The organism is Sedimentimonas flavescens (assembly GCF_025154035.1).
Classification (GTDB): Bacteria; Pseudomonadota; Alphaproteobacteria; order Rhodobacterales; family Rhodobacteraceae; genus Rhodobacter; species Rhodobacter flavescens.
Genome location: NZ_JAOALJ010000001.1, coordinates 225471 through 337366 on the forward strand (window position 1 = coordinate 225471; position 111896 = coordinate 337366).

The 111896-nt window shown below is 63.6% G+C and carries 115 protein-coding genes and 2 tRNA genes; 44 read left to right on the plus strand and 73 right to left on the minus strand.

Features of this window, described 5'->3' with window-relative positions:
• Positions 1–78: 78 nt before the first annotated feature.
• Both N3C64_RS01075 and N3C64_RS01080 read left to right on the plus strand, forming a co-directional pair.
• On the plus strand, positions 79–1014 hold the full coding sequence (locus N3C64_RS01075) for a nucleoside hydrolase (protein WP_260010890.1): 936 nt from the start codon (positions 79–81) through the stop codon (positions 1012–1014).
• Positions 1015–1065: 51 nt separating this feature from the next.
• Positions 1066–2487, plus strand: a complete 1422-nt coding sequence (locus N3C64_RS01080; RefSeq protein WP_260010899.1) for a protein adenylyltransferase SelO — start codon at positions 1066–1068, stop codon at positions 2485–2487.
• A gap of 14 nt (positions 2488–2501) precedes the next feature.
• Here N3C64_RS01080 and N3C64_RS01085 read toward each other — a convergent pair whose 3' ends face one another.
• Positions 2502–3170 (minus strand): DUF2238 domain-containing protein, encoded by a 669-nt coding sequence (locus N3C64_RS01085; protein WP_218629159.1) that lies wholly within the window; start codon positions 3168–3170, stop codon positions 2502–2504.
• A gap of 73 nt (positions 3171–3243) precedes the next feature.
• Between N3C64_RS01085 and N3C64_RS01090 the strand changes: the two genes are divergently transcribed.
• The 4 genes from N3C64_RS01090 to N3C64_RS01105 all read left to right on the plus strand — a co-directional run bounded on the left by N3C64_RS01090 (position 3244) and on the right by N3C64_RS01105 (position 7036).
• On the plus strand, positions 3244–3942 hold the full coding sequence (locus tag N3C64_RS01090) for an endonuclease/exonuclease/phosphatase family protein (RefSeq protein WP_218629160.1): 699 nt from the start codon (positions 3244–3246) through the stop codon (positions 3940–3942).
• 101 nt (positions 3943–4043) lie between these two features.
• Complete coding sequence (locus tag N3C64_RS01095; protein WP_218629161.1) at positions 4044–4910, plus strand: DMT family transporter; 867 nt, start codon at positions 4044–4046, stop codon at positions 4908–4910.
• 118 nt (positions 4911–5028) lie between these two features.
• Positions 5029–6303 carry a phosphopyruvate hydratase gene (gene eno, locus N3C64_RS01100; protein ID WP_260010912.1) on the plus strand — a complete coding sequence of 425 codons (1275 nt, stop codon included), beginning with the start codon at positions 5029–5031 and terminating at the stop codon, positions 6301–6303.
• Positions 6304–6418: 115 nt separating this feature from the next.
• Positions 6419–7036, plus strand: a complete 618-nt coding sequence (locus N3C64_RS01105; protein WP_260010914.1) for a DUF2238 domain-containing protein — start codon at positions 6419–6421, stop codon at positions 7034–7036.
• Positions 7037–7099: 63 nt separating this feature from the next.
• Here N3C64_RS01105 and N3C64_RS01110 read toward each other — a convergent pair whose 3' ends face one another.
• Positions 7100–7528, minus strand: coding sequence for a DUF4405 domain-containing protein (locus N3C64_RS01110; RefSeq protein ID WP_236021060.1), 429 nt, complete (start codon positions 7526–7528; stop codon positions 7100–7102).
• A gap of 65 nt (positions 7529–7593) precedes the next feature.
• On the minus strand, positions 7594–7854 hold the full coding sequence (locus tag N3C64_RS01115; RefSeq protein WP_260010917.1) for a DUF2798 domain-containing protein: 261 nt from the start codon (positions 7852–7854) through the stop codon (positions 7594–7596).
• 225 nt (positions 7855–8079) lie between these two features.
• On the opposite strand from N3C64_RS01115, the gene N3C64_RS01120 reads away from it, so the two are divergent.
• Positions 8080–8442 (plus strand): hypothetical protein, encoded by a 363-nt coding sequence (locus tag N3C64_RS01120; protein ID WP_260010918.1) that lies wholly within the window; start codon positions 8080–8082, stop codon positions 8440–8442.
• On the opposite strand, the gene N3C64_RS01125 is transcribed toward N3C64_RS01120, so the two are convergent.
• A complete protein-coding gene (locus N3C64_RS01125) occupies positions 8426–9535 on the minus strand; it encodes an anhydro-N-acetylmuramic acid kinase (RefSeq protein WP_260010919.1) in 1110 nt (369 codons plus the stop codon). The genes N3C64_RS01120 and N3C64_RS01125 overlap by 17 nt on opposite strands.
• 59 nt (positions 9536–9594) lie before the next feature.
• Between N3C64_RS01125 and tyrS the strand changes: the two genes are divergently transcribed.
• Entirely contained in the window at positions 9595–10845 is a 1251-nt protein-coding gene (tyrS, locus tag N3C64_RS01130) for a tyrosine--tRNA ligase (protein WP_218629165.1), read from the plus strand.
• Between the two features lie 70 nt (positions 10846–10915).
• Here the strand turns inward: tyrS and N3C64_RS01135 are convergent, their stop codons facing one another.
• Together N3C64_RS01135 and N3C64_RS01140 are read right to left on the minus strand one after the other, a co-directional pair.
• Entirely contained in the window at positions 10916–11494 is a 579-nt protein-coding gene (locus N3C64_RS01135; protein WP_260010922.1) for a peptidylprolyl isomerase, read from the minus strand.
• Positions 11487–11993: a peptidylprolyl isomerase gene (locus N3C64_RS01140; RefSeq protein WP_218629167.1), complete on the minus strand. Its 507-nt coding sequence runs from the start codon at positions 11991–11993 to the stop codon at positions 11487–11489. The genes N3C64_RS01135 and N3C64_RS01140 overlap by 8 nt, the downstream gene beginning before the upstream one ends.
• Before the next feature lie 164 nt (positions 11994–12157).
• Here N3C64_RS01140 and N3C64_RS01145 point away from each other — a divergent pair, with 164 nt between their 5' ends.
• From N3C64_RS01145 to N3C64_RS01170, 6 genes are all read left to right on the plus strand, one after another.
• On the plus strand, positions 12158–13348 hold the full coding sequence (locus tag N3C64_RS01145; RefSeq protein WP_218629168.1) for a phosphoglycerate kinase: 1191 nt from the start codon (positions 12158–12160) through the stop codon (positions 13346–13348).
• A gap of 144 nt (positions 13349–13492) precedes the next feature.
• Positions 13493–14386, plus strand: a complete 894-nt coding sequence (locus N3C64_RS01150; RefSeq protein ID WP_260010926.1) for a fructose bisphosphate aldolase — start codon at positions 13493–13495, stop codon at positions 14384–14386.
• 180 nt (positions 14387–14566) lie between these two features.
• Positions 14567–14860 carry an FtsB family cell division protein gene (locus N3C64_RS01155; protein WP_218629170.1) on the plus strand — a complete coding sequence of 98 codons (294 nt, stop codon included), beginning with the start codon at positions 14567–14569 and terminating at the stop codon, positions 14858–14860.
• A gap of 167 nt (positions 14861–15027) precedes the next feature.
• Positions 15028–16032 (plus strand): pyruvate dehydrogenase (acetyl-transferring) E1 component subunit alpha, encoded by a 1005-nt coding sequence (gene pdhA / locus N3C64_RS01160; protein WP_218629171.1) that lies wholly within the window; start codon positions 15028–15030, stop codon positions 16030–16032.
• Between the two features lie 12 nt (positions 16033–16044).
• Positions 16045–17412: a pyruvate dehydrogenase complex E1 component subunit beta gene (locus tag N3C64_RS01165; RefSeq protein WP_260010930.1), complete on the plus strand. Its 1368-nt coding sequence runs from the start codon at positions 16045–16047 to the stop codon at positions 17410–17412.
• Between the two features lie 12 nt (positions 17413–17424).
• A complete protein-coding gene (locus tag N3C64_RS01170) occupies positions 17425–18729 on the plus strand; it encodes a pyruvate dehydrogenase complex dihydrolipoamide acetyltransferase (protein WP_260010932.1) in 1305 nt (434 codons plus the stop codon).
• 44 nt (positions 18730–18773) lie between these two features.
• Here the strand turns inward: N3C64_RS01170 and cysE are convergent, their stop codons facing one another.
• The 23 genes from cysE to fabG form a co-directional block, all read right to left on the minus strand.
• Positions 18774–19586 (minus strand): serine O-acetyltransferase, encoded by an 813-nt coding sequence (gene cysE / locus N3C64_RS01175; protein ID WP_218629174.1) that lies wholly within the window; start codon positions 19584–19586, stop codon positions 18774–18776.
• A gap of 106 nt (positions 19587–19692) precedes the next feature.
• The gene (locus N3C64_RS01180; RefSeq protein WP_260010933.1) at positions 19693–23610 is read right to left on the minus strand and encodes a baseplate multidomain protein megatron; all 3918 of its coding nucleotides are present in this window, start codon (positions 23608–23610) and stop codon (positions 19693–19695) included.
• 12 nt (positions 23611–23622) lie between these two features.
• On the minus strand, positions 23623–24069 hold the full coding sequence (locus N3C64_RS01185; RefSeq protein ID WP_260010934.1) for a C40 family peptidase: 447 nt from the start codon (positions 24067–24069) through the stop codon (positions 23623–23625).
• A complete protein-coding gene (locus N3C64_RS01190; protein WP_260010935.1) occupies positions 24066–24956 on the minus strand; it encodes a phage/gene transfer agent baseplate hub protein in 891 nt (296 codons plus the stop codon). The genes N3C64_RS01185 and N3C64_RS01190 overlap by 4 nt, the downstream gene beginning before the upstream one ends.
• The gene (locus N3C64_RS01195; protein WP_260010936.1) at positions 24953–25588 is read right to left on the minus strand and encodes a DUF2460 domain-containing protein; all 636 of its coding nucleotides are present in this window, start codon (positions 25586–25588) and stop codon (positions 24953–24955) included. Before N3C64_RS01195 ends, N3C64_RS01190 begins: the two co-directional genes overlap by 4 nt.
• An 11-nt stretch (positions 25589–25599) precedes the next feature.
• Entirely contained in the window at positions 25600–26262 is a 663-nt protein-coding gene (locus N3C64_RS01200) for an RcGTA-type gene transfer agent tail tape measure protein (protein WP_260010939.1), read from the minus strand.
• Complete coding sequence (locus N3C64_RS01205) at positions 26255–26473, minus strand: rcc01693 family protein (RefSeq protein ID WP_260010940.1); 219 nt, start codon at positions 26471–26473, stop codon at positions 26255–26257. Before N3C64_RS01205 ends, N3C64_RS01200 begins: the two co-directional genes overlap by 8 nt.
• A complete protein-coding gene (locus N3C64_RS01210) occupies positions 26470–26790 on the minus strand; it encodes a gene transfer agent family protein (RefSeq protein ID WP_260010942.1) in 321 nt (106 codons plus the stop codon). Before N3C64_RS01210 ends, N3C64_RS01205 begins: the two co-directional genes overlap by 4 nt.
• 7 nt (positions 26791–26797) lie before the next feature.
• The gene (locus N3C64_RS01215; RefSeq protein WP_260010949.1) at positions 26798–27211 is read right to left on the minus strand and encodes a phage major tail protein, TP901-1 family; all 414 of its coding nucleotides are present in this window, start codon (positions 27209–27211) and stop codon (positions 26798–26800) included.
• A gap of 71 nt (positions 27212–27282) precedes the next feature.
• A complete protein-coding gene (locus N3C64_RS01220) occupies positions 27283–27690 on the minus strand; it encodes a DUF3168 domain-containing protein (RefSeq protein ID WP_260010950.1) in 408 nt (135 codons plus the stop codon).
• A complete protein-coding gene (locus N3C64_RS01225; protein WP_260010951.1) occupies positions 27687–28022 on the minus strand; it encodes a head-tail adaptor protein in 336 nt (111 codons plus the stop codon). Before N3C64_RS01225 ends, N3C64_RS01220 begins: the two co-directional genes overlap by 4 nt.
• A complete protein-coding gene (locus N3C64_RS01230) occupies positions 28019–28612 on the minus strand; it encodes a head-tail connector protein (protein ID WP_260010952.1) in 594 nt (197 codons plus the stop codon). The genes N3C64_RS01225 and N3C64_RS01230 overlap by 4 nt, the downstream gene beginning before the upstream one ends.
• Positions 28613–28795: 183 nt before the next feature.
• The gene (locus N3C64_RS01235; RefSeq protein ID WP_260011789.1) at positions 28796–29992 is read right to left on the minus strand and encodes a phage major capsid protein; all 1197 of its coding nucleotides are present in this window, start codon (positions 29990–29992) and stop codon (positions 28796–28798) included.
• A 32-nt stretch (positions 29993–30024) separates the two neighbouring features.
• Positions 30025–30582 (minus strand): HK97 family phage prohead protease, encoded by a 558-nt coding sequence (locus tag N3C64_RS01240; RefSeq protein ID WP_218629185.1) that lies wholly within the window; start codon positions 30580–30582, stop codon positions 30025–30027.
• A 10-nt stretch (positions 30583–30592) separates the two neighbouring features.
• A complete protein-coding gene (locus tag N3C64_RS01245; RefSeq protein WP_218629186.1) occupies positions 30593–30826 on the minus strand; it encodes a GTA head formation protein, RCAP_rcc01685 family in 234 nt (77 codons plus the stop codon).
• Between the two features lies 1 nt (position 30827).
• A complete protein-coding gene (locus N3C64_RS01250; RefSeq protein WP_260010961.1) occupies positions 30828–32006 on the minus strand; it encodes a phage portal protein in 1179 nt (392 codons plus the stop codon).
• A 91-nt stretch (positions 32007–32097) separates the two neighbouring features.
• Positions 32098–33456 carry a DNA-packaging protein gene (locus tag N3C64_RS01255; RefSeq protein WP_260010964.1) on the minus strand — a complete coding sequence of 453 codons (1359 nt, stop codon included), beginning with the start codon at positions 33454–33456 and terminating at the stop codon, positions 32098–32100.
• Entirely contained in the window at positions 33395–33718 is a 324-nt protein-coding gene (locus N3C64_RS01260) for a hypothetical protein (RefSeq protein WP_218629189.1), read from the minus strand. Before N3C64_RS01260 ends, N3C64_RS01255 begins: the two co-directional genes overlap by 62 nt.
• 208 nt (positions 33719–33926) lie before the next feature.
• Entirely contained in the window at positions 33927–35093 is a 1167-nt protein-coding gene (gene mltG, locus N3C64_RS01265; RefSeq protein ID WP_260010966.1) for an endolytic transglycosylase MltG, read from the minus strand.
• The gene (fabF, locus tag N3C64_RS01270) at positions 35093–36355 is read right to left on the minus strand and encodes a beta-ketoacyl-ACP synthase II (RefSeq protein ID WP_260010969.1); all 1263 of its coding nucleotides are present in this window, start codon (positions 36353–36355) and stop codon (positions 35093–35095) included. Before fabF ends, mltG begins: the two co-directional genes overlap by 1 nt.
• Positions 36356–36461: 106 nt before the next feature.
• Entirely contained in the window at positions 36462–37034 is a 573-nt protein-coding gene (thpR, locus tag N3C64_RS01275) for an RNA 2',3'-cyclic phosphodiesterase (RefSeq protein WP_260010971.1), read from the minus strand.
• A 65-nt stretch (positions 37035–37099) separates the two neighbouring features.
• Entirely contained in the window at positions 37100–37333 is a 234-nt protein-coding gene (locus N3C64_RS01280) for an acyl carrier protein (protein ID WP_013067402.1), read from the minus strand.
• A 177-nt stretch (positions 37334–37510) separates the two neighbouring features.
• The gene (gene fabG, locus N3C64_RS01285) at positions 37511–38248 is read right to left on the minus strand and encodes a 3-oxoacyl-ACP reductase FabG (RefSeq protein ID WP_260010974.1); all 738 of its coding nucleotides are present in this window, start codon (positions 38246–38248) and stop codon (positions 37511–37513) included.
• 143 nt (positions 38249–38391) lie between these two features.
• Between fabG and N3C64_RS01290 the strand changes: the two genes are divergently transcribed.
• A complete protein-coding gene (locus tag N3C64_RS01290; protein WP_260010977.1) occupies positions 38392–39078 on the plus strand; it encodes a DUF2726 domain-containing protein in 687 nt (228 codons plus the stop codon).
• Between the two features lie 45 nt (positions 39079–39123).
• On the opposite strand, the gene fabD is transcribed toward N3C64_RS01290, so the two are convergent.
• Positions 39124–40065, minus strand: a complete 942-nt coding sequence (gene fabD, locus N3C64_RS01295; RefSeq protein ID WP_260010980.1) for an ACP S-malonyltransferase — start codon at positions 40063–40065, stop codon at positions 39124–39126.
• Between the two features lie 144 nt (positions 40066–40209).
• Between fabD and N3C64_RS01300 the strand changes: the two genes are divergently transcribed.
• A complete protein-coding gene (locus tag N3C64_RS01300; RefSeq protein ID WP_260010982.1) occupies positions 40210–41415 on the plus strand; it encodes a cytochrome b/b6 domain-containing protein in 1206 nt (401 codons plus the stop codon).
• A 70-nt stretch (positions 41416–41485) separates the two neighbouring features.
• Here N3C64_RS01300 and N3C64_RS01305 read toward each other — a convergent pair whose 3' ends face one another.
• The 3 genes from N3C64_RS01305 to N3C64_RS01315 form a co-directional block, all read right to left on the minus strand.
• The gene (locus tag N3C64_RS01305; RefSeq protein ID WP_260011791.1) at positions 41486–42061 is read right to left on the minus strand and encodes a YceI family protein; all 576 of its coding nucleotides are present in this window, start codon (positions 42059–42061) and stop codon (positions 41486–41488) included.
• 183 nt (positions 42062–42244) lie between these two features.
• A complete protein-coding gene (gene glnA / locus N3C64_RS01310) occupies positions 42245–43654 on the minus strand; it encodes a type I glutamate--ammonia ligase (protein WP_218629197.1) in 1410 nt (469 codons plus the stop codon).
• Positions 43655–43720: 66 nt separating this feature from the next.
• Positions 43721–44059, minus strand: coding sequence for a P-II family nitrogen regulator (locus N3C64_RS01315; protein ID WP_218629198.1), 339 nt, complete (start codon positions 44057–44059; stop codon positions 43721–43723).
• A gap of 174 nt (positions 44060–44233) precedes the next feature.
• On the opposite strand from N3C64_RS01315, the gene N3C64_RS01320 reads away from it, so the two are divergent.
• Together N3C64_RS01320 and N3C64_RS01325 are read left to right on the plus strand one after the other, a co-directional pair.
• The gene (locus N3C64_RS01320) at positions 44234–45778 is read left to right on the plus strand and encodes an NAD(P)H-hydrate dehydratase (RefSeq protein WP_260010988.1); all 1545 of its coding nucleotides are present in this window, start codon (positions 44234–44236) and stop codon (positions 45776–45778) included.
• A gap of 67 nt (positions 45779–45845) precedes the next feature.
• A tRNA-Leu gene (locus N3C64_RS01325) sits at positions 45846–45929 on the plus strand.
• Positions 45930–45964: 35 nt separating this feature from the next.
• Here the strand turns inward: N3C64_RS01325 and N3C64_RS01330 are convergent.
• The gene (locus N3C64_RS01330; protein ID WP_260010990.1) at positions 45965–46810 is read right to left on the minus strand and encodes a hypothetical protein; all 846 of its coding nucleotides are present in this window, start codon (positions 46808–46810) and stop codon (positions 45965–45967) included.
• Positions 46811–47065: 255 nt separating this feature from the next.
• Here N3C64_RS01330 and tig point away from each other — a divergent pair, with 255 nt between their 5' ends.
• Together tig and N3C64_RS01340 are read left to right on the plus strand one after the other, a co-directional pair.
• The gene (tig, locus tag N3C64_RS01335) at positions 47066–48400 is read left to right on the plus strand and encodes a trigger factor (protein ID WP_218629201.1); all 1335 of its coding nucleotides are present in this window, start codon (positions 47066–47068) and stop codon (positions 48398–48400) included.
• A gap of 164 nt (positions 48401–48564) precedes the next feature.
• Complete coding sequence (locus tag N3C64_RS01340; protein WP_260010993.1) at positions 48565–49158, plus strand: hypothetical protein; 594 nt, start codon at positions 48565–48567, stop codon at positions 49156–49158.
• A gap of 58 nt (positions 49159–49216) precedes the next feature.
• On the opposite strand, the gene rplI is transcribed toward N3C64_RS01340, so the two are convergent.
• Genes rplI through rpsF form a run of 3 tightly spaced genes read right to left on the minus strand, consistent with a single transcriptional unit; the run spans position 49217 to position 50418 of the window.
• The gene (rplI, locus tag N3C64_RS01345; RefSeq protein ID WP_218629202.1) at positions 49217–49789 is read right to left on the minus strand and encodes a 50S ribosomal protein L9; all 573 of its coding nucleotides are present in this window, start codon (positions 49787–49789) and stop codon (positions 49217–49219) included.
• A 12-nt stretch (positions 49790–49801) separates the two neighbouring features.
• Positions 49802–50029: a 30S ribosomal protein S18 gene (gene rpsR, locus N3C64_RS01350; RefSeq protein WP_068765176.1), complete on the minus strand. Its 228-nt coding sequence runs from the start codon at positions 50027–50029 to the stop codon at positions 49802–49804.
• 17 nt (positions 50030–50046) lie between these two features.
• Complete coding sequence (gene rpsF / locus N3C64_RS01355; RefSeq protein ID WP_218629203.1) at positions 50047–50418, minus strand: 30S ribosomal protein S6; 372 nt, start codon at positions 50416–50418, stop codon at positions 50047–50049.
• A 207-nt stretch (positions 50419–50625) separates the two neighbouring features.
• On the opposite strand from rpsF, the gene N3C64_RS01360 reads away from it, so the two are divergent.
• The gene (locus tag N3C64_RS01360) at positions 50626–51153 is read left to right on the plus strand and encodes a hypothetical protein (protein WP_260011001.1); all 528 of its coding nucleotides are present in this window, start codon (positions 50626–50628) and stop codon (positions 51151–51153) included.
• Positions 51154–51159: 6 nt separating this feature from the next.
• Here N3C64_RS01360 and N3C64_RS01365 read toward each other — a convergent pair whose 3' ends face one another.
• From N3C64_RS01365 to N3C64_RS01390, 6 genes are all read right to left on the minus strand, one after another.
• The gene (locus N3C64_RS01365) at positions 51160–52062 is read right to left on the minus strand and encodes a DMT family transporter (protein ID WP_260011002.1); all 903 of its coding nucleotides are present in this window, start codon (positions 52060–52062) and stop codon (positions 51160–51162) included.
• A 148-nt stretch (positions 52063–52210) separates the two neighbouring features.
• Positions 52211–53053 carry a fumarylacetoacetate hydrolase family protein gene (locus tag N3C64_RS01370; protein WP_260011005.1) on the minus strand — a complete coding sequence of 281 codons (843 nt, stop codon included), beginning with the start codon at positions 53051–53053 and terminating at the stop codon, positions 52211–52213.
• A complete protein-coding gene (locus N3C64_RS01375) occupies positions 53031–54659 on the minus strand; it encodes an Eco57I restriction-modification methylase domain-containing protein (protein WP_260011007.1) in 1629 nt (542 codons plus the stop codon). The genes N3C64_RS01370 and N3C64_RS01375 overlap by 23 nt, the downstream gene beginning before the upstream one ends.
• Positions 54660–55008: 349 nt before the next feature.
• Positions 55009–56250 (minus strand): peptidase T, encoded by a 1242-nt coding sequence (pepT, locus tag N3C64_RS01380; RefSeq protein ID WP_260011019.1) that lies wholly within the window; start codon positions 56248–56250, stop codon positions 55009–55011.
• A 55-nt stretch (positions 56251–56305) separates the two neighbouring features.
• Positions 56306–57706, minus strand: coding sequence for an aspartate aminotransferase family protein (locus tag N3C64_RS01385; RefSeq protein ID WP_260011022.1), 1401 nt, complete (start codon positions 57704–57706; stop codon positions 56306–56308).
• A 150-nt stretch (positions 57707–57856) separates the two neighbouring features.
• Positions 57857–58597 (minus strand): GntR family transcriptional regulator, encoded by a 741-nt coding sequence (locus N3C64_RS01390; protein WP_311201856.1) that lies wholly within the window; start codon positions 58595–58597, stop codon positions 57857–57859.
• 60 nt (positions 58598–58657) lie between these two features.
• Between N3C64_RS01390 and N3C64_RS01395 the strand changes: the two genes are divergently transcribed.
• From N3C64_RS01395 to N3C64_RS01435, 9 genes are all read left to right on the plus strand, one after another.
• On the plus strand, positions 58658–59740 hold the full coding sequence (locus N3C64_RS01395; protein ID WP_260011025.1) for a polyamine ABC transporter substrate-binding protein: 1083 nt from the start codon (positions 58658–58660) through the stop codon (positions 59738–59740).
• Between the two features lie 85 nt (positions 59741–59825).
• Complete coding sequence (locus N3C64_RS01400; RefSeq protein ID WP_260011027.1) at positions 59826–60965, plus strand: ABC transporter ATP-binding protein; 1140 nt, start codon at positions 59826–59828, stop codon at positions 60963–60965.
• 9 nt (positions 60966–60974) lie between these two features.
• A complete protein-coding gene (locus N3C64_RS01405) occupies positions 60975–61865 on the plus strand; it encodes an ABC transporter permease subunit (protein ID WP_218629433.1) in 891 nt (296 codons plus the stop codon).
• Complete coding sequence (locus tag N3C64_RS01410) at positions 61862–62680, plus strand: ABC transporter permease (protein ID WP_218629212.1); 819 nt, start codon at positions 61862–61864, stop codon at positions 62678–62680. The genes N3C64_RS01405 and N3C64_RS01410 overlap by 4 nt, the downstream gene beginning before the upstream one ends.
• A gap of 45 nt (positions 62681–62725) precedes the next feature.
• The gene (locus N3C64_RS01415; protein ID WP_260011034.1) at positions 62726–64060 is read left to right on the plus strand and encodes an NAD(P)/FAD-dependent oxidoreductase; all 1335 of its coding nucleotides are present in this window, start codon (positions 62726–62728) and stop codon (positions 64058–64060) included.
• A gap of 76 nt (positions 64061–64136) precedes the next feature.
• Complete coding sequence (locus N3C64_RS01420; protein ID WP_260011037.1) at positions 64137–64922, plus strand: UDP-2,3-diacylglucosamine diphosphatase; 786 nt, start codon at positions 64137–64139, stop codon at positions 64920–64922.
• Positions 64919–66031, plus strand: coding sequence for a ceramide glucosyltransferase (locus tag N3C64_RS01425; protein WP_260011040.1), 1113 nt, complete (start codon positions 64919–64921; stop codon positions 66029–66031). Before N3C64_RS01420 ends, N3C64_RS01425 begins: the two co-directional genes overlap by 4 nt.
• Entirely contained in the window at positions 66028–66609 is a 582-nt protein-coding gene (locus N3C64_RS01430) for a DedA family protein (RefSeq protein WP_218629215.1), read from the plus strand. Before N3C64_RS01425 ends, N3C64_RS01430 begins: the two co-directional genes overlap by 4 nt.
• Positions 66606–67304 carry a glycosyltransferase family 2 protein gene (locus tag N3C64_RS01435; protein ID WP_260011045.1) on the plus strand — a complete coding sequence of 233 codons (699 nt, stop codon included), beginning with the start codon at positions 66606–66608 and terminating at the stop codon, positions 67302–67304. The genes N3C64_RS01430 and N3C64_RS01435 overlap by 4 nt, the downstream gene beginning before the upstream one ends.
• A gap of 161 nt (positions 67305–67465) precedes the next feature.
• Here the strand turns inward: N3C64_RS01435 and N3C64_RS01440 are convergent, their stop codons facing one another.
• Positions 67466–67780, minus strand: a complete 315-nt coding sequence (locus tag N3C64_RS01440) for a hypothetical protein (protein ID WP_260011818.1) — start codon at positions 67778–67780, stop codon at positions 67466–67468.
• Here N3C64_RS01440 and N3C64_RS01445 point away from each other — a divergent pair.
• The 5 genes from N3C64_RS01445 to N3C64_RS01465 all read left to right on the plus strand — a co-directional run bounded on the left by N3C64_RS01445 (position 67709) and on the right by N3C64_RS01465 (position 72931).
• Entirely contained in the window at positions 67709–68620 is a 912-nt protein-coding gene (locus N3C64_RS01445; protein ID WP_311201862.1) for a GDP-mannose 4,6-dehydratase, read from the plus strand. The two genes, N3C64_RS01440 and N3C64_RS01445, sit on opposite strands and share 72 nt — an antisense overlap.
• Positions 68617–69612 (plus strand): UDP-glucose 4-epimerase GalE, encoded by a 996-nt coding sequence (galE, locus tag N3C64_RS01450; RefSeq protein WP_260011048.1) that lies wholly within the window; start codon positions 68617–68619, stop codon positions 69610–69612. Before N3C64_RS01445 ends, galE begins: the two co-directional genes overlap by 4 nt.
• Position 69613: 1 nt before the next feature.
• A complete protein-coding gene (locus tag N3C64_RS01455; RefSeq protein ID WP_260011052.1) occupies positions 69614–71467 on the plus strand; it encodes a glycosyltransferase family 2 protein in 1854 nt (617 codons plus the stop codon).
• Between the two features lie 3 nt (positions 71468–71470).
• Positions 71471–72382, plus strand: coding sequence for a glycoside hydrolase family 26 protein (locus N3C64_RS01460; RefSeq protein WP_375546086.1), 912 nt, complete (start codon positions 71471–71473; stop codon positions 72380–72382).
• Positions 72383–72628: 246 nt separating this feature from the next.
• Complete coding sequence (locus N3C64_RS01465; protein ID WP_260011056.1) at positions 72629–72931, plus strand: hypothetical protein; 303 nt, start codon at positions 72629–72631, stop codon at positions 72929–72931.
• A 41-nt stretch (positions 72932–72972) separates the two neighbouring features.
• Here N3C64_RS01465 and N3C64_RS01470 read toward each other — a convergent pair whose 3' ends face one another.
• From N3C64_RS01470 to N3C64_RS01550, 17 genes are all read right to left on the minus strand, one after another.
• Positions 72973–73446 (minus strand): A24 family peptidase, encoded by a 474-nt coding sequence (locus N3C64_RS01470; RefSeq protein ID WP_218629222.1) that lies wholly within the window; start codon positions 73444–73446, stop codon positions 72973–72975.
• Positions 73446–74252 (minus strand): helix-turn-helix transcriptional regulator, encoded by an 807-nt coding sequence (locus N3C64_RS01475; protein ID WP_218629223.1) that lies wholly within the window; start codon positions 74250–74252, stop codon positions 73446–73448. The genes N3C64_RS01470 and N3C64_RS01475 overlap by 1 nt, the downstream gene beginning before the upstream one ends.
• Positions 74253–74505: 253 nt before the next feature.
• Positions 74506–75501 carry a type II secretion system F family protein gene (locus tag N3C64_RS01480; protein ID WP_260011064.1) on the minus strand — a complete coding sequence of 332 codons (996 nt, stop codon included), beginning with the start codon at positions 75499–75501 and terminating at the stop codon, positions 74506–74508.
• 10 nt (positions 75502–75511) lie between these two features.
• The gene (locus N3C64_RS01485) at positions 75512–76483 is read right to left on the minus strand and encodes a type II secretion system F family protein (RefSeq protein WP_218629225.1); all 972 of its coding nucleotides are present in this window, start codon (positions 76481–76483) and stop codon (positions 75512–75514) included.
• Between the two features lie 4 nt (positions 76484–76487).
• Positions 76488–77900, minus strand: a complete 1413-nt coding sequence (locus N3C64_RS01490; RefSeq protein ID WP_260011066.1) for a TadA family conjugal transfer-associated ATPase — start codon at positions 77898–77900, stop codon at positions 76488–76490.
• 13 nt (positions 77901–77913) lie between these two features.
• Positions 77914–79116, minus strand: coding sequence for a CpaE/TadZ family protein (locus N3C64_RS01495; protein WP_260011069.1), 1203 nt, complete (start codon positions 79114–79116; stop codon positions 77914–77916).
• A 12-nt stretch (positions 79117–79128) separates the two neighbouring features.
• Entirely contained in the window at positions 79129–79794 is a 666-nt protein-coding gene (locus tag N3C64_RS01500) for a TadE/TadG family type IV pilus assembly protein (protein ID WP_260011072.1), read from the minus strand.
• Positions 79791–80300, minus strand: a complete 510-nt coding sequence (locus N3C64_RS01505) for a TadE/TadG family type IV pilus assembly protein (protein WP_260011074.1) — start codon at positions 80298–80300, stop codon at positions 79791–79793. Before N3C64_RS01505 ends, N3C64_RS01500 begins: the two co-directional genes overlap by 4 nt.
• Positions 80301–80311: 11 nt before the next feature.
• A complete protein-coding gene (locus N3C64_RS01510; RefSeq protein ID WP_260011076.1) occupies positions 80312–81823 on the minus strand; it encodes a pilus assembly protein TadG-related protein in 1512 nt (503 codons plus the stop codon).
• A 24-nt stretch (positions 81824–81847) separates the two neighbouring features.
• A complete protein-coding gene (cpaB, locus tag N3C64_RS01515) occupies positions 81848–82654 on the minus strand; it encodes a Flp pilus assembly protein CpaB (protein ID WP_260011080.1) in 807 nt (268 codons plus the stop codon).
• A 230-nt stretch (positions 82655–82884) separates the two neighbouring features.
• Positions 82885–83085 (minus strand): Flp family type IVb pilin, encoded by a 201-nt coding sequence (locus N3C64_RS01520; RefSeq protein WP_260011083.1) that lies wholly within the window; start codon positions 83083–83085, stop codon positions 82885–82887.
• Between the two features lie 245 nt (positions 83086–83330).
• Entirely contained in the window at positions 83331–84392 is a 1062-nt protein-coding gene (locus N3C64_RS01525; protein ID WP_260011086.1) for a dipeptidase, read from the minus strand.
• Positions 84389–85147 carry an ABC transporter ATP-binding protein gene (locus N3C64_RS01530; RefSeq protein ID WP_260011088.1) on the minus strand — a complete coding sequence of 253 codons (759 nt, stop codon included), beginning with the start codon at positions 85145–85147 and terminating at the stop codon, positions 84389–84391. Before N3C64_RS01530 ends, N3C64_RS01525 begins: the two co-directional genes overlap by 4 nt.
• 7 nt (positions 85148–85154) lie before the next feature.
• Positions 85155–85982 (minus strand): ABC transporter ATP-binding protein, encoded by an 828-nt coding sequence (locus N3C64_RS01535; protein WP_260011090.1) that lies wholly within the window; start codon positions 85980–85982, stop codon positions 85155–85157.
• Entirely contained in the window at positions 85979–86884 is a 906-nt protein-coding gene (locus tag N3C64_RS01540; RefSeq protein ID WP_260011092.1) for an ABC transporter permease, read from the minus strand. Before N3C64_RS01540 ends, N3C64_RS01535 begins: the two co-directional genes overlap by 4 nt.
• Complete coding sequence (locus N3C64_RS01545) at positions 86881–87936, minus strand: ABC transporter permease (RefSeq protein ID WP_260011101.1); 1056 nt, start codon at positions 87934–87936, stop codon at positions 86881–86883. The genes N3C64_RS01540 and N3C64_RS01545 overlap by 4 nt, the downstream gene beginning before the upstream one ends.
• A 3-nt stretch (positions 87937–87939) precedes the next feature.
• Complete coding sequence (locus N3C64_RS01550) at positions 87940–89535, minus strand: ABC transporter substrate-binding protein (RefSeq protein WP_260011103.1); 1596 nt, start codon at positions 89533–89535, stop codon at positions 87940–87942.
• 375 nt (positions 89536–89910) lie between these two features.
• Between N3C64_RS01550 and N3C64_RS01555 the strand changes: the two genes are divergently transcribed.
• Together N3C64_RS01555 and N3C64_RS01560 are read left to right on the plus strand one after the other, a co-directional pair.
• Positions 89911–90447, plus strand: coding sequence for a glutathione peroxidase (locus tag N3C64_RS01555; RefSeq protein WP_260011105.1), 537 nt, complete (start codon positions 89911–89913; stop codon positions 90445–90447).
• 105 nt (positions 90448–90552) lie between these two features.
• Complete coding sequence (locus N3C64_RS01560) at positions 90553–91680, plus strand: NAD(P)/FAD-dependent oxidoreductase (protein ID WP_260011112.1); 1128 nt, start codon at positions 90553–90555, stop codon at positions 91678–91680.
• A gap of 40 nt (positions 91681–91720) precedes the next feature.
• On the opposite strand, the gene N3C64_RS01565 is transcribed toward N3C64_RS01560, so the two are convergent.
• The 6 genes from N3C64_RS01565 to N3C64_RS01590 all read right to left on the minus strand — a co-directional run bounded on the left by N3C64_RS01565 (position 91721) and on the right by N3C64_RS01590 (position 99598).
• Positions 91721–93277 (minus strand): trimethylamine methyltransferase family protein, encoded by a 1557-nt coding sequence (locus N3C64_RS01565; RefSeq protein WP_218629241.1) that lies wholly within the window; start codon positions 93275–93277, stop codon positions 91721–91723.
• A gap of 70 nt (positions 93278–93347) precedes the next feature.
• Entirely contained in the window at positions 93348–94433 is a 1086-nt protein-coding gene (locus N3C64_RS01570) for an ABC transporter ATP-binding protein (RefSeq protein ID WP_260011113.1), read from the minus strand.
• Entirely contained in the window at positions 94426–96072 is a 1647-nt protein-coding gene (locus N3C64_RS01575; RefSeq protein WP_260011114.1) for an alpha-glucosidase, read from the minus strand. Before N3C64_RS01575 ends, N3C64_RS01570 begins: the two co-directional genes overlap by 8 nt.
• Entirely contained in the window at positions 96072–97205 is a 1134-nt protein-coding gene (locus N3C64_RS01580) for a carbohydrate ABC transporter permease (RefSeq protein WP_260011115.1), read from the minus strand. The genes N3C64_RS01575 and N3C64_RS01580 overlap by 1 nt, the downstream gene beginning before the upstream one ends.
• Positions 97205–98200, minus strand: a complete 996-nt coding sequence (locus tag N3C64_RS01585; protein ID WP_260011116.1) for a carbohydrate ABC transporter permease — start codon at positions 98198–98200, stop codon at positions 97205–97207. The genes N3C64_RS01580 and N3C64_RS01585 overlap by 1 nt, the downstream gene beginning before the upstream one ends.
• A 48-nt stretch (positions 98201–98248) precedes the next feature.
• On the minus strand, positions 98249–99598 hold the full coding sequence (locus N3C64_RS01590; protein WP_260011117.1) for an ABC transporter substrate-binding protein: 1350 nt from the start codon (positions 99596–99598) through the stop codon (positions 98249–98251).
• 288 nt (positions 99599–99886) lie between these two features.
• Between N3C64_RS01590 and N3C64_RS01595 the strand changes: the two genes are divergently transcribed.
• The 7 genes from N3C64_RS01595 to N3C64_RS01625 all read left to right on the plus strand — a co-directional run bounded on the left by N3C64_RS01595 (position 99887) and on the right by N3C64_RS01625 (position 105286).
• Positions 99887–100918 carry a LacI family DNA-binding transcriptional regulator gene (locus tag N3C64_RS01595; RefSeq protein WP_218629247.1) on the plus strand — a complete coding sequence of 344 codons (1032 nt, stop codon included), beginning with the start codon at positions 99887–99889 and terminating at the stop codon, positions 100916–100918.
• 2 nt (positions 100919–100920) lie between these two features.
• Positions 100921–102249, plus strand: a complete 1329-nt coding sequence (locus N3C64_RS01600; RefSeq protein WP_260011119.1) for a GH1 family beta-glucosidase — start codon at positions 100921–100923, stop codon at positions 102247–102249.
• Positions 102246–103229 carry a glucokinase gene (locus N3C64_RS01605; RefSeq protein ID WP_218629249.1) on the plus strand — a complete coding sequence of 328 codons (984 nt, stop codon included), beginning with the start codon at positions 102246–102248 and terminating at the stop codon, positions 103227–103229. Before N3C64_RS01600 ends, N3C64_RS01605 begins: the two co-directional genes overlap by 4 nt.
• 101 nt (positions 103230–103330) lie before the next feature.
• Positions 103331–103591 carry a hypothetical protein gene (locus tag N3C64_RS01610; RefSeq protein ID WP_260011121.1) on the plus strand — a complete coding sequence of 87 codons (261 nt, stop codon included), beginning with the start codon at positions 103331–103333 and terminating at the stop codon, positions 103589–103591.
• A gap of 111 nt (positions 103592–103702) precedes the next feature.
• Positions 103703–103987 (plus strand): ArsR/SmtB family transcription factor, encoded by a 285-nt coding sequence (locus tag N3C64_RS01615; RefSeq protein ID WP_260011123.1) that lies wholly within the window; start codon positions 103703–103705, stop codon positions 103985–103987.
• Positions 103984–105039 (plus strand): permease, encoded by a 1056-nt coding sequence (locus N3C64_RS01620; protein WP_260011125.1) that lies wholly within the window; start codon positions 103984–103986, stop codon positions 105037–105039. Before N3C64_RS01615 ends, N3C64_RS01620 begins: the two co-directional genes overlap by 4 nt.
• A gap of 10 nt (positions 105040–105049) precedes the next feature.
• Positions 105050–105286 (plus strand): thioredoxin family protein, encoded by a 237-nt coding sequence (locus N3C64_RS01625; RefSeq protein ID WP_260011127.1) that lies wholly within the window; start codon positions 105050–105052, stop codon positions 105284–105286.
• Positions 105287–105424: 138 nt separating this feature from the next.
• Here the strand turns inward: N3C64_RS01625 and N3C64_RS01630 are convergent, their stop codons facing one another.
• The 6 genes from N3C64_RS01630 to pdxH all read right to left on the minus strand — a co-directional run bounded on the left by N3C64_RS01630 (position 105425) and on the right by pdxH (position 111847).
• Positions 105425–105676, minus strand: coding sequence for a hypothetical protein (locus N3C64_RS01630; protein WP_260011129.1), 252 nt, complete (start codon positions 105674–105676; stop codon positions 105425–105427).
• Between the two features lie 114 nt (positions 105677–105790).
• Positions 105791–109483, minus strand: coding sequence for a vitamin B12-dependent ribonucleotide reductase (locus N3C64_RS01635; RefSeq protein ID WP_260011130.1), 3693 nt, complete (start codon positions 109481–109483; stop codon positions 105791–105793).
• 492 nt (positions 109484–109975) lie between these two features.
• Positions 109976–110052 (minus strand) — tRNA-Pro (locus N3C64_RS01640).
• 41 nt (positions 110053–110093) lie between these two features.
• Positions 110094–110579, minus strand: coding sequence for a DUF192 domain-containing protein (locus N3C64_RS01645; RefSeq protein ID WP_260011132.1), 486 nt, complete (start codon positions 110577–110579; stop codon positions 110094–110096).
• On the minus strand, positions 110549–111085 hold the full coding sequence (locus N3C64_RS01650; RefSeq protein ID WP_260011134.1) for a cold-shock protein: 537 nt from the start codon (positions 111083–111085) through the stop codon (positions 110549–110551). Before N3C64_RS01650 ends, N3C64_RS01645 begins: the two co-directional genes overlap by 31 nt.
• Before the next feature lie 138 nt (positions 111086–111223).
• Positions 111224–111847: a pyridoxamine 5'-phosphate oxidase gene (gene pdxH / locus N3C64_RS01655; RefSeq protein ID WP_260011137.1), complete on the minus strand. Its 624-nt coding sequence runs from the start codon at positions 111845–111847 to the stop codon at positions 111224–111226.
• Positions 111848–111896 lie beyond the last annotated feature (49 nt).

A 111896-nucleotide genomic window follows, 5' to 3' on the forward strand; every position in this document is an offset into this window, starting at 1 on the left:
ACCGGGGCCTTTTTCTTCGCGCGGCGATCTCTGGACTTCGCCCGGCGGCTCGGACACTCTGCCCGAAAGGAGAGCCCCATGCCGCGCAAGATCATCATCGACACCGACCCCGGACAGGACGACGCCGTCGCCCTCCTTCTGGCGCTGGCGAGCCCTGAGCTGGAGGTTCTGGGCATCACCTGCGTGGCCGGAAACGTGCCGCTGGCGCTGACCACACGCAATGCGCGGGTCGTGTGCGAACTGGCCGGCAAGACCGAGGTCAAGATTTTCGCCGGCTGCGATCGCCCGATGCAGCGCGCCCTTGTCACCGCCGAGTATGTCCACGGCAAGACCGGGCTCGATGGGATCGCCCTGCCTGATCCGACCATGGCCCTACAGGATGCTCATGCCGTCGATTTCATCATCGAGACGCTGCGCGATCTCCCCGAAGGGAGCGTAACCCTGTGCCCTCTGGGGCCGCTGACGAACATCGCCACGGCCTTCACCCGCGCGCCGGATATCGTGCCGAAGGTGGCCGAGATCGTGCTGATGGGCGGCGCCTATTTCGAGGTTGGCAACACCACGCCCGCCGCCGAGTTCAACATTTACGTCGATCCGCAAGCTGCTGAGATCGTGTTCAAATCCGGCGTGCCTTTGGCGGTCATGCCGCTTGACGTCACGCACAAGGCGCTGACCACCCGCGCGCGGATCGAGGCCTTCCGCGCCCTTGGCACCCGCGTCGGCAATGCCGTCGCCAGTTGGACCGATTTCTTCGAGCGTTTCGACATGGCGAAATATGGCAGCCAGGGCGCGCCACTGCATGACCCCTGCGTGATCGCCTACCTTCTGAACCCCAACCTGTTCGAGGGCCGCCACATCAACGTCGAGATCGAGACCCGGTCCGAACTGACTATGGGCATGACCGTCGCCGACTGGTGGCGCGTGACGGACCGCCCGGCGAATGCGCTTTTCATGGGCTCGCTCGACGCCGAAGGGTTCTACACCCTGCTGATCGAACGCATTGGCCGCCTTTAGTCGGGCTGGCGCGGCGCGAAAGGCGCGCTATATCCGGGCGAAGGAGATGCGATGACCCTGCCCTTTGACAACAGTTATGCCCGCCTGCCCGAGCGGTTTTATGCACGCCAGGACCCCGTGCCGGTCAAGGCGCCAAGCCTTGCCGCGCTGAACCGCCCGCTTGCGGAACGGCTTGGGCTTGATGCCGATTGGCTTGCCAGCGCCGAAGGCATCGCCATGTTGGCCGGAAACACCATGCCGCCGGGCGCCGAGCCCTTGGCGCAGGCCTATGCCGGGCATCAATTCGGAGGATGGGTGCCGACTCTGGGCGACGGCCGCGCGATCCTGCTGGGTGAGGTTGTCGCGCCGGATGGCGCGCGTTTTGACATCCAGCTCAAGGGTGCAGGCCGAACGCCGTTTTCGCGTCGGGGCGACGGGCGCGCATGGATTGGCCCCGTTCTGCGCGAATACATCGTCAGCGAGGCTTTCGCCGCCCTTGGGATCCCGACGACACGGGCGCTTGCGGCCCTTACTACGGGCGAGGTCGTCGTGCGCGATGCAATGGGCCGCCCCGGCGCGATCCTTGCGCGCGTGGCCTCCAGCCATGTACGTGTTGGCACCTTCCAGTATTTTGCGGCGCGCGGCGACGAAGATGCGCTAATATCGCTCTGCAACTTTATGATTTCGCGCCACTATCCCAACGCGACAAGCCCGCTCGACCTGCTGAGCGACGTCGTCGCGGCGCAGGCAGATCTGGTGGCGCGCTGGATGTCCGTGGGGTTCATCCATGGCGTGATGAACACCGACAATATGGCGCTCTCGGGCGAGACGATCGACTTCGGCCCCTGCGCTTTCATGGATGATTACCACCCACAGACGGTCTTTTCCTCGATCGACCAATTCGGGCGCTATGCCTATGCCAACCAGCCGCAGATCGCGGCCTGGAACCTCGCGCAACTGGCAACCTGCCTGCTGCCCCTGATGGGAGAGCGTGACGCGGCCATCGAGGCCGCGACCGAGGCCGTGCATGGCTTCGCCCCGATCTACCAGGGCGCCTGGCTGCGCTATATGGGCGCGAAACTGGGCCTTTCCTCAGCAACCGAGGACGACCGGCCCCTGATCGAAGACCTGCTGAGCCGTATGGCGGTCGAGCGCGCCGATTTCACCCGCACCTTCCACGGGCTGCGCAGCGGAAAGGCGCGCGCCGAGTTCATCGACCCCGCCGCCTTCGACACATGGGCACCCGCCTGGCAAGCCCGCCTTGCGCGCGAGGAAACGCCCACGGCGACCATGGCTGCCGCGAACCCGGTGCGCATCCCGCGCAATCACCGCATCGAAGAGGTCATCGTCGCCGCGACGGATGGAAACTTTGCCCCGTTCGAGCGCCTGAGCGCCGCATTGCGCACGCCCTTTGCCGACGACCCCGCATTCGCCGAGCTCGAACTGGCGCCAGTGCCCGACGAACGGGTTTTGCGGACCTTCTGCGGTACCTGAACTTCGCGGTGCAATCATTTGTTTTGGCTTTTGAACTTTCGATAAAATCGGCGGTTCTTTGCGACGAAATCCTCAAACAGGTTGCGCGTCGGCCCCGGACCGCGCCCGATCAGGTAAAGCCATCCCGCCAGCGCCCCCAGGGATGCCCCGATCACGTCCACGACCAGATCCCACATCGTATCGACCAGTCCGGATTTCTGCATGTTCGTGCCGAAGATCTGATCCATCCCGAATTCGAAAATCTCCCACAGGGCGCCGATGGTGACAGCAAAGGAGAAGGCGATCAGCGCTAGCGCCCAATGCGGGGCGGCGTAGCGGTCGCCCTCGAACAGCATGAAGACCACCAAGAACCCCAGCAGCCCGAAGCCAAGCGCCGAGGTGCCGTGCAGCGCCACATCCCACCACCAGTATCGGTTGTAGAAATCGAAGGCCTCTCCCAGAAAGATCGTCGCGAAGATGAAGATCGTGATGCCGACAAGCAGCGGCGTCGGCAGGGCGATTCCAAGGCGCGAGGTCAGATACATCGGCACCAGCGTCAGCAGGAAGGTCAGGCAGGCGACAGCGGCAAGCGCCAGCTGCCATTCCCACAGCGCCAGCAGAAACTCGATCGCCAGCATCGCCCAGATCGCTTGTATCAGCCGGGGTTGTGCGCGAAGGCTGGCGTAATGTTTGCGAAGTCGCATGGGTACACGCTACGTTGTCGCAGGGCCATCCCCAGGGGATGAATCCCACCGGGAAAACAATCATATCGTCATCATGACCGTTCGTCTTGCCTCATACAATCTGCACAAATGCGTCGGCACCGATGGCCGCCACGATCCCGCGCGCATTCTTGCCGTGATCAACGCACTCGGAGCCGATGTGATTGCCTTGCAAGAGGTGGATCGGCGGCTTGGCGCGCGCCCCTCCGCCCTGCCCGCGCGCTTGATCGAGGCAGAGACGGATTTTCACGTTGCCGAAGGCCCCAAAACCGGCCCGGACAGTCTTGGCTGGCACGGACAGGCGGTGCTCGTACGGCGCGGAGGGCGGGTGCTCGATATCGACGGGCTGGCGCTGCCGGGGCTTGAGCCGCGCGGTGCGCTGCGCCTTGTGATCGCGCATGAGGGCGCAGCCCCCTTCACCCTGGTCGCAGCCCATCTTGGCCTGCGTCGCGCCGACCGGCGCGCGCAATGGAGCCGGATCGCCCAGACCCTGCGCGGCGCGAAAGGCCCCGCACTTGCCATCGGCGATTTCAATGAGTGGTCCTCCAAGCACGGTTTCGAGGCGCTGACGGGCTATCACGTGCACGCGCCGGGCCCCACCTACCCCTCGCGCGCGCCGTTCGGGCGGCTTGATCGCGTGGTGACCTGCCCGAATATCAACATCGTGCGTATGGGCGTTCTGGATACGCCCTTGGCGCGACGCGCCTCGGATCACCTGCCGATCTGGGCCGACGTGGCGGGTGTTTTGCGCTAGCGATTGTGCGTGACACAATTGCGCACTGGACGGCCGCCTCGGCTTGAGGCAAGGCGGCAGGCAAGCGGTTGGACCGCTTGGTCAGGGATACGGGACATATCATGGAAAACCTGCGCGGCAGCCTTCTGATGGTGGCGGCGATGGCTGGCTTCGCCCTTGAGGACATGTTCGTCAAGGAGCTGGCCCGAGGCCTGCCGATCGGCATGGTTCTTGCCCTGCTTGGGCTTGGGGGCAGCGCGATTTTCGGTATCCTCGCCAAGATCCGCGGGGATCGGCTTATCTCGCGCGATCTGCTGGCTGGCCCGGTCCTGCTGCGCAACTTCAGCGAGCTTCTGGGCACGATGTGCTTCGTGTCCGCCATCGCGCTGACGCCGCTGGCGCAGGCCTCGGCCATTCTGCAGGCGACGCCGCTGGCCGTCACGCTCGGCGCGGCGTTGTTCTTGGGTGAGCAGGTCGGCTGGCGTCGCTGGTCGGCGATCATCGTGGGCTTCATCGGCGTGCTAATCGTGATACGTCCGGGGACTGAGGGGTTTTCGGCGCTTTCGCTGCTGGCCGTGGCCGCCGTGGTCGGCCTCGCGGCACGCGATGTCGCGACGCGTCGGGTCGCCAAGTCGGTCTCATCGATGCAACTGGCGACCTATGGCTTTGCGGCCGTGATCCCTGCGGGCATTGCCATGGCCTGGCTCAGCCCCGCCGAGATCACCCTGCCGACCCCGCGCGACTTCGCCATGATCGGCGGCGGGCTTTTGTTCGGTACCGCCGGTTATTACGCCCTGATCGCAGCCATGCGGATCGGCGAGGTCGCCGTGATCACCCCCTTCCGCTACACCCGCCTGATCTTTGCGCTGATCATCGGCTGGACGGTCTTCAATGAGCCGGTGGACCGCGCGACGCTGATCGGCGGCGCGGTGATCGTTGGCTCGGGCCTCTACACGCTTTGGCGGCAGGCAAGGCGCACTCGCCGCTGAATCCGAAATTTCTTGCAAGTCCGGCGCTAACAATCGTGATAGCGCTAACAAACCTCTTTCCCGCGCGCGGGGACCGGGCTATAGAGCGCGCGACAAATCCCTCAGCCGGAGCATCTCCATGAGCACGATCATCGACATCCACGCGCGCGAAATCCTCGACAGCCGCGGCAACCCGACCGTTGAGGTCGACGTGATCCTCGAAGACGGCACGATGGGCCGTGCCGCCGTTCCCTCGGGCGCCTCGACCGGCGCACATGAGGCGGTGGAGCGCCGCGACGGCGACAAGTCGCGCTACATGGGCAAGGGCGTGCTGGAAGCCGTCATGGCCGTGAACGGCGAGATCGCCGAGAACCTCGTGGGCGAAGACGTGACCGAGCAGGTCGCCATCGACCAGATGATGATCGAGCTGGACGGCACCCCGAACAAGAGCCGCCTCGGCGCGAACGCCATCCTCGGCGTGTCGCTGGCCTGCGCGAAAGCCGCGGCCGACTTCTCGGCGCAGCCGCTTTACCGCTATGTCGGCGGCACCTCGGCCCGCGTCCTGCCTGTTCCGATGATGAACATCATCAACGGCGGCGAGCATGCCGACAACCCGATCGACATCCAGGAATTCATGATCATGCCGGTCTCGGCAGGCAATATCCGCGACGCGGTGCGCATGGGTTCGGAAGTGTTCCACACGCTCAAGAAAGAGCTGACCGCCGCCGGTCTCTCGACCGGTCTGGGCGACGAGGGCGGCTTCGCGCCGAACCTCAGCTCGACCACCGCGGCGCTCGACCTGATCCTGAAGTCGATCGAAAAAGCCGGCTACAAGCCGGGCGAGGACATCTACCTCGCGCTCGATTGCGCCTCGACCGAATACTACAAGAACGGCAAGTACGAGATGAAGGGCGAAGGCCTGTCGCTGACCTCGGAAGAAAATGCCGACTACCTCGCCAAGCTCTGCGCCGCCTACCCGATCATCTCGATCGAAGACGGCATGTCGGAAGACGACTGGGCGGGCTGGAAGATCCTGACCCAGAAGCTGGGCGACAAAGTGCAGCTGGTCGGTGACGACCTCTTCGTGACCAACCCGGCGCGTCTGGCCGATGGCATCAAGCAGGGCGTCGCCAACTCGATGCTGGTCAAGGTCAACCAGATCGGCACCCTGACCGAGACGCTGAAGGCCGTCGAGATGGCCCACCGCGCGCGCTACACCAACGTCATGTCGCACCGCTCGGGCGAGACCGAGGACAGCACCATCGCCGACCTCGCCGTGGCCACGAACTGCGGCCAGATCAAGACCGGCTCGCTTGCGCGTTCGGACCGTCTGGCGAAATACAACCAGCTGATCCGCATCGAGGAAATGCTGGGCGAGACCGCCGAATACGCGGGCCGCTCGATCCTCAAGTAAGGACCGGCAACCGAATTACGAAAGGCCCTCGCCCCGGCGGGGGCCTTTTGCTTTGCGCTTTTCCGAGTGGCGCGAACCTGCCATGCTGCCCGAAAACGAAGGGGAGAGCAGCACCATGGTTTTTCCAAAGAACATCAAACCGGCCGAGAAGGCCGTCGCGATCTTTGTTGCGCTTTACAGCATCGGCTTCTCGGCCTGGTTCTTGATGATCGGCAATGCCGAGTTCATCGTTTACATCATCACCATGGCCATCCTGATCGGCCTGATCGGCTCCAGCCTGCGCAAGGCCGAATACCCGCCCGCCATCCTCTGGGCGCTGGCGATCTGGGGCCTGCTGCATATGGCGGGGGGCGGTGTGCCGGTGGGCGACAAGGTGCTCTACGCGGTGCAGTTGATCCCGATCATCTCGGATGGCCAGGGCGAGATGACGATCCTGAAATACGATCAGGTCGTCCATGCCTTCGGCTTTGGCGTGACAGCGTGGCTACTGTGGCACCTTGTCGTGCGGCACTTCCCAGATGTGCGCGGCACCTGGACGGCCTATACCTACCCCGCGCTTGCCGCGATGGGCCTAGGTGCGGTGAACGAGATCATCGAGTTCACCGCCGTGGTGATCGTGAAAGACACGGGCGTCGGCGGCTACTTCAACACCGCGCTCGATCTGGTGTTCAACGCACTCGGCGCGATCATCGCCATGATAATCGTCGCCGCGCAAGAACGCCGCCGCGTATGAGCGAGTGCGCCCTCGGGCGGCGACCGCAGCCTGCGAGCGCCAGATTTCGACCTTCCCGGCTGATCACCAGAAGTCGCGTTTGAACCACGATTGCAACTGCTCAAGCCAGCTTGCGGGCGGCAGGCCAAGCACGGCTACGACGATAACGAAGAGCGTCAACCCAACTGCCAGCGCGAACTCGCGCCGGTGGCAGAGCGTCTTGGCCGCGCTGGACCAAAGCAGGTTGGTGATCACCGACCAATGCAGCCAGATGTGCCAGACCGCAGCCCCAATGAAGAGAAAACCACCCGCGAGGTGCAGCAACTCCCATTGCGGTCGACCCAAGCCGAGCATCGTCCACTCGATCTGTCCGGCGACGCGCCCGGAGGGGGCGATCATCACCACCAGCCCCGAGACCAGCATCAACAGGAAGTTGAGACCGACAAGGAACACCGCCGCCGCCCGCATCGAAAAGCGCGGCCTTGGCATCGCATGAGAGACAGAATCGAACATGGCCACCTCCTTGTGCGACACGGCCCAAGAATGCCCCTAATCCGCCTAGACCGCCATGACCGGCGTCAAGTCGGCCCGGTTAACCGATGCATCGACCAATAGGCCAGGCGGAAGGCAATCGGCCCGACACCGAGCGAGAGGACGAAAGCCACCGGCCATGCGGTGAAGAAATGGTGCAGCCAAAGCAGCGACCATCCGGCGGGCATACCCTGCGCGAAGATCGAAAAGATGAAGGTCATCAGGAAGGCCATCATGCAGGAAATGAAAAGCTGCGCGAGCAGGATTGTGCGCTTCTCGCGCTTGGGGTCAGGGTTGTTCATCGACATTCGATCTCTGGAGGGCGGTGCCCGGTTGGAAAGGATGCCGTGGGTTCGAAAATCGACTAGCTCTCGCACAGGGGGCGCGATGACCGGGGTAACCTGACAGATCGCACGTTTCTAGGCCCCTTCGATCTAGTCAAACTTACCGCTCACGTCAAATGTGATTGCCGCGGCACTTCCGTTCGCCGCCACGCAGGATACTGTGCGCACATTCACAAGGGGAATTCCCGGATGCGCAAGCTGCGTGGCGTGGGTTTTACTGTCGTTCTGGCGATCCTGATGCTGATCTGGCTGGCGAATATGAGCGCCCGGATCTCGAACGATCGCACGCTCAATCGCGTACCCGAATGGGCCGAGATTATCTCGGCAGATCTGTTCTGGGGCCGAAGGCAAGCGGGCTATCAGGTACGCGGGCGCCTAGTGAATGGCGAGGAGGGCACGTTTGACCCGCCTCCGGGCGGGGCCGATCTGCAAATCGGCAGCTGGCGCTGCACACAGGTGATACACGAGTGGTTCGGACTGCGCGTCGCGCTGCACCCCCTTCCGGCATCGCGATGCCCTGCCCCGGTGCCAGCGCTCAGTCTGGGTAGCTGATACGCCCGCCGCCGATCAGACCGGCAACGCCCGTCGTCGTCGGGCCCGAGGTCGGCAAGCCCCGCGCCACTCGGACGGCAAGATAGGCGAATGCCTGCGCCTCAAGCATGTCGCCATCAAGGCCGATATCCTCGATCGGCGCGACAGGGCAGTTGAGGCGACGCGTCAGAGCAACCATCAGCGCCTCGTTCAGCCGCCCGCCGCCGGTGACGTAGAGCGCACGCGGGTAATCGGGAAAATGCTCAAACCCGCGCGCGACGGCGGCGGCGGCGCAGGCGGTCAGCGTTGCCGCTGCGTCGGCGTCGCTCAGATCTCGCACCGCCTCCAGCAGATCGTGAAAATCATTCCGGTCCAGCGATTTCGGCGGAATGCGGTGAAAGAAGCGATGCGACAGGAAATGCTCGACGATCTGTTCATCGGCGGTGCCCGAGGTCGCCAAAGCGCCGCCCTCGTCGCAATCCATGCCAAGTCGCGCCCGCACGAGGTCGTTGATCGGTGCGTTCGCGGGCCCGGTGTCGAAGGCGAGAACCGCGCCCACGGCCTCGGGGCCCGGTTGGCGCGGATCGACCCAGGTCACGTTGCCCACTCCGCCAAGGTTGAGAAAAGCCACCGGCGCACTCAGCCCCGCCCATTTCGCACAAGCAAAATGAAAGAACGGCGCCAGCGGCGCGCCCTGCCCGCCCATCTCGACATCCGTCGAACGAAAATCCCAGACGACAGGACGGCCCAGAACCTCAGCCAGAACCTCGCCCGAGCCGGCCTGATGCGTGCGCCGGGGCCCCATGCGCCCGTCCGGATCATGCGCAAGCGTTTGGCCGTGAAAACCTACAAGTGCAGCATCCAGCAGCGATGAGAGAAGCTCGGCATGGGCGGTCTCGACCACCTCGGCGGCCTCATCCACGCCCGGATCGTCCGGCCAGCAGCCAAGAGCCGCGCGCAGGGCGCTGCGTTCTTCATCGGAATAGGCGCGGTAATCGGTGCGGCCGAAGTCCAGAATCCGCTCGCCATCTGTCAGGACCAGCGCCGCGTCCACGCCGTCAAGCGAGGTTCCCGACATCGCCCCAACCGCCCAGACCGGACCCGGTTTCAACATGGCTTCCCCTTCGGCTGCCCACCCGATATACGCATGGCGCTAGCAAAGGAACAAGTGTGATGACCTACCATCCCAAATCGGATTTTCTGCGCATCATTATCGAGCGCGGATTCCTTGCGGATTGCACCGATCTGCAAGAGCTGGACGAAGCTCTCATCAAGGGGATGGTCACCTGCTATATCGGCTATGATGCGACGGCGGCATCGCTGCATGTCGGGCATCTGCTGAACATCATGCTGCTGCGCTGGTTCCAAAAGACCGGCAACAAGCCGATCACGCTGATGGGCGGCGGCACGACCAAGGTCGGCGACCCCTCGTTCCGCAGCGAGGAACGCCCCCTGCTGACCCCCGAGGCCATCGACGCCAATATCGACGGGATGCAGAGGGTCTTTGCGCGCTACCTCGACTACCGCGAGGACGGCAACGGCGCGCTGATGCGCAACAACGCCGAGTGGCTGGACGATTTGAATTACCTCGAGTTCCTGCGCGACATCGGTCGGCATTTCTCGGTCAACCGGATGCTGTCGTTCGAAAGCGTGAAATCGCGCCTCGACCGCGAGCAGTCGCTGAGCTTCCTTGAGTTCAACTACATGATCCTCCAGGCCTATGACTTCCTGGAGCTGAACCGCCGCTACGGCTGCCTGCTGCAGATGGGCGGCTCGGACCAGTGGGGCAACATCATCAACGGCATCGACCTGACGCGCCGGGTGCTCGACCGCGAGATCTTCGGCCTGACCACGCCGCTGCTGACCACCTCGGACGGGCGCAAGATGGGCAAAAGCCAGGGCGGAGCGATCTGGCTGAACGGCGAGATGCTCAGCCCCTACGAGTTCTGGCAGTTCTGGCGCAACACGACCGACGCGGACGTGGGCCGGTTCCTCAAGCTCTACACCGATCTGCCGGTGGAAGAGTGCGACCGTCTTGGCTCGCTGGAAGGCTCCGAGATCAACCAAGCCAAGATCATTCTGGCCAATGAGGTCACCAAGCTGCTGCACGGCGAAGAGGCTGCCGTGGCGGCCGAGGCCACCGCGCGCGAGGTCTTCGAAAAGGGCGGCGTGGGCGATGACCTGCCGACCCTGCACCTAAGCGCCGAGGACGTCGCCGAGGGCATCAGCCTTGCGCAGCTTGTGGTGCGCTCGGGTCTGGCCAAGACTGGCAAGGACGGCAAGCGCCTGATCGCCGAGGGTGGCCTGCGCGTGGACGACGACATCTGCGCCGATGCGGGGCGGATGTTCCACGCGGGCGATCTGGCCGAGCCGGTGAAGCTTAGCGCGGGCAAGAAGCGCCACGCGCTGGTGCAGCTGAGCTAAGACGCAACAGACAAAAGAAAACGGGCGCCGCGATCTTCGGGCGCCCGTTTTCGATTCTGCCGCGCGGGTCTTATTCGACCGTGGCGTGGACGATGTAGTCGGGCTGATCTACCAGCCCGTTCTGGCGCATGTCGCCCTTCTGGATCTGATCGACGATCTCCAAACCTTCGACCACATGCCCCACGATCGTGTACTGGCCATCAAGATGCGGCGAGGCCTGGAACATGATGAAGAACTGCGAATTGGCCGAGTTCGGATCGGCCGAACGGGCCATCCCCACAATGCCGCGCGTAAACGAGCGGTTCGAGAACTCCGCCGGAAGGTCCGGGCGCTCGGACCCGCCTACGCCCGCCATACGGGTATCGCCGCCGCGCTTGCCGAACTGCACGTCGCCGGTCTGCGCCATGAAGCCCTCGATCACGCGATGGAAGATCACGTCGTCATAGGCGCCTTCCTTGGCCAGCGCGACGATCTGCTCGACATGCTTGGGGGCCACGTCGGGCAGCAGGTCGATGACCACATTGCCGCTGACCGAGCCACCGATCTCCAGCGTCAGGTTCGGGCCGTCCGTATCCGGCACGCCCGAGCCCTCGGCCCAAGCGCCGGTGGCCGCGAAGGCCAGCGCCGTCGCAAGCAGGATCTTACGCATCGGCAGCCACCTTGACCGAGATCATGCGGTCGGGGTTCGCCGGCGGCTCGCCGCGGACGATCTTGTCCACGTTTTCCATCCCCGAGATCACGCGGCCATAGACCGTGTACTGACCATTCAGGAAGTGGTTGTCGTTGAAATTGATGAAGAACTGCGAATTCGCCGAGTTCGGATTCGACGAGCGCGCCGCACCAAGGGTGCCGCGATCATGCGGAATGCGCGAGAATTCGGCCGGAAGGTCGGGGTACTGCGAACCGCCCGTGCCAGCGCGGCGGGGGTTGTAGTCTTTCTCCATGTTGGCGTTCTCGACATCGCCGGTCTGCGCCATGAAGCCGTCGATCACGCGGTGGAACGCCACGTTGTCATAGGCGCCGTCACGGGCCAGTTGCTTCATCCGCGCGCTGTGCTGCGGAGCAATGTCGCTGAGCAGTTCGATGACGACGGGGCCGTCCTTCAGCTCGATGATGATGGTGTTCTCGGGGTCTTTGATCTCGGCCATGAATGGTCCTCCTCGAAATTTGGGGCGACTGTAAGGAAGCGGCGCGGGATTCGGAAGGCGAAAGCGCCGCATGGCGTTGACGATGCCTGCACATCGGGGCAAGTTTGCGTGAACCGCGCGAGAGGGGCCAGAGCCCGCCGCGCGCAAAATCGGGAGTGACGAGAATGGCTTGGAAAACGCTCGACGAGATGGGTCTTGCGAGCAAGGTGGTCTTGGTGCGTGTGGATATCAACGTGCCGGTTGAGAACGGTGTCGTCACCGATGCGACGCGGATTGAGAAGATCGTGCCGACGATCAAGGACATCATGGCCAAAGGTGGCAAGCCGGTCCTGCTGGCGCATTTCGGCCGCCCCAAGGGCAAGGTCGTCCCCGAGATGAGCCTGCGCCCGCTGGTTCCGGTTCTGGCCGAGAAGCTGGGCTGCAAGGTGAACTTCGCCGAGGATTGCGTGGGTGGCCCGGCCAAGAAGGCCGTCGCCGCGCTTGCCGCAGGCGAGGTTCTGCTGCTCGAAAACACCCGCTTCCACGCGGGCGAAGAAAAGAACGACCCCGAGCTGTCGGCGGGTATGGCAGCCCTGGGCGAGGTCTACGTGAATGACGCCTTCTCGGCCGCGCACCGGGCGCATAGCTCGACCGAGGGCGTGGCGCATATCCTGCCCTCGGCGGCTGGTCGCCTGATGGAGGCTGAGCTCAAGGCGCTCGAGGCTGCCCTTGGCAACCCGACCCGCCCGGTGACGGCGGTTGTGGGCGGCGCCAAGGTTTCGACCAAGATCGAGCTGCTCTCGAACCTTGTGGCCAAGGTGGACAACCTGGTGATCGGTGGCGGCATGGCCAACACCTTCCTGGTCGCCAAGGGAATCGACGTTGGCAAATCGCTCGCCGAGCACGAGATGGCCAAAACCGCGCGCGACATCATGGAAAAGGCCGCAAGCGCCGGTTGCCGGATCGTCCTACCCGAGGATGTCGTTGTCGCCCGCGAGTTCAAGGCCGGGGCCGAGAATGAGACCGTCGCAGCCAATGCCTGCCCCGCGGATGCGATGATCCTCGATGCGGGGCCTAAAGCAGTCGACATGATCGGCCGCGTTTTTGAAGCCTCGAACACGCTGATCTGGAACGGCCCGCTCGGCGCCTTCGAGATCGCGCCCTTCGATACGGCAACCAATGCCGCGGCACAGACCGCCGCGCGCCTGACCAAGGCCGGTAGCCTGATTTCGGTTGCCGGTGGTGGCGATACGGTTGCCGCGCTCAACAAGGCGGGGGTCGCGGGCGATTTCAGCTATATCTCGACCGCGGGCGGCGCCTTCCTTGAGTGGATGGAAGGCAAGGAACTGCCCGGCGTCGCGGCACTGATGAACTGAACCCAAGGCGGCCTTCGGGTCGCCTTTTCTTTCCCGCCCGCGTGTTAGCGTTCTCAGAATTGCGCGCGCGCCAGCAAGGCGGTATCGCAGCCACAGGGGCACCCGCGCCCATCACCTTTCACCCAGACAGTCCCGGGGAGCATCATGTCGAACGCCAAGCAGACCGAACAGATGAAGAAGGGGGCGGGCTTCATCGCCGCGCTCGACCAGTCGGGCGGGTCCACGCCCAAGGCGCTGCGTCTTTATGGCGTGAACGAGGACGCCTATTCGAACGAGACCGAGATGTTCGACCTGATCCACGCGATGCGCGCCCGGATCATCAAATCGCCCGCCTTCACCGGCGAGAAGGTCGTCGGCGCCATCCTGTTCGAACAGACCATGGACCGCGCCGTCGACGGCATCCCGACCGCCACCTACCTGTGGGAAAAGCGCGGCGTTGTGCCCTTCCTCAAGATCGACAAGGGTCTTGAGACCGAGGTGAACGGCTGCCAGATGCTCAAGCCGATCCCGGGTCTGGATGATCTGCTGGCCCGCGCGGTCAAGGCAGGCATCTTCGGCACCAAGGAGCGTTCGGTCATTTCGGCCGCCAATGCCGAGGGCATCAAGGCTGTCGTCGCGCAGCAGTTCGAACTGGGCAACCAGGTCATCGCCCATGGCCTGATGCCGATCATCGAGCCGGAAGTGACCATCACGATCGCCGACAAGGCCGAGGCCGAAGAAATCCTGCGCGCCGAAATCCTTGCGCAACTGGACGCTCTGCCCGAGGGCAAGCAGGTCATGCTGAAACTGTCGCTGCCGAGCGTGCCGAACTTCTACAAGCCGCTGGTCGATCACCCGCGCGTGCTCAAGGTCGTGGCGCTGTCGGGCGGCTACTCGCGCGACGACGCGAACGCGATGCTGGCGCAGAACACCGGCATGATCGCCTCGTTCTCGCGCGCGCTGACCGAAGGGCTGAGCGCTCAGCAGACCGACGCAGAGTTCGACGCCATGTTGGGCGGTGCGATTGACTCGATCTACGCAGCCTCGATCGCCGGCTGATCGGCCGACCAAAGACAGAACACAGGGGCCTTCGGGCCCCTGTTTTCATTCCAGCCCCCTGCCCGCGTGTCTCGCGCGATTTTTCTTCTGAAAGCATCGCCAAGGGATTCACAAGCCAAAGTGGATATGGCATCCTTCATCCCACGCCCGACAAGAGGCACAACAGGCAGAGCACCCATCATGCAAAAGCGCCGGGCCATCGGCCCTCTGATCTTCTTCTCGATCTGCTTCGTGCTCGGGGCCTATTTCACCTTTGCCGCCGTGCAGGGGCCCAGTGGGGTGTTTCGCCGCGTGCAACTGGAATCGGAGATCGCCGACCGAAGCGCCGAGCGCGACATCCTGCGCGCCGAAGTGCAGCGCATGGCGAACTTAACCAAGCGCCTGTCAGACGAGTATCTGGACCTCGATTTGCTGGATGAACGCGCGCGCGAGGTGCTTGGCACCATCCGCACGGACGAGATCGTCATCCGCTAAGCCACCTCAAATCGCTTTGAAACACCCCGTCAGCGGGGCTTTCGGCGTTTTTCCGCATAAAATTGCCCTTGGGTCACATTCAGCCCACACAAGCGTTGCGTTTCGATTCAAGCTACGCTAGAAACTAGTTTAACGTTGAACTATTCTGTTCTGGGGGAGGGTGCCCGATGGCAACACGCAAGAATCCCGAGACGAAAAGCGCCCCCGGCGCCAACGTCTCGAAGGACGAACTGCTCAAGTACTACCGTGAAATGCTACTGATCCGCCGCTTCGAGGAGAAGGCGGGCCAGCTTTATGGGATGGGTCTGATCGGCGGCTTCTGCCACCTCTATATCGGCCAGGAAGCGGTTGTCGTGGGCCTGGAGGCTGCGACCCGCGAGGGCGACAAGCGCATCACCTCATATCGCGACCACGGGCACATGCTCGCTTGCGGGCTCGACCCCAAGGGCGTGATGGCCGAACTGACCGGCCGCGAGGGCGGCCTGTCGCGCGGCAAGGGCGGCTCGATGCACATGTTCTCGAAAGAGAAGCATTTCTACGGCGGCCACGGCATCGTCGGCGCGCAGGTGCCGCTTGGCGCAGGCCTCGCCTTTGCCGACAAATACCTGGAAAATGGCGGCGTGACCTTTGCCTACTTCGGCGACGGCGCGGCCAACCAGGGCCAGATCTACGAGACGTTCAACATGGCGGCGCTCTGGAAGCTGCCCGTGATCTTCGTGATCGAGAACAACCAATACGCCATGGGCACCGCACAGCGTCGCTCGACCTCGACGCCGGAACTGTACACCCGCGGCCAGGCCTTCGGCATCCCCGGCGAACCGGTGGACGGCATGGACGTTCTGGCGGTGAAAGCCGCGAGCGAGAAGGCCATCGCGCACTGCCGCTCGGGCGAAGGCCCCTACATCCTCGAGGTCAAGACCTACCGTTACCGCGGTCACTCGATGTCGGACCCGGCGAAATACCGCTCGCGCGAGGAAGTGCAGAAGATCCGCGAAGAGCGCGATGCCATTGAGCACGTGCGCGATCTGCTTCTCAGCGGTGGACATGCGACCGACGACGACCTCAAGGCGATCGACAAGGAAATCAAGGTCATCGTCAACGAAGCCGCCGAATTCTCGAAAGAAAGCCCTGAGCCCGCGCTCGAGGAGCTTTGGACCGACATCTACGCGTGAGGGAGTGATATCATGGCAACCGAAATTCTGATGCCCGCGCTCTCCCCCACGATGGAGGAAGGGACGCTTGCGAAATGGCTGGTCAAGGAAGGCGACGAGGTCAAATCCGGCCAGATCATCGCCGAGATCGAGACCGACAAGGCGACGATGGAGTTCGAAGCCGTCGATGAAGGTATCGTCGGTAAGATCCTCGTGGCCGAAGGCACGGCCGGCGTGAAGGTCAATACGCCGATCGCCATCCTGGTCGAAGAAGGCGAAAGCGCCGATGCGGCCCCTGCCGCAGCCGCGGCCCCCGCCGCCGCGCCGGTCGCGGATGCGGCCGCTCCGGTTGCTGCCGTGGCGGCAGCCCCGGTAGAGGTCGTCTCGAAAGCCTCGCCGGACTGGCCGGAAGGCACGCCGATGAAGACGATGACCGTGCGCGAAGCACTGCGCGAGGCCATGGCCGAGGAAATGCGCGCCGATCCGACGGTTTACCTGATGGGTGAAGAAGTCGGCGAATACCAGGGCGCCTATAAGATCAGCCAGGGTCTGCTGGACGAGTTCGGCGCCAAGCGTGTGATCGACACGCCGATCACCGAGTATGGCTTTACCGGCATCGCGGTCGGCTCGGCCTTCGGTGGCCTGCGCCCGATCGTCGAGTTCATGACGTTCAACTTTGCCCTGCAAGCCGTTGACCACATTATCAACTCGGCCGCCAAGACGCTGTATATGTCGGGCGGGCAGATGGGCTGTCCAATCGTGTTCCGTGGCGCCAACGGCGCGGCGGCTCGGGTCGGCGCGCAGCACTCGCAGGACTTCGCGGCGTGGTATGCGCAAATCCCCGGCCTCAAGGTTGTGATGCCTTACTCGGCATCGGACGCGAAAGGTCTGCTCAAGCAGGCGATCCGCGACCCGAACCCGGTCATCTTCCTCGAAAACGAGATCCTCTACGGCCGCTCGTTCGAGGTTCCGGTGCTGGACGACTTCACCATTCCGTTCGGTAAGGCCCGCATCTGGCGCGAAGGCACCGATGTGACGCTGGTTTCGTTCGGGATCGGTATGGCGCATACGCTTGAAGCGGCGGACAAGCTGGCGGAGATGGGCATCTCGGCAGAGGTGATCGACCTGCGCACGCTGCGCCCGATCGACTATGACACCGTACTTGCCTCGGTCATGAAGACCAACCGCTGCGTTACCGTGGAAGAGGGTTGGCCTGTAGCCTCGATCGGCAACCACCTGAGCGCCACGATCATGGAGCGCGCGTTCGATTTCCTCGACGCTCCGGTCATCAATTGCACGGGCAAGGACGTTCCGATGCCCTATGCTGCCAACCTTGAAAAACTGGCCCTGATCACGCCCGACGAAATCGTCGCCGCCGTGAAACAGGTCACCTATCGCTGAGGGGGAAGAACAATGGCAACCGAAATCCTGATGCCCGCACTGTCCCCGACGATGGAGGAAGGGACGCTCGCGAAATGGCTGGTGAAAGAGGGTGATACCGTCTCGGCCGGCGACATCATGGCCGAGATCGAAACCGACAAGGCCACGATGGAATTCGAGGCCGTGGACGAAGGTATCGTCGGCAAGATCCTGATCGCGGCGGGCACCGCCGGCGTGAAGGTGAACACGCCCATCGCTATCCTCGTCGAGGAAGGCGAAGATGCCACCGCCGCCGCCCCTGCGGCTGCGGCCCCCGCGCCGGAAGCAGCTGCGGCTCCGGCCGCCGCCACGGCTCCTGCGGCGGTCGCCGCTGCGCCGGCCCCTGCCCCGGCAGCGCCGAAGGCCGATGGCCAGCGCGTGTTCGCCTCGCCCCTTGCCCGTCGCATCGCCGCGGAGAAGGGCCTTGATCTGGCGACCGTCAAAGGCACTGGCCCGCACGGCCGGATCGTCAAGGCGGATGTGGAGGGTGCGAGTGTCGCGCCGAAGGCCGCTGCAGCCCCGGCTGCACCTGCCCCCGCCGCTGCCGCTGCTGCTCCGGCTGCGCCCGCAGTGTCGGCCTCGGCCATCACCAAACTCTATGACGGTCGCAGCTACACGGAAGTGTCGCTCGACGGGATGCGCAAGACCATCGCGGCGCGCCTGACCGAGGCCAAGCAGACCATTCCGCACTTCTATCTGCGTCGCGAAGTTCGGCTGGATGCGCTGATGGCGTTCCGTGGCGATCTGAACCGCAAGCTGGAAAGCCGTGGCGTGAAGCTGTCGGTCAACGACTTCATCATCAAGGCCTGCGCGCTTGCGCTTCAGGCCGTGCCGGACGCGAATGCTGTCTGGGCGGGTGATCGTGTGCTGAAGATGAAAGCTTCGGATGTGGCCGTAGCCGTTGCGATCGAAGGCGGGCTGTTCACGCCGGTTCTTCAGGATGCAGAAGGCAAGTCGCTCTCCAAGCTTTCTTCCGAGATGAAGGATCTTGCCAAGCGCGCCCGTGACCGCAAGCTCGCTCCGCATGAGTATCAGGGCGGCAGCTTTGCGATCTCGAACCTGGGGATGTTCGGCATCGAAAACTTCGACGCCGTGATCAATCCTCCGCATGGCGCGATCCTTGCAGTCGGGACCGGTGTAAAGAAGCCGATCGTCAACGCTGCGGGCGAGATCGAAGTCGCGACGATGATGTCGATGACGCTGTCTGTCGACCACCGCGTGATCGACGGTGCTCTTGGTGCGCAACTGCTGTCGGCGATTGTCGAGAACCTCGAGAACCCCGTTGCGATGCTCGCCTGAGCCAGAAAACAAAAAGGGCCGGAGCGATGCTCCGGCCTTTTGAATTAGTCTTCGCAGTCTTTCAGACGGTGATCCATCTTGACCGATGGCTGATCGCAGCCCGCCTCGCCCACGATCCTCGCGGGCACACCGGCGACGGTTTTGCAGCAGGGCACTTCCTCCAGCACCACCGAACCTGCGGCAATGCGGCTGTTTGCCCCGACCTTTATGTTCCCCAAAACCTTCGCACCTGCGCCAATAAGCACGCCATCGCCGATCTTGGGATGACGGTCTTCCTCTTCCTTGCCGGTCCCGCCAAGGGTCACCGAATGCAGCATCGACACGTTGTCGCCCACGACCGCAGTCTCACCGATGACGATCGAGTGCGCGTGGTCGATCATCACGCCCTTCCCGATCCGGGCTGCGGGATGAATATCGACGCCAAAGATCTCGGAGGTTCGCATCTGCACGAAATAGGCCATATCGCGACGCCCCTGACGCCACAGCCAATGCGCAATGCGATAAGACTGAAGCGCTTGATACCCTTTGAAAAAGAGCATCGGCTGCAAGAAGCGATGGCAGGCGGGATCTCGGTCGAACACGGCAACAAGGTCGGCGCGGGCCGACTGGCCCAAGTCAGCATCCTCGCCATAGGCCTCATCCGCGATCTCACGCAAGATCTGTTCGCTCATTTCGCCCGAAGCGAGCTTGAGCGAAAACCGATAGGCCAGAGCCCGCTCCATTGTCGAATGATGCAAAAGGCCCGCGTGGATCAGAGCCCCGAGCAGCGGCTCGTCCTGAACGGCCGCACGCGCCTCATCGCAAATACGCGACCAGACCGGATCGACCGTTGCGAATTTCGCGCGTGTTTCAGCCATTTTGAGGCTCCTTCTTCCTGTAACGAGCCTATCACATAGGCTGATTGCGGAATAGGGGAAGTCTGTGAGAGATAAAAGCCCGCAATCGGCGCGTTAGGTCTTCTGCTCACCCCACAGACACCGACAACTTCGCCCAGGATCCGGCCCCGAATACCTCGGAAATCTGGGCGACGTGTATCTCGAAATCATCTGAGATCCCATCACTTTCCCGCATCGTCTCCGAATAGGTCCACATCGGGGCGGCGGTGACATCTTCTCGACGGTTGGCGCCGTTCACGAGCACTCGGACACGATATTGCTCGATGCTTTCGCCAAGCGGGACATCGACCCCTTCCCAACTATCACCATCAATCCGGGTACGGCGGGTCCATTCGAACGTAATGCCACTCGCCGTTCGATTGGACTTGAGATGCACTGGGCTGAGCGGTCTCAGACCAATACCCAGGAATGCCTCAACAACATGCTCGTAAGAGGGGTCATCATAGGGTCTGCTTGCAGGGCCAATCCGATAGTGACGCGCCAGATTTCGGGCCGAGGCAAGGGCTTCGATCTGCTTGGGTGCCTCGTCGATCAGGACAACCGTGCTGCCGACCGGCCAAACTTCCCGCATATTCGTATCCGTACCAAGCTGGCCACGCAGACGCAGACTGACTTCCCAGACATCGGTCTCGACAAGCGTCGCCTGCGCGAACTGGAACAACTCCCAATTCGTGGACGAACCATCGCCAATGGCAATCAGGTTGGCTCCGTTGAAGACCCGCGCGACGTCGGCGGATTCCAACTCACCCGAAGCAAGGGCAATGCGCAGTGGTGCTCCTCGATCCCAGACGCCGGGTTGCGCAGCCGCAAGCGGCGAAAGCGTTTCGCCAATAGCCGCGTGGCCCTCAACCAGCATGTTCAAGCCGTATCCATAGTCGTCGCTTGCGGAATAGACCGCAACCTCACCCGGCCAAGGCTCGGCAGACACAGCGAGATGCGGAGCGTAGGGGTTTTCCTGCCCGGTCAGCAAAGGCAGATCGAGGAACACTGCCGTCGCGGGAGTCAAAGCCGCGAAGGGCTTGAGCGTCGTATTCTCCTCCACCTCATCCGACGGCAAGTAGACCGAGGCCTCGATGCGCGTTGCCTCGATCTGCAGCGCCTCGGCGCGTTCAATCCGGTCCGCGCGATAGAGGCGCGATTCACCATCTTGGAGCAAATCGAAAACGTCTCCCGTCTTCAGGTCATTGCGCGAGGGCGCCACCGCCAGCCGCACGCCATCCCGTGCCACCCGTGCTTCGGAAAGCCAGCGCTCCGACACGCCCACAGCCTGAGAACGCGACAGTGCGATCGGTAACTCGGTAACGGAGGCTGCCCCCGCGCGTTCATCGGGGAACACCGCCTCGACGGCGCGAACTTCGAAATCTCCATCCGCCTCGACATAAGTTAACCGGATGCGGCCAGCGAGTTCCGCCTCCGGCGCACGCGTGGCCTCGACGCAGCCATGATCTGCCGATTCAACCAGATCACCCTCGCTCAACACCGCGCTTGCCTTGCCATCCCGCATCACGAACGCCAGCTTGCCATCACGTTCTACCGCGTCAAAGCCGTAGGCCAAGCCAAGGCCCTGCAGCGCACCACGCCCGGTGACACCGCCCGAGGTCACATAACCCCGCACAACCCCGTAAAGCCCGGAGGTGTCGATCTCACGCACCCCGGCATCGCTACAAACCTCCGCAACGACATTCGCCAGCGGCTGCGCCGAAGATCGGCCGGAGATCCAGTGCCCCCTCGCATAGTTCGCACCATCCGCCCAAAGTGAAAGATTGGACGGAAACTGCGGATAGGGGCGCGCATCCCAGGCCCAGACATGCGCACGCGATGTATCGACCATCGGCCCGCCAAAGACCTCGGATACGGGGTTCTTGTCCGGGTTCTTCCAATAATCGAGCACCGCGCGCAGATACTGCATCTGAATGAACTCATCGCGCCGACCGTCCGAGAAATAGGGAAGACCACTCTCCGAGCTCTTGGGGTCCACGAACTTGTTAGGCTGGTTTGTCGCCTTGTTTACAGCCGCGCAGCCGAGTTCGGTAAACCAGATCGGTTTCGAACGTGGCACCCAGTCCGTCTGCTCGGCCGCGCGAACGCCGCTAATGCGTTCGTGGTGCGGGTTTTCCCACCACGCGCGGATATCCTTGTAGCGCCAGATCCAATCCTCGCCATGCGCGCCATCGCGGATCGGAGTCCGGATTTGCCGCTCGCGATCAGAGTCGCTCTCGTAAAACCAATCGAACCCCTCCCCGCCTTCGATATTCGCTTGGAGATAGTCGACATTATAGATCGACCCCCAAGCCTGATCGGCATGATTGTCGCCATCGCGCCAGTCCGAGACAGGCATGTAGTTATCGATCCCGATGAAATCGATATTGTCGTCGGCCCAGAGCGGATCGAGATGGAAGTAACGCGAGTCGTCGCCGGGCTGATATCCCCAGTATTCGGACCAGTCGGCCGCGTAACCAATCTTGCAATCCGGCCCCAATATTTCGCGCACATCGGCCGCGAGGCGCCTCAGTTCCTCAACGGCGGGAAAGCTGTCGCCCGCGCCACGGATCTGGGTCAGCGCGACCATTTCCGAGCCGATACAGAACGCATCGACACCGCCCGCCGCGGCACAAAGATGCGCGTAGTGCAGGATGAAGCGGCGCATCGACCACTCATCCTGGCCTGTGTACGAGACTTCCTGGCTTTCGATCACGAAGTGATTGATCGCCGCATTCCCGAAGAACGCGCGAACCTGCGCTTGGGCTTCTGCCGACCGATCCGCCGATCCCGGGCGGCCCGGCGCCTCAGCCAATGTCACTCGGCCACGCCAGGGCAATACCTGTTGATCCTCCGCATCAGACCACGGGTCCGACAAGCCGTTATCCGCCAACTGATCCATCAGGATGAACGGATAGAATGTCACCGACTTTCCTGCCGCCCGCAGTGCTGTGATCGCCTCAATCACCGAAGCATCGTTCGGAGTGCCGCCATAGACCGGCTTTCCGTCCAGTAACGGAACCCGCGCAGCCTCGTAACGCGTCACCCCCGAGACGCGCCAAGGCATTCCCTTCGCATCACCGACGGCCTTCTCGACCTTGGGCTGGAGCTTGCATGCGCCGCACCGCAGATCGTCGCCAAACCAGCTCACGAAAAGAGAGACCGCCGCGCATTCGGGCAGCTCTTCATCAAGCGCCTCAAGCGCCAACGCGAAATCTGTCTTGCTGTCAGAAGCGTTCTGGTTCGCAACCGTGGTTCTTTTCTTCCCTTTCGAGCGGGTGATGAAATATGCGGGCTGGGTCGCCAAAGCGTATTCACCGGTGCCTGGGATCAGCGCAACAGCATTCACACTGCGCACCAGATCGGGCAGGTCGTCAATCTGCGGCCCTTGCGCGGGACGCACAACCTCAAACGAGAACTGCGGAATGCGATTGCCATACTCTGCAAGCGCCAGATCCTCGAACACGACATAGGCGATGCCGCGATACGCGGGCGCAACATCAGCGCCCTCCACCGCGGCAATCTTGGGATCCGGCAACTGGCTTTCCGAGCCGCTATAAACCCGCATGTTCAGCGCCGCCTTGTCGATCTCGGCACCGTCTGCCCAAACCCGACCAATGCGCAGGATCTCGCCCTCGCAGATCGCAAGAGCAACGCTGACCGAATAGCTATAGGTCGTCGTGGTAACCCGCGGGCCACCCTTCCCGCTTTTCTTGACTTTCTTGGTCTCGAAAAAGCGCGTGGCCCAGATCACCTGACCCGAGACACGCATACGTCCCCAAAGCTTGCCGACCGCTTCGCCCTCGCTTGCGCTGGTCAGCCGGAGCCGATCAACCTTGCCCATCTCGACGGCCTGCGAACCGACCCCGAGCAGACGCTGGTCCACCGCCCGGCCGAGCGTTGCACCGATCGCGCGACCGATCACCGCCCCGGAAAGGCCTAGGACGGCTCCCCCAAAAGCACCACCGATCGCAGCCCCGGCTGCGGAAAGCAAAATCGTAGCCATATCGTCGGCTCCTCAAGGAAAGTCAAAATGTGCGACCACACGGCGACGCCATGGTGTCGAAAACGGGCTCTCGATGACGCCATGCCCGGTGTAGGCGTGAATGAACGCCGCGCGCTCGCGGCCAGCGCTCATTAGGCCAACGTGCTTGGCAACCGCGCCGTCGCGCATCCGAAAGACCAGCACCTGCCCCGGAACCATCGCCCCGTGCCCCTCGATCATGTGCGTTCGCGCCGAGATCAGGATGCGCTCGTCGCGCGATGGTTCGGACCAATCCGGCGTATAGGCCGGGATCGCCTCGGGTTCACATCCGTAGAGCGCGCGCCAGATCCCGCGCAGCAACCCCAGACAATCCGTGCCCGCGCCTTTGACAGAGGCCTGATGCTGATACGGCGTCCCGATCCATTCACGCGCGCATTGCAACGCCATGTCGCGCTTCACACCAATTCGGACCTCGGTCATCTGAACAGGCTACCACCGTCGTTTGCACCGCCGCGAACAGGATAGCTCATAAGCCAATCCTCGCCCGGAATATGCGGAAAGCCGCGAAAATTCAGTAAGTTATTGAACTTCAAGCGACAGGTCTCCGCGCGCCGGTCACAACCGGCCTCCAGGCGCACCATGTCCCCAGGGCGGATCGCGGCACCGATCCGCTGCCAAAGTTCAACGGACCGCTCTCCGCTCGCCAGTATGCGGTCGTTCTTGATCACGCCGAACAGCCCTTCGGCCTTTCCGCTCAGAACACGAAGACACCCCTTTTCGAACCAGCGCGCCTGATACCCCGATAGCTGCGAGAAACGAAACCTCGCATCGCCTTCGACAGTCTCGACGGTCAGTTCAACCACATATCCCTCGCGCTCCAGATCGAAACGACAGGACCGATCTCCCAGGACCGCTGAGCAGCGCGGATGGTAGATGCGCCCATATTCCTGCCCGAGCGCCTCAGAGAGGCCGCGCAACTCGGCGGTGAACCCGCCCGAAGAGCGGGAAATCTCACCGATATGACCGCGGAAGATCATCTGCCGCTGGTCCGGCGCAGCCCAGTTCACAATCCAGACGCGCACCTGAGCACGGTCGTAACGCCCGGCTAGAATGTCCTCCTCCGTGATCGCATCCGAGCTTAGTGCGCCATAGCTTTCGGAGTTATCCACCGACAGCCCCGTGCTTTGCACGACCGCCTTGGCGGTCATCCCGCTTTCGGGTTTGAACTCGATCCCATCGAAGTGCAGAGCCCGGTCGTGATCGGTAAAACCGAGCACCAAGCCATCCGTCCGCTCGACGGCCCAGGCACGGGCAACCGTCGTGCAGCCAGAGGCGAGGTGATTGTTCAACTCATTGACGTTGCTCATCTGAGGCGCACCTCCACCACGGGAACCTGCGGCAAGTCACCCGCCTGGAACGACTGCACCGAAACCTGAATGCGGTCGGTGTCAAAGCGGACAGGCACGTCAAACTCAAACCCCGCCGTGATCCGCGCGCCCTCTGCCGGCGCATCCAAGAACGTGATCCACCCATCCTCAAGGCCGACCGAGAAGTGGACCGTCTCCACCTGCTGATCACCCTGAACGCCGACCACAACCGTGCCCTGCACGGGCTTTGCAATGGGACGGACGTAACTCGCCTCGCCGGAAGCATAGGTCTTACAGAGTTGAAAACGGGTCGCCTGACCATCGCCAATCCCGATCAGCTGATCCTCGAAGCCGGGGCTTCGCGATGCCGGGCAAGACTTGAAATCCGCCCAGTCCTTCCAACGAAACGCATGCATCTGCCCTTGGCGGGCCTCGAAGAACGCGATCAGCCGCTCGACATCATCAAGCGATCGCAACCCGACGCCCGCATCGTAATGCCGCCGCGAATGCGCCCAGGGCGTGTTGCGCTCTTCATAGCCGTTGGTCAGCGTGACAATCTCGGTCCGCCGCTCGGGGCCACCAACAGAGCCGAAACTCAGATTTGCCGGAAACCGGACTTCGTGAAAAGCCATCGTAGTCTTCCTCAGCTGTTACGATGCCCGCGCGCGAGGGCGCGGTTGATCTGCGCGGCAATCTGCGCCTGACTGCGGGCAAAACCGCCGACATCGGGTGTCGAGACGTTCATCACCACGTTGATGGCGCGCCCGCCCCCGCTTGACTGCACGCCCAGGCGACCATCGGCGCCTCGGGTCAGCGGCATGATCGCCTCGGGTCCGGCCTCACCCATCAGACCCGTCGCACCGCGCATCGGAAACGCGACCGGCGAACTCACCACACCGCCCTTGGCAAAGGGCATGACGCGCCCCTGGCTGAATGCCCCGCCCTGAGCAAACGGCATGAGTCCGCCGAGCGCGCTGCTCATCCCCTGCGCGATCGCGCCGCCAAGCGCGTTTTGCACCGGTCGCATCGCCAGCGAATAGACGCTGTCTGCCATGGTCTGCGCGACCGAGCGCAGCGCATCCGAAAGTTTCATCCCGTCGAAAATGAGCCCATCGAACGCCCGGCGCAGCCCGCGCCCGATGCTGTTGGTCAGCGAGTTCACCTCGCGCCCGGTAAACAGCATTCCCTCGCGCATTCGCCCCAACTCGTCGTTGAACGCCCCGGCAATCGCCTCGGCGCCTGCAAGATTGCGCTCCAGCAGGGCGGCCTGCACGCTCAGCCCATCCAACCCATCGACTTCAACCATCGCCTGTTCCTTTCCTGTCGCCCGCGGCGGCCTTGTCGGGCCACCGCGCCACCAGTTCATCAAGACACGCGCGGGTCAGTGGCGGCGACCCAGAGGTCTCCCCGAGCATCAACGCCAATTCCGCGGGGGTCAGCGCCCAGAACTCCTGCGGTCGCAAGCCAAGCCCCCGCATGCCGACCCGCATCAGACCGGGCCAATCAAGCCCGCTCATGCGCTACCCGGCACCGTGAAGGCGCGGGCCAGCAGTTGCGCGGCAATGCGGGCGGCCTCGATCGGGCCGCCCGCGATATCCACCGCGCGCAGATCCTCGGCGCGGCCGCGCCAGCCGCCGCCTCGCAGCCCCGCGACCAGCAGGGCAAGAACGTCGCGCGTCGAGAAAGCACCGCTCTCGAAGCGCCGAACCAAGTCGAGCAGGCTGCCCTCCCCCAGTTCGGCCTCCAACTCGGCCAATGTGCCAAGCGTCAGCTTCGCCACATGCCGCTCACCGTCGAGCGTGACCTCGACCTCTCCCGCCCAAGGGTTAATCATCGCTACCTCAGAGTGCCGTGAAGCTAAGCACGCCGGCCGAGGCCATGCTCATCTCGTAGCTGGCCTCACCGTTATGCGCGCCCGCGTATTCCACCGAGGTGATCATGAACGGCCCCTGCACGATGCCGAAATCCGGGATGATGACCTGGAAATCCGGCACCTCGCCGTCGAAAAAGATCTGCCGCGCGCGCTCATCAGTCGCCGCATCCTTGAACACGCCCGAGCCAGAGATCGAGGCCGATCGCACCCCTGCCCCGCCCAGCAATTCGCGCCAGCCGCCCTGGCTTTCCAGCGAGGTCACATCCACCGTTTCCGCATTGAAGCTGATGCGCGTGGCGCGCAGCCCCGCGATGGTCTCGAATTGCCCGCCTCCGTTGAGGTCAAGCTTGATCAGAAGGTCCTTGCCGTTCTGCGCCACCATGGCCGAAGTCTCCTAGATAACGTGAATATTTCTGCCCGGTCGGGGCAAATCCGAAAGCGGGACGGCGGGCCTCAGCCCTCGACCCGCGCGCGGAAGGTCAGATCGATGCGCCGCGTGTTACCCTTCTCGACGCGCCGGGCTTTGGCCCGGACGAACCACAAGGCCACCAGCGCGCCGCGCTCAAGAACCAGCGCCGCATCGCTCAGCGCGTCCGAGATCGCCGCCGCGATCTCCTTGGCTCCATGAAACCCGGCCTCGCCGGTCACGACCGACACGACAAAATCATGCGTGGCGCCCGCGCCGGTCATGTCCGAGGCATCCTGCACATCCTCGGGGCCAAGCGTGACATAGGTCATCGGCGCTTCGCCGGGTGGCACAGCGTCATAGACCGCACCGCCGACTAGGGCCGACACGCCGGGATCGGCCAGCAGGTGCTGATAGACTGCCGCCTGAAGCGCTGCGGAAACCGCGTAGCTCATGCGACCACCTCCTCGCGAGCGAAACAGACCAGATAGCGTTGCGAAGGGTCGGCATCGGCCACGGACAGGATACGAAACACCCGCGCGCCCTCGCGAAACCGCTGATCGGGGCGCGGGCGGCGTGGACTGGTCACCGGGGCCGCGCGCACCACGATCCGATAGGGCACCGAGGCCAGTGTGACCGCCTCGCCGGAGCGCTCATTGCCCGTTCCAGCCGTCACCTGCGCCCAGAGATCGCCAAGGCGCACCCAGTCAAGGCGATGACCACCGCCGCCATCCGGGCTACGCTGCGCCTCTTCCAGAACCAGCTTGCGATTGAGAAACGGGGTCATGCGCGCCCTCCCAGAACCCTCACGGTGCGCCAGCGCTCGATCAACGAAGCGACACCAAACGGCATCGCGTCCTGCCCCGCACCCGCGTCGTGACGACGCTCAAAATATTGCGCGGCGAGCAGCATGACCGCCTGCGCCAGATCGGCCGGAAGCTCATTCCACTCCGCGCCAAACCCTGCAGCAAAACGGATCTCGACCACGCCCCCACGTGGGATCGGCGGCAGGCTGCCCGAGACAGCCTCAAGCCGCGGACGCCCCATATCGGGGACAAGGCGGCACGCTGCGGAAACCTCGGCAATGGCACCTGTGGCGTCGATCATCTGCACCGAATGCAGCGCCCCAACCGGCGCGACGGGCAGCGGCTGGCTGATGCCATCCCGCCAGTCCGAGAGCGTCAGCACAAAATCGCGGGTCAGAAGCGCCTTCGCGATCCGCCCTTCGATCGCCGCGATGGCAGCGCGCAGATAGGCCTCCAGCGCGGCATCCTCCGCCCCGAGATCGGCGAACCCGCTCCCCAGTTGTAGATGGTCGCGAAACGCAGCCATAGGCAGTGCCGCCGCGGCCACCACCGTCACTTCTTTCAACATCATGAAAATACTCCGAAAGTCGCATGGGGCCCCGCGGCGCGCGGCCACGGGGATCGGACGCAGGCCCTCCCGCCGCCGCTCGGACGGAGGGAGCAGCTAGGCGACGACGGTCAAACCCGCGCCCGCCCGAAGCCGGTTTCTCGGCTCAGGGGTGCCCGGTCTCCCGCGCACCCCGCTTCGCGCCCCTTACGAGGCCGCGAATTTCAGCAGCTTGATCGCCGCGAAGTCGCTCACGTCGCCGCCGACACGCTTCGAGGCGTAGAACAGCACATGCGGCTTGGCCGAGAAGGGATCGCGTAGAACGCGCAGATCGGGGCGCTCGGCGATGGTGTAGCCGTTCTTGAAGTCGCCGAAGGCAATTGCTTGAGCACCCGAGGCGATGTCCGGCATGTCCTCGGCGATCAGCACCGGATAACCCATGAGGCGCGCCGGCTCGCCCGCCTGCAGACCGTCCGACCACAGGAAGCGGCCATCGGCGTCCTTCATCTTGCGCACCGCACCGGCGGTTTTCGAGTTCATCACGAAGGTCGCATTGGCGCGGTATTCGGCGTCGAGCGCATAGACGAGGTCCACGATCGCGTCCGAGGCGTTCAGCGCGGCGAAGTCGCCATCGGCGCCGGTCGCCACATAGCCAAGCGAACCCCAGGCCCAAGCGTCATTCGCGACCGACGCATGGTTGAGGAAGCCCGTCGGCTTGTCCACACCGTTGCCATTGACGAAAGCTGCCGCCTCGGCGCGGGCGAACTTGTCCGCGATGCGCCCCGCCAGCCAGCTTTCGATGTCAAAGGCACTGTCGTCGAGCAGTCGCTGCGAGGCCTTCGGCATCGCCGACAGCTCATGCAGCGGGATCGAGATCCGGTCGATCTGCGGCGTGCCCGTCTCGGTCAGCGTCGCGGTCTCGGTCGCCCAACCCGAGCCCATCTCGGTATGATCGACCAGCACGTCGAACGAGGTCGCCTCGACATTAACCACATTCGCGATCTGACGGATCGAGGCGGTGGCCTTTAGCACACCGCGGATCGTCTCGGAGGTCTGCGGGTCCACGAGGTAACCGCCCTCAGCCGAAACCGAGGTGTTCAGCGCCTTGCCTTCCAGCGCAAGGCCACGCAGCGCATCATCATCGCCCGAGCGCAGATAGGCCGCGAAGGCCTTCTGATGCGGCGCCTCTTCGGTGGCGGCGACAGAAAGGGCGGGACGCCCGGCGAAAGTCTTGGTCTGCAGCATGGTCAAACGCTCATCTTGTTGTTGCATCTTCGTCTTCACTTCATCCTGAAAGCTTTTGATCTCTTTCAGGAAACCGGCCAGCGCGGTCTTCACCTCGGTCGCCGGGGCGGGGCCGTCGGACAGACCCGTCCCGGCCCGAGCCTTGCACTCGGTCTTCATCGTCACTCGATCTCCATGGGTATGAGCCGGGCTTATCGCCGGGCCAGTTCCGCCGCAGCGCCGTTCAGCGCTTCGACCATCTCGCGCCAGGTCTCGGGGTCGGGGCTGTCGCCCTTCGCCGCAACCCGCGCTTCGCGAAGCATCGGGAAGGTCACCAGCGAGACCTCCCAAAGCTCCAGTTCCGCAAGCAGCCGCTGGCCCTTTGCGTCTTTCTGGGCGCTGACCGTGCGATAGCCGATCGACAGACCGTCGATCGCCCCCGCACCAATCAGCGCCGCTGCCTCGCGCGCGCGCTCCACATCCAGCAAGAGCCGCCCTTTGACATAAAGCCCACGCGCGTCCTCGCGGATCTCGTCCCACACGCCGATCGGCTGTGCGGGATCGTGCTGCCAGAGCATCTTGACCGAGCCACCACGCGCCCGCAGCCGCTCAAGGCTTCGGGCATAGGCGCCGGGCTGCACGACATCGCCGCCCTGATCGGGAACGCCGTAAAGCGAGGCATAGCCCTCGATCACCGTACCATCGGTAACCTGCACCGCCTCACCCGCCTGAGAGAACTTCAACTCAAGGCCATAATCACTTGTCTTCATGTGCACTTCCCTATTTCGGGGCATATTCCAGAACGCCCTGCACCGCCTGCGTCAGGATCACGGCCACGACCCCGTAAACCGTCATCCACAGCCGCCTCTCCAACCCCTCGATCATCGCCTCGATACGCTCCAGCCGTCTGTCCACCTGGGTGAACTGCAACTCCATGATCCGCTCGGTCGCCTCGAAGCGCTGCTCGTGAACCTCGAACGGCTCCTTGAGAAAACGCGACCCGCCTGCCGCCATCTCACTCCTCCGAGACCGGTGGCAGGCCAAGCAGCGCGCGTTTTTCAGCCGCCGTCAGAAAGGCAGCCTCACCGATGCGCTTCCACTGCGCGTCGCGTTCCGTCGCCAGCGCCGGGATCTGGTCAAGGTCGGGCTTCAACTCGACCACCTCGCCCATGAAACCCGATAGCCACCACGCCACCGCCGCGCTGACCCGCGTCGCAAGCGGCAGCACGGTCAGGCGATAGAACGCCCGGTGCGCCTCAGCATAATTCGCGTAGGTCGCATCGCCGGGGATCCCCAGCAGCATCGGCGGCACACCGAAGGCCACGGCGATCTCGCGCGCCGCGGCGGACTTGGTCTCGTGGAACTCCATGTCCGAGGGGCTGAACCCCATTGGTTTCCAGTCGAGCCCACCTTCCAGAAGCATCGGCCGCCCCGCATTGCGCGCGCCCTGATGATGCGTCTCCATCTCGAAGACCAGCCGGTCATATTGCTCGGGGCTCAGCGTGCCCTGCCCGTCCGAACCCTTGTAGACGATCGCCCCCGAGGGCCGCGCGGCATTGTCCAGCAGCGCCTTCGACCAGGCGCTGGCCGAGTTGTGGACGTCCATCGCCGTTGCCGCCGCCTGCATTGGCGACAGGCCGTAATGGTCGTCCTGCGGATGGAAGCTCTTGATATGGCAGATCGGATCGGGGTGCCCGGTCATGTCAAAACGATGCTTGCGCGCACCCACGGCATATTCATGGGCGACGGGCCAGCCATCCGCGCCGGGCACGACTGACATCCGGTCGGATCGCAGCACGTGCAGCTCGCGCGGCAGGCCGGTTTCCGAGGCGACAGCCTCCAGATAGCCGTTGCCGGTTAGCAGCATCTGACCAAAAAGCGCCTCGAACAGTTCGGCCCGGCCTTGCCCCGCATTCGGACGCCGGATCAGGTCGATCAGCGGGTGCATCTCATAGCGGCGCTCGCTGTCCTGGCAAACGAGCGGCACGGCGGCAGCCGCCTCGGCGATCAGCTTCACGCAGCGAAACCCCACCGGATTGCCGGTAAAGCCGCTGCGGGTCAGGCTGACGGCATCGCGCGGCGACCAGACCACCCGGCCCGCCCCCGATGCCATGGCCACGATCCGCCCTGTGACCGAGGCCTTCTGCTCGGGCGCGCCCTCCGGCTCGGCCTTGCGAAAGAAATTCAAACCCATCCCGTTCTCCTCGTCGCGGCCCGGCCCTGTGGACCCGGCCAAAGAAAAGGGCCGGGAAATCCCGGCCCTTGCGAATGATTGTCTGCCCTGCTCAGAGGCCCCTGACCTGCGGCCGGCGCCAGTGCGCCGAGGGCTCGATGATCAGCTCGGTCAGCGCCCAGACCAGCGCATCCACCCGGTCGGGCGAGCCGCGCCCCTCATAGCCGCGCGTGGTCATGCGGCACATCTGATCCTCCAACGCGCCCAGATGACCGCTTCGAAGGTGGCGCACCCGCCCCTGCTCATACAGTGCCGCGACCGGTTCGGCCCGCGCCGCCTTGCCCCGCGCCGCACGCAGCGCCTTGAACGGCACCAGCGGGTCGATCTGCCGGATCACGCTTTCCACCATGTCGCCGCCCTGGTTGACCTCGGCCACCAGCCGCTCGGCCCCGTATTTCTCCATCGCGCGGATCGCGGCCCGCGCCCAGTCGGTCGGCTTGCCTTGGACCGAGCAATCCTCAAGCACCACCGCGCGCCAGTCCTGCACCGGCCCGCGCGTCACCGCGCCGACGACCACGATCCCACATTCGTCTGATGCGCTTCCCCCCGTCACCGATGGGTCCAGCGCCACCACGATCCGGTCCATCTCGGGGGCCGAGGCGATCCGCGCCTCCTCCAGGCCTGCCGTTGTCCAAAGCGCCCCCTCGACATCGTCGAGCAGCACGCCCTCCAACTCCTGCCGACCGAGCCGGGTGCCCGCATAGCGCGCCTGCACCTCCTCAAGGAACGAGGCCGCCAGATAGGCCCGGTTCGCCTCGGTCGGGGCATGGGTCACCACGGTCGAGGGGTTGTTCAGGATCGCCTTCAACACGCCGACATTGCGTGGCGTCGTCGTGACGACCTGCTGGGGATGATCGCCGAGCCGCAGCGCGAATTGCAGCATGTCCCACGTCTCCTCGGCCTTCTTCCACTTGGCCAGCTCGTCCGCCCAGGCCGCATCGAACTGCGGGCCTCGCAGCGCCTCGGGCTCATGCGCCGAGAACGCCTGCGCGGTCGCGCCATTGGGCCAGACGAGGCGCCGTCGCGTCGCCTCCCACTCGGGCCGACGGTCGGGGGGCGAGCACGCCATGATCCCGCTGTCGCCAAAGATCATCACGTCGCGCACCTGATCGAAGGTCTCTCCCACCAGCGCCACGCGATGCGCCCTGCCGGGGTCGAGCGGGCACGCGCCTTCCACCTGCGCGCGCACCCACTCGGCCCCGGCCCGCGTCTTGCCCGCACCGCGCCCGCCCATGATAACCCAGCTTTTCCAGGCTCCCTGCGGCGGCAACTGATGCGGCAGCGCCCAGAACTCGAACATCCATGGCAGGGCCAGAAGCGCGTTGTCCTCCAGCCCGTCCAGAAACGCGTCAACATCCTCCGGCGTCGCGGAGGCGAGCCAGGCGGCGCCCGATCTCAGATCGGGCTGCATCGAAGTCGAGCGCATGATCTCGGACGACCCCGGCAACCTGTTTGCGGAGTTTTTCAACCCGTGTCCTTTCATCCATTACCATCTGGAAGGCGATGCGAAGATCCTTGACCGCCTGCATGGCAGCCTTGGCATCCGACACCTCGCCCTGGCGAACCCCCCGCATCGCCAGCGCCAGCTCTTCGGCCACTTCCCGATAAAGAGTTTCCGTTTCCTTCAGCAGATCCACTGAAGGGCCTTCCCCACCCGAGAAAGTCATATCCATGTGCTACAGAACCCGCTCCTCATGCCTGTTCCGCACGAGCGAAATGAAAAAGCGCCGACGGTTACCCGCGGCGCTTGCCCACTTCTCCTAGCATGACATATTTCTATCGTAGGGCGTTCTGTAAGTCAAGCACTAAATCTATGGTTGTTCTCGAACCCCAGGAAAAAGGCCCGCCAAGAACTCGGCAGGCCCATTTTTATTTGCAATATCAGTTGCCTGAGCCTTGCGATTTCTGCTGGCGCTCGATCTCGCGCCAGCGTGCGACGTTGCGGTTATGCTCATCCAGCGTCTCGGCAAAGGCATGCCCGCCGGTGCCATCGGCCACGAAGAACAGATACCGAGTCGAATCCGGGTTCAGTGCCGCTTCAATCGCCGCCCGGCCGGGGTTGCAGATCGGCCCCGGCGGCAGCCCCGCCACCACATAGGTGTTATAGGGCGTCTCGCGATTCAACTCGGACTGGCGCAGACCACGGCCCAACACGCCCTTGCCCTCGGTCACGCCATAGATCACGGTCGGGTCGGTTTGTAGCTTCATCCCCTGATCGAGGCGGTTGACGAAGACACTCGCCACCTGACGCCGCTCTTCCGGCACACCGGTTTCCTTCTCGACAATCGAAGCCATCACCAACGCCTCTTCCGGCGTCTCGTAAGGCAGCCCCGAGGCCCGGTTCTCCCATGCGGCGGCCAGAATGGCGGACTGGCGCTTAGCCATCTCATTGAGCAGTCCGGCGCGGTCAGCACCACGGCGCACCTCATAGCTGTCCGGCGCCAGCGTGCCCTCGGCAGGAACCTTGGCAACCTCACCCTTGAGGAAATCCGCAGACTTGAGCGCCTCGACCACCTGCCAGCTGGTCACACCCTCCGCCAGCGTGATGCGCAGTCGCACGTCGGCCTTGCTTGCCGCCTCGTCGAAGCCTTCGGGCTTCGCCTCGGCCACCGGGTCGAACTTGGCCTTCTCGACATATTGCCCCGAGGCCGCGTCCAACTCGCGCAGGATCAGTTGCTGCGCGTTCACGCCGATGCGCAGGTTCAACTCGGTCCCGCAGGTCGACGGCCCGCCGGCGGTAATCTGCTCGATGATGTCCTGCATCGAAGAGCCCGGCTCGATCAGATACGACCCGAACTTGAGCGACCCGCTCTTGCCTTCATAATCCGCGCCCGCGCGGAAAATGTAGCCCGACGCGATCGCCCCCTGCGCCAGCAGATCCTGAGACACGCGGCCGAAGGTCGCGTTCTGCTCAACGCGCAGGCACACGCCCTGCGTCAATGGCCCCGACCCCTCATATTGCTGCTTGGCCCAGGCAACCAGCCCGGCAACCCCCACCAACACGACGATCAGCAGGGTCAGAAAGTTCGAGACAATATTGCGCCACATCAGCTGGCGACCTTGCCCAGCACGAGGCTCGCATTGGTGCCGCCAAAGCCGAAGCTGTTCGACAGGGCCACGTTGATCTCGCGTTTGACGGCCTTGTTCGGCGCCAGGTCAAGCTTGGGCTCTACCGCCGGGTTGTCGAGGTTCAGCGTCGGTGGCGCGATCTGGTCACGCAGCGCGAGGATGCAGAAAATCGCCTCAACCGCGCCCGCAGCCCCCAGAAGGTGCCCGATGGATGACTTGGTCGAGCTCATCGTGGCTTTGGCGGCGGCATTGCCCATCAGGCGCTCCACCGCGCCCAGTTCGATCGTATCGGCCATGGTCGAGGTGCCATGCGCGTTGATGTAGTCGATCGCATCCGGGGTCAGGCCCGCACGCTCGATCGCCGCTTTCATCGAGCGGAAACCACCATCGCCATCCTCCGCCGGGGCCGTGATGTGATAGGCGTCGCCCGACAGGCCGTAGCCCAGAACCTCGGCGTAGATCTTGGCGCCACGCGCCTTGGCGTGCTCGTATTCTTCCAGCACCACGACGCCCGCGCCCTCGCCCATGACGAAGCCATCGCGGTCGGCGTCATAGGGACGGCTGGCCTTGGTCGGCTCATCGCCGCGCTTGGTCGAAAGCGCCTTGCAGGCGTTGAAGCCCGCGATCCCGATTTCCGAGATCGGGCTTTCCGCACCACCCGCGACCATGACATCGGCATCGCCCAGCATGATCAGGCGGGCAGCATCGCCAATCGCGTGCGCGCCGGTCGAACAGGCCGTGACCACCGCGTGGTTCGGGCCCTTGAAGCCGAAACGGATCGACACCTGACCCGAGATCAGGTTGATCAGCGAGGCTGGGATGAAGAACGGGCTCACCCGCTTGGGGCCTTTTTCCCTGATCAACAGGGCGGTCTCGGCAATCGTCGAAAGCCCGCCGATGCCGGAACCGATCATCACGCCGGTGCGCAGGCGGTTTTCCTCGTCCTCGGGCATCCAGCCCGAATCTTGCACGGCCTGAACCGCCGCCGCGATCCCGTAAAGGATGAATTCATCGACCTTGCGCTGCTCTTTCGGCTCCATCCAGTCATCCGGATTGAACGTGCCGTTCGAACCATCGCCCCGCGGCACTTCGCAGGCATATTTCGTGGTGACGTTCGACGCGTCGAACCTTGTGATCGGACCGGCGCCGGACTCCCCGGCAATGAGCCGCGCCCAGGTCTCTTCGACCCCGCAAGCCAACGGCGTGACCAGCCCCAGACCCGTGACGACTACACGACGCATCCTCGACCTCTTTGGTTAATCCTCCGATCCCGTTCTGATACACGGCCAAAACGGGGGGTGCAACGTCAAGGAGCCTCGCGTTTTAACGGATCGGCATTGCTCCCGATTATTCCTCGGCCCAATCCGACCCGGGCAGATCGCCAAGCGGGTATTCCGCCAGACGGTCATAACGTGGCCCATGGGGATCGAGCGTCGAGCGATAGAGCACGAATTCCCCCACTGCGAATCCCGGCAATGTGAAATCGGCCGAGGCCTCCAGGAAGCGGCCAAGCCGCAATTCCTCGGCAGGGCCATAGGCGCGACCAAAGCGCGCAAGGGTCACATGCGGCCGAAAACGTCGCCGCGCCAGATCAATCCCGACAGCACGCGCCGCCGCCGCCACATGGCGCTGCAAGGCCTCAAGCGGCGGGTTTTTGCGCAGGCCGACAAAGACCAGATCGGGGCGCGCGCGGTCCATCACATCCGCCCCCGCTAGTTCCAGCACCAGAGGCTGCGTGGGAATGGCGGCCAGTTCCTCATCCAGCGCCTGCGCCTCGGCCAGACTGATCTCGCCCAGAAACGCCAGCGTCAGGTGCAGGTTCTCCTCGGCCACCGCCCGGCCGCAGCCCAACAGGGTTTGCAGCGCGACAATAGGCGCCACCGCCTCTTCCGGCATCGGAATCGCCACGAAAGCCCGCATTTACACCCCGGAATGCAAAACGGCGCCCACAAGGGGGCGCCGTCGAAAACCTATCCGAAATCGGATCAGGCGGCTTCGGTGATGAACTTCACCGCGTCGCCAAAGGTCTGGATGGTCTCAGCAGCGTCGTCCGGGATCTCGATGCCGAACTCTTCTTCGAAGGCCATAACCAGCTCGACGGTGTCGAGGCTGTCGGCGCCCAGATCGTCGATGAACGAGGCGGTCTCGGTGACCTTGTCCTCTTCAACGCCCAGGTGCTCCACGACGATCTTCTTCACGCGATCAGCGATGTCGCTCATGTCATTTCCTCAGTTTGAGGGCCTCTGCCCGTCCCTAGTTCTAGCTCGTTCGAGCGGCTTGATGCGCCCCGCACAGCGAGGCAGCCGAAAGGCTGGGTCAGCCCCCGGCCCGTCCTAGCCGCTAATATCTACAGTCTTCCCGCAAGGCAAGCCGTTTTGCAGCCTCGGGGCATCTGGTCACACCATGGCCATGCCGCCGTTGACGTGCAAAGTGGCACCGGTCACATAGCCCGCCTCAGGGCTGGCCAGATAGAGAACCGCTGCCGCGATTTCCTCGGGCGCGCCCATGCGGCCTGCCGGGATCTGCGTCAGGATCTTGGATTTCTGGTCGTCGTTGAGCTTGTCAGTCATCGCGGTGGCGATGAAACCGGGCGCCACGCAGTTCACGGTGATGCCCCGGCTTGCGACCTCATAGGCCAGCGATTTCGACATACCCACCATGCCTGCCTTGGCGGCAGCGTAGTTGCCCTGACCGGGGTTGCCCGTCGCGCCCACGACCGAGGTGATGTTGATGATCCGGCCCCAACGCGCCTTCATCATGCCGCGCAGCACGCCACGCATCAGCCGGAAGGAGGAGGTCAGGTTGACCTCCAGAACCGACTGCCATTCCTCATCCGACATGCGCATGAACAGGTTGTCGCGCGTGATGCCTGCATTGTTGACCAGAATGTCCAGCCCGCCCATCGCCTCGATGGCGGCCTTGGGCAGCGCCTCGACCGAGGCCGCGTCACTCAAGTTCGCGGGCACAACAAAGGCGCGCTCGCCCAATTCGGCGGCCAGCGCCTCCAGCGGCTCGACCCGCGTGCCCGACAGCGCGACCTTGGCGCCTGCGGCATGCAGCGCTTTGGCGATCTCGGCGCCGATACCACCCGAAGCGCCGGTCACCAGCGCCGATTTCCCAGTCAGATCAAACATGGTCGTCCCTCAGGTTAACTTTGCGCCTCAATAGCAGCGATCCGGCCTTCCTGCCAGCCACCGGGCGCATCTTTCCGCGCACGGCCATAAATTCGCCACCTTGGCCGCCTATTGAAGTGCGAACAGGCAAGCGACCGAAAACCATGGCGAACACCGACATCCTCGCACAGACTGAAATCCCGATGGACCCGTTCGCCGCGGTGATCGAGAACCTCATGAGTTCCGCGCAGATCCCGCTGACGCTGGTCGCGCTGGCCGCCTTGCCGCTTCTGTTCAAGATGCTGACGAACCGATCAAAAAGCTCTTATCAAGAACGCGACTACGGGCATGAGACGCTGGCCAAGCTGGCCGCGATGCAGCCCGATCCGCAACGCCTTGTCGTGAACAACGGCTACCGCGTCGTGCCGCTTCTGAACCGGCTTGAGGCGCGGGTGTTGCCGATGCTCGAAAAGATCGCGCGCGAAATGGGCGAAGGCCACCGCGTTCTGGCGCAAGTCGCGCTGTCGCAGGTGGTTCATGCCGTCTCCCCCGATGGCACCGAGGACACGTTCTCAGACGCCAACAAGGCGCTGGCGGGCGAGCATCTCGATCTCGCCCTGCTCGACCGGCGCGGCTTTGTGGTGGCCGCGATCGAATGCCACGCGACCACCGAAGTTCCGAGCGACTTCCAGATCTCGCGCAGTCAAGCCAAGCGCGATGCGCTGGCCAAGGCGGGCCTCAAGCTGATCGACCTGCCCCCCGAGGCCGACGAGGCCCTAGTCCGCCTGCGTCTGGCCGAGATGACCGCTCTGCCCGTGCGCCCCGCGCAGCCGCGCATCGTCAGCGCATGAAAAAGGCGGGGCCGAAGCCCCGCCCTGCCATCATTTGATCGGGCCTCAGCCCTTGAGCGCAGCGATATCCTCGGGCGCGCCCACGTTCTTTTGCACGGTTTCCTTGGCGATGCGCTTGACCATGCCCGACAGCGCCTTGCCCGCGCCGATCTCCCAGAACTCGGTCACGCCCTGACCCACCATCCACAGCACGCTCTCGCGCCAGCGGACCGAGCCGGTGACCTGCTCGATCAGCAACTGACGGATCACCTCGGGGTCGCTCACCGCCTCGGCGCGCACGTTGGCCACGACCGGCACGACAGGCGCCGCAATCTGCACCGAGGCCAGGGCCTCGGCCATCTTGTCGGCGGCGGGCTGCATCAGCGCGCAATGGAACGGTGCCGAGACCGGCAGCATCAGCGCGCGTTTGGCACCGGCCGCCTTGGCAATCTCGACCGCGCGCTCAACCGCAGCCTTATGGCCCGAGACCACAACCTGCGCGGGATCGTTATCGTTGGCAGCCTGACAGACCTCCTGCCCCGTGCCAGCGGCCGCGGCTTCGCCCGCGATCCGCGTTGCGGTCTCGAAATCCAGACCCAGCAGCGCGGCCATCGCGCCTACACCCACCGGAACCGCCGATTGCATCGCCTCGCCACGGATCCGCAGCAGCTTGGCCGTGTCGGTCACGCTCAGTGCGCCCGCCGCGCAAAGCGCCGAGTATTCCCCGAGCGAATGCCCCGCCACGAATGCCGCGTCCTTGACCGAGAAGCCCTCGGCCTCCAGCGCGCGCAGCGCCGCGATCGAGGTGGCCATCAGCGCGGGCTGCGCATTGGCCGTCAGGGTCAGCGTTTCGATCTCGCCTTCCCAGATCAGGCTCGACAGGCTCTCGCCCAGGGCGGCGTCCACCTCATCAAAGACCGCCTTGGCGGCGGGATAGGCTTCGGCCAACGCCTTGCCCATACCGATGGTCTGCGCGCCCTGTCCGGGGAATACGAATGCTCGGCTCATGGCTTCCTCCACATTGTGCTTGCCTCGGTCTAGCGTGACCCGAGGGCACTGACAACAACCTGCGCACAGAGTCTGTGCGCCTGTCCGCGTGGTTCATGCGCGCGCGCAGACCTATGGTCTGGGGAAAGTTCACACGAGGCCCCCATGCTGACCAACACCTCCCACAGCTACGGCTCGGTTGCCCGGATCTTCCACTGGCTCACCGCGCTTCTGATCCTGTCCGCGATCGGCCTAGGGCTATATGCCGAGGACCTGCCACGCGATACCGACGCCGCCGTCGCCACGCTTGTCACGATTTATTCCGCGCACAAGACCATCGGCGTTGCCGCCTTCTTCACCGCGCTTGCCCGCATTCTCTGGTCGCTTGCACAGCCCAAACCCGTGCCGCTGCACCCCGAGCGCCGGGCCGAGACCTTCGCGGCCGAGCTGATCCACTGGGCGCTTTACGGCGCGATGCTGATCATGCCGCTCTCGGGCTGGATCGGCCACGCAGCGCAGGCGGGCTTTGCCCCGATCCTGTGGCCCTTCGGCCAGACCCTGCCCTTCGTGCCGCAATCGACCGATGTCGCCCATCTGTTCGAGGGCATCCACAAGCTCTCGGCCCTTGTCCTTTACGCTGCGATCGGTCTGCACGTTCTCGGCGCGCTCAAGCACGTGATCATCGATCGCGATGCGACCATGGCACGGATGACGCGCGGCACCCCGGCGGGCGAAGGCCGCGTGGCACATGGCGCAGGCGCGCCCTTGGCCGCGGTGGCCATTTGGGCCGCCGTGATCGGCAGCGCGTTGCCCCTTCCCGCCGGACCTGAACGCCTTGACGGCCCCGCCCCCGTCGCACAAAACCAGCCCTCCGGGAACTGGCAAGTCAGCGAGGGCACGCTTGGTTTCACCGTTCAGCAGATGGGCGCGGTGGTCGACGGCTCCCTGCCCGCCTGGACCGCGCAGATCGACTATGACGAGGCCAGCGGCACCGGCACCGTCACCGTGCAGATCGACACGACGCAACTCACCCTCGGCTCGGTCACCGATCAGGCCAAGGGGGCGGAGTTCTTCGACACCGCCACCTTCCCCATTGCCACCTTCACAGCCGATCTGACCCGCACCGAAGGCCGCGCGCATGAGGCCACCGGCACCCTGACCCTGCGCGGCGCCTCGGTTCCGCTCACCCTGCCCTTTGCGCTGAGCATCGCAGGCGATCAGGCCACCATGACCGGTGAGGCCGTGCTTGACCGCCGCGCCTTCGGCATGGGCGAAAGCTATCCCGACGAAAGCAGCGTGGGCTTTCGCGTCACCGTGCAAGTCACGCTTAGCGCGACACGCCAGCCCGCTTCGGCAGCTCTCGACGCCTGACGCCACGCCTTCATAAAGAAAAACGGCCGCCGGAGCGATCCGGCGGCCGTTTCGATTTAATGGGCGGGGCTTATTCCGCCTTCATGGCCTCGATCGAGATCGCGATCTGAACCTCATCCGAGACGTAGGGCGCAAACATGCCCATGTCGAAGTCCGAGCGCTTGATCTCGGTGGTGGCATTGAAGCCGACCCACGGCTTTTTCTCCATCGGATGCTCGCCCATCTGGGTCATCTCGGCATCCAGCACGACCGATTTGGTCACGCCATTGATGGTCAGATCGCCGGTGATCTTGCCGGTCTTCTCGCCGGTCACCTCGATTCCGGTCGATTTGAACGAGATCTCCGGGCTCGCTTCGGCGCCGAAGAAGTCCTCGGTCAGGAAGTGCTGCGTGCGCGCATCCCAGCCGGTGAAGAGCGAGGCGGTCGGGAAGCTCACTTCAACCGACGAGGCTGCCGGGTCTTCCGCATCGAACTGGATCGTGCCCTCAAAGCCCGAGAACATGCCCGTCGTGGTCGAGAACCCCAGGTGCGTGTAGTCGAACACGATCTGGCTGTGGCTCGGGTCGAGGGTGTAGGTCGCGGGTGCCGCAGCGACGGCGGAGGCAAGACCAAAGGCAAGGCCGGCGGCAAGCAGAACGGATTTCATCGCGGGGGGTACTCCTGTCATGGCGATTTCAGCGGTGAAGATGCCCACCACAGGCCCCGGTCTCAATTCCACACGCCCCAACAGAGTCTGTGCGCAGACGCAGATCACGTTCGCGCCAGACCGACCCGCAGAAAGCAAAAAGGGCGCCCGTCCGGGCGCCCTTTCCGTTGATTTTCCAATCCCTTAGCAGGAGTAGTACATCTGGTACTCGACCGGGTGGGGGGTGTGCTCGTAAGCGTAAACCTCTTCCCACTTCAGCGACATGTAGCCCTCGATGAGGCCCTTGGTGAACACGTCGCCCGCGAGCAGGAAGTCGTGATCCGCTTCCAGCGACTCGAGCGCCTCACGCAGCGAACCGCAAACGGTCGGGATCGCGGCCAGTTCTTCCGGCGGCAGGTCGTAGAGGTCCTTGTCCGAAGCCGGGCCCGGATCGATCTTGTTCTTGATGCCGTCGAGACCAGCCATCATCAGTGCCGCAAAGCACAGATAGGGGTTCGCAGCCGGATCGGGGAAACGGGCTTCGACGCGCTTGGCCTTCGGCGACTCGGTCCACGGAATACGGACGCAACCCGAGCGGTTGCGGGCCGAGTAGGCGCGCAGAACCGGGGCTTCGAAGCCCGGGATCAGTCGCTTGTACGAGTTGGTCGAGGGGTTGCTGAAGGCGTTCAGGGTCTTGGCGTGCTTGAGAATGCCACCGATGAACCACAGCGCTTCCTGCGACAGGTCAGCATACTTGTCACCCGCGAACAGCGGCTTGCCGTCTTTCCAGATCGACATGTTCACGTGCATACCCGAGCCGTTGTCGCCCTTCATGGGCTTCGGCATGAAGGTCACGGTCTTGCCGTAGGCGTGGGCCACGTTGTGGATCACGTACTTGTACTTCTGGATGTTGTCGGCCTGCTCGACCAGACCACCGAAGATCATGCCGAGTTCGTGCTGACAGGTCGCCACTTCGTGGTGGTGCTTGTCGACCTTGATGCCCATGCGCTTCATGGTCGAGAGCATCTCGCCACGCAGGTCCTGGGCTTCGTCGACCGGGTTCACCGGGAAGTAGCCGCCCTTGTGGCCGGCGCGGTGCGCAAGGTTGCCCATCTCGATGGCGGCGTCGGTGTTCCAGGCGGCGGCTTCCGCGTCGATCTGGTACGACACTTTGGCCGGGGTGACCGAGTAGCGCACGTCGTCGAAGATGAAGAATTCAGCTTCCGGCCCGAAATAGGCGGTGTCACCGATACCCGAGGACTTCAGGTAGGCCTCAGCCTTGAGGGCGACCTGACGCGGGCAGCGGTCATAGGCCTCGCCGGTATCCGGCTCGACGACGACGCAGTGCACGCACAGGGTCTTTTCGGCGTAGAAGGGGTCGATATAGACCGACGAGGCATCCGGGATCAGCTTCATGTCGGACTGGTCGATCGATTTCCAGCCAGCGATCGACGAACCGTCGAACATGAAGCCTTCTTCGAAGAAGTCTTCGTCGACGAGGTCGGCGATCAGCGTCACGTGCTGCAGTTTGCCGCGCGGGTCGGTGAAGCGGACGTCGACGTATTCAACGTCTTCCGCCTTCATCAGGTCGAGAGCTTTTTTAACTGCGCTCATTGCTACTTACCCTTTCGTTGAGCATGGGTTTACCGGGCCCCGGCAGGCCCGTATTCGTATGAATTCTCAGACCGCGTCGTCGCCGGTTTCGCCGGTGCGGATGCGGATGGCCTGTTCGACAGGCGAAATGAAGATCTTGCCGTCGCCGATTTTCTCGGTCCGGGCGGCCGAGACGATGGCCTCGATAGCTGCATCGACCAGCTCATCGGGCAGGACCATCTCGATTTTCACTTTGGGCAGAAAGTCCACGACATATTCGGCGCCACGGTAGAGCTCGGTATGGCCCTTCTGACGGCCGAAGCCCTTCACCTCGATCACAGAAAGCCCCTGGATCCCCGCTTCCTGAAGTGCTTCTTTCACCTCATCCAGCTTGAAGGGCTTGATGATCGCTTCAACCTTTTTCATGTAGTCGACTCCCCCCATCAGGTCTTGCCGAGACCCTCTGACCACTTTCCACAAGGGCCCGCAATCGGCTAGCTTGGCGGGGTGTCCCGAGGGTCGGGAATTCGGCATACATTGCCCAATTTTTGTGCAGTTAGCGTGAAGTTGCAGCAGAATGAAAACAATTAGAGCGATCGCATGAGTGAAATTCTGAGCAGCGCCCAAATGCGCGGCATCGAGCAACAAGCCATCGCCAGCGGCGCCGTCACCGGTCTTGAGCTTATGGAACGCGCCGGGGCTGGCGTTGTTGCGCAGATCGCCACCGCCTTCCCTGATCTGAGCCCCTCAACGGCCGCGATCCTGTGCGGGCCGGGCAACAATGGCGGGGACGGTTTCGTCATTGCACGCCTGCTGCAACAGCGCGGATGGGCAATCGCGCTTTACCTTCTGGGCGATCCCGCCCGCCTGCCCCCCGACGCGCGCACTAATCATGACCGCTGGCTAAAGACAGGCCCGGTGCATCTCTGGGACGATCGGCAGATCGGGGATCGGCTTGGCGCGATGACCTCGGGCCTTGTGGTGGATGGCGTATTCGGCACCGGTCTGACCCGCCCCATGCCGCCCGACACGACACACACATCGCAGGCCCTCGACGCCCTTCGGCATCGCACGCCCTCCGGCCGCCCACGCGTCGTCGCCGTCGATATCCCAAGCGGCATCAGCGCGGATTCCGGCGCCAATCTCGGGGGCGCGTTCTGGGCCGACCTGAGCGTTTCATTCCATCGCGCGAAATGGGGGCACTACCTTGAACCCGCGGGCTTGCCCGAGGGGGGCGCGGCCTGCTGCGGGCAGGTCGCCGTCGTGGACATAGGCCTGCCGCAAGATCCCGCCCCGGACTCGGTTCAGCTTGTCGCGCGTCCGGCGGTCTTTCTTGGCAAGAGCGCGCAGGGGCATAAATACGGCCATGGCCATGCGCTTGTGCTCTCGGGTGGCGCAGGCAAGGGCGGCGCCGCGCGTCTGGCGGCGCGGGCCGCGCTGCGCGTGGGTGCCGGGCTCGTCACCATCGCCGCGCCGCAACCAGCCATCGCCGAGTACGCCGCGCAGCTCAATGCGATCATGCTGACCGCCCTGCCCGACGGCTACAGCCTGCGCGGCCTCTTGCAGGACGCGCGCCTGAATGCGCTCTGCCTCGGCCCCGGCCTTGGCCAATCGCGCGCACAGGATCTGGTGCCCGCCGCCCTGTGGGGCCGCCGCGCCACCGTGCTTGACGCCGATGCCCTCAGCGCCTTTGCCGAAGACCCGCCCGTGCTGTTCGGGCAGTTGCATGACAAGGTCGTCCTGACCCCGCATATGGGCGAGTTCCGCCGCCTCTTCCCCGATCTGGCGGAGCGGCTACATACCCCCGGTTATCCCAAGATCGAGGCGGCGCGCGCGGCCGCAGCCCGCGCGGGCTGCGTGGTGCTGCTCAAGGGCCCGGACACCGTCATCGCCGACCCAAGCGGTCGCGCGGCGCTGCACGCGGCCACCGGTGCGAATGCAGCGCCCTGGCTTGCCACGGCGGGCTCGGGCGATGTGCTGGCCGGAATCATCGCAGGGCTGATGGCGCGCGGCTTTGCGCCGTTCGAGGCCGCGACGAGCGGCGCCTGGCTTCACGCCGCCGCCGCGCGCGCCTTCGGCCCAGGGTTGATTGCCGAAGATCTCCCAGAAATGCTGCCGCAAGTCTTCCGCGATCTGGGTCTCTGAGCGGCGCAAAAGATTTTTCGCAAGGCCCCTACCCTGCGCCGCGCGGTCTTGCTAAAAGGCGCGCGTTGCGGGTGTGGCGGAACTGGTAGACGCACCAGATTTAGGTTCTGGCGCCTATGGCGTGGGGGTTCGAGTCCCTTCACCCGCACCACTTTGCAATCCCGACATCTTTCCGCGCGATGCGCGTCAGATCCGGCCCTTCAGGGCCTGTTCCATGTCGAAGACAGTCGCACGCAGCGGCGCGTCATCCACGCGCAAAAGCCCCTCGTTGCCGCGCCGGATGTCGATCACGCAATACATTGTCGTGGCCATGAACAGCGCGAGCGAGAACAACCGCCATGTCATCGGGTTGCCGACCATGCCCACGTTGTTTCCCAACAGGAACAGCGACACCATGATCGACAGATAGACGACCAGCTGCATGAAGCTGGCAAGCGGCACCGACAGCGTCGCCATCCGATAAAGATGCGCATCAAGCACATCGTTGACCGCCCCCGCCACGAAGCCCTTCAGCGGCGCCGGGAACGGATCTTGCGTGCCTTTCAGCGTCAGCGGCCATAGCTTCGCCTGCGCCTGAAGGCTGCGATCGACGAAGGCATGAACGTCAGCGATCTTGGTGGTCGAAGTGCCCTTCGGCACAACGCGCGAGCGCCCATAGTCCAGCAGTGCCACCTGCAACTCAGTGCGAACGGGCTCTTCAAGGTAATCCGCGCGCAAGAAGGCCGTGCCGATCACGGCGGCCTCATCGGTGATCGAACCCTTGATCGACTGGGCCACCGTCAGCGCATTGCCGAAGGTGAATGCCAGCAGCAAACCAAGCAGCGCCATGAAGGCGCCAAGCGTGGCATCGCTGAGAAACGGCTCGACGCCCATACCCTCGGCCAGCAACCGCGTGCGCCGCCGACGCCCAAGCGTATGCCCCGCCCAGATTGCCAGAGGCGGGGTCAGGCCAAGCAGCAGCAGGACTTGCCAAAGGGTGAACGCCGAAACGGTGATCTCGCCGAAAAGCCCGGCGGCGGTGGTCGGTTCCAATCTGCACTCCGAATTGACGAAACGCGCCTGTCTGCTCGCTATTCTTAAAGGCATCGGAGCGCAAATCGAGAGGGATCATCCCCTTGCACGCGTGGCAATCCGCCGCTGTGCCCTTGCAGGCACAGCCGCCTCGCGCAATGGGTGCCGGATCGCGCCTTTTCACCTTGCCACCAAGGCCCGCGATCAATAGAAGGGCGGCTGAAATTGACGGACATGGCCGCGCCAACGCGCGGCCTTAGACACAGAGGAAACCCCATGCAGGTCACCGAGACCCTCAACGAAGGCCTCAAGCGCGGCTACACGATCACCATCACCGCTGCTGAACTCGACGAGAAAGTCACCGCGAAGCTTCTCGAAGCCCAACCCGAAGTCGAGATGAAGGGCTTCCGCAAGGGCAAGGTTCCGCTGGCGATGCTGCGCAAGACCTTCGGCGACCGCGTTCTGGGCGACGCGATGCAGGAAGCCGTCGATGGCGCGATGTCGGAGCATTTCGAGAAGTCCGGCGATCGCCCCGCGATGCAGCCGAAGATCGAAATGGAAGGCGGCGATAGCTGGAAGCCGGGCAACGACGTGGTCGTGACCGTGGCCTACGAAGCCCTGCCGGCGATCCCGGAAGTCGATCTGTCGGGCATCAAGCTTGAGCGCATGGTCGTCAAGGCCGGCGACGACGCCGTGACCGAGGCGCTGGCGAACCTCGCCAAGACCGCGCAGAACTTCGAAAAGCGCCGCAAGGGCTCGAAAGCCAAGGACGGCGATCAGGTCGTGATCGACTTCGAAGGTTTCGTGGACGGTGAGGCCTTCGAAGGCGGCAAGGGCGAGGACTACCCGCTCGTGCTCGGCTCGGGCTCGTTCATCCCCGGCTTCGAGGATCAACTCGTCGGCGCCAAGGAAGAGGAAGCCGTCGAAGTCAAGGTGAGCTTCCCCGAGCAGTACGGTGCGGCGCATCTTGCTGGCAAGGAAGCCCTGTTCAAGTGCACCGTCAAGGAAGTCCGCGGCCCGAAAGAGGCCGAGATCGACGACGAGCTGGCCAAGAAATTCGGCGCCGAGGATCTCGCTGCGCTGAAAGGCCAGATCGCTGAGCGTCTCGAGGCTGAATATGTCGGCGCCGCCCGCGCGGTTCTCAAGCGCGGCCTGCTCGACCAACTCGACGCTGCCGTCAAGTTCGACCTGCCCCCGTCGCTGGTCGATGCCGAGGCCGCCTCGATCGCGCACCAGCTGTGGCACGAAGAGAACCCCGAGGTTCACGACCACAACCACGGCTCGATCGAACCGACCGATGAGCACAAGAAACTGGCCGAGCGCCGCGTGCGCCTGGGTCTGCTGCTGGCCGAACTTGGCCGCAAGCAGGAGATCGAGGTCACCGACGCCGAGTTCACCCAGGCCGTGCTGAACCAGGCGCGCCAGTATCCGGGCCAGGAACGCGCCTTCTTCGAATTCGTGCAGCAGAACCCGCAGATGCAACAGCAGCTGCGCGCGCCGATCTTCGAAGACAAGGTTGTCGACTACGTCGTCAGCGGCGCCGAAGTGGCCGACAAGGAAGTCTCGAAAGAAGACCTCCAGAAGGCCATCGAAGCCCTGGACGAGATGTAAGATTTCCCCACCGGGAAACGGAAGAACCGCCCTTCGGGGCGGTTTTTTCATTTGTGACAGGGCCTAACCTGCTGTTCCCCACGGCATTGCCGCGACTCGCCCAAAGGCGCAGACTGATCGGCATGGCGGCACGAAACGCCGCCCGGGAGAGGGAGGATATTCTGATGTCTGCGAACAGGATCACCAGTACCGTTCTGGCCATTGTGCTGGCCACGCCATTCTCTGCTTTGGCAGATGACTACGATCTCGACGCGCTCAGGGCCGCGACCGCGAAATACAAGGATGTGAACGTAGCCCTCGCCGAGGGCTTCATCCCCGACCCTTCGGGCCATTGCGTTTCGGCTGCGGCCGAGGGGCTGCCTGCCGAATGGGGCGGAATGGGGATCCACTATCTCAATCCGGCGGCCCTGCAGATCACCGGGGCCGAGCCGCGCGTTGACGGCATGAGCACCCATACCGACTTCATGAAACCGGCGATCCTGCTTTATGAGCCGCAGGCCGACGGCAGTCTCGAACTGGTTGGCATCGAGAACCTAGTCTTCGAGGCGGCCTGGAAAGCAGCGGGGCATGACGGTCCGCCGATGATCAACGGCCGCATGTGGGATCACATGGCCGACAACCCCGACACGGCGGGCGACGAGGCGCATGGATTCATGCCGCATTACGACCAGCACGTCTGGCTGTTCCGCGAGAACCCGGCCGGGACGCTGACGCCGTTCAATCCGAACGTCACCTGCGACCATCACAGCCACGGCTGACACAAACGAAAACCGCGCCCCGATGGGGCGCGGCTCGCAGCTTGCGCTGTAAGGTCGATTATTCTTCGTCGCCAGCGGCAGCGCCGACTTCGTCGAAGAGTTCCGCGATCTCGAATTCGGCTTCGGCTTCGGCTTCGGCAGCGAGTTCCTGGATCGACTTGCCCGAAGCTTGCAGCTCGGCTTCCTCGGCCGAACGCGCAACGTTCAGAACGATGGTCACGTCGACTTCCGGGTGCAGGACAACGTGCACTTCGTGCAGGCCGAGGTCCTTGATCGGAGCTTTGAGAGCAACCTGCTTCTTGTCCACCGAGAAGCCGGCGGCGGTGGCGGCCTCGGCGGCGTCACGCGGGGTGACCGAGCCGTAGAGCGCGCCGGCGTCCGAAGCCGAGCGAATCACGATGAACTGCTGGCCACCAAGCTTCGCGGCCAGAGCGTCGGCCTCTTTCTTGGTTTCCAGGTTGCGGGCTTCGAGCTGGGCCTTGCGGGTCTCGAACGAAGCGATGTTGGCTTCGTTGGCGCGCAGCGCCTTGCCCTGCGGCAGCAGGAAGTTGCGGGCGTAGCCGTCCTTGACGTTCACGACCTCGCCCATCTGGCCAAGCTTGGCCACACGTTCCAGAAGGATGACTTGCATGGGTCTGGCTCCTTACTTCACGGCGTAGGGCAGCAGGGCGAGGAAACGCGCGCGCTTGATGGCACGGGCGAGTTCACGCTGCTTCTTGGCCGAAACGGCGGTGATGCGGGCGGGCACGATCTTGCCACGCTCGGAGATGTAGCGCTGCAGCAGACGCACATCTTTGTAGTCGATTTTCGGCGCGTTTTCACCCGAGAACGGGCACACCTTGCGACGACGGAAAAACGGTTTGTTCGCCATGGGTTATGCTCCTCGGATCAACGGCGCTCGCGGCGTTCGCCGCGCTCGGGACGGCCTTCACGGTCGTCGCGCTTCTGCATCTGCACCGAGGGGCCTTCCTCGTGCGCTTCGACCTTGACGGTCAGAACGCGCATGACGTCGTCGTGCAGGCGGGCCAGACGCTCCATCTCCTGCACGGCCGCCGACGGGGCGTTGGTGCGCAGGTAGGCGTAGTGGCCCTTGCGGTTCTTGTTGATCTTGTAGGCCATGGTCTTCACGCCCCAGTACTCGCTCTCAACGACTTTACCGCCGTTGTCCGCGAGGACGGTCGAGAAGTGTTCGACAAGGCCTTCGGCCTGCGCGTTGGACAGGTCCTGACGCGCGATGAGGACATGCTCGTAAAGCGGCATGTGTGCTCCTGTTTTGCTCAGGCGGCTTCATAGGTGGGGTCTGAAACTTCCGCGACCCACCACGAGAGGCTCCGCCGGTTCATACGAATACGGAAGTCCGCGCGTTATAGGCGATTGGGCGGGCGATGCAAGGGCTCGTTTGTGCCGAGGCGAATTGCCCTGCCCGCCGCTCTGGCCTAAGCAGGACGAAACAGACCGAGGACACCGATGGCACGCTTCCTGATCCTTCTGCAAGAGGTCGTCTCCCAGGCCGGGCTGATCGTTCTGGCCGGGATCGCGGCCTATCTGCTGACGCTTTTTGCCGCCGATGCGCTGCCGCTGGTCACCGGCCATGGCGCGCCCGGCTCGGCCCGCGCCTGGATCGAGCTGCCCCGCGCGATGCTCGGAACCGAGCTTCTGGCCGCCTTTGCGGGCCTTTGGTGCCTGCTGGCGCTTGGCCTGCCGCGCAACCCGATCTTCGTGCAGATCACCGATGTGCTGGCCGAGGGGATGGTCTTCGTCATCGGTATCGCGGTTGGCATCGTGCTGACCGGCGCGCTTGGCGATATCTGGGCGGGCGCACCGCTGCGACGCGAGCTGGCCTCGGTGTGGCTGCCGCTACTGCGTTACGCCGTCCTTGCCTGCGCGCTTCTGTGGCTGCCGGGGTACTTGGCGCGCGGCAGCTTTCCGTTGTGGGTGCGCGCAGCCAGCCTGATCGCAGTGCTGGCTATCGCGTTCCTTGTCTACGCGGACTAAGTCCCCTCAACCCCGGCTCGCGACCAGGATCCCCGCAAGGATCGCGCCGAAACCGATGGCGTGATACATGTGCAGCTGCTCGCCCAGGAAAATCGTGGACAGCACCGCACCGTAAAGCGGCAGCAGGTGGATGGCCTGCCCTGCCCGCGCTGGCCCCGCGATCACCACCGCGCGCATGTAAAGGATATAGGCCAGCACCGAGGGCACCACGCCCACATAGATCAGCGCTAGAACCGAGGCCCCGGTCCAGACCGGCGCACGGCCCTGCGACAGCTCCCACCCCCACAGCGGCGCTAGAAAGACCAGCGCGATGGCGATCTGCACCGCCAGCAGGCCAAGCCGGTTCACCTCGGGCGGGAAGGATTTCAGCATCAGCGTATAGACCGCCCAGCACACCATCGCCGTGAAGATGATCAGATCCCCGCGCGAGAACTCAAGCGCGATCAGCCGAGACCAGTCGCCATGCAGAACGATGCTCGCCACCCCGAGCGTCGAGATCACCAGACCCGCGATCTGCGCGCCGCGCAAATGCTGACCCCAGAACAGCGCGCCGAGCGCCAGGATCAACAGCGGGATCGTAGAATTGAGCAGCATCCCGTTCGTCGCTGTGGTCGATTGCAGCCCCAGATAGACAAGCGCGTTGAACGCCACGACCCCCGGCACCGCCAGCCCCACGATCCGCAGCCAGTGCTGACGGTAAAGCGCGAAGTCACGCCGCATATAGGGCCAAGCGAAGGGCAAAAGGCACAACAGCGCAATCGCCCACCGCCCGAACGAAAGGCCCATCGGCGGCAACTCCCCGCGCGAGGCCCGCGCGACGATGAAATTCCCCGCCCAGAACAGCGGCGGCAGCGCCAGCGAGGCATAGCCCTTGAACCCGATCCCCGGTTGCGCCTGCGTCTCGCTCATACCGAACCCTTTCCTTTGGCCCCGGTGTGGGCGATTTCGGAGGACGCGGCAAGGGGCGCGCTACCCGCTCAGATCATGGCCGCATAGCCGCCAGCGAAATGCTCGCGGGTAGAACATCTGGCGATGGCGGATGGGCGCGCCCCTTGTGTCAGGCCGCGACAATCTCCTGCCGCTGCGCGCCAAGCCCCTCGATGCCCAGTTCGACCACATCGCCGACATTCAGGAAACGCGGCGGCTTCATCCCCATGCCCACGCCGGGCGGGGTGCCGGTGGTGATGATGTCGCCGGGCTCCAGCGTCATAAACTGGCTGAGATAGCTGACGAGGTAAGCGACGCCGTAAACCATCGTCGCGGTCGAGCCCTTCTGCATCCCCTGCCCGTTCACGCTCAGCCACATCGGCAGCGCCTGTGGGTCGGCCACCTCGTCGCGCGTCACCAGCCAGGGGCCGATCGGCGCGAAAGTGTCATGGCTCTTGCCCTTGACCCATTGGCCCGAACGCTCGGTCTGGAACCCGCGCTCGGACACATCATTGCACAGCATGTAGCCCGCGACGTGCTCCAGCGCCTCGTCCTTGGTCACATATTTCGCGCGCTTGCCGATGACGAAGGCCAGTTCCACCTCCCAGTCGAGCTTTTCGGACCCGCGCGGCTTTTCGGTCGCGTCATTGGGCCCGCAGATCGAACTGGTGGCCTTCATGAAGACCACTGGCTCGGGCGGAACCTGCATCCCGGCCTCGGCGGCGTGATCGGCGTAGTTAAGGCCAATGGCGATCATCTTGCCCACGCCCGCAACCGGCGCCCCGATCCGGGCGCCCTCGGGCACCTTCGGCAGCGTCGCGGGATCGAGCGCGCGCAGCGCCGCCAGCCCCTTGTCGGACAACACATCGCCCGAAATATCCCCCACGACCGAGGACAGATCGCGCATCGCCCCGGCCTCATCCAGCATCCCTGGCTTTTCGGCCCCGGCCTCACCCCAACGCAACAGTTTCATCGCTCGCTCCTCCGCTTGCCGCGTCCTGCGCGGCCTCCATCACCAACCGGGTCAGAGCGTCGTCCGCCCCGCTTTTTCCGTCGTTCAGCGCCTCCAGCGCCGCCCCGAGTGCCGCGATCCACGCCGCAGAGACCGCACGCAGGTCGGGCACCGGGATCTCCAACAGATCGCGCGGCTCGACCTTTTGCAATCCGCGCGCGTAGATCCGCATCCGGCCCCGCATCAGCGCCTGCACCGGCGCGCTGTTCAGGCAGGCCACAAGCGCCTTGGCGCGGGCCGGATCGTCCTGCAAAGGGAAGATGCCGTGGAATGCGGTCAACTGCCAGACCTCCGCCGTGTTCAGGATGAAGCGCATCTGCCCGCGCCCGAAGGTCGCGGCCCAGATCGGCGCACGGTAGAGCCGCTCGGGCGCATACCAGGGCCTGCGGTTGCGCGTCAGGAAGCGGTTGTGCAACCCCTCGGCCTCACCCTGCGCGACATAGGAGGCCTCGGCCTCGGTCAAGGATTTGGTTGGCGCGAAGAACTGGGTCGGGCGACCGGCCCTGATAAGCGATTTGAATTCCGCAGGCCCGAATATAAGCGATGGCACATCCGCCGATTTCGCGACACAGGGCAGGCATTGGCTCGCACGCAACCCAATCTCCGTCGCGCGTTCGCGGCTCAGATGAAAGAAACCGTTGGCCCCGGTGGCGATCCCGCGCCGCGTGGTGGCCAGCGCCGAAAGCGGCACGAACCCCGGCGGGATCGGCGCTTCATCGTCGCGGATCAACTCGTCCCATTTCGGGGCGGCCAGCAGCGCCTCGGGCGTGACCCACCGCTGCGTGACGCCAGGCGGCAAAGGGCCAGCGCGCGAAGGCAGCCGGGCATCGGCGGGCACGAAGGTCGCGCGGATTTCAGCCGGGATCGGTTCGACGTGCGCTGGCGCCTCCAGCAGCACCAGAGACGCCGTAGTCAGGGTCTTCTCGAACACCGGACGATAGGCACAGAACTGAATGATTTCTCTTAGATACCCACCCCTTACGAGATGTTCTTTAAGCGGCCCAGAGGTGTTGGCATTGGCCCATTCTGCAGGCAGCAGAAACGCCGCCCGCCCGCCCGGCGCCAGCCGCGCAAGCGCCTCGAACAGGAAAAGCACATAGGCATTCGTCAGCCCGGACAGCGCGATTCCGAAGTGCTCGGCCGTTGCGCGCACCTGCGCGCGCAGGGCGGTTCCGGCGCCGGGGCGCAGAAAAGGCGGGTTGGCGATAATCGCGTCAAAGCGCTCGTCGAGCGGTGCCTCGAAAAAGCTGGCCTCGTGCAGCGTCAGGTTCATGCCTGCACAAGCTGACCGGCCAGCGGCGGCGATCTGCGCGTCGAGCTCATAGCCCGTGACGGCAATCCTAGGCAGCCGGGCGACCACGGCGCGCGCAAGGATACCCGTCCCAAATGCCGGATCTAAAAGGGTTTTTGGATCTCTGCCGCCGACCCAATCGGCCATCGCAGCGGCGCAATCGGGCGGGGTCAGCACCTGAGCGAAACGCCTGCGATGGGCTTTCGTGCTGGCCTGAAGATAGGCACGCTCGGGGCTGGTCTGCCCGCCGCTCTCGCTGTCCTCATCCAAGCTCATGCCGCCCCCGTTCGGCCCGGATCATGGGCAAGCCTTGGGGCGGCTGCAAGCCCCCCTCTGCCCGCGCCAATGTGCACCGGAGAAATCGCTCATCAGCCCGCGCCACGCGCACATGGGCCTAGGACGGGCGGCCGCATCAGGTTGCGTCCCGGCGCTGGCTGGAGGATCACGTGGCTGCATGTCGGCAGACAAAGTACGGCGGCCGCCCGGACCGCCGCTCAAAGGCTTATAGAACAGCCTCAGCCATGCTGGCCCGGCGCCTCGTTCAAGACGTCACCGGAAGAATCAGCACCCAAATAACCTTTAATTTACAGGCCATTACGCTCACTTCAGAGTGCTGCGACCCGCCTTAGCCCTGCCGCACGGCATCGCGCACAAGACGCAGGCAGACGCGGGTCGCGACCGCCATGTCCTGCACCGAGATCCATTCGAGCGGCCCGTGGATCTCCTGCATCCCGGTGAAGATGTTGGGGCATGGCACGCCCATCTCCGTCAGGCGAGAGCCATCGGTGCCGCCGCGGATCGGAACCGAGAGCGGCTCGATCCCCTCCGCGCGGCAGGCGGCGCGGGCCAGCTCGACGGGGGTCATGTCGTTTTCCAGCCAGTAGCGCATGTTGCGGTATTGCGGCTTGATCTCACAGGTGATCGTGGCGCGGGGCTCGGTCGCGGCGACGGCCTCGCAGACCTTGCGCAACACTTCGCCACGCGCGGCCAGCCCGTCGCGCTCGAAATCGCGCAGGATGATCGACATTTCGCACTCGGCAGCCGTGCCGCCCATGTTGGTGATGTGCCAAAAACCGTCACGCCCGCCAGTGACCTCGGGGGTCTCAGTGGCCTGCGGCAGCATCTCGATGATCTTTGCCGCCAGGTGCAGCGCGTTGACCATCTTGCCCTTGGCCGTGCCCGGATGGGTCGAGACGCCCACGACCTTCACCTTGGCACCATCGGCCGAGAAGGTCTCGTATTCGATCTCGCCGACCGCGCCGCCATCGAGCGTATAGGCAAAGTCCGCCCCAAGATCCGCAGGCATCCGCGCATCGACGCCATGACCGATTTCCTCGTCGGGCGTGAAGGCGATGCGCAGCGTGCCATGTGGGATCGAGGCATCCGCGAGCAACTGCTCGGCCATGGTCATCAGGATGGCGATGCCCGCCTTGTCATCGGCGCCAAGAAGCGTGGTGCCCGAGGCGGTGATGATGTCATGCCCCACCTTCTCGGCCAGATAGGGCGCGGCCTCGGGCGTCAGGCGCAGGTTGGGCGCGTCGGGAAAGGTGATCTCGCCGCCGTTATAGCCGCGAATCACGCGCGGCTTCACACCCGTCGCGTTATAGGCGGGCGCGGTATCCATATGGGCCAGCAGGCCGATCACCGGACCACCCTCGACCGTGCCGGGAATGGTGGCCAGCACCGCGCCATACTCGGTGATGCGCACATCCTGGGCCCCGATCCGGGTCAGTTCGTCCTCAAGCATCCGCGCCAGATCAAGCTGGATCGCGGTCGAGGGCGACGTGCTGCTCGACTCGTCGCTTTGGGTGTCCACGGCCGCATAGCGGATAAGCCGCTCTTCGAGCGCAGCGTTGAATTGGGTCATGTGTACCTCCGGTCTGACATGAGAAGGGCGCCCGAAGGCGCCCCTGTCAAGTCGATCACTCTGCAGCCTGTTCCTGCCACAGGCCCTCGGCCTTGATCTTCTCGTAGGCCTCGTCGAGCGATTTGCGCGCCCGCACCATCAGCTCGTCAATCTCGGCCTTGGTGATGGTCAGCGGCGGCGAAATGATCATCCGGTCGCCGACGTGGCGCATGACGAGGTTGTTGGCAAAGCAGCGTTCGCGCGTGATCAGGCCGATGGTGCCCGACTTGGCGGCGAAAGCCGCGCGCTTGGCCTTGTTCGGCGTCAGCGCGATCGAGCCCATCATGCCGACGATCTTGGCCTCGCCCACCATCGGGTGGTCGGACAGGCTTTCCCACTTGGCCTTCAGATAGGGCGCGATTTCCGAGCGAACGCGGTCGATGAGGCCGTCCTCTTCGAGGATGCGCAGGTTCTCCAGCGCCACGGCGGCGGCGACCGGGTGGCCCGAATAGGTGTAGCCATGCGCGAATTCGTCACCCGCGTTGATAACCTTGGCCACCTCGTCCGAGACGATCGACGCACCCATCGGGATGTAGCCCGAGGTCAGGCCCTTCGCGACGGTCATGATGTCGGGCTCGATCCCGAGGGTCTGGCAACCAAACCAGTTGCCGGTGCGGCCGAACCCGCAGATCACCTCGTCGGCGATCAACAGGATGCCGTATTTCTTCACGATGCGCTGGATTTCGGGCCAGTAGGTCTCGGGGGCCACGATCACGCCGCCCGCACCCTGGATCGGCTCGCCGATGAAGGCCGCGACCTTTTCGGGCCCGACTTCGAGGATCTTCGCCTCAAGCTCCTGCGCGCGGGCGAGGCCGAATTCCTCGGGCGTCATGTCGCCGCCCTCGCTCCACCAGTCGGGCTGGTCGATATGGACGATATCCGGGATCGGCAGGCCACCCTGCTTGTGCATCCCCTTCATCCCGCCAAGCGAAGCCGCGCCGATGGTCGAGCCGTGATAACCGTTCCAGCGCGAGATGATGACCGTGCGCTCGGGCTGCTCTTTCACGTTCCAGTAGTGGCGCACCATGCGGATGTTGGTGTCGTTCGAATCCGAGCCCGAGCCGTTGAAGAACACGTGATTCAGATTGCCCGGCGCGAGTTCCGCCAGCTTCTTGGCCAGCGCGATCGCAGGGATATGCGAGGTCTGGAAAAACGTATTGTAGAAAGGCAGTTGGCGCATCTGGCGCGCGGCCACCTCGGCCAGCTCTTCGCGGCCATAGCCAATATTCATGCACCACAGGCCGGCCATGCCGTCAAGGATCTCGTTCCCCTCGGAATCGGTCAGCCAGACACCCTTGGCGCGGGTAATGATCCGCGCGCCCTTCTTGTTGAGCGCATCGCCATCGGTGAACGGGTGCATGTGGTGGGCAGCGTCAAGCGCCTGAAGTTCGGCAGTCGGCAGGTGATTTTCGATCATGTGAGTATCTCTCGGCTGGGCGCGATGGGATCTGTGCTGCGACTCGGCCCCGACCCGGACGAAAAGCGGGGCATGTCACAGCGCCTGCAATTCACAATATGATCAAAATTTAAGCCGTCAAGACGATTTGATCATATTTTGGATTTCGCCTCAGTCACCGACCAGAACGGCGCGTACGTTCTCAAGACCCTGCGCGATATCCTGACGGATCGCCTCCGCCGCGGCCTCGCCGTCGCCGGCCCTCAGCGCGTCAAGCGCCTCGATATGCATGTCGGGCAGGTTCTGGGTTCCGAACCGCCCGCACATTACCCGCAACGACGGCGCCGAGCGCAGCCAGAGCGCCTGCACGAGGGGCAGCAGAACACCGGCCTCGGCGACCGAATAAAGCGTCATATGGAAGCGATAGTTTTGCAGTAGGTACGCCTTCACATCCCCCCGCGCGATGGCCGCATTCAACGCGTCGTCGATGCTGCGCAACTCATGTATATGTGCCGCCGTTATCTTCTGCGCGGCGCGTCGGGCCAGTTCCGGCTCAAGCGCGGTCCGGGCATAGAGGATCTCGTCTATCTGCGACAGGGTCAGTTCGGGCACCGAAACGCGCCGATTCCCCTGGAACTGTAACGCCCCTTCCGAGATCAAACGCCGGATCGCCTCGCGCACCGGTGTCATGCCAGCGCCGAGCAACTCGACGAGTCCCTGGATCGTGACGGCTTGCCCCGGAGCGAAATCGCCGCCGAGGATCATGGTCCGCATTCCGCGATAAACGCTTTCATGCGCTGGCTGTTTTTGCAGCTCGGCGTTCAAAATTTCATTACTCCTTGACGTTGCCAGAAGGATGCCCTTGGCTTGCGGCCATGCCAAGGAAAAAAAATTCGTTGCGCCGCCGCACACAATTTGATCAAACTAGAGAAAACAACAAACGCAACCGAAATCCAATAGGGAAACTCTGACATGAAGACTATCTGGCTTCCGCTTGCCGCCCTGACCCTCGCGGGTGGTTCGGCCCTGGCCGAGGAGGTGCGGGTCTACAACTGGTCCGACTACATCGACGAGGCGCTGCTTGAAAAATTCGAGGCCGAGACCGGCATCGATCTGATTTACGACGTGTTCGACTCGAACGAGGTTCTTGAGACGAAGCTGCTCGCGGGTGGCTCGGGCTATGACGTCGTCGTTCCGACCGGCTCCTTCCTTGAGCGCCAGATCCAGGCTGGCGTGTTCCAGAAGCTCGACTTCTCGAAAATGCCGAACTCGGCGAACCTGTGGGACCTGATCAAGGACCGTACCGCAAAATACGACCCCGGCAACGAATATTCGATCAACTACATGTGGGGCACCACCGGCCTTGGCGTGAACGTCGGCAAGGTCAAGGAAGTGCTGGGCGAGGATGCACCGATCAACTCGCTCGATCTGGTCTTCAAGCCCGAGAACATGGAAAAGCTGGCGTCCTGCGGCGTCATGTTCCTTGATGCTCCGGCCGAGATCCTCCCGGCGGCGCTGAAATACATCGGCGAAGACCCGGACAGCAAGGATCCCGAAGCCATTGCCAAGGTCGAGCCGCTGCTGGTTGCCGTGCAACCTTACATCTCGAAGTTCCACAGCTCGGAATACATCAACGCGCTCGCCAACGGCGAGATCTGCGTGGCCTTCGGCTGGTCGGGTGACATCTTGCAGGCGCGCGATCGCGCCGCAGAGGCCGATAACGGCGTCGAGATCGCCTATAACGCGCCGAAAGAGGGCGCCCTGATGTGGTTTGACCAGATGGCCATTCCCGCCGATGCGCCGAACCCCGAAGGCGCGCTGAAGTTCCTGAACTTCATCATGGACGCGGAGAACATGGCCGCTGCCTCGAACTACGTCTACTACGCGAACGGCAACAAGGCCTCGCAGGACTTCCTGGTCGAGGACGTGATCGGCGATCCGGCGATCTACCCGGACGAGGCGACGATGGGGAACCTCTACACCACCACCGCCCCCGATCCGAAGGTGCAGCGCACCGTCACCCGCCTTTGGACCAAGATCAAGTCGGGCACCTGAGTCAGACCCGACAAGACCGCGCCCTGGCACTGCCCGGGCGCGGTTCTCGTTTTCTCAAACCTCTCCGTAGCCAGTCGAGGGCGTGATGGCCGAAGCCAATCCCCAGAAAGTCTTTGCCCCTTGGGAAGATCCCAATCAGGCACCGTTGATCCGTTTCGAGGGCGTGACGAAGAAATTCGGCACCTTCACCGCCGTGGACAACCTCAATCTTGATATCTATCGTGGCGAGTTCTTTGCGCTGCTTGGCCCATCGGGCTGCGGCAAGACCACGCTGATGCGGATGCTGGCGGGCTTCGAAGACCCTACGATGGGCAATATCTGGCTGGACGATGTGGATGTCGCGCCGATCCCGCCGAACAAGCGGCCCGTCAACATGATGTTCCAAAGCTATGCGCTGTTTCCGCATCTGACGGTCTGGGACAACATCGCGTTCGGCCTCAAGCGGTCGGACATGCCCAAGGAGCAGATCGGCGATCGCGTCCAAGCGATGCTGCGTCTGACCCGGCTGGAGCAATTCGCCAAGCGCAAACCGCACCAGATCTCGGGCGGTCAGCGTCAGCGCGTGGCGTTGGCACGCTCGCTGGCCAAGGCGCCGAAGCTGCTGCTGCTCGATGAGCCGCTCGGGGCGCTCGACAAGAAGCTGCGCCAGGAGACGCAGTTCGAACTGATGGACATTCAGGAAAAGACCGGCACTACCTTCGTGATCGTGACCCACGACCAGGAAGAGGCGATGACGGTCGCGACCCGCGTGGCCGTCATGGATCACGGCAAGCTCGTGCAGGTCGCCACCCCGGCAGGTATCTACGAGACGCCGAACTCGGTCTATGTCGCGGATTTCATCGGCGAGGTGAACATCATCGAGGGTGCGGCAGCGCCCATGGGGGACGGCAAGGTGGACATCGCCTTCGCGGAGGGCGTCGAGCCGATCCACGCCACCATCGGCGAGCCGGTCACTGCGGGCCAGAAGGTCTTCTTCGCGATCCGCCCCGAAAAAATTCACGTCGGCCGCGAACCTGATCCGACCCGCGCCAACCGGATCCGCGGCAAGGTCCATGACATCGCCTATCTGGGGAACATCTCGACCTACCGTGTCGAGCTGGAGACCGGGCAGATGATCTCGGCGCAGATGACCAACGCGCGTCGCCTGTCGCGCCGTGACTTCACCTGGGAGGACGAGGTCTGGCTGAGCTGGACCGACACTGCCGGCGTCGTATTGACGAGGTAAGCCATGAACCTGCGTCGCCTCACCCTGATCCTTGTCCCCTACCTGTGGCTCATGGGGTTCTTCCTGGTGCCGTTCCTGATCGTGGTGAAAATCGCGCTCTCGGATACGGCCATCGCGATCCCGCCCTACTGGCCGGTGCTGGACCTTTCGGCCGGCTGGACCGGGATCAAGGAGTTCTTCTCGGAGCTGGACTTCGAGAACTTCGTCTTCCTGACCGAGGACAGCCTTTACTGGAAGTCCTATCTCAGCTCGCTCCAGATTGCATCGATCTCGACCTTCCTGACGCTGCTGGTGGGCTACCCGATCGCCTATGCCATGGCGCAGGCGCCGGATGAATGGCGCCCCACGCTGATGATGCTGGTGATCTTGCCGTTCTGGACCTCGTTCCTGATCCGCGTCTATTCTTGGGTGGGGATCATCGCCAACGAAGGGCTGCTGAACCAGTTCCTGCTCTGGACCGGGCTGATTTCGGAACCGCTGCAGATCATGAACACCCCGACGGCGGTCTATATCGGTATCGTCTACACCTACCTGCCCTTCATGATCCTGCCAATCTACGCCACGCTTGAGAAGATGGACGGCTCGCTGATCGAGGCCGCGGTCGATCTGGGCTGCTCGCGCGGGAAAGCATTCTGGCTGGTCACCCTGCCGCTGTCGCGCCCGGGCATGATCGCAGGTTGCTTCCTTGTGTTCATCCCGGCGCTTGGCGAATTCGTGATCCCCTCGCTTCTGGGCGGCTCGCAGACGCTGATGATCGGCAAGGTGCTGTGGGAAGAGTTCTTCTCGAACCGTGACTGGCCGGTGGCCGCTGCGGTGGCGGTTGTGCTGCTGATGATCCTCGTGATCCCGATCATGCTGTTCCAGCGCAACCAGGAAAGACAAGAGGAGGCCGGCCGATGAACCGTCGCATGAGTTGGTTCAACGTCACCTCGCTGACGTTGGGGTTTGCCTTCCTCTACCTGCCGATGCTGATCCTGATCATCTACAGCTTCAACTCCTCGAAGCTGGTGACGGTCTGGGCCGGGTTCTCGACCAAGTGGTATGGCGAGTTGCTGCACAACCAGCAGTTCCTCGACGCTGCCTGGGTGACGCTGCGCGTTGGCGTGATGTCCTCGACCGCGGCGACGGTACTGGGCACGATGGCCGCCTATGTGATGGTGCGCGGCGGGCGCTTCTTTGGCCGGACGCTGTTCTCGGGCATGATCTACGCGCCGCTGGTGATGCCCGAGGTGATCACCGGTCTGTCGCTCTTGCTGCTGTTCATCGCCATTGGCCTCGATCGTGGCATCTTCACCATCGTGCTGGCACATACGACCTTCTCGATGTGCTACGTCTCGGTGGTCGTGTCGTCGCGCCTGATGACGTTTGACCGCTCGCTCGAAGAGGCGGCGCTGGATCTGGGCTGCTCGCCCTTCGACGCGTTCAAATCGGTGACGCTGCCGATCATCACCCCGGCGGTGATCTCGGGCTGGCTGCTGGCCTTCACGCTGTCGCTCGACGATCTGGTGATTGCCTCCTTCGCGTCTGGCCCGTCCTCGACCACGCTGCCGATCAAGATCTTCTCGGCGGTGCGCCTTGGGGTCTCGCCCGAGATCAACGCGCTCTCGACCATCATGATCGGGATCGTGGCAACCGGGGTGATCACCACCTCGCTGATCTCGAAGAACGCGATCCGCCGCCAGCGGCAGGAAGAGCTGGAAGGCACCAAACAGTGATGCGGGCGGCGTGCGCGCCGCCCCACCCTTTCTCTGCGTGATCTCATGCTGAAGCACATCTACGAACCGGCTGCCTATGCGGCGCAGTCGCTTGACGGCTGCTACTGGGTCTCGACCGCCCCGCAAGCGCCTGACTACGCGCCGCTTGCAGGCGAGGCGCGGGCCGAGTTTGCCGTGATCGGCGGCGGCTTCACCGGCCTTTCCGCCGCTTTGCGTCTGGCCGAGGCGGGTGTGGATGTGGCGGTGCTTGACATGCATGCGCCAGGCTGGGGCGCGTCGGGGCGCAATGGCGGGTTTTGCTGCATGGGCGGCTCCAAGGCCAGCGGTGCAACGCTGCTGCGCCGCTACGGCGCCGACGAACTTGCGCGCCACCGCGCCGCCGAGGTCTCCTCGATCGAGACGGTCGCCGATATTGCCGCGCGCTACGGGATCGAGCTGGACCGTCATTCCGATGGCGAGGTGCAACTGGCCCACCGCCCCGCCGCCTTCGAGGAGATGCGCGCCGAGGCTGCGACGCTCGCGCGCGAACTGGGCTGCGAGACGCGCCTGATCGGCCCGACCGAGCTGGCCGCCGAAGGGCTGGCCGCGCAGGGAATGCACGGCGCGCTGCATGTACGGCTTGGCTTCGGCCTCAACCCCCGCAAATACGTGCTTGGCCTGGCCGAGGCCGTCACCCGGCTTGGCGGGCGTATCCATGCCCATAGCACGGTGGAACAGATCACCCGCGCGGGCGAAGACTATGTCCTGCGCACCTCGGGCGGCACATTAAGGGCGCGACATATCCTTCTGGCAACGAACGGATATTCTTCGGACAACTTGCCAGACTGGATGCGCGCGCGTTACCTGCCGGCGCAAAGCTCGGTCATCGTCACGCGACCGCTAAGCGACGATGAGATCGCCGCGCAGGGCTGGTCGAGCGACCTGATGGCCTATGACTCGCGCAACCTGCTGCACTACTTCCGCCTGATGCCGAACCGCCAGATGCTGTTCGGGATGCGCGGCGGCGTGCGCTGGACGCCCGCCGACCACGCCGCGATCAGGCGCGAGATCAGGCGCGACTTCGACACCATGTTCCCCGCCTGGCGCGAGGTCGAGACGCCTTGGTTCTGGTCGGGTCTGGCGAACGTCGCGCGCGATCTAGTGCCTTTCGTGGGCCAGATCGGCGACTGGCCGCGCGCGTTTGCATCGTTTGCCTATCACGGCAACGGGGTTGCAATGGGAACCTGGTGCGGCGCGCAGATGGCCGATCTTGCGCTTGGGCGCGAAACCGCCCTGCCCGATTTCTACCGCGCACCGCCCAAACGATTTGAGCTTGGGCCCGCGCGGCGGCTCGCGCTGATCATGGCCTACCACTATTACAAGATCATGGACGGCAAATAACCCGATCTGGGGGGTGCGTCACATTCCCGATACAGCAAGTTGCGATAGCTGAGGCTGAATCAGACGGAGCCTCGCCATGCAGCACGCCGCCTCCCCCAAGCTCAGCGCACGCAGCCTGTTCATATCGGATCTGCATCTGGGGGCGCGCGGCTCCCGCGCGGCCAGCATCCTCGAGTTCCTGCAGGGCGTCGAGGCGCAGCGGATCTACCTCGTCGGCGATATCCTCGACATCTGGCACCCCGCCGCCGTGCACTGGAGCGAGACACATGACGCGATCATCGACTGGTTCGGCGCGCAGGTCGCCGCCGGGCGCGAGGTGATCTACCTCTACGGCAACCACGACCGCGAGATGCGGGTGAACTTCCCCCGCCCGCTGCCCGCTCTGACGGTGGCCGAGCGCGTGACCCACGAGGCTGCCGACGGGCGGCGCTACCTCGTGCTTCATGGCGATCAATGCGACATGCGCATCCTGCGCTGGCACCTGATGACGCGGATCGGCAGCCGCTGCGATGCGCTCTTGCGTCGGATCGACCAGTGGCTGCGCCGTCGCCGCAACCTGTCCGAGGGCGAGCGCAGCCTGATCCAGATCGCGCTTGCCGGCATCAATCACCTGCTGGCCATGGGCGACGGGTTCGAGGGCCGCCTGCGCGCCTTGGCACGCGCGGCCAGCCACGACGGCATCATCTGCGGCCATTCGCACAAGCCCGCCCTGCGCGAGGAAGACGGCGTGATCTACGCCAACTGCGGCGATTGGGTAGACAGCATGACCGCCCTAATCGAGGGCGAAGACGGCCGCCTGCAACTGCTGGAATGGTCGCCCGAGGCGATCCCGGCAAGCGACCTGCGGGAGCAACTGGCATGACCTATCTTCTGGCACTCGGTCTGGCATTCACCCTTGGCCTGCATCTGCTGACCGCGCTGCTGGCAGGGCTGCGCTACCGCCGCCCCGCGCCCCCCGAGGCGCCTCCGCTCCTGCCGCCGATCACGCTGATCCGCCCGGTCTGCGGCCTTGACCCTTTCGATGCCGAGACACTGGCCTCGTCCTTCGGGCTCGATTACCCGGCCTATGAGGTGATCTTTTGCGCCGCGCATGAAGATGACCCCGCCGTGCAACTGGTGCGAGACCTGATTGCCGCGCATCCGGGCACCGAAGCGCGCCTTCTGATCGGCGAGGATCGCATCACCGCGAACCCCAAGCTGAATAACCTGCAAAAGAGCATCGCCGCCGCGCGCCATGACTGGCTGGCGATGGCAGACTCGAACCTTCTGCTGCCGCGCACCTATCTGCGCGACCTCGTGGCCGCCTGGCAGGAAGACACCGGCCTTGTCAGCGCGCCCCCGGCCGGCATCCGCCCCGAGAACCTTTGGGGCGCGGTCGAGTGTGCCTTCCTGAACACCTGCCAGGCGCGCTGGCAACTTGCGGCCGACGCCGTGGGGCTCGGGTTCGCGCAGGGCAAGACACTGTTCTGGCGCCGCGACATCCTGATCCGGGGCGGCGGGCTGGAGGCCCTCGGCCGCAACATGGCCGAGGACGTGGCCGCTACGAAATTCATCCGCGAACAGGGGCTGCGAGTGCGATTGCCCCGCACGCTTTTCGCCCAACCCATCGGCCAGCGCACGGCCAGCACGATCTGGCAGCGCCAGCTGCGCTGGTCCAAGGTGCGCCGCGATGGCTTTGTCCTGCTTTTCGCCGCCGAGATCCTGCAAGGCCCGCTTTTGCCGCTGGCGCTAAGCCTCGCGCTGTGGCTGACGGGCGCGTTGCCCGGCTGGGTGCCCGCCGTGCTGCCGCTGATCTGGTATGGCGCCGAGTGGCTGTTGGCGCGTGTGGCGGGCTGGCCCTCGGGCGCGCGCGATCTGTTGGCATTCGTTATCCGTGACGCGATGCTGCCCGCGCTCTGGGTCGTCACCTGGCGGTCGCGCAATTTCGACTGGCGCGGGACCAAGATGGTGCCGAGCGAACACCCGCTATGATCGGACTTGAGACCGTTATCGCGCTGATCTCGAAGCACGGGCTGACGCTTGTCGCGCCGATTGCCGTGATCGAGGGGCCAATCGTTACCGTCATCGCGGCCTGGCTGGCCAGCCAGCACCTGCTGGATCTGTGGCGCGTCACGCTGGTTGTGGTTCTGGCCGATCTGATCGGTGATCTGATCTGGTATGCGCTCGGGCGATGGGGCCTTGCACATCTGCCGCAGGGCGTTCTGCGCCGTCTCGGGCTGCGCCCTGCGCGGCTGGAACTGCTGGCGGGGCAATTCCGCAAGAAGGGCGCACGCATCCTGATCTTCGGGAAATGGACCCATAGCGCGGGGGCCGCCATCCTGATCGCGGCTGGCGTGGCCCGGATGAACACTTGGCGGTTCCTCTGGGTGAACCTGATGGCCTCGATCCCGAAGAGCCTGTTCTTCGTCGCCCTGGGCTACGGTTTCGGCTCCGCCTACGGCCAGATCGAGGGCTGGATCTTCCGCGGCTCGCTCGCCCTGCTTGTCGCCACCTTACTGATCGGCGCGATCTGGCTCAGCCGCCAATGCGCCCGCAAGAGACCTGCATGACCCACGATCCCTTCACGCTGAGCTGTCTGATCCCCGCCTATAATGAAGGGCCGCGCATTGCGCAGGTTCTGGCCGCCGTCGCGAACCATCCGCTGATCGACGAGGTGATCGTGATCGACGATGGCTCCTCGGATGACACGGCCAAGATCGCTGGTGGCTTTGGGGTCCGGGTGCTGACCCAGTCGCCCAATGGCGGCAAGACCCGCGCCGTGGTGGCCGGCATTGCTGCGGCGCGCGGCAGCCATCTGTTGCTGCTCGACGCCGATCTGCTTGGCCTGACGCCAGACGCCCTGAGCGCGTTGATCGAGCCCGTGCGCAGCGGCGCGGTTCAGGCCACGATCAGCCTGCGCGGGAACGCTCCTGCGCCCTGGCGGCTGATCGGGCTCGATTACATCTCGGGGGAGCGGGTGCTGCCGCGCCACATCCTTGCGGCACAGCTACAGGCTCTGACGGAACTGCCCCGCTTCGGACTTGAGGTATTCATGAACCGGCTGTGGCTGCATCACCGGCTGCGCCTGCGCGTGGTGCGCTGGCCGGAGGTTGCCAGCCCGATGAAGCATTCCAAGCGCGGCTGGCGTGCCGGGATCAGCGCCGACCTGAGGATGATGGCCGACATTTTCGCCACCATCCCCCCGCAGGAGGCGCTGCGGCAGATCCTGCAAATGCGCGCAGCCAGTTCCGAGCTACGCCCCTGAGTCGCAAGAATCGGTAATAACCGCTGCCCATTTTTGCGCCATCAAATCGCCGTATTTTTCACCAAACCTTACGCGCGCGCGAAGCAAATACTATCCTTTTGGATAGGTCTCCGCACATTCCAGCGCATATTTTACCAAGCATTCCATAATATTTATCGACGTTATATGAATAACTTGCGCAGTCTCAAAGCGTTACTGAGGAAAGTTGTATATGCTTTTGAAATAGAGGCTTTTTCGGACGTCACCCGGCTTTGACAGCGTGCCGCCGCGCAGAGGCTTCGGTTGAGAGGGTAGTCATGAATAGTCTTCCAACCTTCAATCCTGGACCCGGCACCATTGCTGGGCGCGGCCACATCATTATCACAGGTGGCGCGGGATTCATTGGTTCCAATCTTTGCGAACGACTGGTCAAATCGGGCGAATGTGTTGTCTGCATCGACAATCTCGAGACCGGGCGGATGGAAAATATCGCCCATCTGATCGGCCGCCCCGGGTTCAGTTTTTTTCTGCACGACATTGTGCAGCCCTTCGACGTGAAGGGGCCGGTGGCGCAGATCTACAATCTCGCCTGCGCGGCCTCGCCGCCGAAATATCAGTTGCACCCGGTGCACACCTTCAAGACCTCGGTGATCGGGGCGATCAACCTGCTGGAGCTTGCCGGACGCAAGGGTGCGCGCATCCTGCAATCCTCAACCTCCGAGGTTTACGGCGACCCCGACATCAGCCCGCAGCGCGAGGATTACCGCGGCCTGGTGAACACCGTCGGCCCGCGCTCGTGCTACGATGAGGGTAAGCGCGCCAGCGAGACGCTGTTTCACGACTTCCACCTGCGCCGGAACACCGACGTCCGGATCGCGCGCATCTTCAACACTTACGGGCCACGCATGGACCCCGAGGATGGCCGCGTGATCTCGAACTTCTCGGTTCAGGCGCTTTCGGGGCTGCCGCTGACGGTTTACGGCGACGGCAAACAGACGCGCTCGCTATGCTATATCGACGACATGCTGGACGGGCTGATTGCCCTGATGAACACCGACACCGCAGGCCCCGACCCGGTCAATCTGGGCAACCCCGGCGAGTATACGGTGCTGGAAATCGCCGATATGATCCTTGAGATGAGCGGTTCGCCCGCGAGCATCACCTATCGCGACCTGCCGCGCGACGATCCGCATCAGCGCTGCCCCGACATCGGGCGGGCGATCCGGTTGCTGGGTTGGGCGCCCAAGGTCTCGCTGCGCGAGGGGCTTGTGCCCACGCTGGCCTATTTCCGCGAGGAGATCCTGCGCAGCGCCCGCACGAAGGAGCGATCTGCTTGAGCCACGGCCTACCAGGGCGAATCCTTGTCACCGGCGGCGCAGGCTATATCGGCTCTCACTGCTGCAAGGCGCTGCATCAGGCGGGGCGCACGCCCGTTGTCTATGACAACCTGTCGCGCGGCCATGCGGATGCGGTGAAATGGGGGCCGCTGGTCGTGGGCGACATGCGCGACGAGGCATTACTGACGCAGACCCTGCGCGAGCATCGGATCGAGGCGGTGATCCATTTCGCCGCCCTCGCCTATGTCGGCGAGAGTGTCACGGCGCCGGAAGCCTATTACAGCAATAACGTGGGCGGGATGATCGCGCTTGTGAATGCCATGCGGCAGGCGGGCGTCGGGCAGATCGTCTTTTCGTCCAGCTGCGCGACCTATGGCACGCCTGACACCCTGCCGATCCGAGAGGATGCGCCGCAGCGCCCGATCAACCCCTACGGGCGCACCAAGCTGATCTGCGAATGGATGCTGCGCGACGCCGCCGCGGCGCATGGGCTGCGCTTTGCCGCGCTGCGCTATTTCAACGCGGCCGGCGCCGACCCCGAGGGCGTGATCGGCGAGCGCCACGACCCCGAGACCCACGTTCTGCCGCTGGCGCTGATGGCAGCCTCCGGCCAGGCCCCGCCCCTGCAGGTCTTTGGCACCGATTACCCGACTGCAGACGGCACCTGCATCCGCGACTACATCCACGTCACCGATCTGGCGCGCGCGCATCTGCTGGCACTGGAGCATCTGGCGCGCGGGGGCGAGAACCTCGCGCTGAACCTCGGGACGGGCGTTGGCGCTTCGGTCCGTCAGGTCGTGGCCGCCGTCGAGCGAGCGACGGGCCGCAAGGTGCCGCTGAGCGAGGCCCCACGCCGTGCGGGCGACCCGGCCGAGCTGACCGCCGACCCCTCGCGCGCCGCCGATCTTCTGGGCTTTACCGCGCAATATCGCGATCTGGACGAGATCGCCGCCCACGCGGCCCCATGGTTCGGCCATTCCCGGGGCGGCTAAGATGACACCGCAGCCCCCGCCCTCGCATCAGACGCCCACGCAGGAGCGTCCCTTCCTTGCGCCCCTGACAACGGGCTGGCGCGCGTTCAAGTATCACCTGATCGCGGGGGCATGGCTGATCGCGGCGGGGTGGTTCTGGTCTTGGTGGTTACGCCCTGATCATGTGATCGGCGCCTGGCGCTTTGTCATCGTGACCGGGGCGATGGCCTGGATCTACGGGATGCAGCTCTATTTCGTGCTGATCTTCCTGCAGGCCCGGCGCAGTGTCGCGCCCGCCCCTCAGCCCGGCCAGTGGCGCGTTGCGATGATCGTCACCAAGACCCCGGCCGAGCCCTTCGAGGTGGTGCGCCGGACGCTTGAGGCGATGCTGGCGCAGGACTACCCGCATGACACCTGGCTGGCCGACGAAGACCCTGCGCCCGAGACCATCGCCTGGTGCGCAAGCCACGGCGTCAAGATATCCTCGCGCAAGGGGATCGCGGCCTATCACCGCGCGGAGTGGCCCCGCCGCTCCCGCTGCAAGGAAGGCAACCTGGCCTATTTCTACGACACCTGGGGCTATCGCGATTACGACATCGTCAGCCAGCTTGACGCCGATCACGTCCCCCAGCCGGGTTACCTGCGCGAGATGCTGCGCCCCTTTGCCGATCCTGCGGTGGGCTATGTCTCGGCACCGTCGATCTGCGGCGCGAATGCCGCGCAAAGCTGGTCGGCACGAACGCGGCTTTATTCCGAGGCCGCGTTCCACGGTGTCTTTCAGGCGGGCTATACCGGCGTTCTGACACCCATGTGCATCGGCTCGCATTACGCGGTGCGGACAGCGGCGCTGAAACAGGTGGGCGGCCTTGGCCCGGAACTGGCCGAGGATCACTCGACCACGATGCTGATGGCCTCGGGCGGTTGGCGCGGCGTGCACGCCATCGACGCAATCGCCATCGGCGATGGCCCGGCGAACCTGCCCGATCTGGTCACGCAGGAATTCCAGTGGTCGCGCAGCCTGCTCAGCCTGCTGCTGCGCTACACGCCGCGATACCTCGGCACGATGCCGCTGCGGCTGAAGCTGCTCTTCTTGCTGTGCCAGACCTGGTATGTGTTTTTTGCGATCAGCATGGCGATGATGTATCTGGTGCCGATCATCGCGGTCACATTCGACATCCGCATCGCGGATGTGACCTACCCGGCGTTTCTGGGGCACTCGCTGCCAGCTGTGCTGGCGATGGTCGTTTTCGCCTATTCGATGCGCCGTGACGGGTTCTTCCGCCCGCGCGAGGCCAAGGTGATCGCCTGGGAAAAGGCGCTGTTCGTGACCCTGCAATGGCCCTGGGTCGTCTGGGGCTGCGTGATGGCGGTGCGCGACCGGCTGACCGGCCGTTTCGTCGATTTTCGCATCACTCCAAAGGGCACAGCGGCCTCGGCCCGGCTACCCGGGAAAATCGTGGCCGTCTATGCACTTCTGGCGCTTGGTGCGCTTGTTCCGGTGATCGCTGTCGGAGGTGTGACAGAAGCGCGCGGCTTCTATTTGCTCTCTCTCGTCAACACTATGTTATACTTGAGTCTTGTAGCGGTCACGATTGTCCGCCACCTGATCGAAAACCGGATCGACTGGCGCCAGCAACGTCGGGCGATCATGGCCCAGACCGGGACATTGACGGCGATCGCCCTGCTGACCGGAACCGCGCTGTGGATGCGCGGCGAAGAGAGCCTGCAAGCGCTCATCTATGGTTTGTCGCCGGTGGGCGTCACGCAAGCAGAATACGTTGTGTCCGGCGCGGGCATGGGCAAGCCGGGCGAGGTTCGGTTCCGATTCAACCCGGAACTGTGGGAGGCAATTGGCCAGTTCGGCCAGTGGAGGTGAAACATGGAACTCAGAGGACATAGCGGCGGCTTACGCAAAGGCGTGGCATCGGCACTCGCGACAGTGCTGGGTGCCGTATTCACGGCGGCAGCCGTTTACGCTGCCCCGCCCGGCGACGTGCCTTTCGGGGTCTATGACCCGGATGGCGATTTCATCGACGACAAGCAGGTCGTGATCGAGGAGCTTTTCCTGCCTTGGGAAGACGTTTATCTGCCCTCGCTCAACGATGCGGATGCCTATGCGCTCGAACGCAATCGCGCGCTTCTGGTGACGCTGGAGCCCTGGACCTGGTCGCGCAGCGAGCGCAACACCGCGCAATATCTGCGGCGCGGGATTTTCGCGGGTGAATACGATCCCAACATGAAGGCGGTGTGCGATGTGCTTGGCACGCTGAAAAGCCCGGTCACGCTGCGCTTCATGCACGAGATGGACGACCGCAGCGGTCAGTTCATCTGGTCGGGCTGGAAGCCGGAGGATTACGTCGCCGCCTACAAGCGGATGGTCGATGTCTGCAAGGCCTCGGCGCCCAACATCACCCTGATGTGGTCGCCGCTCGGCAATGAGGACATGGACGACTACTATCCGGGCGACGATTACGCCGACCTGATCGGCCTGACGGTCTTTGGCCTTCAGGCATGGGATCAGGCCAAGATCGGCCACGACCAGACCTTCGACGAGATCTTCGCCCCGCGCTATGAGCGCGCCTCGAAATACGGCAAGCCCGTCGTTGTCGCGGAACTCGGTTACGTCGGCAAGGAAGGCTACGTGAACGACTGGGACAACTCGGTGCGCAAGACCAAGCCCGAGTATCCGAATCTCGTGGGTGTCGTCTATTTCAACCAGCTAGAGGTTTACCCCTGGCCCGAAGGCTTCGGTCAGCCCGACTGGCGTGTGAAAAACCACATCTTGGAATGACGCACGGGTCAGCCGGCGAGATATTGCCGATCTGAGCCGACGAATCTAAACCCTTGAATGCGCGCGGACAATCCTCCGCGCGCATTGTCATTTTCCCCTGCCACAGTTTCGCCACCCCAAGGCCCCGGTAGCGCCGCGCTTGACCGGTATATTTTTTTTGCCCAAACCGGAGACCTGAAAAAGACTTCTGGTCCTCGCTCCGGCAAAGGCGTTGGCCGTTAGAAACTTCGTGATAGGCAGAGCAAAATGTCGCTAATCAAATCGATGAAGCAGGCCAGCCTGGCTGCACTGGTCTCGGCTGGTATGTTCGCACTCATGCCCGCCCAATCCGCTCAGGCGGAGCAGGCTGGCGTAATCGCCGTTCCCACCGTCAAGTTCGTGGCAAAATCGGTTGCGGGCAAAGGCAGCGCCAAGTTCGACTGGCTTGCCAAGCGCAATCCGCGCCCCGAGAAGTCGGTTCTGGCCGCCTACAATGCGCCGATCGGCTCGGGCAGCTGGATCTGCTCGCCCGCGGGCTTCGGTAAGAAATCGCAGTGCTACGCGCGCTGAGCACCTGAAAATGCCGTTGGCCCGGCGTCTCGACGCCGGGGTCAGGCGGTGACCATCAGGACGAGCGGCAGCAAGATACCCGCCAGCGCGATGGATATGCCCATCGGCAGCTTGCCCTTGGCCCGGCTGCTGACCCAATCCAACTTGCGGCTGAGCGGTGAAGCCTGCAGGGCTACGATAAAGACGATCCCGACCAACAGCGAGAAGCTGAAGATATAGCCAAACGGTATCAGCGCGGTCGATGGCACGAACAGCATCAGCGCCGCCAGAAGTTTGACATCCCCCCCACCGAACATCTTCGCGACAAACAGCGCAAAGCCGATCGCAAAGACGATCGCGGCGGCCGCGACGCGCATCCCGATCTCATGCCAGGTCAACAAGGGCGCGGTTACGACGAACAAAGCCAGTGCGATCAGCACCAGCTTGTTCGGAATCCGCATGATCCGAAGGTCGCTGACGCCCGCCGCGACAAGGACAGGCGACAACAGCAGTATTGGCAGTAATCCGGCGTTCATCAGGCCACTTTGCTGGAACCTGACCCAGAATCTCCGAACGGCGCGGCCGTGACAAGCGAATAAAGCAGCTCCGCCAGATTATGCGTACCGGTCTTGGCATAGAGGTTCGACAGATGGGTGCGCAGGGTCGAGTCGCTGATATGCAGCTCTTCCTTGACGGCATCGGTCGAACGACCGCGGCTGAGCAACAGGCAGACGCGATACTCGGCCCGGCTAAGGCGCGCCGGGTTCTCAACACTGAGGATCGGCGGCCCAGGCTGCACCGAGGCCCGCGCCTCTTCCACGCGCAGAAGCGCCTCGGTGAAGAGGCCCCGCGCACGGTTGCGCCAGGTGCGCGTCAGCGTCTCGCCCAGCATGTTCAGCAAGGCTTGCTGGTAATTGCGCGGACGATCAAGGAAGTGGATCTCAAGCGTGTCGATGGTGCGCTCGCCGACCTCAAGCGGGATGACAACCAATTCGCTCAGATGGCGGCGGGAATGGAAGGTCATCAGGTCTTGCGAGATGCTGTCCTCGACCATCGACTTGAACCAGATGGTGCCCGCCCGCGCGCGATCGAAATAGTCGCGCAACACGCTACGCGCGTAGGAGTGATCGAGTCGCGCACCCATCGCATCCGCCGCGCGGCGATCGAACGCGATCACACGCGGCGCAACGCTGCTGTCTTTCGGGCTTCGCGAGATTGCAATAGCCTCGGCATCGAGGCTGACAGCCAGAATCTCAAGCGTCTTGAGAATCGGCTCCTTGCCATGCAGGCACTCGCACCACTGCGCAATCGCGCCAATCATGCCCGCTTCGATAACACGCATTTTGTCTGAGCCCGTACGGCTTGCTCCAAGAGCGTCCATGGCCTCTCCCAACAACTGGCTAAATCAACACTGAACAATAAATATACACCCAGAGTCATCCATTAGCCTAACGTCTGTCAACTAAACAGACTGTTGCCAAGAATAACCTAAAGAAAAAATGGGGTTACTGGTGTTAGCTTACCACAGGGGTGACCGTCGCGCGGCGGGGAATTTTCGAGGGCAATCTCCCTTTCTGCTGACCGCTTCAGCGCGCTCAGAAGTTCCTGATAAACCGAATCACGACCGGTCCGATCGAGAGCATGATCAGCGCCGGGAGCATGAATGACGCCATGACAGCGGACATCTTCACCGGAAGCTTGTTCGCCATTTCCTGCGCACGCAGCTCTCGCTGCTGACGAAGGTCTTCCGAATAGGTCGTCAATGCCTGCGCCATGCTCGTGCCGAACTGCATGGACTGCGCCACGACATTCGCAAAGGAGCGGACCGATTCCACGCCGACCCGATTGGCCATATCGATCATGGCCTCCTCGCGCGAGCGCCCCGCCTGAATCTGGCGCTGTACGGTAAGGAACTCATAAGCAATCTCTGGCGTGCTATGCGCCAGCTCGTTGCCAACCCGGGTCATCGCTGCGTCAAATCCCATACCAGCCTCAATCGAAATCTGCAGCAAATCCAAGGCGTTCGGGAAGCCCTCTTCGATTTTGCGCTGACGTGCGCTTACGCGGTAATTGAGCCAGTAGTTCGGTGCAAAGAAGCCCCCGAGGAGCAGCAAGGTTATGTATTGGTAGACTTTCAACGACGTCATGCCGCTGAAGGTCGGGGACAGGTTGAAAGGCAGACTGACATTCGGGATACGCGACGCAACGATCAGCAACAGCAGAATGCCCGGCAGGACAACCGCGAGCGTAACCCGCGCCAGCATGAAGTTGCGAAGCGCGTGAGGACCGTAGACTCCACCCTGTTCAAGGCGGCGCTGCAGCTCCCCCTTCTTGCTTCCGTCGGCGGAAATGATCGCCTTCATGAAGCCGCTGGGGTCCACGTTTGCCGACTTGAGCAGACCCATATCGAACCGCTCATGCCGACGATCCCCCGCGACCGCAGCCAACCGTTCTGAGACATGGTCGTCCTGGAAAAAGATCGCGTAGACCCCCCAGATGAGGAGGAGCATCCCGACCCCGATCCCGAGCGCAATGATCAGGTCAGGAGAAAGGTCGTAGCGTACCGCGAATTTCTCGATCTGCTCCAACATGGCGGCCTCCTCAGATTCTGAAATCGACGAGCTTGCGTAGAATCAGCCCGTTCAGGATGACAAGCATGACGATCGCGCCCATCATCGGCTGAAAGATCGGATCTTCCCTCACGCCGTCGTAATAGCTCGGGGTTGCGATATTGACGAACGCGTACATCGCGATCGGAACGCAGGTCAGGAAGTAGGCGGATGCCCGCCCCTCCGACGAGATCGCCCGAATACGGCGGCGCATGGTGATCCGACCACGGATAACGGAGGCCAGCACCTCAAGCACACGCGCGAGATCCCCCCCGGTGCCATGCTGAATACCGATACTCGCGGCGAGGTAATAGGCGTCTTCCAGATCGACACGCTCGGCGAATTCGTGAAACGCGTCAGGAAGATCGTCGCCGTAGCTCACCTGGTCATGGATGATCCCGAACTCAGTCCCGATGGGGTCGTTCATCTGACGCGCAACCGTCCCGATGGAGGTGCTGAGCGGATGGCCCACCTTCAAGGCGCGGGACATCATGTCGAGCGCATCGGGCAACTGCATCAACAGGGCCTTGTCCTGCCGCGAAATCTTCAGGCGCACCGCGAACATGGGAATGAACACGCCGATTGCCATACCGAGGACCACCGCGAGCACCGGTGCTACGAACTGCAGCAGCGATATCGCGATGAGCGACCCCAAGCCCAGGCACAACACCAGGAAGGTTTCCGGGCGCATGGATATGGCGGCCCTGCGCAGATCCTGGGGAAGGGAGCCGAACACAGGCACCTTTGACAAGAACCCCACCCGCGGCGGGGGGCGCAGGATCGCGAGCCGCTCCTCGGTCGATTGACCTGCGGCGACAAGCTTCATCCGGCGGCTGCGCGCCTCGGTGCTGTTCTCACCCCGGCTCATCAGGTTGGACATCGCACTGAAGACCAGCAGGACGCCAACACCGATCCCGAGGTAGATCAGGTAAATCGCGTTCTGATTTTGGAACAGGTTTTCCATGGCATCAGCCTCTCGGGACCATGAAGTCAGAGGGCGAAACCGGAATGCCTGCTGCGATCAGCTCGTCGGCGCAGCGCGGACGGATACCGGTGGGGATGAACTCACCAATGATCGTGCCGTCCTCAGTCTTGCCCTTCTTGCGGAACACGAAGATGTCCTGAAGAGTGATCACGTCGCCTTCGAGGCCAGTGATTTCCGAGATGCTGACAACACGACGGCGACCGTCCGAGAGGCGGGTGAGCTGCACGATGATGTGCAGGCCGGCGGCAATCTGCGCGCGGATCGCGCTCAGCGGCATTTCCATGCCCATCATCGAAACCATCTGCTCAACCCGGCTGATGGCATCGCGCGCCGAGTTGGCGTGGACCGTGGTCATCGAACCGTCATGGCCCGTGTTCATCGCCTGAAGCATGTCGAACGCCTCGGCGCCACGCACCTCGCCGACGATGATACGGTCGGGACGCATCCGCAGCGCGTTGCGCACGAGGTCGCGTTGGTGCACAGCACCCTGCCCGTTCGGGTTCGGCGGACGGGTTTCGAGACGCACGACGTGATCCTGCATCAGTTGCAGTTCCGCCGCGTCCTCGATCGTCACGACGCGCGACTTGTGATCGATGAAGGCCGAAATGGCGTTCAGCATCGTGGTCTTGCCCGAGCCCGTGCCGCCCGAGATCAGGATGTTCATGCGCGCCTCGACCAGCGCTTTGAGGAATTTGGCGGCCTGATCGTTCAGCGCACCGCTTTGCACCAGACGCTCCAGCGTCAGCGGATTGCGCGAGAATTTCCGGATCGAAACGCTCGGGCCGTCGATGGCGCAGGGGCGAATGATGGCGTTGACACGGCTGCCATCTTCCAGACGGGCGTCCACCCAGGGGTTGCTCTCATCGACCCGGCGACCGATGCGCGAGACGATCTTGTCGATGATGCGCAGCAGGTGGCGCTCGTCGCGAAAACGGACCGGGGCCTTTTCAAGCACGCCGTAGCGTTCCACATAGACGTTGGTATGCCCGTTCACGAGAATATCGTTGATCGTCGGGTCGGCGATCAGCGGCTCCAGCGGCCCGAGGCCGAGGACTTCGTCGAGCAGCTCATCGACCAGCTTCTTGAACTGATCCGCGCGCAGCGGCGTATTGCTGTCGCGCAGCTCCTCGGTCACCAGCGCGGCAACCTCGCGGCGCAGCTCCTCCGGAACCACCTTGTCGAGAACGGCCAGGTTCAACCGGTCCAGAAGCGCGTCATGCAGGCGGCTCTTGAGTTCGAGCGACTTGATCAGTTCCGCATCCTCGGGTGTCACCACCGGAGTGAATGCCTCGACCGGTTTGGCAGCAACGGCAGCCGAGCCATCCGCTTTCGCGAAGGGGACGATTTTGTCATCAACGGCCGATTTCTTGCCGCGATCCGTGAAATTCTTGAACATTGTCTTCCCCCTGTTAATTCGTCGTGGCGGCGGATTTTCCCGCGCCTGCCTCGGCAATGAGGTCAAAAGCTACACGCCCGATGGCCTTGCACAGGCCGGAACGCGACGAAATGGCAGATAGCGGTCTACCCCGGTCGGCCGCCTCACTCGCGGTGCGACGGTCGTAGGGCAGCCAGTGCCGGAATTTCCGCTCCAACGCCTTGGCAGCCTCGACGTGGTGACGGTTCATGACGATCGGCTTCTTCTCCTGGCTGATGATCACCTCGATAGGCAGGCTGAGGTTCTCTTCACGATAGAAATCGATCAGGCGGCGGGCCTGCTGGATGCAGGGGACAGAGGTATCGGCGACCAGGTACATCCGGTCGCTCGCGTCGAGGACCGGAGAGATCCACTCGACCATGGCGCGCGGCAGATCGACGATGACATAGTCAAACCGCGACCGCAGGCGCTCGATCAGCACCTGGATCTGATGCGGCCGAAGCGCGTTCAACGGCGCAAAGCCAAGCGGCGCCGCAAAAACAAAGATGCCCGTGCTGGTTTCCTGAAGCGCCTGCTGGATGAAGGTCTCATCCGGATCGGTGTCTTCCTTCACCATCTGAATGAGCGCCTGGCTCGGCTCAACATCCAGGAAACCGGCGACGGTGCCGAATTGCAGGTCAAGATCAACCACGACGACATCATGCGGATCATGCCGGCGGAACAGGCCCTTCTGACCGCGCAGCTGGTCGGCCAGATTCACGGCAAGAGTCGTCGCGCCAATCCCGCCACGGGCTTTGGCGACCGTGATCACCTTGCCCTGGCGGATTGCCGGGCCAGCGATGGCGAGCCCGCGACCGATCGTCAGCTTGCGCACCTGATCGTCGAGCTCTTCGGCCGAGACGCTCTCGGGAAGAACCTCGGCCACGCCCGCATTCGTCAGCTTGCGGATATTCGAAAGGGTGACGTCCTCGCCGCTCAGGGCAAGCAGCCGTGCGGTGCCGCCAGCCTGCTGAATGACCTTCAGCGCCTTGAGATCTTCGTCCGTGTCGTCCTGAGTCCGAAAGATGATGAGGTCACTTGCAAGCGCCATCTTTTGCGCCTGCCCGTTCAGCTCAGACATCGTCGCGGCGCATTGCTCGACACTGACGCCGGGGAGTTCCGAAAGCATCTTGCTCAGCGAGGCGCTCAGCGCTTCGTCTTTTGCGACAAGGACAATGGATTTACTTGTGAGTGCCATCTTGTCCCTCATTTAACCTTCGTTACCGTGATTGAGATCTTCCGCCGGAAGCGAGACGCTCATGCTCGGGAACCGAATGCCGGGTTCGGGATCGTCGGTTCCGCCCTCGAGGCTTGAAGTGCCGGTTCCCATTGCAAGTTCGGCCAGCTTCCCCAAAGGCGTGATGAAGTTGAACCTGACGTTCTGAAGCTCCACCGTGACGATCGGGACGGCCGGACCACCAAGAAAACCAAGCTCTTCGTCGAAAGTGTAGGCAAAACGCACGTTCTGCGGGGTCGAGCCATTCGGAAGCACGGCGTCCAGACGCGGCCAGATTTCCGCGACCGTCGGGTTCGCTGTGTCACCGACACAGCTTATCGTGCCGTAATCCGAGCAAAGGCCCGTGATGCCGGTCTGCTTGCAGTCGGAACCATAGCTATATTCGGTCCCCGTGTAGCTCCCGCGAGCGTTGGTTTCGGGTAGACCGGCACAGGCCGGCGGGCGCACAACGGCGATCCGGGCGGCAAGGTGAACGGCGCGCTCCGACGTGACATAATGAAACGCGTAGCGGCCATAATCGATCAGCCCGAAGAGGATCAGCAGGAAGAGCGCAAGGACCATCGCAAGTTCGACAAGGCTCGCGCCCTTCTCATCGCGAAGGAATGTCCGAAAGCCGCTATTTTCGTGAAACACGCTCATATTCCATACACCCTGCTTTGATCGACCACGGTCGTGTTCAAGGTGTCCAAGGATCCCCCGATCAGTCTGAAAACATCGTCAAACAGGAAAGTCAGCGTCATCGAGGCAGTCACCTGCACGATCGCGGGCGGATAGCCTGCGAAGGTTCCCGTTGGGCAGGTGACCGTTGAGCTAACGGTATTAATGGTCGCCCCGGACGGGAACAGTACGTTATCGAACTGCGACTTTTCGACGATATTCTTCAGCTCCGCGTCGTAGGTCGCGATTTTCGACTGCGCGCTGCCGGTATCCACACAGATATTGGCAGGGGCGACCCGCGCCACATAACGCGCGGCATCCCTGACACCCGAAGAAACTGCCTGGTATGTCCGCATCATCCGCGCACCTTCGATGATCACGGCAAAGACCAACAGCATCATCGGCAAGACAATGGCGAACTCCACAAGCTGCGCACCGTCTTCGCCTTTGCCAAAGCTGCTCAGTTTTTCACGGAGTTTCGAACTCATGCGCATCTGGCTCACCTGTACAATTGTACCATGTTGCGGATAAGGCCGCCCTTGCCGGACTGATCGCCGGAACCGTCAGCAAAATCGACAATTTCGCCAAAAATATCGAAGCTCGGCGGAGAGCTGCCGTCACTTCCGACCGGCTCGGTGATGAAGATCTTCACGAACTTCTCGACCGGCACATTCGAGGTCTTGCCACTCACCGGGTTGGTCTTGCAGTCAACACCTGCCGCGATGATCAGACGGCGCTCAGGGCCCGCGGGGGGTTCCTTCGAGCACGTGGGACGGCCATTTTCTTCCTTGGTCGCAGGCAGAATACTGTTCACCGTTTTCCAATGCGCGATCTCGGCCAGATAATACTCATACCGCGTGGAACTGGACGACACACCGAGGTGCGTAACATCGCCCGTACCAGGTCCCGTGCCGTAATTCGTGTCGTTGTACAGCGTCCGGCTCCAATCGCCCGAACCAAAACGACAGGTGCTGCCCGCGGTGTTGAAGCAGGAATCCCGCGGAAGGGCGATCGACTGTTTCGTGGGGTTGACCACCCCTTGGTTGTCAACGCCCGCCGGCTGCTCTTTGCCCTGAATGCAGGCCGCGTTTCCGTTCCCGACAAGCCCCTTGATCACGTTCGGCGCAGGCGCATAAGCCGGATCGTCGTTCGCATTGTTCAAGACGGAATCGTACATGTCGAAGCGCACATTGAACGCCGCGTTCCCAAGACCAACGCGCTGACCGGGTTGCGTGTCCACGCCACGCTTCTTGAAACAGGCGTTATGCCCACCAACCGCGCCCAGGATGCATGCGTAAAGCTTCCCACCCCCGTTCACCTTGTCGGCTTCCCAATCCTTGACGTACTCGGCGCAGGGGCCGTTCTCGTCAATCTTCATGTCGCTCGGGTCTAGGAACCCGAAGTCGCCCGGCCCCCAGGCCGACCCCTGCCCGCCCGAACGCAACAGGATCTGGTTCCCCACAACCAGCGGGGCCTCCGGCATACAGAACATGAGCGGCGTGACATCGCAGGCCCAGGTGTCAAAGCCCGCCGTCGCGGATGCGGTGACAGACCCGCTCGCACCGGGCTGGAGAATGTTCGCGAAAGTGCCGAGGACCGAGGTCGGCGTTACGTCAACGCGCACATAGGCCGCCTCGCTATCGGCGGTCGTGACTGCGGTCATTACCGTCAAATCGCTGTCGGGCAGCGTCGTGTAGAAGGTCAGCGTGTAATCCTCGCCGCCCGTCAGCACCCCATCCGCGACACCGAAATGCTGACGGTCCGAGATAAGCGCTGCCGCCGCGGTCGCGCGCGAGATCGCACCCGCGTTCCCGTCCAGTTCACCGGCCGCGGCCAAAGCGACATGGTCGGCAAAGGACTGGTACTCGGTCCGCGTGATCGCATAGCGACCCAGATCGAAGGAAAGCGCGACGAGTCCGAAGACGACCGTCAGACACAGCGCCCAGAACACCAGGATCGTACCGGCCTCATCCGAGCGAAACGCTTGAAATCGTTTGATGAAACCAGACATAACAATCCTCCTGAAATCAATTCGTTAGCGCACTTCGGCCTCGGTCGCTTCGATGCCACGGCGCACGGTAATCGTCTTGAGGGGCGTGCCTTCCGGAACCGGCGACAGCTCGCGCAGAACGTCCTTGAGGCCGATCGACTCGAGCGGCCCGTCCTCGTCCGAGTCGAGCGTCCGCAGCGCCAGGCTCAGCGTTCCGGCCTGCTGCGCCAGCGCGAGTTTCTGGCTTTCTTCCGGGGTCACCTCGACCGTCACCGTGCGCGCGATCTGCGCCTGCTCGGCGTTCTCATTCGAGGTCTGGTCAACACCGATCACCCGGAGGTTCTGAAGAATGGTAACGGTTTTCAGTTCTTCATTGCGTCCCTGCGTTAGCAGCACGTCGACGCGGTCGCCGGGCGTCACGAAGCCGCCCACACCGGTCACTGCCGAGACGCTGATCGCAACGGCGCGATTGTTCTGGCCGATGGTCTGAACGATCGTGACCTTCTCACCGTATTCAGACACTTTCGACGCGAGCATCAGCTCGCCCTGGTACAGCGCGGCCTTTGCACGGCGTGGTTGCTGACCAGAGGACGGCAGCAGCTTGTCAAACGAGGTGAAGGCGCCTTTCGGAAGCGCCTCGACCGGCCATTTGATCGACGTCACCTTCTGGCTTTCGATCGTCTGGCCGAAGGGAATATCCTGCGAGGCGACGATGACATTGGTCAGGGCCAGATCCTTGGCCGCAGCCGCTTCGCGCTCGTATTTGTTCTGAAAGAAATCACTGGCGAGATAGGCAGAACCACCGGCGACCGCCAAGCCTGCGACGAAAGTGATCAGTGCTGTAACTCGCATTTTCTAGATCTCCTTACCATTGATTCAGATAGCGTCGCCGCGCATCAACTTCTCAACACGAGACTTATTAAGCCTAGAAAGAGCCTTCTCGGCAGCAACCTCAGCAGACGAAAAAGCGCCGAAACTAAAGATATGTTCGGCGCTTCTTCTCGGTTTGAAAAAGCTTGCTACCCGCCATTGACCCGTATGGACCCGGCCTGCACAAAGCTTGGCCTAACCTAGGTTAGGGCTTACTGACAGGCAACGTTCGTGCCGTCGATGCACTCTTCAGCGGCGGTCATCTTATCCCCGACCGCGTCCGACAGGGTCGACAGAGCAGCGGTGCCCACGCCGACAGCGAGAACCAGAGCGATGGCGTATTCGACGAGGGTCACACCTTCTTCGTCGTTGCGGAAGCGGGCGATCAGGTTCTTCACGTTGAACAGTTTCATTTTCAGTCTCCAATTTTTGCCTAATGACCGGATGATCCGGGAGTTCACTGGCACCCCACCAAGTGTCTGTCCGGGCAGCCAAGTACAGAATAAGGCAAGAATGCGGCGCAAAGCATCGGCGCGATGTACCGACTTTACCCGCGCAGGTTGTATCTTTGCAAAAGTAAGGAGAAATTAAGGCCAAAACCGGTCATCGGGTGACCTATTCCCGTCACATTTGGTTGACGCAGGGGAATCACGGGGACTCAGGCGCCCCAGGTGCGCTCCAGCACCGCCAGCCAGTTGCGATGCGCAAGCTTGGCGATCAGCTCTTCGCCGTAGCCGTCTTGGCGCAGCGCGTCGATCAGGCGCGGCAGGCCCGCCGCATCGCCCAGATCGGCGGGTATGGTCGCCCCGTCGAAATCCGAGCCAAGGCCGACCCGATCCTCGCCGAGATGCGCGATCAGGTGATCGAGGTGGCGCAGGATTGGCTCCCACTCCTCGAAGGGATCGCCGATCCCGTCGGCTCGCAGGAAACCCGAGGCGTAGTTCAGCCCCACCAAGCCGTCACTTTCGCGGATCACCGCAAGCTGCCGATCCGTCAGGTTGCGCGACGAGGGCGTGATGGCATGGGCGTTGGAATGGGTGGCAACCAGCGGCGCATCCGAGAGCGCGGCGATATCGTCAAAGCCCTTCTCGTTGAGGTGGCTCAGATCCAGCATGATGCGCAGCGCGTTGCATTCGCGCACAAGCACCTTGCCCGCCGGGGTCAGCCCCTCGCCCGTATCGGGGCCAGAGGGGAAGGCGAAGGGCACACCATGGCCGAAGACAGTCGGGCGCGACCAGACGGGGCCAAGGCTGCGCAGCCCCATCGCGTGCCAGACATGCAACGCGTCGAGATCGGCACCAATCGGCTCGGCCCCTTCGAAATGCAGGATCGCGGCGATCTTGCCTGCCGCCATTGCCGCGCGGATATCGGCAACCGAGCGGCAGATCGCCAGATGCCCCGTACGCTCCATCCACATCAGATGCCCCACCATCGCCATGGCGACGGGCAGCGCCTCGGCCTGCCCGATCAGATCGGGCAGCGGCAGGCTGAACGGCGGGTTACGCATGATCGCGTCGAAATCCGGATCGTCATGGGCCTGCGGCGAAGGGATATAGACCGCGAAGAAGCCACCGACAAAGCCCCCTGCCCGCATCCGCGGCAGGTCAAGATGCCCCTCGCCGGTCCCGGTCAGCCAGGTGGCCTCGCGCCGCGTGGGGTCGCGCAACAGACGCAGCAGGAAATCGTTGTGGCCGTCGAATACCGGAACTGGCGTGCTCATGCCGCATCCTCGCGTGAATAGCCGACCGAGGCTTGCAGCAGCCGGCGGGTGTAATCTGTCTGGGCGGCGCGGGCGCGCAGGGCGTCGCGCGCCAACTCCTCGACCGCCTGCCCGTGCTGCATGACCAGCAGCCGCTCGCACATATGCGAAACCACGGCGAGGTCATGCGACACGAGGATATAGGTCAGCCCGCGCTCGGCCCGCAGCCGGTCAAGCAGGTTCAGCACCTCGGCCTGAATCGAGGCGTCGAGGGCCGAGGTCGGCTCGTCCAGCAGCAGGATCTCGGGTTCGAGGATCAGCGCGCGGGCAACCGCCACACGCTGGCGCTGGCCACCTGAAAGCTGGTGCGGATAGCGAAAGCGGAACCCCTGCCCCAACCCGACCTCTTCCAGTGCGCGCTCGATACGCTGTTCGCGATCGTCGAAGCCCTGAATGGCCAGAGGCTCGGACAGGACCGAGTCGACCGTGTGGCGCGGATGGAGCGAGGCATAGGGATCCTGGAACACCATCTGGACGCGCCGGTAGAAGGCCGCGTCGCGCGGCACGGGCAAGGGGTTGCCATCGAACGCGATCTCGCCGCCGCTTGTGGGTGCAAGCCCGCAGATCGCGCGCAGAACGGTCGATTTGCCCGAGCCGCTTTCACCGACGATCCCGTAGCTTTCGCCCTTCTTGACGCGAAAGCTGATACCGCGCACGGCGTGGACCCGCTCGACCCCGCGGGTGAAGATGACTTCGAGGTCTTTGACATCCAGCATGATACCCTCACTCGGCCCAGGACGCGTCGCGGTCAAGCGTCGGCAAGGGGCGCCGGTCGCCGTCGATCGCGGGCAGGCAATTCAACAGCCCCTGCGTGTAGGGGTGGCGCGCTTGCGACAGATCCGAGGCGCGCAGCTCCTCGACCACGCGACCCGCATACATGACCAGCACCCGGTCGCAGAAGCTAGAGACCAGCCGCAGGTCGTGGCTGATGAAGATCAACCCCATGCCGCGTTCCTGCACCAGCCGGTCGAGAATGCGCAGCACCTCGATCTGGATCGTCACATCCAGCGCCGAGGTCGGCTCATCCGCGATCAGCAGGTCGGGCGCGGAGACCAGCATCATCGCGATCATCGCGCGCTGGCCCATGCCGCCCGACAGCTCATGCGGATAGGCGCGGAAGACGCGCTCGGGGTCGCGGATCTGCACCGCTTCCAGCATTTCAAGCGCGGCACGGCGCGCCTCGGCGCGCGAAGCGCCATGGGTGCGCAAGACCTCCATCAGTTGCTTGCCCACCGCCATCACCGGGTTGAGCGAGAACTTCGGGTCCTGCATCACCATCGACATGCGCTTGCCGCGCAGGCCGCGCCACTGCCGCGACGAGAGGCCGCGCAGGTCTATCCCGTCGAACTCCAGCCGGTCGGCGGTGGCGCTGCCCGGATGCGGCGTCAGGCCAAGGATCGCGCGCCCGGTCTGCGACTTGCCCGAACCGGATTCGCCCACGATCCCCAACCGCTCGCGCCCGAGGGTAAAGCTGACGCCGCGCACGACCTCGGCCGGGCCCTGACGGGTCGGAAAGGTCACGCGCAGGTTCTCGACATTCAGCAAGCTCATTTGCGCCCCTTCGGATCAAGCACGTCACGCAGCCCGTCCCCCAGCAGGTTAAAGCCAAGCGAGACGATGAAGATGGCGATGCCGGGCATGGTCGCGACCCACCACTGGTCGATCAGGAAGCGCCGCCCGCCCGCGATCATCGCCCCCCACTCGGGCTGAGGCGGCTGCGCGCCAAGCCCCAGAAAGCCCAGGCCCGCCGCAGTCAGGATGATCCCCGCCATATCCAAGGTGACGCGGATGATCACCGAAGACATGCACAGCGGCACGATATGCTTCCAGATGATCCGCGCCGAGGACGCGCCCTGCAACCGCGTCGCCGCTATGAAATCCGAGTTGCGCACGGTCAACGTCTCGGCCCGCGCGAGGCGCGCATAGGGTGGCCATGAGGTAATCGCGATGGCGATGACCGCGTTCTCGATCCCCGGCCCAAGGGCGGCCACGAAGGCCAGCGCAAGGATCAGGCGCGGGAAGGCCAGGACGATATCGGTCAGGCGCATCAGAACCGTGTCGATCCAGCCGCCGAAATAGCCCGCCGTCGTGCCGACAAGCAGCCCGATGGGGGTGGCGATCAGCGCAACCAGCACCACGACCATCAGCGTCAGCCGCGTGCCGTGGATCAGCCGCGAGAGAATATCGCGTGCCAGATCGTCGGTGCCCAGAAGGTGCCCCGGCGAGAGCGGTGGCAGCAGGCGGGTGGTGTTCAGATCTTGCCCGAGGATCGGGTTATAGGGCGCCAAAACATCGGCCAGCGCCGCAATGACGACCAGCGCCACCACGATCGCCAGCCCGACCATCGCAAGCCAGTTGCCGCGAAAGGCAAGCCAGGTGCGATAGGCCTGCCCCAGCCGGGCCTGCCGACGCGAAGCGGGTTGCTCGGATAAAAGCCATGCGCGGGTGGTCATGATCCCCTCCGCACGCGCGCATCGAGCATCGAATAGAGAAGGTCGGACAAGAGGTTCAGCCCCACGAAGATTGCACCGATCACAAGCGTGCCCCCAAGCACGGCGTTCATGTCGGCGTTTTGCAGCGAGTTCGTCAGGTATTGGCCCAGACCCGGCCAGGCGAAGACCGTTTCGGTCAGGACCGAGCCTTCGAGCAGACCGGCGTAGCTCAGAGCGATCACCGTCACGAGCGGCACCGCCGCGTTGCGCAGCGCATGGACCCAGACGATCCGCCACTCGGGCACGCCCTTGACGCGTGCGGTGACGATATATTCCTGCCCCAGTTCGGCCAGCATGAAGCTGCGCGTCATGCGCGAGATATAGGCCATCGAGAAATAGCCCAGAAGCGACGCGGGCAGGATGATGTGCGAGAAGGCATTGCCAAAGGCGTCCCATGCGCCCTGCCGCGCCGTATCCCACAGGTAAAGCCCGGTCTCGGGCGTGAAACTATATTCATAGGCGATGTCGATCCGCCCCGGCCCGGCCACGATCCCCAGCTTGGCATAGAAAATCAAAAGCCCCAGCAGCCCAAGCCAGAAGATCGGCGCCGAATAGCCAACAAGGCCAAGCACGCGCACAAGCTGATCTGCCCAACGGCCCTGCCGCACGGCCGCCCAGACCCCGGCGGGCACGCCCACCAGCGTGCCGATGATGATTGACACCGTCGCCAGTTCAAGCGTCGCGGGAAAGACACGGCGGATATCCTCGACGATCGGTTTCTTGGTCAGGAAGGACGTGCCGAAATCGCCGGTCGCCACTTTCTGGAGCCACATCCAGAACTGCTCCCATAACGGGCGGTCGAGGCCAAGTTCGTGGAACACCTTGTCATAGACCGATTGCGGCGCGCGGTCGCCCACGACTGCAAGCACCGGATCGACCGGCACGATCCGCCCGATCAGAAAGGTCACGAGCAAGAGCCCGAAGAATGTCGCCGCGACAGTCGCTAGCAGGCCCACGGCCCGCCGCAGCCAGAGGGCGCCGCGGCGCCCCCTGTTGTGGGTGAGTGTCGTCATGTCTTACTTCGTCAGATGCGCAAACGAGTTGTCATTGAACGACGGGCCGATGATGAAGCCGTCGACGTTCTTGCGCATGCCCGAAACCTCGATCTCCTGGAACATGATCACGAAGGGCGAGGTCTGCTGGCTCTCGGTCTGCAGCTCGACATACATCTGGGCGCGCTTGGCCGGATCGGCCTCAAGCATCGCCGCATCGGCCTTGGCGGTCATTTCGGGGATGTCCCAGGCGTTGCGCCATGCCAGCGGCTTCGACGCTGCCTCGTCCGAGTTGTCGGGGTTACGCGCAAACGTATCGGCATTGGTGTGCGGGTCCTGATAGTCCGGCCCCCAGCGACCGATATAGATGTCGTGGTTGCGCGCACGATACTTGGTGAGCGTCTGGCCGCCGTCACCCGGGATCAGCTCCAGCTTGACGCCGGCCTCGGCCATGGTCTGCTGGATCGCCTGCCCCATCGCGGTGATCTCGGGCGTGTTGCGCGTGTCCATGGTCACGGTGAAGCCATCGGGCACACCGGCCTCGGCCAGCAGTTCCTTGGCCTTCGCCACATCGAGGCTGAACGGGTTGTCGTTCAGCGCACCCAGGAAGCCCTCGGGCAGGAACGCCTGGTGCACCATGACCTTACCCGCCATGATCGTGTCGGCGATGGTCTGGTAATCGACCAGGTGTTTCATCGCCTGACGCACCTGCGGCTTGGACAGATACTCGTTCTTCTGGTTCAACCCGAGATAGTAGATCGAGCCCTTCGCCCCGCTCTCAAGCTTGATATCGGGATTGTCCTTCAGCGCGGCGATATCCTCGGCCGCCAGGTTGCGGGCAATGTCGATATCGCCTTTCTCCAGCAGCAGGCGCTGCGTCGCGGTTTCGGGGATGTGACGGTAGATCGCACGGGCCATCGCCGGCTTGTCGCCCGCGTAATTCTCGTTGCGCTCCAGCACGACCACCTCGTTGGCGCGCCAATCACGGATCGTAAACGGACCCGAACCGGCATAGTTGACCTTCAGCCATTCATAGCCGAAGTCGCCGTTGGCCTCGTGCTCCATCACCACCTTCTTGTCCACGACCGAGGCGACGGTCGCCGTCAGGCAGTAGAGCACCAGCGTCGGCGCATAGGCCTGGTCCATCTTGAAGTCGAAGCTGTAATCGCCCGTCGCGACGACCATCTGATCGACGTTCTCGGCGTTCAGGCCGAACTGGGTCAGGATGAAGGCGGGCGACTTGTCGAGCTTGACCGCGCGCACCAGCGAAAACACCGCGTCCTCGGCAGTGATCGGATTGCCCGAGGCAAAGCTGCGGCCTTCCTTGATCTTGAACGAGATGGTCTTGCCATCCTCCGAGATGGCCCAGCTTTCCGCGACCTTGCCGAAGATGTCGGTCACGTCCTTCGGGTCGTAGCCAATCAGCGTTTCATAGGTGTTCCCGGCGATCTCGGATGCGGTGAACTCGAATATCTCGGCGGGATCGAGCGAAATGATATCGTCGATCGACCAGGCCTGGACGAGCGTATCGGCAGGGGTTTCGGCCATGAGCGAGGCGGGCGATGCGGTCACAAGCAGTGCGCCAAGCGCCACGCTTGCCAGTAATCGGCTGTAATGCATGGTATCCTCTCTGTTTAGCAGCGACGCGCCCTGGGCGCGTCCGGACCGGTTCATCCGGCCTCCGAATGCGCCGATTAACTGCTTGGTCAAAATTCCTGTCAAGCCAAACCCTGTGTATCGGCACAACAAAATGTTAGCGCGCAAACTGGCGTAGCGGTGCACGGAGGCTGATCAAGACACCTGCCGGGCGTGTCACAGATCTTGATCGCACGCGTGCATTTGCGCCAAGACCTGTCCCTTGCCGCGCGGCTGTGCCTCTACCCCTTTACCGGGTGTTTTGCCTCTATCGCTGCGGGGGCTAGCTTAACCTTGCGCAGATCTTGCCCTATACTCCGGGCCTTCGCCTGACCTGATTTATTGCCACAAAGGATTGCCATGCTTCGCCGGACCTTCCTGAGCCTCGCCCTTGTTGCCGCCGCTCTGCCCGCGCTTGCGGGCGAACCGATGCCGCGCTTTACCTTCCCCTCGGCCGATGGAGGCGTGATCGACACGGCGGATTGGGCGGGCCATACGGTTTTGGTGACGAACACCGCCTCGCTGTGCGGCTTTGCCCCGCAGCTTGAAACGCTTCAGGACCTGCATGAAGAGCTTGGCCCGAAGGGGCTGATCGTTATCACGGTACCCTCGAACGATTTCAATCAGGAACTGGCCACCGCCAAGGAAGCCAAAAGCTATTGCGCGCTGAACTTCGGCCTTGATCTGCCGATGACCGACATCCTGCACGTCGCCAAAGGCCAGGTTCACCCGTTCTACGCCTGGCTGCGCGACACCGAAGGCTTCACGCCCAGTTGGAACTTCAACAAGGTTCTGATCGGGCCGGACGGGCGCATCGTCGGAACCTACGGCGCCTTCGTCAAACCCACCTCGCCCAGCCTGCGCAACGCCATCGACAGCCTCATGCCGCAGGGCTGAGAACAGGCACCTGCCTATTGCACGGAACTTCCACTTTGACGGGGCTTGTCCCTGACCGACCTGCGAAATACATTCACGCCGATGAATGTAAGCCCGGAGCCAACCATGTCTCAGATCGTCATCCTCGGCTCGGGCTTTGCCGCCCTGAGTGCCATTCGCGAGTTGCGCCGCCAGGGCAGCAATGCCGAGACTACCGTGATCTCGCCACGCGATGAGCTGCACTATGTCCCCTCGAGCATCTGGATCCCGGCGGGGGTGCGCAAGGCCGAGAACCTGCGCCTGCCGCTGCGCCGCTTCTTCGAGCGTCACAACGTCAAGTTCATCAAGGCCGCGGTGACAGGCCTCAGCGCCGCCGAGAAACGCATCGACACCGACGCAGGCCCGGTCACGGCAGATCAGATCCTGATTGCCACCGGCGGGCGCTTCATCCGCAAGCTGCCGGGGATCGAGAACGCGATCATCCCCTGCGAGGGGATCGCGGCGGCCGAGGCGATGACCGCGAAACTGGCGGGCCTTGACGGTGGCACCATCGCCATCGGCATGGCCACCAACCCCAATGAACCGGGCGCGATGCGCGGCGGGCCGATGTTCGAATATCTCTTCATCCTTGACACGCTGCTGCGCCGTCAGGGCCGCCGCGACCGCTTCAAGCTGGTGTTCTTCAGCCCCTCAGATCGCCCCGGCGCACGCCTTGGTGAAAAGGCGGTGGACGGGTTGCTGGTCGAAATGAAGCGTCGCGGGATCGAGACGCGGCTTGGCCACAAGATGGTCCGCATCGACCCCGACCGCGTGGTGACCGAGGGCGGCGAGATCCCGGCCGACCTGATCCTGTTCCAGCCAGGCATGACCGGCCCGGCGTGGCTGGCGCAATCCGATCTGCCGCTGTCGCCCGGCGGGATGGTGCGCGCCGATGCTGGCTGCCGGGTCGAGGGGACCGATGCGATCTGGGTTGCGGGCGATGCGGGAAGCTACCCCGGCCCCGACTGGATGCCCAAACAGGCGCACCAGGCCGATTTGCAGGCCAAGGCGGCGGCGGCGAATATCGCGGCGGTGCTGCAAGGCCGCTCGCCCGATGCGACCTTCGTGGCCGAGCTGATTTGCATCATGGATTCGCTCGACAAGGGGATGCTCGTGTTCCGGCGCGGCAAGCTCAACATCGTGCTGCCTGCCCTGCGGCCGCTGCACTGGGTCAAGCGCATGTTCGAGCGCCACTACCTGCGCGCCTTCCGCTAAGCGAAAAGGCCGGCGATCCTGAGATCGCCGGCCTTTCAGATCACATGAAGGCGTCGGGTTCCGCGGCCTTCTTCCTGGCCACATATTCGGCCAGCGCCTCGGCGGTGCCGGGGTCGATGTCCGGGGCCTGATACTCGCCCAGCATCTTCTCGACCCGCTTTTCGGCCAGCGCCATGGTGTCGCGCGCGCCTTCCTCTTCCCACGTCTCGAAGGGCTTGTAGTCGAGCAGGTCGGTCTTCCAGAACGCGGTCTTGAAGTTGGCCTGGGTGTGACCGCACCCGAGGTAGTGACCGCCCGGCCCCACTTCGCGCAGAGCATCCATGCCCTGGCCGTTCTCGCTCATGTCCACACCGGCGGCGAGACGATGCAGGATGCCCAGCTGATCGGCGTCCATCACATATTTCTCGTAGGACGAGACCAGACCGCCTTCCAGCCAACCGCAAGCGTGCAGCATGAAGTTCACGCCCGACAGAAGGCCGATATTGAGGCTGTTCGCCGTTTCATAGGCCGCCTGCGCGTCGGGCAGTTTCGAGCCGCAGAACGACCCCGCCGAGCGGTAGGGCAGCCCCAGACGCCGGGCCAACTGCCCCGCGCCAAGCGTGATTTGGGCCGCTTCCGGGGTGCCGAAGGTCGGCGCGCCCGAGTTCATGTCGATCGAGGTCACGAAGGCGCCAAAGATCACCGGCGCGCCGGGGCGGATCATCTGGCTATAGGCCACGCCCACCAGAACCTCGGCCAGCACCTGCGTCAGCGTACCCGCAACCGTCACCGGCGCCATCGCGCCGCCCACGATGAAGGGCGAGATGATGCAGGCCTGGTTCGCGGCGGCATAGACCTCCAGCGCATCCATCATGATCGGGTCGAAGGTCAGCGGCGAGTTGATGTTCACCAGCGAGGTCATCACCGTGTTCTGATCAACGAAATCTGAGCCGAACAGGATCTTGGACATCTCGACCGAGTCGACGCAGCGCGAGCGCTCGGTCACCGAACCCATGTAAGGCTTGTCCGAGAGCGTCATATGGGCGTGCAGCATGTCGAGGTGGCGCTTGTTCACCGCGACATCGGTCGGCTCGCACACGGTGCCGCCCGAGTGGTGGACCCATTTCGACATCTGGCCGAGTTTCACAAAGTTGCGGAAATCGGCGATGGTGGCGTAGCGGCGGCCACCCTGGCGATCACGCACGAAGGGCGGGCCATAGACCGGGGCCAGAACCAGGTTTTTGCCGCCGATGGTCACGTTGCGCTCAGGGTTGCGGGCGTGCTGGACGAAGCTCGACGGCGCTGTCTTGCACAGCGAGCGCGCCAGACCGCGCGGCAGGCGCACACGCTCGCCCTGAACATCGGCACCCACGGCGCGCCAACGCTCCAGCGCGGCGGGGTTATCGACGAAATTGACGCCGATTTCCTCAAGCACCGTCTCGGCGTTGTATTCGATGATCTGGAGCGCCTCTTCGTTCAGGATCTCCATATTCGGGATGTTGCGCTCGATGAAGCGCGCAAACTCGATCTTGGGCGCGGTCCGTTCAGCGCGACGCGCTGCCCCGCCACCGCCCCGAGCCCGACGCCCTGCACCAGCTTGCACAACCGTTTCTTCCATTGCGGCCTCCGCGTGTTCCTTTCCCCAGTTTTAGCGCGAGGGGCGCGGATGCCATGCGCGGATTGCGACCTCAGCGGTAAAGAAGCGACCGCCCCTCGGCGAAAAGGTGGACCTTGGCAGGGTCGGCGCTCAGCGTGACGCTACGGCGGCGCAGGTCGCTGTGAATGCCGGGAAGCTTGGCGATCACGGCGGGCGCCGCGCCTTCATGGGTGAAGTAAAGCAGGGTCACCTCACCCAAAGCCTCGACGATATCGACGGTGCCGGTGTAGATCCCCTCGCCCTCGGCGGGCACGAAATCCTCGGGGCGCACGCCGATGTTCACTTGTAACCCCATGTCGGTGTCGCGCGTTGGCACATGCGAACGCGCGGTGCCGCCGTTCCTCAGGCGAACGGTGGTGACCTCGCCTGTTCCGATTACCTCGCCGGGCAGCAGGTTCATTGCGGGAGAGCCGATGAACTGCGCCACGAACTCGCTGTTCGGGCGTTCATAAAGCTCCAGCGGCGAGCCGACCTGCGCGATACCCTTGTTGGCCAGCACCACGATGCGCGAGGCCAGTGTCATCGCCTCGACCTGATCGTGGGTGACATAAATCATCGTGCGCTCGGGCATGGCCTCTTTGAGCTGCGCGATCTCGATGCGCGTGGCCACCCGCAGCGCCGCGTCGAGGTTCGAGAGAGGCTCATCGAAGAGATAGACCTTGGGGTCGCGCACGATTGCCCGCCCAATCGCCACGCGCTGCCGCTGCCCGCCCGAAAGCGCCTTGGGCAGGCGGTCGAGATAGGGCGTCAGTTGCAGGATGCGCGCGGCCTTTTCGACCGCCGCGTCGATCTCGGCCTGCGGTTTCTTGGCGATCTTGAGCGCAAAAACCATGTTCTCGCGCACCGTCATATGCGGATAAAGCGCGTAGGATTGAAACACCATCGCAATACCGCGTTGCGCGGGTGGAACATCATTCATGCGCTGGCCGTCGATGAACAGATCGCCCCCGCTGATCCGCTCAAGCCCCGCAATCATGCGCAGAAGCGTCGATTTTCCGCAGCCCGAGGGACCGACGAACACGATCAGTTCCCCCGCCGCGATCTCAAGGTCGATATCCTTCAGGACATTCACCTCGCCGTAGGACTTGGCGATTTGCTTGAGCGAAAGATCAGCCATTTCGGCCTCCGGGGTTCAAAAGCAGGATGCTCGGCTGCCAAGGGCCAAGGTGAAGCGTGTGATCGGGTAAGGGCCGGGTCGAGCCGATCTCGCCGCCGATGGTGATCCAGTCGCCTGCGGGCACGGTGGTATCGACGGGATGGTCCGAGAGGTTGAAGATGCACAGGATCGTCTCGCCCGCGCTTTCTCGCGCAAAGCGGAGCACGTCGCCCTGAACCTCGATCTGTTTCATAGAGCCAGCCCGCAAAGCATTGTGTTGTTTGCGAAATGCGATGACCCGGCGGTAGTGATGCAGAAGCGCGGCAGGATCAAGTTCCGCCGCATCGGCGGCGCTACGGTGATGCGCCGAGGGCACCGGCAGCCAGGGCCGCGCGGTCGAGAACCCGGCATAGACGGCGTCCTTTTCCCAGGCCATCGGTGTGCGACAGCCATCACGCCCCTTGAACTCGGGCCAGAACTCCTTGCCGTAGGGATCTTGCAGATCTTCATAGGCGATCTCGGCCTCGGGTAGGCCCAGCTCTTCGCCCTGATAGAGGCAGACCGACCCCTTGAGGCACATCAAAAGCGTCACGTAAGCCTTTGCGCCTGCTGGAGTAATCCCCCAACGCGAAATGTGCCGCACCACGTCATGGTTGGAATAGGCCCAACAGGCCCAACCCTGCGGCGCTACCCGGTCGAGATGCGCGAAGGTGTCGGCGATGAACTGTGCCGATAGCGGCGCGTGACCGGACAGAAGCTCGAACGCATAGGACATCTGCATCCGGTCCTCGCCCGAGGTATATTCGCCAAGGATCTCTAGCCCGCGCTGGCTATCGCCCACCTCACCCACGGCAGCGGCATTGCAGCCATCCATCAGCGTGCGCAATTTGCAAAGAAATTCAACGTTCTTCGGGTGGTTCTTGTCATAGATATGGCGCTGGTGATTGTAGGGATTCACCTTGGGCGCGGTCTGGTCGTTGCGTTCTGCCACCGGCAGGGGCGGATTGTCGCGCAACTGCTCGTCATGCATGTAGAAATTGATCGTATCGAGGCGGAAGCCATCCACCCCGCGCTCTAGCCAGAACTTGGCGACCGCCAGCAATTCCTGCTGCACGGCGGTGCAGTGGAAGTTCAGATCGGGCTGCTGGATCAGGAAGTTGTGCAGGTAGTACTGCTCGCGCCGCGAGTCCCAGTGCCAGGCCGGCCCACCGAAGATCGACAGCCAGTTGTTCGGCGCCGTGCCGTCGGGCTTTGGGTCGGCCCAGACATACCAATCGGCCTTGTCATTGTCGCGGCTCGCACGGCTTTCCTTGAACCACGGGTGCTGGTCCGAGGTATGGCTGAGCACCAGGTCGATCATCACCTTCAGCCCAAGCGCGTGGGCCGTGGCGATCACCTGGTCGAAATCGGCCAGCGAGCCAAACATCGGATCAACGTCGCAGTAGTCCGACACGTCATAGCCGAAATCCCGCATCGGCGAGGTGAAGAAGGGCGATATCCAGATTGCATCGACACCAAGACTTGCCACATGCGGCAGCCGCCGGACGATGCCAAGCAGATCGCCTACCCCGTCGCCATTGCTGTCCTGAAAGCTGCGCGGATAGATCTGGTAGATCACCGCGCCACGCCACCAGTCCGGGTCTTTCCGAAGAACGTTCATCAACCACCTTTCACCGAGCCGGCCAGAAGGCCGCGCACCAGGTATTTCTGCATTGCAAAGAAGACGATCAGCGGCACGGCAATCGAAATGAAGGCCGAGGCGGCGAGGATCTCCCAGTCGCCACCGCGCGAGCCCAGAAGCTCTCGCAATACGCCCGTCATCACCAGTTGTTCCTTGCGGTTGCCAAGGAAGACGGTGGCCACCAGCAGGTCATTCCAGACCCAGAGAAACTGGAAGATCGCGAACGAGGCCAGCGCCGGGAAGCTGAGCGGCAGGATGATCCGGCGGAAGATCTGGAACTCGGTGGCGCCATCGACGCGCGCGCTCTCGATGATTTCGCGCGGAAGGCCGACCATGTAGTTACGCAACAGGTAAATCGCGAGCGGCAGACCAAAGCCGGTATGGGCCAGCCAGATCCCCATGTAGCCCTTTCCTAGGCCGATCTCGTTGTGGAATTTCAACAGCGGGATCAGCGCGAGTTGTAGCGGCACGACCAAGAGGCCCACGACACCGGCAATCAGCAGCGCGCGGCCTGGAAACTCCATCCACGCCAGCGCATAGGCCGCGAAAGCTGCGATCAGGATGGGAATGATGGTGGCCGGGATCGTGACGGTGAAGGTATTCAGGAACGCCTGCCCCAGCCCCTCGGCCCCGATCACGCGGGCGTAGTTTTCAGTCGTGAATTTCGGCGGCGCGGTGGTGGTCAGGAAGATCCGCATCCCGCGTTGGTCGGTGAATTCGGTGGGCGAGGTCAGCCGGTAGCTGCCGTCCTCGGCCACGCTCAGGGCCTGCCCGTCCTTTAACTCGGCCGCATCGCCCGGTGAATATGCCGCAGGATCGCGTGAATTCGTGCCCCAGGCGCTCAGGCTCTGGCCCTCGGTCAGCACATTGCCGGCGATGACCCACAGATCGCCCTCCTGCGCCTGATCGGCGGCGGTTCCGGCACGCACAAAGTTGCTGGCCTCCGAGGACATACCCGCGCGCCACCAGCCGGAATTGGCGATCTGGTCGCGGTCACGGAACGAGGACACCAGCAAGCCGAAGGTCGGGATCGTCCAAAGCAGGACAAGCGCCAGTGCCGCCAGATTGACCGCCCAGACCAGCCGCGCCCTGGTGCCTGCAATCGCGCTCATCACAGCATCTCCCGGCGGGCGTTGCGGATGTTCCAGACCATGATCGGCGTCACCAGCGCCATGATCACGATGGCAATCGCCGAGCCGCGGCCGTAATCGGGCGCGCCGCGGAACATCCAGTCATACATCAGATTGGCCAGCACCTGCGTGCCCCACTGGCCGTTCGTCATCACAAAAACGATGTCGAAGACCTTGAGCACGACAATGGTGATCGTGGTCCAGACCACGGCGATCGTGCCCCAGATCTGCGGCACCTTGATCTTGAAAAACAGCTGCCAGGAGTTGGCGCCATCAAGGATCGCGGCCTCGATCGTCTCTTCGGGAATACCGCGCAGCGCGGCCGACAGGATCACCATGGCGAAACCCGTCTGGATCCAGATCAGCACCGCCATCAGGAAAAAGTTGTTCCAGAACAGAAGCGTCAGCCAGGTCTCGGGCGGGTTTCCAAGCGAGGTCCAGATCGCGTTCAGCAGGCCGATCTGTTCCTGCCCCTCGGCGCGGTAGTCGTAGATGAACTTCCAGATCACGCCCGCACCCACGAAGGAAATCGCCATCGGCATGAAGATGAAGCTTTTCGCGGCATTGCCCCAGCGGATGCGGTCGGTCACCTGCGCCGCCAGCAGCCCGAAAAAGGTCGAAGCGGCAGGCACCACCAGAAGCCAAAGCATATTGTTGAAGATCGACTCGCGGAACTTTGCGTCGCCCATCAGCCAGCGATAGTTGTCGAGCCCGACGAAATCCCGGCTGTCGGCATCCATAAGGCTGCGCCAGGCCGAGTTGATGACGGGATAGACGAGGTAGAGCGCCAGGAACAGCACCGCCGGGCCGATGAACAGCCAGGGGCGGATCATGTTGGCGCGCAGGATGTTGCGCCCCGCATCCTCGCCGCGCGGCGGGTAGAGGCTGTCGAGCACCCAGTTCGACCCCCAGAACCACGCAACGCAGCCAAAGACGCCCGCGACGATGGTTCCGCCTGCAAATAACAGCTGTTCCACAGCGCCCCCCAGAAAAAGGCCGCCCGCGTTTGGCGGGCGGCGCTGGTCTTACTTCAGGGTATCCCAGGTAGCCTGGATCGAGGTGGCAACGTCCCCGGCAGGCTTGCCACCCGCGTAATCGACCATTCCGGTCCAGAACGCGCCCGCACCGATTGCGCCCGGCATTAGGTCGGACCCGTCAAAGCGGAAGGTCGTCGCGTTCAGCAGAATCTCACCCATCTTCTTGAGCGTCTCGTCCCCGTAAACATCGGTATTCACCCCCTTGTAGGGCGTGACGAAGCCGGTCTGCGCCATCCAGATCTCATGCGCGATGGGGCTTTCGAGGAAGGTGATGAACGCGTCGGCCGCCGGGTTCTCGGTCAGCTTGGCAAACATCGTGCCCGCCCCCAGAACCGGCTGACCCAGATCCATGCCCGCATAGGCCGGGAAGTAGAAGAAATCGGCATCCTGCCCGATCACGGTTCCCTCTGGGAAGAAGGACGGGATGAACGAGGCCTGACGGTGCATGTAGCACTGCGGCGGCGACGCAAAGAGCCCCTTGGGGCTGTCGCGGAAATCGGTCGAGGCCACCGCCCCGGCACCGCCCGCCACGAAGGCATCGTTGCGCGCGAACCAACCGAACGCGTCGATTGCCGCGACGACCTTGGGATCGTCAAACTTGACGTCGTTCTTGACCCATGCGTCGTAATCCTCGGGCGCATTGAGGCGCAGCATCATGTCCTCGACCCAGTCGGTCGCGGGCCAGCCCGTCGCGCCGCCCGACCCCAAACCAATGCACCATGGCGTGCCGCCATCAGCCACGATCTGTTCGGTCAGCGCCTTGAGATCCTCCATCGAGGCGGGAACCTCGTAGCCCGCATCCTCGAAATTCTCGGGCACATACCAGACGAGCGATTTCACATCGGCCTTGTAGGGGAAGGCATATTGATGCGCCTGCCCGTCCGGCCCGGTGTAATTGCCGTAAGCCGCCCAGCTGTCGCCTGCGGCGTAGTTGTCCTTGATCCACTGCTCGGTGCCATCCGCCAGCGGCTTGAGATGCCCCTTCTTGGCCAGATCGGCCGCCAGCCCCGGTTGCGGGAACACGGCCACATCGGGGGGCGAGCCCGCCTCAGCGTCGATCACGATCTGCTGCTCGAAACTATCCGAGCCAGCATAATCCACCTCGACCCCGGTCGCAGCCTCGAAATAGGCGATCACGCTTTCGACCAGATCCTTGTCCGCTGAGAGCCAGGGCCCCAGAACGGTCAGCTTCTGACCCTTCAGGTCCATCGACTTCAGCGCCTCATAGGACGCCCAGTTGAAACGCGCATCCTCGCCCGGCGCGTATTTGAGATCCTGCGCAGCCGCCGCACCGGCCGCCAGCGCCAGAACCGCTGCGGAAAGATAAAGTGATTTCACCGTTAAGCCCTCCCAGACTCGGCAATGTTCCTTGAAACCGCCGCCAGAGTCGCGTTGCCCCGACTCATTATCAAAGCGGTTTGGATGCGTGACAGTCGGCCAATCGCTCAAGAAAGTCAATCAAACTGCGCGCCGCAAATGTGCAATAAAACATATGGAAGGTTTTCACCTACAGAAATTTGTTATCGTTAACATAGACCGATTGACGTCAAACGTGCGCGCAAGTAATCTCGGCAAATTCCAAACCGCTTTGAACTCTTTTCCTGCGGCGCGACGGAGCTGTGCACGATGAACCTCAAGCAACTGGCGGGCCATTTGGGCCTCTCCCCGACGACAGTCAGCCGTGCACTCAACGGCTACCCAGAGGTCAACGAGGCGACCCGCAAACGCGTGGCAGAGGCCGCACAAACCCATAACTATCGCCCCAATACGCAGGCCAAGCGGCTGGCGACCGGGCGCGCAATGGCGATCGGCCATGTCATCCCGATCTCGACCCAGCATGAGATCGTGAACCCTGTGTTTGCCGATTTCATTTCAGGCGCGGGCGAGGTCTATTCGCGCTCGGGGTATGACATGGTGCTGACCATCGTTCCCGACGATGACGAGGAACGCGCCTATCGCGAGTTGCGTTCCAAGGGGAACGTGGACGGGATCATTGTCCACGGCCCGAAAGAGAGCGACAAGCGCGTCGCGCTGCTGAACGATATCGGCCTGCCCTATGTGGTGCACGGGCGTTGCTCGGGGGTGGAAGCGCCCTATTCATGGGTGGACGTGAACAACGCCCGCGCCTTTCAGCGCGCGACCGATTTCCTTCTGGATCTTGGCCATCGGCGCATTGCCCTGATCAACGGCATCGACACGATGGATTTCGCGTTGCGCCGGTTGCGGGGCTATTCCGATGCGCTGGCGGCGCGCGATGTTCCGCTGGACCCGCAGCTGATCGTCTCGGGCGAGATGACCGAGGCACAGGGCCATGACACCGCCCGAGACATGCTGCGGCTGCCCGATCCGCCGACCGCGTTCCTGACCGCCTCTCTGCTGTCGGCCATGGGCGCGCGGCGCGGCATCGAGGAGGCCGGGCTGCGCATGGGCCGCGACATCTCGATCCTGACCCATGACGACGAACTGGGCTATCTGCGCAATGGCACGGATGAGCCGATCTTCACCTGCACCCGCTCGTCGGTGCGCGAGGCGGGGCGGCGCTGCGCGCGCATGTTGCTTGACCAGATCGCCCAGGGCGACGCCAGCCCGCGCTCGGAACTGCTGGAGGCGGTGCTGGTGGTCGGGCAATCGACCGGCCCCGTCAGGCGGCAGGGCTGACGATGCTGCCCGGACGCGCCGAGTTCCCACCCGATTTCCTGTTCGGCGTCGCGACATCGTCCTATCAGATCGAGGGGCATTCCTTCGGCGGTGCGGGGCCAACGCATTGGGATAGCTTCGCCGCGACCCCCGGCAATGTGGTGCGCGCTGAAAACGGCGCGCGCGCCTGCGACCATTACCATCGCTGGCCCGAGGATCTGGACCTTATCGCCGGAGCTGGCTTTGACATCTACCGCTTCTCGACCTCCTGGGCGCGGATCATGCCCGAGGGGCGCGGCGCGGTGAATGCCGAGGGGCTGGATTTCTACGACCGACTCGTGGACGGGATGCTGGCGCGCGGGTTGAAGCCCGCGCTGACGCTCTATCACTGGGAGCTGCCCGCCGCGCTGGCCGATCTGGGCGGCTGGCGCAATCGCGACATCGCGGGCTGGCTAGCCGATTTCACCGAGGTGGTCTGCCGTCGCCTTGGAGACCGGATCTGGTCCGCCGCCCCGATCAACGAACCCTGGTGCGTCTCGTGGCTGAGCCATTTCGAGGGGCACCACGCCCCCGGCCTGCGCGACATCCGGGCAACCGCCCGTGCCATGCACCACGTCCTGCTGGCGCATGGCCGCGCGATCGAGGTGATGCGTGGCCTCGGCATGTCGAACCTGGGCGCGGTGTGCAACTTCGAATTCGCGCATCCGGCCGATGGTCCAAAGGCAGCACAGATCGCCGCCAGACGCTACGACGCGATCTACAACCAGTGCTTCGCCTCGGGCCTTTTCAAGGGCTTCTACCCCGACGCGGTCCTTGAGGGCCTTGGCCCACACATGCCGAAGGGCTGGCAAGATGATTTCGGCGTGATCGGCGCGCCGCTCGACTGGTTCGGGATCAACTACTACACCTGCAAGCGCATCGCCGCCGCCGATACCCCCTGGCCCGCGCTGCAAGAGGTTCCCGGCCCTCTGCCCAAGACCGCCATGGGATGGGAGATCTACCCCGACGGCCTGCATCACTTCCTGACCATGCTGGCGCGCGATTACACCGGAACGCTGCCGCTTTACGTCACCGAGAATGGGTTGGCCTCACCCGACCCGCTCATCGACGGGAGCATCAACGACCAGATGCGCCTTGGCTATTTCCAAAGCCACCTGGCGGCCTGCCGGCGCGCCATCGCCGATGGCGTGCCGCTGAAGGGCTACATCGCCTGGTCGCTGATGGACAATTACGAATGGGCGCTTGGCTACGAAAAACGCTTCGGCCTCGTCCATGTGGACTTCGAAACCTTGCAGCGCACCCCCAAGGCGTCCTATCACGCTTGGATGAAGGCACTGGAACCCCGCGCATGACCGATATGACCCCTGATCGCTACACGCTTCTGGCCGATATCGGCGGGACCAACACGCGCGTCGCGCTGGCCGAGGGTGGTCGCCTGCTGCCGCAGACCATCGCGCGCTTCGCCAATGCCGGGCGCGCCTCGTTCTATCCGATCCTGAGCGAGTATATGGCCAAGGAAGGCGTGCGCGACCTTGCCGGGGCCTGTATCGCCGTTGCCGGGCCGGTCTCCGCCGCAGGCGACAGCGCCGAGATGACGAACCTGTCCTGGGTGATCGAGGCTGATGAGGTCGCCCGCGTAACCGGCGCCGAGACGGTCGCGATCCTCAACGACCTTCAGGCACAGGGCCATGCGCTGGGCCACCTGCCCGAAGGCGCCACGCGCACCCTGATCGAGGGCGCCCCGGCCGAGGCAGGCGCAAGTCGCCTTGTGGTCGGCGTTGGCACCGGGTTCAACGCGGCCCCCGTGCACGAAGCTCCGGGCGGGCGCATCGTCGCCGCCTCCGAATGCGGCCACGCAGCCCTGCCCGTTCAGGATGCCCGCGACATGGCGCTGATGGAATTCGTGCATAGCGCGCATGGCTTTGCCGCCGTCGAAGACGTTCTGTCGGGCCGTGGGTTCGAGCGTGTCCACGCTTTCGTCACCTCCGAGGCCGGAGCCCGCGCCGACATTCCCGCCGCGCAGATCATGGCGGCGATGCAGGCGGGCGACCCGCTTGCGCAGGCCACCGGGCGGCTCTTCGTGCGGATGTTGGGCATGGCCGTGGGCGATCTGGCGCTGATCCACCTGCCCTTCGGCGGGCTATACCTGTGCGGCGGCGTTGCCCGCGCCTTCACCCCCTGGCTTGAACAGTTCGGCTTTGCCGAGGCATTCAGGGCCAAGGGCCGCTTCTCGGTGCTGATGGCTGAATTCCCGGTGCAGGTCATCGAAGATGACTACGCGGCCCTGACCGGCTGCGCGACCTATCTTCAGGCGCTGCGCGGGCGCAAGTAAGCAGGGCGCGCGCGATTTGCCGCATTCCGCGACGCTACTCCGTCGCCAATCTTTGCCCCAAGACCCGCATCACGTTGGGTCATGCGAGCAAAGGAATAGCAATGAAATCAGGCAAGTTTACACGTCTCGCCCCGCTCACGCTTGGCGCGCTTCTGTTGGGCAGCGCGGCAATGGCCGGGCACAACACCCCTTGGGCGTCCGAGGATGACTCGGTCCTGAGCCAGTATCATGAGGAGAACCTCGCCCAGAGCATCGATACCCCCGGCGAGGATGAGATGCTTGGCGTGATGGTGCAGAATGCGCGTGGCAAGCTTGAGGACAGCCTCGGCCACGAGCGCCAGTCCGGCACCGGGCGCCGCTAAACGCCCGCGCCCCGCCTCTTCCGGCGGGTTTTGCTTTTCAACGCGGTGCGACGCCTCGTCATCTCGTTTTTTCGCTTATGCGCATATACGCATGAGGGAAAGGAGGCCGCGATGATCCAGTTTCTGACAGCCTTGGCCGAGCCGACGCGCCTCGCGGCGCTGCAAATCCTGTGGGATCATGGCGAGCATTGCGCCTGCGAGTTGATGGAGCGCCTTGGCGCCACGCAAAGCCGGGTCTCGCGCCATATGCAGGTGCTCAAGCAGGCCGGGCTGATCACCGACCGGCGTGACGCGCAATGGGTGCGCTACCGGATCAACCCGGACCTGCCGCCCGAGTTGCACAACGCACTCTCCGCCATTCTCACGGCAGCGCAATCGGAAAGGAGTGCGGCATGAGCGTTCTTTCCCACGACACCCCCCGAAAACCCCTGCCCGCCTGGGGCTGGAGCGCCGCCGTTCTGGCCGCAGCCGTCCTGTGGTGGGCCATCTATCGCCAGCTTCCCGCCCTGTCCGAGGCGCTTGTCGCGCGCCTGCCTGTCGAGCGCCACAGCCACCTGGGCGAGGCGCTGGCCTTCTTCTTCTATGACGTGCCCAAGGTGATGATGCTGCTGGCGCTGATTGTCTTTGCCATGGGCGTCGTGCGCAGCTTCTTCAGCCCCGAAAAGACCCGCGCCGCGCTGGCGGGCAAGCGCGAGGGGCTGGCCAATGTGACGGCGGCGGGCCTTGGGGTGCTGACGCCCTTCTGCTCGTGCTCGGCCGTGCCGCTGTTCATCGGCTTTGTCTCGGCCGGTATTCCGCTTGGGGTGACGTTCTCCTTCCTGATCGCCGCGCCCATGGTCAACGAGGTCGCGCTGATCCTGCTGATCGGGCTTGTCGGCTGGAAGGTGGCGCTGATCTACCTTGGCTTCGGGCTAGCGATTGCCATCGTCGCGGGCTGGGTGATCGGGCGCCTGCATCTTGAGGGCTGGTTGCAAGACTGGGTGCACGACATCCACGCCGGCGCGACCGGTCCGGTCGAGGATGAGGCCCTCACCCTGCCCGACCGCTACCGGCGCGGGCTGGATTCGGTGCGCGAGATCTTCGGCAAAGTCTGGCTCTGGATCATTCTCGGGATCGGGATCGGTGCGCTGATCCACGGCTATGTCCCCGAAGATCTGATGGCCCGCGTGATGGGCAGCGGTGCCTGGTGGTCGGTGCCCGCGGCCGTGCTGATGGGTGTGCCGATGTATACGAACGCCGCGGGCGTCATCCCCATCGTCGAGGCCCTGCTCGGCAAGGGCGCGGCGCTTGGCACGGTTCTGGCCTTCATGATGTCGGTCATCGCGCTCAGCCTGCCCGAGATGATCATCCTCAAGCAGGTTCTCAAATTGCGCCTGATCGCGGTGTTCGTCGGCATTGTCGCCAGCGGCATCCTCGCGGTCGGCTTCCTGTTTAACGCCCTGTTCTAAGGAGGGAAAAATGAAGGACATCAAGGTTTACAGCCCCGGCTGCAAACGCTGCGCCACCACCGAAGAGATGGTCCGCGCCGCCGCCACCAAACTGGGTATCGAGGTAAGCGTCGAGAAGGTCTCCGACATGGCCGCCATCGCCCGCGCGGGTGTCATGTCCACCCCCGGCATCAGCATCGACGGCAAGCTGGTGCATGCGGGCGGGTTGCCCGATCCGGTCAAGCTGGAAGGCTGGCTCTCGGCCTGATCCGTAAATAAATCGGCCCCCCTCTCTGCGGAGGGGGGCCAGTTTCGTCGATCAGGCTCTTTGGTTCACCGCCCGAGGTGTATCTTGGTTTCGCCTGGGCCTTCTCGACGTCTGGGGCGAGCGCACCCGCCCCGGAACTCAGTTCAGTCGCAGCGCCTGCGCGGCGCTGAGGAAGGTCACGGTGGTCGCCGCGCCGTGCATGCGGATATCGGCCACGTCCATCGGGCAGCGGTCCAGATCGCCGCCCAGAACCTCGATCGAGACGCCGCCGCCGAAGGTGGCATCCAGCACCGAGGTCAGCGCCTCGCCCGCCAGTTCCGCCTCGATCCCGCCCGCGATACGCCGCGTGGCCATGGGGACAATCCGCTTGTTTCCGACGATCAGCTCCACCGAGCACTTCCTTCTATTCACAGGCCCATCGAGATTTGCGATGCGCCGTCTTTCCATCGGGGCATCACCCCCGCCGTTTCGTCGGGGCCCCGGCCGAACCGGAGCCCCTACCCCTTAGGAGCAACCGCTGGTCGCCCCGCAGGTGTTGCATTTCATGCAGGTGCCGTTGCGCACGAGCGTGTAGTTGCCGCACTCGCCGCAGGGGTCGCCCTCATAGCCCTGCATCTTGGCCTTGGTGCGCGCATCCATGCTGACCACGCCCGAGGAAATCGCCGTCGAGGCCGAGGCGCCCACCGCCATCGCGGTTTCCGGCACCAGCGTGTTCAGCGCGGTCACAGGATCGGTCGCAGCGGCGAAGGCCGTCGCACCCGCGCCCCCGCCTTGCAGCACGATCAGTTCCTGCGGCAGGCGCTTGCGCAGATAGCCCGTCGAGGAAATCTGACGCAGCACCTCAAGCGACTTCGAGGCCGCCGTCTCGCTCACCGGCTCGACGTTGCGCTTGCCTTCGCCGACACCACCGCCCAGATCGTCGAAAGACGTGCCCTGCGGCTTGATATGCGCAAGATCGGTGCGGTCGAGATAGGACACGGCCAGTTCGCGGAACACGTAATCGAGGATCGAGGTCGCGTTCTTGATTGAGTCGTTGCCCTGCACCATGCCCGCGGGTTCGAACTTGGTGAAGGTGAAGGCGTCCACGAACTCTTCCAGCGGCACGCCGTATTGCAGGCCAACCGAAACGGCGATGGCGAAGTTGTTCATCATCGCGCGGAAGCCAGCGCCTTCCTTGTGCATGTCGATGAATATCTCGCCAAGCTGGCCGTCCTGATACTCGCCCGTGCGCAGGTAGACCTTGTGGCCACCGACCACGGCCTTTTGCGTGTAGCCCTTGCGACGCTCGGGCAGCTTTTCGCGGTGCGAGCGGACGATCTCCTTGACGACGACCTTCTCGATGATCTTCTCGGCCAGAGTCACGGCTTTTTCTTGCTGCGAACCGCTGGCGAGGATTTCCTCGGCCTCGTCATCATCCTCGACCAGCGCGGAGGCCAGCGGCTGCGACAGTTTCGAGCCGTCGCGGTAAAGCGCGTTGGCCTTGATGCCAAGCGACCAGCTCAGCTCGTAGGCGGCCTTTACATCCTCGATCGAGGCCGAGTTCGGCATGTTGATCGTCTTCGAGATCGCGCCCGAGATGAACGACTGCGCGGCGGCCATCATGCGGATGTGGCTTTCGACCGAGAGGTACCGCTTGCCCTTCTTGCCGCAGGCATTGGCGCAGTCGAAGACGGCATAATGCTCGGTGCGCAGGAAGGGCGCGCCTTCCAGCGTCATCGTCCCGCAGACATGGTCATTCGCGGCTTCGATCTGTGCGCGGGTGAAGCCCAGGTGACGCAGCAGGTCAAAGGTCGGGTCGTTCAGCTTCTCGGCGGGGATGCCGAGGGTCTTGGTGCAGAAATCCTCGCCGAGCGTCCACTGGTTGAACACGAAGCGGATGTCGAAGGCCGAGGGCAGTGCGGCTTCAACCTTCTCGATCTCACGCGCGCCGAAGCCGTGGCCGATCAGCGCGGTGTGGTTGATGCCCGCGCAATTGCCAAGCGTGCCATGGCCGACCGCATAGGCGATGATCTCTTCGATCTGCGACGAGCTGTAGCCGAGTTTTTCCAGCGCCGCCGGAACCGAGCGGTTGATGATCTTGAAGTAGCCGCCACCGGCGAGCTTCTTGAACTTGACCAGCGCGAAATCGGGCTCGATCCCGGTGGTGTCGCAATCCATCACAAGGCCGATGGTGCCGGTCGGCGCGATGACCGAGACCTGCGCGTTGCGGAAGCCCCACTTCTCGCCCAGAACCAGCGCCTCGTCCCATGCGTTGCGGGCCAGCGCGACCAGCGACTGATCGGGGCAGCTTGCGGCATCAAGCGGAACCGGCTGAACCTCAAGCGCCTCGTAGCCGGCGTCCTTGCTATATGCGGCGGCACGGTGGTTGCGGATGACGCGCAGCATGTGCTGGGCGTTCTTGGTATAGCCTGGGAAGGCGCCCAGTTCGGCCGCCATCTCGGCCGAGGTCGCGTAGCTCACGCCGGTCATCAGCGCGGTCAGCGCGCCGCACAGCGCCCTGCCCTCGTCCGAGTCGTAGCCAAAGCCCATGTTCATCAGCAGCCCGCCGATATTGGCGTAACCAAGACCAAGCGTGCGGAAGTCATAGGACCGCTGCGCGATCTCCTGGCTCGGGAACTGCGCCATCAGGACCGAGATTTCCAGCGTGACGGTCCACAGGCGCGTGGCATGCACATAGGCCTCGGCATCAAAAGCGCCGTCCTTGTAGAAGGTCAGCAGGTTCATCGAGGCCAGGTTGCAGGCCGTGTCGTCCAGGAACATGTATTCCGAGCACGGGTTCGAGCCGCGGATCTCGCCATCCTCGGGGCAGGTGTGCCATTCGTTGACGGTGTCGTGGAACTGAATGCCCGGATCGGCACAGGCCCAGGCGGCGTGGCCGACCTGATCCCACAGTTCGCGTGCCTTCACGGTCTTGGCGACCTTGCCATCGGTGCGGCGCACCAATTCCCAATCGGCGTCATCCTTGACCGCCTTCAGGAAGGCATTGGTCACGCGCACCGAGTTGTTCGAGTTCTGGCCCGAGACCGAAATATAGGCCTCCGAATCCCAGTCGGTGTCATAGGTCGGGAATTCGATCGAGGCATAGCCCTGCCGCGCGTATTGCAGCACGCGATTGATATAGGTCTCCGGGATCAACATGCGCTTGGCCGACTTGATCGCCGCCTTCAGCGCCTCGTTCTTGGCCGGATCATAGGCGTCGGCCACTGCCCCATCCCACAGACCGATCGCCTCGAAGATCTTGTTCAGCTCGCGCTCGTGCATCTTCGAGCCAGCCACCAGCGAGGCAACCTTCTGCTCTTCGATGACCTTCCAGTTGATGAACTGCTCGATATCGGGGTGATCCATGTCGCAGATCACCATCTTGGCCGCGCGGCGCGTGGTACCGCCCGACTTGATCGCGCCCGCCGCGCGGTCGCCGATCTTGAGGAAGCCCATCAGTCCCGACGACTTGCCGCCGCCCGACAGCTTCTCGCCCTCGCCGCGCAGGCTGGAGAAGTTGGTACCGGTGCCCGAGCCGTATTTGAACAGGCGCGCCTCGCGGACCCAGAGGTCCATGATGCCGCCCTCACCCACCAGATCGTCCTTGACCGACTGGATGAAGCAGGCATGGGGCTGCGGATGCTCGTAGGCCGAGGCCGATTTGGTCAGCTTGCCGGTCTCGTGATCGACGTAGAAATGCCCCTGCGACGGGCCGTCGATGCCATAGGCCCAGTGCAGGCCGGTGTTGAACCACTGCGGGCTGTTCGGTGCGGCCATCTGCTCGGCCAGCATGTAGCGCATCTCGTCGTAATAGGCGCGGGCGTCTTCCTCGGTCGAGAAATAGCCGCCCTTCCAGCCCCAGTAGGTCCAGGCCCCGGCGAGACGGTCGAAGACCTGCTTGGCCGAGGTCTCTCCCACGATGCGCTGATCTTCGGGCAGCTTTTCCAGCGCGGCGGTGTCGGGAACCGAGCGCCACAGGAATTCCGGCATACCCTTTTCCTTGACCTTCTTCAGCGCCGCCGGGACACCCGCCTTGCGGAAGTATTTCTGGGCCAGAACGTCCGAGGCAACCTGCGACCAGCCCTCGGGAACCTCGACATGCTCGTTTCGGAACACGATCTTGCCGTCGGGGTTACGAATCTCCGATGCGGTCGTCGTGAAAGCGATCTCGCCGTAGGCGCCGGTTTCTGCTGCCGTGAACTTGCGTTCGATCTTCATCTGCCCTGTCCCATACACTTTTAAAATCCGTGCTGCCCGTGCCGCAGCCAAGACTTCCCCGCCCCTCTGCCGACGCAAGAGAGTTGGCCCGACCGCACCCGATCGACCTGAAAGTGAGGATTCTGTCCCGCCCGCCGCCGCCACTATATCTGGTGGCTTCACGACCCGCTCACACAAACTGACGTAGCACGCCGGGGCGGTCAACAAATCTTTCCTTCCCTCGAAGGCGATTTTTCAGTTGACGGGTTCCCGCGCAAGAGCCCCCAAAAGGCGATTTTGATTCATCCACAGGGGTCAGAAAGATGCCGCGCCGCAGCAAGTCTGCGGATTCCCTTGTTTCACGCGCTTTTGCGGCGCAGAAATGACAATCTGGATAAACTTCATCCACAGCACACAATATCTTGTGGATAGAGCGAAAAATGTGGCCCTGAAATCACGTATCGCACTCGGGCGGTGCCCGATTGACCAAAATTTGCGCATTTTCAGTGGAAATGGTCGGGGCGAGAGGATTCGAACCTCCGACCTACGGTACCCAAAACCGTCGCGCTACCAGACTGCGCTACGCCCCGACGCGCCCTTCCTAACCGCACATGCGCCCGAGGAAAAGAGGCTAGTCGCAGCGCCACGAAGCAAGCGTCTGATCCAGCGCGGGATGGGCCAGCTCGGCCCCCGGCACGATGCCGATCCGCGCGGCCAACCCGCCGTTAATCTCAAGCACCATCAGGACGGGGTGTTTCGAGGGAATCGGTGTCTCGTCATGCGGCTTGGCATTGGCATGCACCGAGACCACCCGCCCCGACGCATCGATAAAGATCATGTCCAGGGGAATGAGCGTATTGCGCATCCAGAAGGCGACCTCATGCTCAGCCTCATAGACGAAGAGCATCCCCGCCCCGGCCGCCATCTTCGAGCGGCCCATCAGGCCCTGCGCGCGCTCTTCCGCATCATCGGCGATCTCGATCGAGAAGCGCGCCTCGCGCCCGTCGGGCAGACGCAACAGGGCGACATCCTCGCGGCAAGGCGTGGCGAGTGCCCCGCCAACCGAGGCGAGATAGATAAGCGCCCCTAGCGCCCCTGACGCAATGCGGCTTCCCACGACACCACCTGGGCCGCCATGCGGCCACGCTTGCCCTCGATCACGCGCAGACAGATTGCCTCGCCCGGCGCCAGATCGGAAAAGCCCGAACGACGGAGGACCTCGATATGCACAAATACATCTTCGGGGCGCCCGAACACGTTCGCAAACCCGAATCCCTTTACCTTATCGAACCATTTGACGCGCGCGGGTTCCAGCGGCAGCGCCGCGATCTCGGCAGGGTCTGTCTCGCCCAGATCCTCGATCGGTGAGGGTTTCTCTTCGCCCTCTGGGGGTTCGATCTCCAGCACCTCGACCGCCTGCGCCCCGCGCGGCGTTGCCTGCACCAGCACCCGAATCCCCGCGTTGTCGGCAACCGAGCCCTGGCCGAAGTTCCGCAGCACATTGGCATGAAGCAGGATGTCCGGCCCCCCGCCGGAGTCCAGAATGAAGCCAAATCCTTTGACAGGGTCGAACCATTTCACCTTGCCGGTGACTTCCTTGGTTTCGAAGTGCTGTTCGTTCATTCCAGTGATCCGCTTCCGGCTTTGCGCCTTGTTATGTGTCTGGACAGGTCAGGTCTGCCCACTCTCACACGACACACGCCGGATTCAAGCGAAAAAACTTAGAATTGTTCTCGCCCGTCATTTCACGAAGCGTGAAATTCAGGGGTTCAACCGCAGGATTTCCCATGCAGAATTCGGGTCCGGGCGGCGCCAGCGGAACCTGTCATGCAGACGAAACGCGCCGTCGGCCCAGAACTCGATCTCAAGCGGGGTGATGCGAATGCCCCCCCAGAATGGCGGGCGCTTGGGGTTCGGGCCATGCGTTGCGGTGACCTTGGCGACCTCGGCCATCAGGGCCGTGCGCGAGGCCAGCGGCTGGCTTTGATCCGACGCCCAGGCCCCGAGCCGCGACTTGAGCGAGCGCGACGTATAATAGGCGTCCGCCTGCGGCCCCTCCTCGCGCGAGGTCAGGCCGCGCACCCGGATCTGGCGGCGCAGGCTTTTCCAATGCATCACGAAGGCGGCCTTGCCCGCCTGCTCGATCTCGACACCTTTGGCCGAGCCGTAGTTGGTATAGAAGACGAAGGCCCCTCCCGAGGGCGCGCTCTGCGCCTCAATCTCTTTCAGCAAGACCATGCGCACATTGGGCAAACCATCGGCGTCGACACTGGCCAGCGCGATCGCATTGGGGTCGTTGACCTCGCTCTTTTCGGCCTCACTCAGCCAAGCCTGCGCGATGGCAAAAGGGTCTTCCCCCGCGAAAATTCCCGATCTGTCGCTCATGACGCCCCCGCTTCCGTAACGTACTCATGATAGTGGCTGTCGGCCTTGT

Bases quoted from the DNA above. Each gene is read 5' to 3' on its own strand.
- N3C64_RS01075 (WP_260010890.1), top strand. From the start codon at position 79: ATGCCGCGCAAGATCATCATCGACACCGACCCCGGACAGGACGACGCC.
- N3C64_RS01080 (WP_260010899.1), top strand. From the start codon at position 1,066: ATGACCCTGCCCTTTGACAACAGTTATGCCCGCCTGCCCGAGCGGTTT.
- N3C64_RS01085 (WP_218629159.1), bottom strand. From the start codon at position 3,170: ATGCGACTTCGCAAACATTACGCCAGCCTTCGCGCACAACCCCGGCTG.
- N3C64_RS01090 (WP_218629160.1), top strand. From the start codon at position 3,244: ATGACCGTTCGTCTTGCCTCATACAATCTGCACAAATGCGTCGGCACC.
- N3C64_RS01095 (WP_218629161.1), top strand. From the start codon at position 4,044: ATGGAAAACCTGCGCGGCAGCCTTCTGATGGTGGCGGCGATGGCTGGC.
- eno (WP_260010912.1), top strand. From the start codon at position 5,029: ATGAGCACGATCATCGACATCCACGCGCGCGAAATCCTCGACAGCCGC.
- N3C64_RS01105 (WP_260010914.1), top strand. From the start codon at position 6,419: ATGGTTTTTCCAAAGAACATCAAACCGGCCGAGAAGGCCGTCGCGATC.
- N3C64_RS01110 (WP_236021060.1), bottom strand. From the start codon at position 7,528: ATGTTCGATTCTGTCTCTCATGCGATGCCAAGGCCGCGCTTTTCGATG.
- N3C64_RS01115 (WP_260010917.1), bottom strand. From the start codon at position 7,854: ATGTCGATGAACAACCCTGACCCCAAGCGCGAGAAGCGCACAATCCTG.
- N3C64_RS01120 (WP_260010918.1), top strand. From the start codon at position 8,080: ATGCGCAAGCTGCGTGGCGTGGGTTTTACTGTCGTTCTGGCGATCCTG.
- N3C64_RS01125 (WP_260010919.1), bottom strand. From the start codon at position 9,535: ATGTTGAAACCGGGTCCGGTCTGGGCGGTTGGGGCGATGTCGGGAACC.
- tyrS (WP_218629165.1), top strand. From the start codon at position 9,595: ATGACCTACCATCCCAAATCGGATTTTCTGCGCATCATTATCGAGCGC.
- N3C64_RS01135 (WP_260010922.1), bottom strand. From the start codon at position 11,494: ATGCGTAAGATCCTGCTTGCGACGGCGCTGGCCTTCGCGGCCACCGGC.
- N3C64_RS01140 (WP_218629167.1), bottom strand. From the start codon at position 11,993: ATGGCCGAGATCAAAGACCCCGAGAACACCATCATCATCGAGCTGAAG.
- N3C64_RS01145 (WP_218629168.1), top strand. From the start codon at position 12,158: ATGGCTTGGAAAACGCTCGACGAGATGGGTCTTGCGAGCAAGGTGGTC.
- N3C64_RS01150 (WP_260010926.1), top strand. From the start codon at position 13,493: ATGTCGAACGCCAAGCAGACCGAACAGATGAAGAAGGGGGCGGGCTTC.
- N3C64_RS01155 (WP_218629170.1), top strand. From the start codon at position 14,567: ATGCAAAAGCGCCGGGCCATCGGCCCTCTGATCTTCTTCTCGATCTGC.
- pdhA (WP_218629171.1), top strand. From the start codon at position 15,028: ATGGCAACACGCAAGAATCCCGAGACGAAAAGCGCCCCCGGCGCCAAC.
- N3C64_RS01165 (WP_260010930.1), top strand. From the start codon at position 16,045: ATGGCAACCGAAATTCTGATGCCCGCGCTCTCCCCCACGATGGAGGAA.
- N3C64_RS01170 (WP_260010932.1), top strand. From the start codon at position 17,425: ATGGCAACCGAAATCCTGATGCCCGCACTGTCCCCGACGATGGAGGAA.
- cysE (WP_218629174.1), bottom strand. From the start codon at position 19,586: ATGGCTGAAACACGCGCGAAATTCGCAACGGTCGATCCGGTCTGGTCG.
- N3C64_RS01180 (WP_260010933.1), bottom strand. From the start codon at position 23,610: ATGGCTACGATTTTGCTTTCCGCAGCCGGGGCTGCGATCGGTGGTGCT.
- N3C64_RS01185 (WP_260010934.1), bottom strand. From the start codon at position 24,069: ATGACCGAGGTCCGAATTGGTGTGAAGCGCGACATGGCGTTGCAATGC.
- N3C64_RS01190 (WP_260010935.1), bottom strand. From the start codon at position 24,956: ATGAGCAACGTCAATGAGTTGAACAATCACCTCGCCTCTGGCTGCACG.
- N3C64_RS01195 (WP_260010936.1), bottom strand. From the start codon at position 25,588: ATGGCTTTTCACGAAGTCCGGTTTCCGGCAAATCTGAGTTTCGGCTCT.
- N3C64_RS01200 (WP_260010939.1), bottom strand. From the start codon at position 26,262: ATGGTTGAAGTCGATGGGTTGGATGGGCTGAGCGTGCAGGCCGCCCTG.
- N3C64_RS01205 (WP_260010940.1), bottom strand. From the start codon at position 26,473: ATGAGCGGGCTTGATTGGCCCGGTCTGATGCGGGTCGGCATGCGGGGG.
- N3C64_RS01210 (WP_260010942.1), bottom strand. From the start codon at position 26,790: ATGATTAACCCTTGGGCGGGAGAGGTCGAGGTCACGCTCGACGGTGAG.
- N3C64_RS01215 (WP_260010949.1), bottom strand. From the start codon at position 27,211: ATGGTGGCGCAGAACGGCAAGGACCTTCTGATCAAGCTTGACCTCAAC.
- N3C64_RS01220 (WP_260010950.1), bottom strand. From the start codon at position 27,690: ATGAGCTACGCGGTTTCCGCAGCGCTTCAGGCGGCAGTCTATCAGCAC.
- N3C64_RS01225 (WP_260010951.1), bottom strand. From the start codon at position 28,022: ATGACCCCGTTTCTCAATCGCAAGCTGGTTCTGGAAGAGGCGCAGCGT.
- N3C64_RS01230 (WP_260010952.1), bottom strand. From the start codon at position 28,612: ATGATGTTGAAAGAAGTGACGGTGGTGGCCGCGGCGGCACTGCCTATG.
- N3C64_RS01235 (WP_260011789.1), bottom strand. From the start codon at position 29,992: ATGAAGACCGAGTGCAAGGCTCGGGCCGGGACGGGTCTGTCCGACGGC.
- N3C64_RS01240 (WP_218629185.1), bottom strand. From the start codon at position 30,582: ATGAAGACAAGTGATTATGGCCTTGAGTTGAAGTTCTCTCAGGCGGGT.
- N3C64_RS01245 (WP_218629186.1), bottom strand. From the start codon at position 30,826: ATGGCGGCAGGCGGGTCGCGTTTTCTCAAGGAGCCGTTCGAGGTTCAC.
- N3C64_RS01250 (WP_260010961.1), bottom strand. From the start codon at position 32,006: ATGGGTTTGAATTTCTTTCGCAAGGCCGAGCCGGAGGGCGCGCCCGAG.
- N3C64_RS01255 (WP_260010964.1), bottom strand. From the start codon at position 33,456: ATGCAGCCCGATCTGAGATCGGGCGCCGCCTGGCTCGCCTCCGCGACG.
- N3C64_RS01260 (WP_218629189.1), bottom strand. From the start codon at position 33,718: ATGGATATGACTTTCTCGGGTGGGGAAGGCCCTTCAGTGGATCTGCTG.
- mltG (WP_260010966.1), bottom strand. From the start codon at position 35,093: ATGTGGCGCAATATTGTCTCGAACTTTCTGACCCTGCTGATCGTCGTG.
- fabF (WP_260010969.1), bottom strand. From the start codon at position 36,355: ATGCGTCGTGTAGTCGTCACGGGTCTGGGGCTGGTCACGCCGTTGGCT.
- thpR (WP_260010971.1), bottom strand. From the start codon at position 37,034: ATGCGGGCTTTCGTGGCGATTCCGATGCCGGAAGAGGCGGTGGCGCCT.
- N3C64_RS01280 (WP_013067402.1), bottom strand. From the start codon at position 37,333: ATGAGCGACATCGCTGATCGCGTGAAGAAGATCGTCGTGGAGCACCTG.
- fabG (WP_260010974.1), bottom strand. From the start codon at position 38,248: ATGTTTGATCTGACTGGGAAATCGGCGCTGGTGACCGGCGCTTCGGGT.
- N3C64_RS01290 (WP_260010977.1), top strand. From the start codon at position 38,392: ATGGCGAACACCGACATCCTCGCACAGACTGAAATCCCGATGGACCCG.
- fabD (WP_260010980.1), bottom strand. From the start codon at position 40,065: ATGAGCCGAGCATTCGTATTCCCCGGACAGGGCGCGCAGACCATCGGT.
- N3C64_RS01300 (WP_260010982.1), top strand. From the start codon at position 40,210: ATGCTGACCAACACCTCCCACAGCTACGGCTCGGTTGCCCGGATCTTC.
- N3C64_RS01305 (WP_260011791.1), bottom strand. From the start codon at position 42,061: ATGAAATCCGTTCTGCTTGCCGCCGGCCTTGCCTTTGGTCTTGCCTCC.
- glnA (WP_218629197.1), bottom strand. From the start codon at position 43,654: ATGAGCGCAGTTAAAAAAGCTCTCGACCTGATGAAGGCGGAAGACGTT.
- N3C64_RS01315 (WP_218629198.1), bottom strand. From the start codon at position 44,059: ATGAAAAAGGTTGAAGCGATCATCAAGCCCTTCAAGCTGGATGAGGTG.
- N3C64_RS01320 (WP_260010988.1), top strand. From the start codon at position 44,234: ATGAGTGAAATTCTGAGCAGCGCCCAAATGCGCGGCATCGAGCAACAA.
- tig (WP_218629201.1), top strand. From the start codon at position 47,066: ATGCAGGTCACCGAGACCCTCAACGAAGGCCTCAAGCGCGGCTACACG.
- N3C64_RS01340 (WP_260010993.1), top strand. From the start codon at position 48,565: ATGTCTGCGAACAGGATCACCAGTACCGTTCTGGCCATTGTGCTGGCC.
- rplI (WP_218629202.1), bottom strand. From the start codon at position 49,789: ATGCAAGTCATCCTTCTGGAACGTGTGGCCAAGCTTGGCCAGATGGGC.
- rpsR (WP_068765176.1), bottom strand. From the start codon at position 50,029: ATGGCGAACAAACCGTTTTTCCGTCGTCGCAAGGTGTGCCCGTTCTCG.
- rpsF (WP_218629203.1), bottom strand. From the start codon at position 50,418: ATGCCGCTTTACGAGCATGTCCTCATCGCGCGTCAGGACCTGTCCAAC.
- N3C64_RS01360 (WP_260011001.1), top strand. From the start codon at position 50,626: ATGGCACGCTTCCTGATCCTTCTGCAAGAGGTCGTCTCCCAGGCCGGG.
- N3C64_RS01365 (WP_260011002.1), bottom strand. From the start codon at position 52,062: ATGAGCGAGACGCAGGCGCAACCGGGGATCGGGTTCAAGGGCTATGCC.
- N3C64_RS01370 (WP_260011005.1), bottom strand. From the start codon at position 53,053: ATGAAACTGTTGCGTTGGGGTGAGGCCGGGGCCGAAAAGCCAGGGATG.
- N3C64_RS01375 (WP_260011007.1), bottom strand. From the start codon at position 54,659: ATGAGCTTGGATGAGGACAGCGAGAGCGGCGGGCAGACCAGCCCCGAG.
- pepT (WP_260011019.1), bottom strand. From the start codon at position 56,250: ATGACCCAATTCAACGCTGCGCTCGAAGAGCGGCTTATCCGCTATGCG.
- N3C64_RS01385 (WP_260011022.1), bottom strand. From the start codon at position 57,706: ATGATCGAAAATCACCTGCCGACTGCCGAACTTCAGGCGCTTGACGCT.
- N3C64_RS01395 (WP_260011025.1), top strand. From the start codon at position 58,658: ATGAAGACTATCTGGCTTCCGCTTGCCGCCCTGACCCTCGCGGGTGGT.
- N3C64_RS01400 (WP_260011027.1), top strand. From the start codon at position 59,826: ATGGCCGAAGCCAATCCCCAGAAAGTCTTTGCCCCTTGGGAAGATCCC.
- N3C64_RS01410 (WP_218629212.1), top strand. From the start codon at position 61,862: ATGAACCGTCGCATGAGTTGGTTCAACGTCACCTCGCTGACGTTGGGG.
- N3C64_RS01415 (WP_260011034.1), top strand. From the start codon at position 62,726: ATGCTGAAGCACATCTACGAACCGGCTGCCTATGCGGCGCAGTCGCTT.
- N3C64_RS01420 (WP_260011037.1), top strand. From the start codon at position 64,137: ATGCAGCACGCCGCCTCCCCCAAGCTCAGCGCACGCAGCCTGTTCATA.
- N3C64_RS01425 (WP_260011040.1), top strand. From the start codon at position 64,919: ATGACCTATCTTCTGGCACTCGGTCTGGCATTCACCCTTGGCCTGCAT.
- N3C64_RS01430 (WP_218629215.1), top strand. From the start codon at position 66,028: ATGATCGGACTTGAGACCGTTATCGCGCTGATCTCGAAGCACGGGCTG.
- N3C64_RS01435 (WP_260011045.1), top strand. From the start codon at position 66,606: ATGACCCACGATCCCTTCACGCTGAGCTGTCTGATCCCCGCCTATAAT.
- N3C64_RS01440 (WP_260011818.1), bottom strand. From the start codon at position 67,780: ATGGGCGATATTTTCCATCCGCCCGGTCTCGAGATTGTCGATGCAGAC.
- N3C64_RS01455 (WP_260011052.1), top strand. From the start codon at position 69,614: ATGACACCGCAGCCCCCGCCCTCGCATCAGACGCCCACGCAGGAGCGT.
- N3C64_RS01460 (WP_375546086.1), top strand. From the start codon at position 71,471: ATGGAACTCAGAGGACATAGCGGCGGCTTACGCAAAGGCGTGGCATCG.
- N3C64_RS01465 (WP_260011056.1), top strand. From the start codon at position 72,629: ATGTCGCTAATCAAATCGATGAAGCAGGCCAGCCTGGCTGCACTGGTC.
- N3C64_RS01470 (WP_218629222.1), bottom strand. From the start codon at position 73,446: ATGAACGCCGGATTACTGCCAATACTGCTGTTGTCGCCTGTCCTTGTC.
- N3C64_RS01475 (WP_218629223.1), bottom strand. From the start codon at position 74,252: ATGCGTGTTATCGAAGCGGGCATGATTGGCGCGATTGCGCAGTGGTGC.
- N3C64_RS01480 (WP_260011064.1), bottom strand. From the start codon at position 75,501: ATGTTGGAGCAGATCGAGAAATTCGCGGTACGCTACGACCTTTCTCCT.
- N3C64_RS01485 (WP_218629225.1), bottom strand. From the start codon at position 76,483: ATGGAAAACCTGTTCCAAAATCAGAACGCGATTTACCTGATCTACCTC.
- N3C64_RS01490 (WP_260011066.1), bottom strand. From the start codon at position 77,900: ATGTTCAAGAATTTCACGGATCGCGGCAAGAAATCGGCCGTTGATGAC.
- N3C64_RS01495 (WP_260011069.1), bottom strand. From the start codon at position 79,116: ATGGCACTCACAAGTAAATCCATTGTCCTTGTCGCAAAAGACGAAGCG.
- N3C64_RS01500 (WP_260011072.1), bottom strand. From the start codon at position 79,794: ATGAGCGTGTTTCACGAAAATAGCGGCTTTCGGACATTCCTTCGCGAT.
- N3C64_RS01505 (WP_260011074.1), bottom strand. From the start codon at position 80,300: ATGAGTTCGAAACTCCGTGAAAAACTGAGCAGCTTTGGCAAAGGCGAA.
- N3C64_RS01510 (WP_260011076.1), bottom strand. From the start codon at position 81,823: ATGTCTGGTTTCATCAAACGATTTCAAGCGTTTCGCTCGGATGAGGCC.
- cpaB (WP_260011080.1), bottom strand. From the start codon at position 82,654: ATGCGAGTTACAGCACTGATCACTTTCGTCGCAGGCTTGGCGGTCGCC.
- N3C64_RS01520 (WP_260011083.1), bottom strand. From the start codon at position 83,085: ATGAAACTGTTCAACGTGAAGAACCTGATCGCCCGCTTCCGCAACGAC.
- N3C64_RS01525 (WP_260011086.1), bottom strand. From the start codon at position 84,392: ATGAGCACGCCAGTTCCGGTATTCGACGGCCACAACGATTTCCTGCTG.
- N3C64_RS01530 (WP_260011088.1), bottom strand. From the start codon at position 85,147: ATGCTGGATGTCAAAGACCTCGAAGTCATCTTCACCCGCGGGGTCGAG.
- N3C64_RS01535 (WP_260011090.1), bottom strand. From the start codon at position 85,982: ATGAGCTTGCTGAATGTCGAGAACCTGCGCGTGACCTTTCCGACCCGT.
- N3C64_RS01540 (WP_260011092.1), bottom strand. From the start codon at position 86,884: ATGACCACCCGCGCATGGCTTTTATCCGAGCAACCCGCTTCGCGTCGG.
- N3C64_RS01545 (WP_260011101.1), bottom strand. From the start codon at position 87,936: ATGACGACACTCACCCACAACAGGGGGCGCCGCGGCGCCCTCTGGCTG.
- N3C64_RS01550 (WP_260011103.1), bottom strand. From the start codon at position 89,535: ATGCATTACAGCCGATTACTGGCAAGCGTGGCGCTTGGCGCACTGCTT.
- N3C64_RS01555 (WP_260011105.1), top strand. From the start codon at position 89,911: ATGCTTCGCCGGACCTTCCTGAGCCTCGCCCTTGTTGCCGCCGCTCTG.
- N3C64_RS01560 (WP_260011112.1), top strand. From the start codon at position 90,553: ATGTCTCAGATCGTCATCCTCGGCTCGGGCTTTGCCGCCCTGAGTGCC.
- N3C64_RS01565 (WP_218629241.1), bottom strand. From the start codon at position 93,277: ATGGAAGAAACGGTTGTGCAAGCTGGTGCAGGGCGTCGGGCTCGGGGC.
- N3C64_RS01570 (WP_260011113.1), bottom strand. From the start codon at position 94,433: ATGGCTGATCTTTCGCTCAAGCAAATCGCCAAGTCCTACGGCGAGGTG.
- N3C64_RS01575 (WP_260011114.1), bottom strand. From the start codon at position 96,072: ATGAACGTTCTTCGGAAAGACCCGGACTGGTGGCGTGGCGCGGTGATC.
- N3C64_RS01580 (WP_260011115.1), bottom strand. From the start codon at position 97,205: ATGAGCGCGATTGCAGGCACCAGGGCGCGGCTGGTCTGGGCGGTCAAT.
- N3C64_RS01595 (WP_218629247.1), top strand. From the start codon at position 99,887: ATGAACCTCAAGCAACTGGCGGGCCATTTGGGCCTCTCCCCGACGACA.
- N3C64_RS01600 (WP_260011119.1), top strand. From the start codon at position 100,921: ATGCTGCCCGGACGCGCCGAGTTCCCACCCGATTTCCTGTTCGGCGTC.
- N3C64_RS01605 (WP_218629249.1), top strand. From the start codon at position 102,246: ATGACCGATATGACCCCTGATCGCTACACGCTTCTGGCCGATATCGGC.
- N3C64_RS01610 (WP_260011121.1), top strand. From the start codon at position 103,331: ATGAAATCAGGCAAGTTTACACGTCTCGCCCCGCTCACGCTTGGCGCG.
- N3C64_RS01615 (WP_260011123.1), top strand. From the start codon at position 103,703: ATGATCCAGTTTCTGACAGCCTTGGCCGAGCCGACGCGCCTCGCGGCG.
- N3C64_RS01620 (WP_260011125.1), top strand. From the start codon at position 103,984: ATGAGCGTTCTTTCCCACGACACCCCCCGAAAACCCCTGCCCGCCTGG.
- N3C64_RS01625 (WP_260011127.1), top strand. From the start codon at position 105,050: ATGAAGGACATCAAGGTTTACAGCCCCGGCTGCAAACGCTGCGCCACC.
- N3C64_RS01635 (WP_260011130.1), bottom strand. From the start codon at position 109,483: ATGAAGATCGAACGCAAGTTCACGGCAGCAGAAACCGGCGCCTACGGC.
- N3C64_RS01650 (WP_260011134.1), bottom strand. From the start codon at position 111,085: ATGAACGAACAGCACTTCGAAACCAAGGAAGTCACCGGCAAGGTGAAA.
- pdxH (WP_260011137.1), bottom strand. From the start codon at position 111,847: ATGAGCGACAGATCGGGAATTTTCGCGGGGGAAGACCCTTTTGCCATC.